The following is an 83,285-nucleotide window of genomic DNA, read 5'->3' as shown; positions in this document are numbered from 1 at the left end:
AAGGCCGGGGTGACGGTCGTGAGTGTGGGCGAGGGCGGCCCTCAATCGATCCGCTTCAGCCCCTTGGCGAAGCGATGCGCGTTGGCGATATAATGCTCCGCCGACGCCTTCAGGAACGCGCGCTTGTCGGGGTCGAGCGTCTTGATCGCGCGCGCCGGCGAGCCGACGATCAGGCTGCCGGCCTCGAACGTCTTGCCCTCGGTGACCAATGCATTGGCGCCGATCACGCATTCGTCCCCGATCACTGCCTGGTTGAGGACGGTCGCTCCCATCCCAACCAAGACCCGGTTCCCGACCGTGCAGCCGTGTAGAATAGCATGGTGGCCGATCGTGCAATCCTCACCGATCGTCAGCGGCACGCCATAATCGGAGTGCAGCATCGTCCCGTCCTGCACGTTGCTGCCGCTGCCAACCGTGATAAGCGAGGTGTCGCCGCGGATCACGGTGCCGAACCACACGCCGACATTGTCGCCCAGCACGACCTCGCCGACGACATGCGCGTCGGGGGCGATCCACACGCCGCTGCCGATGACCGGGACTTTCCCGTCGAGTTCGTAGAGGGGCACTCGGTTTCTCCTCGCGAGCCGACTAGGATGGGAAGATGCCGGAACGCAAGGCTGCGGAGAATTGCGCCACGGCGTCGTCCAGCGATTGCTGTCCGGCCCAACGCCGCAGCGATGCGGCGGCGTCGATCGCGGCCATGATCGAATGCCCGGCAATCTCCGGATCGATCGCGCGGATCGATCCGTCGGCGACGCCGTCGGCGATCGTCCCGGCAATGTGCCGCGTGACGCGGTCGGTCCGCTGCAACATGTGTTCGCGCAGGTCGATCGGCAGCGCCTGGTAGGCGCTGGTGCGCAGCAACGGGCTGTCGGCGGCGAATTGCAGGGCAACCAGGCTCGACACCATAATCGCTAGGCGTTCGCCTTCGTTATTGCCGGCGGCGTCGGCGCGAGACTGGGCAGCGTCGAGCAAGGCATAGCTGCGGTCGAAACAGGCGACGACCAGATCGTCCTTATTCTCGAGGTGATGATAGAAGCTGCCGGTCGACACGCCGAGTTCGGCGGCGATCTTTTCGACGCTCGCGCCGACATAACCTTCGCGGTTGATCAGGTTGGTCGCGGCATGGAGGAAACGCGTCTGCGCGTCGCCGCTGCCCGGTGGTGCGAGCGGCGCAATGTTAACCGGCCACGCGCCAGCCGACCCGAGACCGCGATCGAGGATGTCGAACAACCGCGCTTCGGCCCGATCGAGATCGCGTTCGAGATAATGCGGCAACCAGGCCGGCAGCCAATGCACATTGTGGATCAGGATCGAACTGGCGATGAGCAGGCGCGATTCCGCCTCGGGGGCATCGCCGAGGTGGAAAAAGCCGCGGACTAGCCTCGCCATCTCGGTATAGAGCGCGTCGAGCGGCGCACGCGTTTCAGGGTCAAGCGCGCGCATGTCGGACAGTAGGGCGAGTTTCGTCGCGCCGGGCAGGCGCTGACGAAGATGCAGCTGGAACTGATCGTGCAGGAAAGCGCGGACGCGCGAACGGTGATCGGGCTCGTGTGCCGCCGCCGCGGCGCTGTCGCGCAGGCGCAGCAAGGTGCGCTCCAGGCATGCCGCCGCCAGCACGTCCTTGCGCTTGAAATAATAGGTCACGCTCGACGTATCGAGCCCCAGCGCTTTGGCGACTGCGGTCAATGTCATGCCACGCGTGCCGTGCACATTGATGAGGTGCGAAGCGACATCGAGAATCTCGCCGCGGCGCCGCGTGAAACGTGGCGTCTGGCGGGCGGGGTCGACGGTCATGCCACCACTATACTGGCTAGCCCAAGCGAGACAAATCGTCGCTGAAGGGCGGTCTCTGCTTGAGGCGCGGAATTTTCGATCAGTCGGCCACGGCCATCGTACGCAACGCTTCGGTCACCTGGACGAGCAACTCCTTGCGACAGATCAGCAAATCGGGGACCCAGGTCTCGGCGCAATTATAGACGAACGGCGATCCGTCGAGCCGCGTCGCGTGCAGTCCGGCGGCAAGCGCGACTGCAACCGGGGCGGCATTGTCCCATTCGTGCTGCCCGCCCGAATGGAGGTAGATGTCGGCGAGCCCGCGAACGACCGCCATCGCCTTGGCGCCCGCCGATCCCATCGGCACCAGCTCGGCGCCGATCGCTTCGGCCACCGCGATCGCCTCGGCCGCGGGGCGTGTGCGGCTGACTACCATGCGCGGCGGGTTATTGAGCGGCCGCAGGGCAGGGGGCGCATCCGACCGCAGTACCAGCCCGGCATCGGGCAATGCGACCACCCCTAGTTCGGGCTGGCCGTCGATGCAGAGCGCGACATGGACAGCCCAATCGTCGCGTTCCTCGCCATATTCGCGCGTGCCGTCGACCGGATCGATGATCCAGGTCCGCGACTTGCCGAGCCGGCTGCCGTCGCACTTGCGCTCTTCCGACAGCAGCCCGTCCTCGGGACGCTCGGTGGTGATGGCGTGGCACAGCAGTTCGTTGGCGGCGGCATCGCCGGCCTTGCCGAGTTCCTTCGAATCCCAGTCGCGCGACGCCCGGACTTCCTGCAGCAATTTGCCGGCCGCCGCAGCAATCTCCGCAGCAAAGTCGGCGTCGGCTTGCGTCCAGGTCACAGGTCGGGACTCCACACGCCCATGATATGTTCGACGATGCGCTCGGCGGCCGTTTCGGGCGTTTCGCGCGTCGTATCGACCAGGATGTCGGGCCGTTCGGGGCGTTCGTACGGGCTCGAAATGCCGGTGAAGTTGCGGATCTCTCCAGCCCGGGCCTTCTTGTAGAGGCCCTTGATGTCGCGCGCCTCGGCGACTTCGAGCGGCGTGTCGACGAAGATCTCGACGAAATCGCCCTCGGGCAGCATCGCGCGGATCATGTCGCGTTCGGCGCGGAACGGCGAGATGAACGCGGTCAGCACGATCAGCCCGGCGTCGGTCATCAGCTTGGCGACCTCGCCGACCCGGCGGATATTCTCGATGCGGTCGGCATCGGTGAAGCCGAGATCCTTATTGAGCCCATGACGGACATTGTCGCCGTCGAGCAGATAGGAATGCCGTCCGAGCGCGTAGAGCTTCTTTTCGACCAGATTGGCGATGGTCGATTTGCCCGAGCCTGACAGACCGGTGAACCACAATACCTTGGGTTCCTGGCCCTTCTGCTGGGCGTGCGCTTCCCGCGTGATGTCGACCGATTGCCAATGCACATCGCGCGCCCGGCGCAGCGCGAAGTGCAGCATGCCGGCCGCAACCGTCGCGTTGGTCAGCTTGTCGATCAGGATGAACCCGCCGAGCTCGCGGCTATCGCCATAGGGTTCGAACACCAACGGCTTGTCGGTGACCAGGTTGGCGACGCCGATCGCGTTCAGGTAGAGCGTCTTGGTCGCGATCTGCTCGAGCGTATTGACGTTGATCTGGTATTTCGGCTGGTGGATTTTTGCGCTGACGGTCTGGGTCCCGAGCTTCAGCCAATAGCCGCGTCCTGGGAGCAATTCCTCGTCGGCCATCCAGACGATCGTCGCTTCGAACTGGTCCGCCGATTGCGGCGGCGAATCCGCCGCGGCAATCACGTCGCCGCGCGAGCAATCGACCTCGTCCGCCAGGGTCAGCGTGACCGACTGGCCCGCGACCGCGACGTCGAGATCGCCGTCCAATGTCACGATCCGCTCGACTCGCGTCATTTTGCCCGAGGGCAAAATCCGCACCGCATCGCCCGGCGCGATCGTCCCTTCGGAAATCAGCCCGGCGAAACCGCGAAAATCGAGATTGGGGCGATTCACCCATTGCACCGCCATGCGGAATGGCTTGGCGCGGTCGGCATCGCCATCGAGCTCGACCGTGTCGAGATGCTCGATCAGCGTCGGGCCGGCATACCAGGGGGTATTGCCCGACAGCGTGGTGATGTTGTCGCCCTTGAACCCCGAGATCGGGATCGCCGTGAACGCCTCGATGCCGATACTGGTCGCGAAGTGGGCGTAATCGGCGACGATCGCATCGTAGGTCGCCTGATCATAGCCGACCAGGTCCATCTTGTTCACCGCCAGTACGATGTGACGAATGCCGATCAGATGCGCGAGATAGGAATGACGCCGCGTCTGGGTCAGCACGCCTTTGCGTGCGTCGATCAGGATCACGGCGAGGTCGGCGGTCGACGCTCCGGTCACCATGTTGCGGGTATATTGCTCGTGGCCCGGCGTATCGGCGACGATGAACTTGCGTTTCTCGGTCGCGAAGAAGCGATAGGCGACGTCGATCGTGATGCCCTGTTCGCGCTCTGCCGCGAGCCCGTCGACGAGGAGGGCGAAATCGATCTCCTGCCCCTGCGTGCCGACACGCTTGCTGTCGGCTTCGAGCTGGGCGAGCTGATCGTCGAAGATCATTCGGCTGTCGTAGAGCAAGCGCCCGATCAACGTGGACTTGCCGTCATCGACTGACCCGCAGGTGATGAAGCGCAGGAGCGTCTTGCGCTGATGCTGCTTGAGATAAGAATCGATGTCCTCGGCGATCAGCGCGTCTGGGCGGTAGGAGGTGTCGGTCATGTCTTTATTCCGTCGCCCCGGCGAAGGCCGGGGCCGCTGGCGATCGAAGGCTCACGCGTGAGGCGTGCGGCCCCGGCCTGCGCCGGGGTTGACGCTTCGTCACGCTGCGCATGACGTGGCGCGTCAAAAATACCCCTCCTGCTTCTTCTTTTCCATCCCCGCGCCACCGGCATCCCTGTCGATCGCGCGGCCCTGGCGTTCGGAGGTGGTGGTCAGCAGCATCTCCTGGATGATCTGCGGCAAGGTCGCCGCGTCGCTCTCGACCGCGCCGGTCAGCGGGTAGCAACCGAGCGTGCGGAAACGGATCGACCGTTCGACCGGCACCTCACCGGGGTTCAACCGAAAGCGATCGTCATCGACCATCAGGATCAGCCCGTCGCGCTCGATCGTCGGCCGCGGCGCGGAGAAATAGAGCGGGACGATCTCGATCCCCTCGAGATGGATGTACTGCCAGATGTCGAGTTCGGTCCAGTTCGACAGTGGAAAGATACGGATGCTTTCGCCCTTCGCCTTGTGCGCATTGTAGAGGTGCCAGAGCTCGGGCCGCTGGTTCTTTGGGTCCCAGCGATGCGAGGCCGAGCGGAACGAGAACACCCGCTCCTTGGCCCGGCTTTTCTCCTCGTCGCGCCGCGCGCCGCCGAACGCCGCGTCGAAGCCATGTTGGTCGAGCGCCTGCTTCAGTCCTTCGGTCTTCCACAGATCGGTGTGGAGTGCGCCATGATCGAACGGATTGATCCCGCGCGCCATCGCTTCGGGATTGTGATGGACGAGCAATTCCATCCCGGCCTCGCGCGCGGCACGATCGCGCAGCGCGTACATGTCGCGGAACTTCCAGGTCGTATCGACATGGAGCAACGGGAAGGGCGGTGGCGCGGGATAGAAAGCCTTGCGCGCCAGATGCAGCATCACCGCGCTGTCCTTGCCGACCGAATAGAGCATCACCGGGCGCTCGGCCTCGGCCACCACTTCGCGCAGGATATGGATGCTCTCCGCCTCCAGCCGCTGCAAATGGGTGAGCGTCGCAGGCTCGGTCGCCTCGGAAGTCTGGGCCAACGGCCGGGTCGCCATGCTTTACCTTTCGGGGCGCAGCCTAACTGCCTGCGCCGGAAATGCACTAATTTCGAGAGCGCTACATAGGGATAGTGCGCCGCAGGCATAACTGCGCTTTCTTTAGCGCCGGAAAGGGTCAGTTGAGTCTGGCGGAGCCGCTTTCCGGCGCACCTTCGTGGCTTCGTGGCTTTGTGCGAGTCAAATCGATCCGATCAACCGAGTAGGTTGGGAAGATTGGTTCGCACAAAGGCACGAAGCCACGAAGAAGGAATGAGGTTCGTTTCGCGCAACGGGCGCGTGTTTTAGGAGCCTCGCCAGGCGAGGCTGAGATGGGTCAACTGACCCGGGCGAAGGAGATCGCCCGGTGCTCGGGATCGGCGGTGGCCAGACGGACGCGGATCGTATCGCCGGGCTCGACGCCATGCGCGTCGACTCGTGCGACGACCGGCAGGTCGCTCAACTGGATGCGCGCGCCGCGATCGTCGAGGTCGGTTACGACTGCGCCGAAAATCTCGCCAATGCGATCCTTCAGCATCACCGCTTCGCCCATATCGATTACCGCGCGATCGATCTGGCCGCTGATCGCGTCGGCATGCGCCATCACGCTAGGGAGCTTCTCGAACGCTTGCACGACGACATCCGGCACCGACTGACCATTGGCGATCGCCAGTGTCGCGCGAACGACATAGCGGTCGGCGAGGCGGCGCAGTGGGGCAGTCGCCTGGGCATAAGTCGCCGCCATGGGCGCGTGCCACGGCACGACGCCGTCACGATAGGGCTGGTACGAGGCGCCACCGCCCGCGCGCCGGATCGCGAGCATGAATGCGGCCTGGCGCGGATCGTTGGGATCGAGGCCTTTCTCGTAGTCCTTGAGCGCGACAGCGGCGGGCCAATCGAGTTTGAGCGCGCGGGCAGTGTTGCGCAGGCGGAGGATCGCGCGATCGTCCGGTGCGGGCATCACGCGGAACAGGCCGGTGTGATGGGCCTGGAGCGCGTCTGCTATCGCCAGATTGGTCGCGAGCGACATGGCGGCATTGCGGTCTTCGGCTTCCAGCCGCGGGCGGAAATGGAGTTCGAACGTGCCGTCGGCTTGCTCGGACACCTCCTGTTGGGGCGGATCGACGCGTGAGGCGCCGCGCGCATCCTCGGCGGCGGTGATGCGGCGCGCGAGTTCGGCGAAATCGGACGGCAGGTCGCTGTCGCGAACGCTGTCATAAGCCAGCTTGGCGCGGCTGCGGATCACTGCACGTTCGGCGCCGTCGAGTTTCACCGCGCCATCGGGCGCGACGCGGACCGAAAAGATGATCGCGGGGCGGGGTCCATCGGGCAACAGGCTTGCGGCGCCTTCGGCCAGCACCGGCGGATACAGGCCGGCCTTGCCGTCGGGCAGATAGAGCGTCGTGCCGCGCGCCCAGGCTTCGACGTCGATCGCGCCGCCATCGTCGACGAACCAAGCGACGTCGGCGATCGCGTAGCGCAACAGCAGGTCGCTGCCGGCCGCTTCGATCGCGAACGCCTGATCAAGATCGGTCGAAGTCGCCGGGTCGAGCGTGACGAACGGTACGGCGGTGCGATCGACATGCTCGGTGGGGACGCGTTTCGCGGCCGCGTCGGCCGCGGCGAGGACGTTTGGTGGGAAAGCGGCGGGAACCTTGAATTGGCTGCGGACCGTGGCGAGTCCCTGGGCAAGCGCATTGGACGGATCGACGAGTGTTTTCATCGCCAACCGGTATAGCGGTCGGTCGAGGCTGGAGAAGCCCTGACGCAGCACAGACCGCAAGCGAGGCAGGGGAGTGCGACAGTCTGCGCCGGTTGACACCCGCCGTCGCGAGGTAAATCGATACGGGGTGAATCTCAGATTACTCGAATATTTCGTCGCGGTCGCACGCGAACGGCATTTCGCCCGCGCGGCGGCGGCGTGCAACGTGTCGCAGCCGACCTTGTCGGCCGGCATCGCCGCGCTGGAGGAACAGCTCGGGCGGCGGCTGATCCAGCGCGATCGGCGCTTCACCGGGCTGACCGACGAGGGGCGTGCGGCGCTGCCATGGGCGCAACAGGCCATCGCGATGATCGAAGGCCTCGAACATGCCGCCGAGCTGGCGCACGGACCGCTCACCGGCACGCTGCGCCTCGGCGTCATCCCGGCGGCGATGCCGGTAGTCGGGCAATTCGCCCGAGCGCTCGCGGAAGACCATGCGGGTCTGGTGCTGAGCGTGCGCTCGCTGACCTCGCGCGAGATCGAGCGAGGCCTCGCCGCATTCGAACTTGATGCGGGGATCACTTATCTCGATCATGAGCCGCCGACCTCGGTACTCGCCGCGCCGCTCTATGCGGAACGGGCGATGTTCCTCTGTCACCGCGACAGACTCGACGATTGCGCCGGGATCGGCTGGGGCACGGCACTTTCCTTCCCGCTTTGCCTGCTTCACGAAGGCATGCAGAACCGGCGCATTCTCGACGATCATCTTTCGCGCAAAGGACTGGCCGTGCGGCCGTCGGCGACCGCGGACAGCTATGTCGCCTTGCTGGCGATGGTCGAGGCGGGGCCGTTCGCGACGATCGTTCCGGATACCTATGCCGACATCATCCCCGGCGGCGGCTGGGCCAGGATCGTCCCGTTCGACGACCCGCTTCCGCCGAGCCGCATCGGCCTGATCGTGCTCGATCGCGCGCCGATCGGTCCGCTGGCCAGTGCCGCGCTCGCGACCGCCCGATCGCTGACGGTCCTGCCGTGATAGAGATTTTCTATCGAAATCAAGGATTGTCGATTTGACTTGGCGCTGGCTCGGGCTCCTAATCTTCCGGTGAGCGCAACACGGAATGACAGGTCGATCGTCGGCGATGCGACCCATGCTAACGATTATGCCGCAGCCGTTGCGCGCCGGGTCGAGAATCTCGGCGACGAACAGAGCGCGCTAATGCCGCTACTCCACGCGCTGCAGGAGGAATTCGGCTATATCGACGACCTGATGGTGCCGGCAATCGCGTCGGCGCTCAACATCAGCCGTGCCGATGTTCACGGCGTGGTGACCTTCTACCACGATTTCCGCCGGCAGCCTGCCGGCCGGCATCGGGTGCAATTGTGCCGCGCCGAGGCTTGTCAGGCGCGTGGCGCGGCGGCGATCGAACGTCTCGCAAGCGAGCGGTTGGACCTGCGGATGGGCGAGACCAGCGCGGATGGACGGGTGACGCTCGACGCCGTCTATTGTCTGGGGCTTTGTGCGACCGGACCCAACGCGATGATCGACGACGTTCCGGTGTCGCGGCTCGATCCGACGACGCTCGATCGCCTGCTCGGCGACTTACGATGACGCGCGTCTATGTCAGCAAGGATATGGCGGCCATCGCGCTCGGCGCCGATGCGGTGGCCCAGGCTCTGTCGGACGCCGGCGCGCAGGTCGTGCGGACGGGCAGCCGCGGGCTGTTTCGGCTGGAGCCGCTGGTCGAGGTGGAGACGCCGGAGGGCAGGGTCGGATTCGGACCGGTCGCGGCCGCCGATGCCGCCCTGGTGCTCGACGGCAGCCATCCCGCGCGGCTGGGTGACGTGTCCGCCATGTCGTTCTTCGCGCGGCAGCAGCGGTTCACCTTCGCCCACTGCGGCGTGATCGACCCGTTGAGCCTGGATGACTATGAGGCCCATGGCGGCTGGCGCGGGCTTACGGCCGCGCGCGCGCTGCCGCCGCAAGCGGCGATCGACGCGGTCAAGGCGAGCGGCCTGCGCGGGCGCGGCGGTGCCGGCTTTCCGACCGGGATCAAATGGCAGACGGTCCATGATGCCTCGGCGCCGCTGAAATATGTCGTGTGCAACGCGGATGAGGGCGACAGCGGCACGTTCGCCGACCGCCTGCTAATGGAAGGCGACCCCTTCTGCCTGATCGAGGGCATGGCGATCGCCGGCCACGCGGTCGGCGCTGAGCGCGGCTATATCTATATCCGCTCCGAATATCCGTTCGCCATCCGCACGATGCGTGAGGCGATCGCTCGCGCGGCGGCGATCGTCGCGCCATTCATGCTTGAAGTTCGGGTGGGCGCCGGCGCCTATGTCTGCGGCGAGGAGACCGCCTTGCTCGACTCGATCGAAGGCAAGAGAGGCGAGGTGCGGGCCAAGCCGCCCTTGCCGGCGATCGCCGGCCTGTTCGGCCGCCCGACGGTGATCAACAACGTGCTGAGCCTGGCAGCCGTGCCGTTCATCCTGAGCGAAGGTGCTGATGCCTATGCCGCGATCGGGTTCGGCCGGTCGCGCGGCACCGTGCCGGTGCAGCTTGCCGGCAATGTCCGGAATGGCGGATTGTTCGAAGTCGGCTTCGGCATGACGCTCGGCGAATTAGTCATGGATATCGGTGGCGGCACCGACAGTGGCCGCCCGGTCAAGGCAGTGCAGGTCGGCGGCCCGCTCGGCGCCTATTTCCCGCCCTCGATGTTCGATCTGCCGTTCGATTATGAAGCGTTCGCCGCGGCCGGCGGGCTGATCGGCCATGCCGGCATCACGGTGTTCGACGACAGTGTCGATATGGCGCACATGGCGCGCTTCGCGATGGAATTCTGCGCGCATGAGAGTTGCGGCAAATGCACGCCATGCCGGATAGGATCGACGCGCGGGGTCGAGCTGATCGATCGGCTTATCACCGGCGAACGCCGTGGCGCCGACGCGGTCGAGCGGCTTCCCCAGATGCGCAATGTTGCCGGCGGCGCGCGGCCCGCCGAGCAGGAAATCGAGCTGCTGCGCGATTTGTGCGACACGATGAAGTTCGGATCCCTCTGCGCGCTTGGCGGGCTCACGCCTTATCCGGTGCTGAGCGCGCTCGATCATTTCCCGCAGGATTTCGGTGCGGGCGCACCCATATCCTCGGCGGCGGCGGAGTAGCGATCATGGCATGGATCGGCGAACGTGATCTCGGCACCAAGGCGGTTTCGGCGGCAATGTCGGCGACGGTGACGCTCAGGATCGACGGGCAGAACCTAGCCGTGCCCGAGGGGACGTCGATCATGCGCGCCGCGGCGCTGGCTGGCACCGATATCCCCAAATTGTGCGCGACCGATACGCTCGAAGCGTTCGGCTCGTGCCGGCTATGTCTGGTCGAGATCGATGGCCGCAACGGCTATCCCGCGTCGTGCACCACGCCGGTCGCGGACGGGATGGTCGTACGGACCCAGACCGATCGCCTGGCCAAGCTGCGGCGCGGCGTGATGGAGCTCTACATCTCCGACCACCCGCTCGATTGCCTGACCTGCTCGGCCAATGGCGATTGCGAATTGCAGGACCAGGCCGGCGCGGTGGGGCTGCGCGACGTCCGCTATGGCTATGAGGGCCTCAACCACCTCGCCGCCGACAAGGACGAGAGCAATCCGTATTTCACTTTCGACCCGGCCAAATGCATCGTCTGCTCGCGCTGCGTGCGCGCCTGCGACGAGATCCAGGGGACGTTCGCGCTGACGATCGAGGGCAGCGGCTTCGGCTCCAAGGTCGTGGCAAGCCAGAACGACAGCTTTCTGGACTCGGACTGCGTGTCGTGCGGCGCCTGCGTCCAGGCCTGTCCGACCTCGGCGCTGATCGAGAAATCGGTGATTGCCCAGGGAACGCCCGACAAGGCGGTCATCACGACCTGCGCCTATTGCGGGGTCGGCTGCACCTTCCGGGCGGAAATGCGCGGTGAGCAACTGGTCCGCATGGTGCCGTGGAAGGACGGCAAGGCCAATCGCGGTCATAGCTGCGTCAAGGGGCGGTTCGCCTGGGGCTATGCCAATCACCGCGACCGGATTTTGAAGCCGATGATCCGCGCATCGGTCGAGGAGCCGTGGCGCGAAGTGTCGTGGGATGAAGCGATCGCCTATACTGCCGGCGAATTCCGCCGCATCCAGGCCAAATACGGCAAGGACAGCGTCGGCGGCATCACGTCGAGCCGCTGCACCAACGAAGAGACGTTCCTGGTCCAGAAGCTGATCCGCCAGGGGTTCGGCAACAACAACGTCGATACCTGCGCACGCGTTTGTCATTCTCCGACCGGCTATGGCCTCAAGACGACGTTCGGCACCTCGGCCGGGACGCAGGATTTCGACAGCGTCGCGCATGCCGATGTCATCATGGTGATCGGGGCCAATCCGACCGACGGCCATCCGGTGTTCGCCAGCCGGATGAAGCAGCGGTTGCGCGAGGGCGCGAAGCTGATCGTGATCGACCCGCGGCGTACCGACATCGTCCGCACGCCGCATATCGCCGCGACTTACCACTTGCCGTTGCGTCCCGGCACCAATGTCGCGGTGCTGACGGCGATCGCGCATGTCGTCGTGACCGAGGGGCTTGCCGACGAGGCCTTTGTCCGCGAGCGGTGCGACTGGAGCGAGTTCGAGGATTGGGCGGCGTTCGTCGCGCAGCCCCAGCGCTCGCCCGAAGCGACCGAAGCGTTGACCGGCGTGCCGGCCGCCGACCTGCGCGCCGCCGCGCGGCTGTTCGCGATCGGCGGGAATGGTGCGATCTATTATGGCCTGGGGGTCACTGAGCACAGCCAGGGATCGTCGACCGTCATGGCAATCGCCAATCTGGCGATGGCGACCGGCAACATCGGGCGCGAAGGCGTCGGCGTGAACCCGCTGCGGGGGCAGAACAATGTCCAGGGCGCGTGCGACATGGGCAGCTTTCCGCACGAATATTCGGGCTATCGCCACGTTTCCGACCCCGCGACACGGGCGATGTTCGAACAAGCCTGGGGTGTCACGCTCGACGCAGAGCCGGGCCTGCGCATTCCCAACATGCTCGACGCCGCGACCGACGGGACGTTCAAGGCGCTGTTCATCCAGGGCGAGGACATCCTGCAATCGGATCCGAATACGCACCACGTCGCGGCGGGTCTGGCGGCGATGGAATGCGTCGTGGTGCAGGACCTATTTCTCAACGAAACTGCCAATTACGCGCACGTCTTCCTGCCGGGATCGACCTTTCTCGAGAAGGACGGCACCTTCACCAATGCCGAACGCCGGATCCAGCGCGTGCGCAAGGTGATGGAACCGCTCAACGGCTATGGCGATTGGGAAATCGTCCAGCTCGTGGCGAAGGCGATCGGGCTCGATTGGAGTTATGCCCATCCGTCCGAGATCATGGACGAGATCGCCGCTTTGACGCCGACCTTCGCCACCGTGAACTACGACGCGCTCGACCGGCTGGGATCGCTGCAATGGCCGGCGACCGAGGCCGCCCCCGACGGCACGCCGACCATGCATGTCGACCAGTTCGTGCGCGGCAAGGGGCATTTCGTCGTCACCGATTATATCCCGACCGACGAGAAGACCGGGCCGCGTTTCCCGCTGTTGCTGACGACCGGCCGCATCCTCAGCCAATACAATGTCGGCGCCCAGACGCGCCGCACCGACAATATCGCCTGGCATCCCGAGGATCGGCTCGAAATCCATCCGCACGACGCCGAGAATCGCGGCATGCGGGACGGCGACTGGGTCAGTCTGCGCAGCCGGGCGGGGGAGACGACGTTGCGCGCCTTGATCACCGAACGCGTCGCGCCGGGCGTGGTCTATACGACCTTCCACCATCCCGCGACCCAGGCCAACGTCATCACCACCGACTATTCGGACTGGGCGACCAATTGTCCGGAATACAAGGTCACGGCCGTTCAGGTGGCGATATCGAACGGACCGAGCGACTGGCAGCAGAGCTATCAGGCGCAAGCCGAGCGCTCGCGCCGCGTCCTTCCCGAAGCGGCCGAGTGAGGCGCCGGCGATGTCGACCGTCGACCACCTCGTCTACATGGCCAACCAGATCGCGCGCGAACTGGCCAGCCAATGTCCTGACCGCCCGGTGGCGGCGACCCGGGATCATCTCCGCCAATTCTGGGATCCCCGGATGCGCCAGGCGATCGTCGCCTATCTCGACGGCGGCGGTGAGCATCTGAGCGAAATCGCAAGAGGTGCGGTTGCGATGCTGCACGAGACTGCGGAACGGGCCGGTTGACTGCGACGTTGCCTGATCTTTCCCGCACGGTCGGCGTTTCCGCCAGGCGATTTCGACGCCACGCCGCCGACGGCACGGGCGCCGACGAGGTCGAGCGGGCAGTGGCGATCGAGCGGCCGCTGGCACTCGAATTCAACGGCATCGGCTATGCCGTGATGATGGCGACGCCGCTCGATATCGAGGATTTCGTCGTCGGGTTTGCCCTGAGCGAACGGCTGATCGACCAGGTCGGGCAGATCGAGGCGATCGACATTCATATTACGCCCAGCGGCGACGTGGTCCGCGCATCGCTCGCACCGTCGCGCGCCGAGGCATTGGTCGAGCGAGCGCGACATCGCGTGTCGGAATCGTCTTGCGGCCTGTGCGGTATCGAAAATCTCGACCAGGCGATCCGGCCATTGCCCAGGGTCGAAACGGTTTCGCGCGCCGCGCCCGAACACATATTCGCCGCGCTGGCCGGATTGCGCGCCCGCCAGCCGCTCCATGAGCAGACCGGCGCGGTCCATGCCGCCGCCTTGTGCGACGCAAGAGGCGCCATCATCGAGGTCCGCGAGGATGTCGGCCGCCACAATGCCTTCGACAAGCTGATCGGCGCGATGGCGCGATCCGGCCGGAGCTGGGACGACGGATTCGCCTTGCTGTCGTCACGCTGCTCCTACGAGCTGGTCGAAAAGGCAGTGCTCGCGCGATGTCCGATGCTGGTGACGATTTCGGCGCCGACCGATCTCGCTCTGGCGCGCGCGGCCGATGCCGGGCTCCGCCTCGTCGTTCTTGCGCGCAGCGACGCATTGCTCGAACAGACGCTGTGACCCGGCTACTCGGCGTCATTCTCGCCGGTGGGCAGGCGCGGCGGTTCGGTGGCGACAAGGCGCTCGCGACGCTCGCCGGGACGGCCCTGCTCGACCATGCCGCCAATGCATTGCGACCGGTTGTCGAGGAGATCGCGGTCGTCGGACGCGATAGCCCGACCTACGTCTCGATAGCGGATTGGCCGGCGGCCGGCCTCGGTCCGCTCGGCGGATTGTGCGGCGCGTTGCGTCATGCCCGGGATCGCCATTTCGATGCGGTCCTATCGCTCCCTTGCGACACGCCCTCGCTTCCCGTCGGCCTGCTCGGCGATCTCGCCAGGCGCAGCGTGGCGAGCTTCGTCGCTGATACGCCCGTGATCGGACTATGGCCTTGCAAATTGGCGGACGCGCTGAGCGACTATCTCGACCGCGGTGGTAACCTGGCGGTGAGGGTTTGGGCGAAGGAGATCGGCGCCGAGGCGGTCGACGGCTGGCCGCCTATCCCGAATGTCAATCGGCCCGACGATCTGGCACTGCTGCGTGGTATGTCGGGACCATGAATCGCATCGATTTCGCGGCGGCGCTGGCCTGTATCGAGAATGCCACCCCGAGTCTGCCGGTCGAACCCGTGGCGATTGGCGCGGCGCTGGGTCGGATCATCGTTGCGGATGTCGTGGCGCAAGCCGATTATCCGCGGTTCGATTGTTCGGCGATGGACGGGTTCGCGGTCGTGGCCGCCGATGTCGCCAATGCATCGCCTGAACGGTCAGTTCGCCTGGATCTGGTCGGCGAAAGCCGGGCTGGTGCGGCGGCGACTTTGGTGTCGGCGCCGGGCGCCTGCGCGATCAGTACAGGCGCGCCGATAACCCCGCCATTCGACGCTGTGGTCGCCAAAGAGCGCGTCGTGCGAGAGCGATCGACCGTCCTGCTGACCGAGCCGGTCGGCCTCGGGCGGAATATCCGGCGCCGGGGCGAAGACGCGCGGCAAGGCGATGTCGTCGCCACTCGCGGCCAGTTGGTTACGCCTGAAGTGATCGGCGCATTATGCTGTTATGGCGTGCCCGAGATCGACGCGATCCGGCTACCACGCGTGGTCGTGCTGACGACCGGCGATGAATTGCGGCGGGCGAGCGGGACCAGCGACCATTTCGTCCACGATTCGAACGGACCGATGATCGCCGCGATGATGCAACAAGCCGGCCTTGCGCCGCAGCTCGTCACGCCGGCACGCGACGATCCCGAGGCAATGGCGACGAGCATCGAGCAGGCCATGGCCGCGGCGCCGGACCTGATCATCTCGACCGGCGGGATATCGGTCGGCGATCATGATCAGGTGCCCGCCGCCCTGCAGGCCTTAGGCGCGAGGATCCACTTTCGCGGCGTGGCGATGCGTCCCGGCAAGCCGGTACTCTTCGCCACCTTGCCCAATGGCGGCCTGTATTTCGGATTGCCGGGAAATCCGGTGGCCGCCGCGGTGGGTGCGCGCTTCTTCGTGATCGCCGCGATCCGCGCCATGCTTGGCCTGCGGCGTGAGCGCGGCGTCGTCGTCGCGATGAACGATCAGGCCGGGACGGACAGTGTCGGTACCCGGATTCTCAAGGCACGATGGCAACCCGGCCCGCCGCCGACCGTCACCCTCGCGGCCGATCAGCGCTCGCATACGATGCGGCCGTTATTGGATTGCAACAGCTGGGTCGTGCGCTCGGCCGGTCCGAACGGCGATCCCGTCTGGATCTGTTTCGCGATGACCCCGCGCTTTGCCGACGATCAGGAAACCGGCGGTTCGTAGATCGAGCGTTTCCGGAACAGAGGAGCCATTCCCTTCACTCGTGTATCCGCCGCAACAACTCGATCAGCATCGCCGTCTCGCCCGGCGTGAAGCGGTTCTTCAGCCATTGCTCGTGCTCCAGGATACACGCGCGCGCCGCGATCAGGCCATCATGGCCGGCATCGGTCAGCTTGAGCGTCTGGCGACGGCGGTCGTCGGGGGAGGGGCCGCGAACCACGAAGCCGCGCTTCTGCAAACGATTGATGATCGCCATCACGGTCGCGCGGTCCATTTGCAGCCGCCGGCCGATATCCGCCTGGGCGATGCCGGGATGATCGTCGATCAGCCAGAGCACCGACACCTGTTTCTGGGTCAGGCCCAGGTCGCTGAACGTCTCGGTGAAATGGCGGTACACGGCGCCATAGGCCAGGCGGATGTGAAACCCGACGATCTGGTCGATGCCGCCGATATCCCCATCGTCTGAAGGGAGGGCGTTTTTGGCGGGAAACGATCTCAACATAGCGCCAGCGTGGCCCTCGGGGGTGTTCAGGTCAACCATCGCGGATTGAAAATAATGTTTGCTTTGCATACAATGCCGCACAGATAACAGAGAGAGGATCGGCCGTGACGCATTTTCCCGACACGCCGTCGTTCACCGGGTTCAACACGCCCTCGCGGGTCGAGGCGGATATCGCCGATCTCGACGTGAAGGGCGCGGTTCCGGTCGAGCTCGACGGCGCCTTTTATCGCGTCCAGCCCGATCCCCAATTCGCGCCGCGCCTGGGCGACGACATCGCCTTCAACGGCGACGGCATGATCACGATGTTCCGTTTCCATGGCGGCCGGGTCGATTTCCGCCAGCGCTGGGCGAAGACCGATAAATGGCGATTGGAAAATGAAGCGGGGCGCGGCTTGTTCGGTGCCTATCGCAACCCGCTGACCGACGATGAGAGCGTCAAGGGCAAGATTCGCGGCACCGCCAACACCAACGCCTTCATCTATGGCGGCAAGCTCTACGCGCTGAAGGAGGACAGCCCGGCTTTGGTGATGGACCCGGCGACGCTCGAGACCGAGGGCTATACCTGGTTCAACGGCGCGATGACCGGGCAGACCTTCACCGCGCATCCCAAAGTCGATCCCGCAACCGGCGACATGATCGCGTTCGGCTATGCCGCCAAGGGCGTGCTGACGCGCGACATGACCTATTATGTCGTGTCGCCCGACGGCGAGCTGAAACAGGAATTGTGGTTCGAGCTGCCTTATTACGCGATGATGCACGATTTCGCGATCACGCCCGATTACGCGCTGTTCCACGTCGTGCCCTCGACCTCGAATTGGGAGCGGCTCGAACAGGGCCTGCCGCATTTCGGTTTCGATACGACCTTGCCGGTCTATCTCGGCGTATTGCCGCGGCGGGCGGACGCGACGGCGGAGGACATACGCTGGTTCAAGCGCGACAATTGCTTCGCCAGCCATGTCATGAACGCGTTTCAGGACGGCACCAAAATCCATTTCGACACGCCCGAAGCTAAGAACAACATGTTCCCGTTCTTCCCCGACATCCACGGCGCGCCGTTCAATCCGATGGAAGCGGCGAGCTTCCTGACGCGCTGGACGGTCGACATGGCGAGCAACTCCGATACGTTCGAAAGCTTCGAGCGGCTGACCGGGATGATGGGCGAATTCCCCCGCATCGACGAACGCCGCACCGGGCTACCCTATCGCTATGGCTGGATGCTGGTGATCGATCCAACCAAGCCGGTCGCGCTCAAAGGCGGCAGCGCCGGGGGCATGATCATGAATACGCTCGGCTTGGTCGACCACGAGACCGGGCGTGAGCAGAAATGGTGGTGCGGCCCGGTCTCGTCGCTGCAGGAACCCTGCTTCATCCCGCGCGAGCCCGATGCCGCGGAAGGTGACGGCTGGATCGTCCAGGTCTGCAACCGGCTCGAAGAGCATCGCTCGGACCTGTTGCTGTTCGACGCTCTCGACATCGAAAAGGGACCGATCGCCGAAGTGCGCATCCCGATCCGGCTGCGCTTCGGGCTGCACGGCAATTGGGCGACCGCCGAGGAGATCGGGCTGGCCGAGGCGGCCTAGCCGAGAGCCATTCAGGGGGTCCCGCGGGAGCAGGAACCTGGGCCAGCCTAAACCTTCTCCCCCGCCGCACGCGTTCGGTCGAGCAGCGACGCCTGGTCGCGGTCGACGCGGAGCGCTAGGATCACCAGCATCACGACGATCGCCGGCGCGACCCAATTGACCGACAAGATCGCGGTGGCGAGGTCGCCATGCGTGGCGTCGCTGACCAATCCGACGGCATAGGGACCGATGCCGAGGCCAATGATCGTCATCGCGAACAGATAGATGCTCGAAGTGATCCCCCGCATCCGCGGCAGCACCTGGTCGTAGAGTACGGCATAAAGCGGCGGCATCCACATCGTCAGCACCAGGCTGTAGAACGTGAAGCGGAAGTAGAAGGCCCCCGCTGAGGGCGCGCGATAGACCCAGAAGGCGATCAGCGGCGACACGGCGAGCGCGAACAGGGTGACCCATACACGCTCGCGCGGCCGGCCGCCGCTTAGTCGGTCCGACAATGGCCCGGCGATCAGCGGCCCGATCACGCCGAGCGCCGCCGCGAGCAACCCGAACTGCAGCCCGGTCGCACCCGGCGACAGGTGATAGGTCTTCATCAGGAACGAGGGCGTGAAGCCCATCACGCCATAATTGACCACGCCCTGCAGCGCGCCGACCGCGATGCAAAGGATGACCGAAGGCGACGTCGCGATCGCCGCGAAGGCTGGCGGATCGTTGCGGCGCAACGACTGGAGCAGATTGGCGATGACGAAGATGCCGAAGCCGATCACGCTCCATTGCAGCACGTGCGGGCTGATTGCGACGCCGCCGAGGACCAGCGGCGGCCGGGGGGAAAAGGCTTCGGCCCAGCGGATCGCGGCGATCATGCCGGCCACGATCAGCACGAGGATGCCGGCATTGACCAGCCAGTCGCGCGTGGTCGCGCGGCGCCGCGCCAGCGCAACCCAATGGATTCCCGGCGTGATCGCGCCGAGCACGCCCAGACTGGCACCGAATGGATGGGGATCGCGCGGCGTCGCGATGCCGTCGACCGCGCCGCGCACGGGCTCGCGCACGCGCCACATCAAGGGCGCGATCAGCAGCCCCGGCAAGGCCGCGACCAGAAAGGCGAATTGCCAGCCGGCCAGGCCCAAGGGCGCGCCGCCGGTCGGGTAACGCCTGTGCCACCAATCGGCCGCGCCGCCGCCGATCACCAGCGAGCCGCCCAGTCCGATCGCGATCGCCGCCGCGAGGATGGCCATCACTGTGCCGCGGCGCCGACGCGGGAAATAATCGTAGAGCAGGCTGGTACCGGCCGGCTGCGACGCGGCCTCGCCGATGCCGACGCCCAGCCGCGACAGCATCAGGAGCAGGGAGCCGCCGGCGAACGCCGCCGTGCCGGTTGCGAGCGACCAGAACAGGATGGCGATCGCCAGCAGCCTGGTCCGAATCCAGCCATCCGCCAGCCGCCCCAGCGGCAGCGAGAACAGCGCGTAGAACAGGGCGAACACCGTGCCGTACAACAAGCCCATCTCGGCATCGCCGATCTTCAGGTCCGCCTTGATCGCCGGCGCCAGGATCGCGAGGATGTTGCGATCGAGCAGGCTGATCGCCTGGGTCGCGGCGACCAGGGCCAGCGCGTACCACGCGCCGGGCAGCGGCCGGCTCGCACCCGCTCCCGCGCTCATAGTCCGAACACGCGTTCGGCGTTGGTCTGCATGACCTTCTTCTTGGTAGCATCGGGAATATCGAGCAGGTCGTGCGCGCGGACCTCGTCGGCGACATATTCGTAAGGATAGTCCATTGCGTACATCACGCGATCCTCGCCCATCACCTCGAGCATCAGCTTGATCGCCGGCGGGAAGGGGAGGCCGCTGCTGGTCGCCAGCACGTTCTCGCGCAGGCAGGCGACCATACCTTTCTTGAGCGGCTTGAGCCGCTCGTACCGCTGCGAGGCGACGCCGGCTTTGTGCATGAAGTCGATGCGGTACAGCCAATAGGGGATTGCTTCGCCGCCATGGCCGACCGCGATCTGGAGGTCGGGATAGCGATCGAAGATTCCAGTGGTGATCAGCCGGAGCAGATGCATGCCGGTCTCCACCCCGAAGCCGAAGATCGCACCGTCGAGCCCGGCCTCGATCATCCCGCCGATCATCGCGTCGGGCAGCGTCTGGGGATGGATGTAGAGCGGCTGGCCGGTATCGGCGAGCGCGCGGAATATCGGGTCGAATTGCGGCTCGTCGAGATAATGGCCGTGGGTGTGGCTGTTGACCATCACGCCCTTGAAACCAAGCTCGTTCGCGCCGCGCCTGATCTCGGCTGCCGACCATTCGGGATCCTGCGGCGCGATCGAGGTCATGCCCACAAAACGCGTCGGATAGGCGGCACAGCGTTCGGCGAGATAATCGTTCGCGCGCGATACCATCGCCTTGGCTTCGTCGGTGTCGAGCAGAGGCTGGACCCCGGGCGAGGTGAGCGACAGGATCGCAACGTCGATCCCCGTCGCGTCCATGTCGGCAATCCTGCGCTCGCCGAGATCGAGCAGCCGCTCGATGATCAGCATCGCGCGCTCCGACGGCGACCGCGCATAGAAGCCCCATAACGACGTCATGCCCTTATCGGCGGTGCCGTCGCCTACCATGCGCAGATAGGCATCGATCTGCTCGCGGGTGGCAAAAGCTTCCTCGGTCGCGATGCGGAGATAGCCGCGGTCGCCTCCGGTGTTCAGCGCATGGGTCATGGGGTCGCTCCGTTTGCCACGAAAAGGAAAAGTTCAGGAATGCGGTCGCCGGGTTCAGCCCTCATGCACCGCTTTGGTCACCAGGCAGGCTTCGACGCCCTCGAGCCCGTCCTCGGCGCCATGGCCGGACCATTTGACTCCGCCAAAAGGCGCGTCGGCACCGCCGATCATCGTCGTGTTGATTCCAACCATCCCGCTTTCGATCTCGCGCGCGATCCGCCGCTGGCGTCCGGCGTCGCGCGTCCAGGCGTAAGCCGCGAGCCCGTAAGGCAGGCGGTTGGCCTCGGCGAGCATCGCCTCCTCGTTGGCGAACGGGTTGATCATCGCGACCGGGCCGAACGGCTCCTCGTTCATGACCGCGGCGTCGAGCGGAACGTCCGACAGCACGCTCGGCTGATGGAAGAAGCCGCGATTGCCGATCCGTCCGCCGCCGGCCAACAAGGTAGCGCCGCGTGCCGTCGCGTCGCCGATCAGCCGCTCCATCGCGTCGGTGCGCCGCGGATTGGCCATCGGCCCCATCTGGTTCGCGGGGTCGAGCCCGTCGCCGACAGCGATCCGTCCGGCGCGCTCGGCAAAGCCCGAACGAAACCGATCGTATACATCCTCCTGGACGATGAAGCGGGTGGGCGAGACGCAAACCTGGCCGGCGTTGCGATATTTGGCGGCGACCATTGTATCGAGCACCTGGTCGACATCGACGTCGTCGAACACGAGCACCGGGCCATGGCCGCCCAGCTCCATGGTGGTGCGCTTCATGTCGTCGGCGGCCAGCTTCACGAGATGCTTGCCGATCGCAGTCGAGCCGGTGAAGCTCAGCTTGCGGATGACAGGCGAGCCGAGCAGGTGCCGGGACACCTCGTCGGGCACGCCGAACACTGCCTGCGCCACCTCACCGGGCAGGCCGGCGTCGAGCAGACACTGCAGCACGCCGAGCGCCGAGGCCGGCGTTTCCTCAGCCGCTTTCAGAATCACCGAACATCCCGCCGCGATCGGTGCGCCCAGCTTGCGGCCTGGATTGCCGATCGGGAAATTCCATGGCGCGAACGCCGCGACCGGTCCGACCGGCTCGCGGCTGACCGTCGATCTTTGCCCGGCCGGACGAACCAGCGTGCGGCCGTAGAGGCGGAAAACCTCCCCAGCATAAAAGTTGAACAGGCCGACATTCATCAGCACTTCGACCTTGGCCTCGGCCAGAGTCTTGCCTTGCTCGAGCACTGCGACCCGGGCGAGCTCGTCCTGACGTTCGAGCATCAGCTGCGCCGCGCCTTGCAACACGGCGGCGCGTTCGTGCGGCGTCGAATGGCGCCAGCGGCGGAAACCGCGCGCGGCGGCGTCGAGCGCACGATCGAGATCGACCGGGTCCGCCAGCGGCAACGCGGCGAGCGTGTCGCCGGTCGCCGGGTTGACCACGTCGTGCGTCCGCCGCCCACCGCCGCGCACGCGCTCGCCGTCGATCACCATGCAGAGTTCGGGATAGGTCATCGGCATCCTGTGTTTTGGTGAGCGCTGATCGAGACTAGACCGCGGGCTCCGCGGTCCTCGCCTGCGCGCGGTCGATATCGCCCTGCCAGCGCTCGGCGACGATCTCCTTGCCGGTCACCGGATGCTTCATATGGAAAGGCACGACCTTGTGCGTCGGCCACAACCAGCTATCGGCGATCAGCTCGTCGGGGCCGGTCGGATCCTGAGGGAAAGTCTGGGTAGGGAAGGGGACATATTCGGGCCGGGTATTAGCCCAGCCGGTTTCGAAATCGGCATGCCATTGCGGCAGGTAATTGAGCACCTTGATGCGCCAGACGCCGTCGACCTTCTGATAGGTGTTCTCGTAGATTCCGCCTTCCCACCATTGGCGCGCGCCCATCATCGGGTTGCTTGGATCGGTATAATCCTTGTGCCGCCCGGCCTGCATCATCGAGCGCGCGCGGCCATAGGCGATCTCGCCACCCGGCTCGACGTCGATAATATCCTGGATCTGCGGGTGATCGAGTAGGAAGCCGTCGATCGGTCCGTTAGTGCCGTGGGTGAAGCGCTTCTGGAACCGCTCGACATAGAGCCGGCGGGCGCCTTCCTTGCCTCTCCAAACGCCGCCGAAGAACCGCACTTCGCCATCGTCGGCGAACAGGTCGACCGTCTCGTTGTAGAGGCATTTGTCGATCAGATAGCCATAGAGGTACTGGAGCTTGCGGATATCGAGCTCGTCCTCGCGCTGCAGCAGACGGCGGGACAATTGCTCGACGGTGGATTCGAGTTTCGCGATGCGATCGGCCTCGGACATCAATCTCTCCTAATTGTATGCTTTACGTACAATGTGCGCTGCCCGCGCGAGCGAGTCAACTTCCCGCCGCTTCCAGCCGCTCGACTTCCTCTCGATAGGGTTTGATGGCGCGCACCATGCACAAAGTGGCGATCGGCAGCAGGATCGACGCGGTCAGCACCAACGTCTTCCACAGCTCGGCCTCGTTCCCGATCACATAGTCCTGCACCAGGCCGACGACGAAACTACCCATCGCCCCGAAGAAGGTGAACATGAACAGGTAGATCGCAGTGACCTGTCCGCGCATCGCATTGGGCGCGACACGCTGGATCGCGGCGTTCTGCGGAACCGCGCCGGCAATACCGAACATCGCGCCGACGCTCATCACGCCGAGCGACAGATAGCCGTTGGGCATTAGCGGCGACAGGATCGAACAAATCGTCACGCCGCCGAACAGGATCGCCGCGGCACGGACATTGGCATCCTTGTGGCGCTTGGCCAGCCATTCGACCAGGACGCCGCCGAGCACCAGCCCGGCCAGCGAGGCGATCAGGATCATGCCGCCCATCACCGCGCCGATCTGGCGTTCATCCCAGCCGAAGGTGCGGATCATGAACGGGACTCGCCAGAATTGAAGCCCGAAAACTTCTACAGCGCTCAATGCAAGCCCGGCGAACAAAGGATAATAGACCCGGCCGCGAGCATGGATCGCGCGGATCGCGTCGAGCCCGGTAAAGGTCAGGAGGCGGCGGCCGAGCGAAGCGTCGCGCGGCGGCTGTGGCGCGTCGGGCGCGGGCGCGAGGCGGGGCGGTTCCTTCACCGTCAGGAACAGCAAAGCAACCAGCAAGCCGGGCAGGCCGACCCAGATCATGATCCATTGCCAGGCGAAGATCCGGAGGCCGCCAAATTCGGTCGGCGCCCAATGCGCGGTCATCGCGATCAGCATCCCGCCGACGATCGGCCCCAATGTGGTGCCGCCGATGAAGCCGAACTGGAGCAAGGCGAAGGCGCGAGTCAGCTTGCGCGGCGGAAAGGCGTCGGCCAGCAGCGAATAGGAAGCCGGGGCATGCGCCGATCCGCCCGCCGCGAGGAAGACGCGCGAGCCGACGAACTGGAAGAAATTCTGCGCCAGGCCGCCCAGCGCAATGATCGAGCCGATCACCGCCACGCCGCCCGCCAGCACGTATTTGCGCGGATAGATATCGGCGAGCCGCGCCAGCGGAATGCCGACGAACAAATAGCAGATGATGCTGGCCGGGCCGCCCAAGAAGCCGAGCTGGGCATCGCTCAACCCGAAATCGGTCTTGATCCGCTGCGCCAGCATGCCGAACACGACTTGATCGAAAAAGGTCAGGAACGTCGCCAGCACGATCACCGTGAGCGCCCAATAAGCGCGCGGCGACGAGGGCCAGATGCGCGAGGGATGCGGCGCGGCTTCCGCTTCCCGTTCGCCGGTCGTCATGTCCGCCGCCGTCGCGATCCCAATCGCCATGGGCATTCCTCTCACCGTCACGTGGGCCGCTTGCGGGCTCATCGTTTCTGCTTGGCAAATTGTACGTGTTGGATACAAAAGGCGAGATAAAAATGCGTGCGGTGACAAACAAATTCCCGCCGCCCATGGGAGAGGCGAATTGCAGGATCTGGCTGGACGCGCGGCATTCGTCACCGGCGGTGCCAATGGCATCGGACTCGGGCTCGTGCGGGCATTGCTGGCCGAAGGATGCAAGGTCGCGCTGGCCGACATCCGCCAAGACGCGATCGACGCGGCGCTCGCGACGCTCGACAATCAGGATGTGATCGGCGTGCAGCTCGACGTTGCGTCGCGCGACGGGTTTGCCGCGGCCGCCGATCGGGTCGAGGCGGAACTGGGACCCGTCAGCCTGGTGTTCAATAATGCCGGGGTGAACCTGTTCCAGACGATCGACGATTCATCCTATGATGATTGGGATTGGGTGCTCGGCGTCAATCTCCACGGCGTCGTCAACGGGGTGATGACCTTCGTCCCCCGGATGAAGGCGGGGGGCGGCGGGGGCCATATCGTCAACACCGCCTCGATGGCCGCCTTTCTCTGCGGACCGCAGCCCGGCATCTACAACACCGCCAAGTTCGCGGTGCGCGGCATGAGCGAATCCTTGCGCTACAGCCTGGCGCCGCATGGCATCGGCGTCTCGGTGCTCTGCCCCGGCCTGGTCAAGAGTCACATCTTCGCGAGCGATGAGGTGCGCCCCGACGAGTTGAAAGCGGGGGCGAAAGCGGTCGACCCGACGAACGTCGGACGACTCGAGCAAATCCATCAGGCGGGCATGGAGCCCGATGTCATCGCCGCGCGCGTGATCGAGGCGGTCCTCGCCAATCGCTTCTACATCTTCTCGCATCCCGAATTCCGGGATGAATTACGCGAGGTGTTCGACGACGTGCTGGACGCGTTTCGCGACTATCCCGAGGATTCGGCGTTCCAGCAGCGGCTCGCTTTCGAGAAGATGCGGCGCGACGGCTATCGCGCGGCGCGGCAGGCGGCACGCGGCGACGGATAGGCCTAGCGCGTTAACGTGCGGCCCCTGCGCCCTCCGCTTGTGCAAAAAGTATGATAGGGATACAATAGGTGCACAAGCTCGGCGCAGACCGGGCAGGGCATAAGGTCGTCCGGTACGACCGGTGAGCGGGAGGGCAAGTCCGTTGAGCGTGGTCGAGCTGTTCACCACCCGCATGGTGCCGCACGAGCGGCGGCAGGATTTCTGGCGCTTGCTGGTCGCCGAGACCTTTCCCGGCATGGTCGCCGATGTCCCCGCCGGGATCCGCGCGGACCTGGCGCGCTGGTCGATCGGCAATCTGGCGGTGGCGCATGCCCGCAGCGACCGCGCTCGCGTCGACCGTGCCCGCGATGTCCGTGACGATCGCAATCTGGTCTTCCACTTTCAGCGCCGCGGCCGGCTGACGATGACCCAGGCGGGCCGCGTCGCCATCGCCGGAGGAGGGGATATCGTCATCGCGGACGAAGCCGCGCCCTATACGATCGATATTTCCGACGCCAACGACTGCCTGATCGTCCATGTTCCGGCGCCGATGCTGGGTGCCGACGCGGCCGCGCGCGACTGGCATGCGCATAAGCTCGACGGGCACGATCCGCATGTATCGCTGTTCGGCCGGATGCTCGAAGGGCTTTGGGTCGAGCGCGCCAAGCTCGACCGGCTCGAACAGGGAGTCGATACCGTCCTTGCGGATCTTGCCCGCATGGCATGTCTTCGCGGCACCGCGCGAGAAGACGAGCCGCCGCGCGATCCGGTCGATTACGCGCTCTCGCATCTTCACGATCCCGACCTGAGGACGGCACGGATCGCCGAGATGACGGGGCTGGGCGCGCGCGCCGTGCAAAAGGCGTTCGCCCGCCATGTCGCGGCGACGCCGACCGGGTTCATCGCCGAGCAGCGGCTGCAACGCGCGGCGGAGGCGTTGCGGCGGCGCGACGGGCGCTCCGTCACGCAGATCGCGTTCGATATTGGCTTTTCCGACTCGGCCTTTTTCAGCCGCTGCTTCCGCCGGCGCTTCGGCGAAACGCCGAGCGGCTGGCGCGACCGGGCCTAGGTTGGGGACTCACATTGCTGTCGTCACCACCAGCGCACCCTCCCGTCACCCCGACATACTCCCGTCACCCCAGCGAAAGCTGGGGTCTCTGGCAGTGACGCGACGCCGCTTGAGATCCCAGCTTTCGCTGGGATGACGAGTTAGGGAAATGGATCGCTTTAAGAACAACGGCTAATTTGGGTTTCCAACCTAGGAGCGCAGATCCCGCGCCCGGGACATGCTGGGCCGGGGACGCCATCGTCCCGCGCGGTCAGTTGACGTTGCGCCCCGTGTCGGACCAGAATTCGGCGCGCATCGCCTTCTTGTCGGGTTTGCCGACGGGGGTGCGCGGCAATTCGCTGCGGAACAGCACGGTCTTGGGAGCCTTCACGCTACCCAATTGCGCCTTGCAATGCGCGCGGATCGCTTCGGCATCGAGCGACCGTCCGGGCAACAGAACGACCAACGCCGTCACCGCTTCGCCCCATTTCTCGTCGGGCACGCCGATCACCGCGGCGTCGATCACCTCGGGCAGTTCCATGATCGCGGCCTCGACCTCGACCGGGAAGACGTTGAACCCGCCCGAGACGATCATGTCCTTCTTGCGGTCGACGATATAATAGAAACCGTGCTCGTCGCGCCGGCCGACATCCCCGGTATGATGCCAGCCATGCTCCCAGGCTTCGGCGCTCGCCTCGGGCAGTTCGAAATAGCCGCCGCCGACGATCCCGCCGCGTGCGACGATCTCGCCCGCTTCGCCGGTCGGCAGGATATGGCCGTCATCGTCCATCAGTTCGACCCGCACCGACAGCGTCGCCGTGCCGCAGCTTCCCAGCCGCTCCGGATGCTCGCCCCGTGCGGCCGCCGCGACGACCTGCGGCGACAGCCAGGTAGCGACGAGGTGGCATTCGGTCTGGCCATAGCTCTGGCACATGCAGGGCCCGAACACGCCGACCGCCTGGCGCAATTTGTCCGGCGAGACGGGCGATCCGGCGAGCAGGAAATAGCGCATACTCGAATAATCGAACGCGCCGACCCGCGGATGAGCCAGCATCGCGTAGAGCGCGGTGGGCGGCAGGAACATATGGGTCACGCGATGCTCGCCGATCGCGGCCATCACCGTGTCGGCCTCGAAGCCGGACAGCACCACGACCGTCGCGCCCATCGCGATTCCCGCCATGGTGAAGGGGCCGGCGGCATGGGTCAGCGGCGCGGTGGCGAGGAAGACCGGCGCCTCGGCGGGCATCAGATGCGCGATCGTCTCCAGCATCGTGCCCCAGCTGCGGTTGAGCACGCGCACGCCCTTGGCCGGTCCGGTGGTTCCGCCGGTGGCGATGATCGCGGCGAGATCCTCGCCATTACCGGTCGGGTCGCCGCCGTCGGGCACCGGTGGCGAGCCCTCCGGCAGAATGTAATCGGCGAGCGAGGCATTGCCGCCTTCCGCGGCGTCGAGGCAGATCAGCCGCCGGATCGTCGGGACTTGCCGCGCGACGGCATGAGCGTCGGCGGCATAGCTCGAATGATAGAATAGCCAGCTGGCGCGGACATAGTTGAGATATTGGATATTGGCGTCGAGTGCGTTGCGCGTGTTGACCGGAATCCAGGCGGCATCCGCGCGCCACAGCCCGAGCATCGCGATCAGCACCGAGCCGTGATTGGGCGACATCACCGCGACCGCTTCCTGGCGCGCCAGGCCGTCGGCGAGCAGCGCGCCGGCCAGCCGCTGCGACAGCGTCGCCATCTCGGCATAGGTATAGCGCTCGTCACCGGCGACCAGCACGATACGGTCGGGATGCAGCCGCGCCTGCTTGTCGAAATAATCGATGTTGCGCATCGCCGCTCTCTCCCTGCGCCATACTTATCGTTGTCGAACACGGCCGCATTCCGGAGCTCGGCCGTTCGATGGCCCGTTCCTGCCGGCATGCAGTCGGATTCGTCTGTGTGTCTTACATACAATTTTCCGAACGGGAATGCCTGACTTTACCGGACGCCGAACCGATCTCGTTTTTCGTCCGATCCTGCCTCTGGCGCTTCCTCGACTTGAGCTTTCTTGCCCGCGGGGCATGGTGCCAGATAGTCCTCACCCAGCTCCGCCGAGCGAAGCCGCGCCAGCAGCGCCCTGGCGGCGTCGGGGGCTATGTCCTCGCCGACCGGGCAGCGATCGGTCCGGACGGTGTATTCGACCCATTGGTTGGCCGCGCGGTCGAACGCCAGGTCGCAGCTCTCGACGCCATGGATCTGCAGCGTCAGCTGGCGCGCGAGGTCCGCGAGAACACGCTGAGCCTCGGGATTGATCCCGGCCCGGAAGGAAAAGCGCCGCAGCCGGTATTGCCGAGACGCGGGTTCGCGATGACCGCCGGAAACCGCGATGTCATTGCCCATCGTGCCGCTCCCGCCGCGTCAGCGATATCCGTACCGAGGCCGTGCCGCGGGGCAGCGCTTCGGGTTTGGCGACGATGATCTCGACCCGTTCCACCGGCCCGAGTTCGAGGCACCGTTCGCCGAGCAGCAGGGCATAGGTTTCGATCAGCTCGATATGGTCAGAACCGAGATCCTCCGCTTCGGCGGCGATCCGGCGATAATCGACCGACTGACCGAGCGAGCCGACCGGCCCTTTGCCCGCGAGTTCGAGGTCGACCGACACGAGCAACGGCTGCCGCCGATCGCGCTCGTCGGGATTGATCCCGATGCGCGCGGAAATCCGGAGGTCGTCGACCCGGACATGAGTGGCGAGCGCATAAAGGTCGCGGACCGACCGCGACGCTGCGGCGCCGCGCGGCCCGCTATCTAAAAACGACGGTGCGGTGGCCATTGAGCAACACCCGGTCCTGGAGATGATAGGCGACCGCCGCCGCCAGCACGCGCCGTTCGATATCGCGCCCCTTGCGGACAAGGTCGTCGGGCGTATCGGCATGGCTGATCGGTTCGACATCCTGGGCGATGATCGGTCCTTCGTCGAGATCGGCGGTCACGTAATGCGCGGTGGCGCCGATCATCTTGACGCCGCGCTCGTGCGCCTGGTGATAGGGTTTGGCGCCCTTGAACCCCGGCAGGAAGCTGTGATGGATGTTGATGCAGCGGCCCGACAGGAAACGGCTGAGATCGTCCGACAGGATCTGCATGTAGCGCGCCAGCACGACGAGCTCGGCGCCGGTCTCGTCGACGATCCGCTTGAGCACCGCTTCCTGCTCGTGCTTGTTGTCCTTGGTCACCGGCAGATGGTGGTACGGTATGTCGCCGATCATAGTGGTGTGCAGCGCCGTCTTGGGATGATTGGAAACGATCGCCACGACATCCATCGGCAATTCGCCGATGCGCCGACGGTAGAGCAGGTCGCCCAGGCAATGGTCGAATTTCGACACCATCAGCAGCACGCGTTTAAGTTCGGCGGCATCGTGGATCGCCCAATCCGCGCCGATCGCCGTTCCCACGGGAGCGAAAGCGGCCCGCACGTCGTCAATACCGCCGCCCGTCACGACGAACACGACGCGCATGAAGAACCGGCCGGTGGCGGGGTCGTCGAATTGCTGCGCGTCGGTGATGTTGGCGCCATGATCGGCGAGCAAAGTCGCGACCTTGGCGACCAGACCCGGCCGATCGGCGCAGGATAGCCGCAGGACGAAGGTTGGATTCACGTCAAACTCCGCAAGAGTGCCGCCGGTCAATGCGACGCGGCCCGATAAGTGTTGATCCACTCGACCGTTCGGGCGAGCCCGCCAAAGGGATAGAAATGCAGCCGCACCGCACCGTGCGCCGGCGTTAGCCCGCGCTCGAAATCGGCGACCAGCCGGTCGGGTCCGGCCGACCCGAGCAAGCGCGTGAGCGAGACGCCGTATTTCGACATGACGGAGGCCGATGCGCCAACCCCGCAATGCGCTGCATAGCGAAGCAAGGTCTTGATCCCGGCCGGCCCCGGCACGCCGATCCGCACCGGGCAATCGATGCCGCGCGCGCGAAGTTCCGCCAGCCAGGTGAGGATCGGCGCGGCGTCGAAGGCGAATTGCGTGACGATCAGCGTCGCCATGCCGCGTTCGGTGATCGCCGCATGCTTGGCCGCCAGCGCTTCCCAGCGTGCCGCTTCGTCCATCGCCGGGTGCCCCTCGGGATGGCCGGCGATGCCGATCGCCTGGATGCCATGTTGTTCGAACAGTCCGGTGTCGATCAGCGACATCGTATCCGCAAATGGTCCAGCGGGGACGGGCGGGTCGCCGGCGACCAGGAAGACGCGGCGCACATCCGCCTCGGCGGTCGTTCGCGCCACCATCTGCGCCAGTTCATCATGGGAGGCGATTCGGCGCGCGGAAAGGTGCGGCATCGGCTCGAAGCCGAGCGCGCGCAGGCCGATGGCGGCCTCGATCCGGGCATCCATCGTTTCGTTGGGCAGGAAGGTGATCGCGACCGGCGTTTCGGGCGCGATGGCGTCCGCCACCTCGAATAGCGCAGGGCGATCCTTCGCCGTCATTTCGAGCGAATAGCCGTCTGTCATGCCATTGGCCGGCCGCGTCCAGGCGGGGTGCAGGACAGGAATTCCCATGGGCCCTCTCGCTCTTGCGCGGTTTCGAGCGCCGCGTGTCGATAACCTCTATCGCGACTTTGATATTTCGTATAGCTGAAAACTTCATGTGTGTGAAGTTATCTGAGCCTGCTGCCGAACCTCTCCCGCTCGTGATGCTGCCGGGACTGATCTGCGATTCGCGCATTTTCACGGCGCAAGCGGATGCTTTTGCCGAGGTGTGGCCAGTGCCCGATTATGGAGATGCCGACACACTGGCGGATATGGCGCGGCGCGTGCTCGATGTCGCTCCTGCGCGCTTTGCCCTGCTTGGCCATTCGATGGGCGCGCGCGTAGCGCTGGAAATCGTTCGATCCGCGGGCGATCGGGTCGACCGGCTGGCATTGCTCAGCACGGGCGTTCACCTGCCGGGGGAAGGAGAGGCGGCCAAGCGCTACGCGCTGCGCGATTTCGGGCGGGAACGCGGCATGGCAGCGCTGGTCGATGCCTGGCTGCCGCCGATGATCGCGCCGTCGCGGCCGCGGGGCGATCTATACCAAGAGCTTTACGCAATGTGCGTCGACGCCGGCCTGGCGCGTTTCGAGGCGCAGATCGCCGCGTTGCTGTCGCGGCCCGAGATCGAAAGCCTGTTGCCGGCTATCGGCTGTCCGACGCTGGTCGCGGTCGGCAGCGAGGATCGCTGGAGCCCGCCCGTCCAGCATGAGGCGATCGCCGCGCTCATCCCCGACGCGCGCTTGGTCGTGATCGAGGGGGCAGGGCACATGCTGCCCGCCGAACGGCCCGACGCACTCAACGTCGCGATCGCGGACTGGCTGGAACAGCCCGCCACATCATCAATATCATATTGTCCTGAAGGAGCGTGAGATGACCGAACAGACCCTGCAACAGTTGCTGGATGCCAGCGGCGATATCGTCGAATTGCTGCGCAACCAGCAAAGCGGACCCAATGTCTATCCGGGCGTGCCGGCCGAATATTCGAACTGGCGCAGCGAACAGCAGGCCTGGTCGAAAACCTGTGTATTGTTCAACCAGTCGTTCCACATGGTCGACCTCGCGGTCGAGGGGCCGGATGCATTCGCGATGCTCAACCATCTTGGCGTCAACAGCTTCAAGGGCTTCGTGCCCGATCGCGCCAAGCAGTTCGTGCCGGTGACGCCTGACGGCTACGTCATCGGCGACGTCATCCTGTTCTATCTCGATGAGAACAAGTTCAACCTGGTCGGCCGCGCGCCGACGATCGAATGGATCGAATATCACGCGGCGACCGGCGACTGGAACGTCACCGTGTCGCGCGACGAGCGCACCGCGGTCCGCCCCGACCCGGAAAATCGCCGTTCCTATCGCTTCCAGCTTCAGGGGCCGAACGCCATGAAAACGCTGGAAAAGGCGATGGGCGCGACGCCGCCCGATCTCAAATTCTTTCACATGACGCGGCTAGCGATCGCCGGAAAGGAAGTGCGCGCGCTGCGCCACGGCATGGCGGGGCAGCCGGGCTACGAACTGTTCGGGCCATGGGCCGATTACGACGTTGTGCGCAACGCGTTGATCGACGCCGGCAAGGAATTCGGTTTGGCGCTGGTCGGCGGCCGCACCTATTCGTCGAACACGATCGAATCGGGCTGGATCCCGTCGCCCTTGCCCGCGACCTATACCGGCGAGGGGACGCGCGGTTTCCGCGAATGGCTGTCGGCCAACAGCTATGAGGGCAAGGCGTCGATCGGGGGCAGCTTTGTGCCCGAGTCGATCGAGGACTATTATCTGACGCCGTGGGACCTCGGTTACGGCCCGTTCGTCAAGTTCGACCACGATTTCATCGGCCGTGATGCCCTGGAGCGGATGGCGGGCCTGCCGCATCGCAAGAAGGTGACGCTGGCGCTCGACAATGAGGATTTGATGCGCGTGATCAGCTCGCAATTCACGCGAGGAGATCGTGCTAAATATATGGAATTCCCATCGGCCGTCTATTCGATGCACCCCTATGACCAGGTGCTCAGGGACGGAAAGCAGGTCGGTGTTTCGACCTGGATCAGCTATAGCGCCAATGAAGGGCGGATGCTGACCTTGGCGATGATCGAGGCCGATCATGCCGTGCCCGGCACCGAGGTCACCTTGTTATGGGGCGAGCCCGATGGCGGCACGCGCAAGCCGACGGTCGAGCGCCATGTCCAGACCGAGATCAAGGCCATTGTGGCGCCGGTTCCCTATTCCGAGGTCGCGCGCGACAGCTATGCCGAGAGCTGGCGCACTCACCAACTGACGTGACAAGGTCCGTCCCGCATTTCCGGCGATGTTTCCGCATCGTCGGAAATGCGGTCAGGCGGCTTCGAGCAAGGCCACCGTTCGCTTGAGCAGTTCCGCGGCGTGCCGTTCGACCTCCGCATCGAACCGGACCGAGGGAATCGCGACGCTGAACGCCCCGAGCAATTCGCCGTCGATCGATACGGCGCAACCAATCCCCTGGATGCCTGGCGTATGTTCCTCGCGAGTCCGGGCGATGCCCGTCTGGCGAATGGCGGCGATCTCGGCGCGCAAAGCATCGGCATCGGTGATCGTGGCGGGCGAGAATGCCCGTCGCTCCGACTCGCTGAGATAGGTTTCGAATTCGGCTTGGGGCAAAGCGGCCAGGATGGCCTTGCCCGCCGCGAAGCCGTGGAGTGGGGTCCGCGTGCCCATCTGGACGGCATAGCGCAACGCATGCTCGCTGGTTTCGGTCACCAGCGCTTCCACTTCCCAGCCGATCCGGACGAAGAAGGACGCGGTCTCATTGAGCTGGACGCGCAACGAGCGGACCAGCGGCGCGACCCGCTCGGCGAGCGAAAAGCCGTGCGCGCGCGCCTGCAGTCGGGCGAGACCCGGGCCGGCGGTGTAACGGCGGCCGGCACGCGCCAGATATCCGCGATCGATCAGCGTGTTGAGCAGATAGGACAAGCTACTGACTGGGATGACCAGAGCCGCCGCAATCTCCTGGGCGACGACGGGGCGATCGCGCGCCACGACATATTCGATGATGTCGAGCGTGCGTGTCGCCGATTTGACGGGGGATGATGCGGCATCTGCCATGAACGTTTATTGCCCGATCACGGCGCCGCCCGCTACTCCCCCGAACTAGAGCCGGGCGGCGGCGATATCGGCGCCTTCGCGCAGGTTTCGTAATTTGGCCCAGGTCACGATCGGATCGATCTTGCCATAGCCGGCAAAGGTGCCGAATCCGCAATCCGTGCTCGCGACCACGCGGTCCTGGCCGACAATGCCGGCGAAGCGTTCGATTCGCTGCGCGATCAGCTCGGGATGTTCGAGATAGTTTGAACAGGTGTCGATCAGGCCGGGCGCGAGCAGCTTGTCGTCGGGGATGTCGGCATCGCGCCAAACCGCCCATTCATGCTCGTGACGCGGATTGGCCGCTTCGAACAGGATGGTCGCCGGCCGCGCCCTCAGCACGATATCGATGATCCGCTCGAGCGGAATATCGTGGTCGTGCGGTCCTTCGTAATTGCCCCAGCAGATGTGCATGCGCATCTGGTCGGGCGCGATATTGGCGGTCGCGGCGTTGAGCGCGTCGACATTGGCCGCGATCGCCTTGAGGAACGTCGGCTCGTCCATTTCCTGATAACCGGTATGGCGCGACATAGCGAGGTCGGGACAATCGAGCTGTAATTCGAATCCGGCCGCGACGATCGCCTCGTATTCGGGCTGCATCGCCGCGACGAGGTCGGCAAGATAAGCCTCGTGACTAGGGTAATGAGCGTTCTTCTGGAACGCCGTGATCAAGCCAGGCGAGGCGGCGTTCATGAACGCGCGCGTGCCTTCGCCGTGCCGGTCGAGCGCGCTCCGGAAGCGCCGGATGTCGTCGTGCAGCGGCTGGAGGGTAACCAGCCGAACTGGCCCGATGCACGAGGCGCGGATGAATTCCTGCGCCCCCATGATGTGCGCCAGCTTGGCGCGGAGATTAGGCAGCGGTGCGAGATCGAGCGCTGGCTTGCGGTCGGTATGGCCACCAAAGCCCGACAAGCGCTCGATCATGTAAGTCGAATAGCCGACCTTGCCGAGTTCGCCGTCGCTGACGATCGTGACGCCCGCGTCGACCTGCGCCGCCACCGCCGCGTCGACCGCCGCCTGGACGACGGTATCGAACGCTTCCGCGTCATAGGGCTCGCCATGGTCGCGGGCTAGCAGCAGGGGCGTCAGTTCGGGGCCGCGCGGCAAACTACCGACATGGGTCGTCGCGATCGGCATGGGCGCTCCTCTTCCTCGGATTATCGAACGACCATGCCGCCATTTCGCGTTTGTGTATAGATCATATATGCGAAGCGACGGTGACTGCCCTCGGACCGTCGCCGCGCTTTAGGCATCCTCGAGCGCCACGACGTTGATGATGTGCGGCTGAGTATATTCGTGCAGCCCCGCTTCGCCCAGCTCGCCGCCGATCCCCGATTGTTTCGATCCGCGAAAGGGGATGTTGGGGTCGATCGCCAGATACTGGTTGACCCAGACGGTGCCCGAATCGATCCGCTTCGCAACGTCGGTAGCGCGCGTCAGGTCCTTGCCCCAAACGGTGCCGCCCAGGCCGTATTCGGAATCGTTGGCACGCGCGATCACATCGTCGATATCGTCATATTTGAGCACCGGCAGCACCGGACCGAATTGCTCTTCGCGTACCAGCGGCGCATCGTCGTCGAGGTCGCGCACGATCGTCGGCGGGATGAAGTATCCGGGACGGTCGAGCGCTTCGCCGCCGGCCAGCACGGTGCCGCGCTGCCTGGCGTCGTCGAGCAACGCTTTCACTTTCTCGAACTGCATCTTGTTCTGGATCGGACCGACCTGGGTACCCTGCTTAGCGCCGTCATCGACCACCGCTTCGCGCGCCAAGCGGGCGAGCTCGTCGCAGAATTCGTCGTACATCGGTTCGGGCACGTAAGCGCGCTTGATCGCGACGCAGATCTGGCCGGCATTGGCCATCGCGCCGCCATAGACCTTTTGCGCGACCTGGCGCGGATCGACGTCGTCGAGAACGATCGCCGCGTCGTTGCCACCGAGTTCGAGCGTGACGCGCTTCACGCCCTGCGCCGCCGCGGCCATCACCTTCTTGCCGGTCGCGGTCGACCCGGTGAAGGCGACCTTGTCGACGTCGGGATGCGTGGTCAGCACTTCGCCCAGGTCGTTCTGGTCGCACACCGTGTTGAACACGCCCGCAGGCAGAATGTCCCGGCAGATCTCACCGAACAGCAAGGTGGTGAGCGGCGTGGTCGGCGCGGGCTTGGCGACCATCGTGTTGCCGGTGACGAGCGCTGGGCCCAGCTTGTTCATCAAGAGGATGACGGGGAAATTCCACGGCGTGATCGACGCGACCACCCCGAGCGGGGTGCGGTGCTCGATCACCGTGTTGCCGCCTTCTTCGCGCAAGGTCTTGGGTTCGACCCGCATCGCGGCGAATGCACGCAGGGTGAAGATGCTACCCATCATCTCGAACATCGCCTGGTCGAGCGGCTTGCCCTGTTCGCTGGTCAGCAGGCTGGCGAACTCGCCCGCGCGCGCCTCAAGCGCATCCGCGAGCTTATCGACCAACGCCGCGCGCTGTTCGATGGGAGTCGCCGACCAGGCCGGGAAGGCGCGTCTGGCCGCGGCAACGGCGCGATCGATCAGGGCGCGATCCGCCTTGGGACACTGCGCGAACGCGCTGCCCGTCGCCGGATTGATAACCTCGAAGCTGGTCGCGCCCTCGACGAGTTCGCCATCGATCAGCATCCTGAAATCGCGTTCCATCACCACTCTCCTTGTTCGGTCGCCGGCATTGCGCTGGCAATCGGCGTCGCAATCAGGAAAAGATGCGACACGTTTCGGCCTTTGTGCGCCGGGCATACAATTTTGACAAGATGGTACTCGACCGATGAAACAAGGAAGCGATCTCGACGGGCTGCTGGGGTACCGGATCGAACTCGCCCATCTGATCGCGATAGAGGATGCGCGGCTGATGCTCGCGCCATACGGGCTGACGCCGGCGAAGCTGACCGCGTTGCTGCTCATTCGCGCCAATCCGGGATGCGACCAGACCGCGCTGGGCAAGGCGCTGAGCGTGAACCGGTCGAGCGCGATGAAGCTGGTCAATGTGCTGGTCGATCGCGGCCTGATCGAGCGTCGACCTGGACGCGATCTGCGCACCAATGCCCTGCACCTGCTGCCCGACGGTGAGAAGCGGGTGGCGGAGATGCTCGATCAATTGCGCGAGTCCGACCGTCGCCTCGCCGCCGACCTGACCGCGGCCGAGCGCGCGACGCTGATGGCCTTGTTGAAGAAACTCCGCAAACCCCGCGCGGCGCGACGAGACGACGACTGACCGGCAGAGCCCAGCTTGCTAAATTGTTTGCTTGAGATACAATCTGGCAAACGCTCACCGCGAATGGGCGAGATCGGAGAGGATGGGTTTTGGTGGCGACGACGGCGAAGAACCAGATCATCGGGAACGACGTCGAGGCGGCCTTGCGATTCGACCGGTTGCTGCGGCCGCGCTCGGTGGCGATCGTCGGCGCCTCGGACAAACCCGGCGCGCTCGGCGCGTCTGTGCTTGCCAATCTTGAGCGACAGGGATTTGACGGCGAGATCCATCTGGTCAATCCGAAGCGGGCCGAGATTGGCGGCCGAGGCTGCGTCGCCACCGTCGACGATCTGCCCGAAGGGATCGACGTCGCGGTGCTCGCGATTCCCCGCGCGGGCGTGCTCGACGTGATCCGTGGCCTGGCCGGGCGTCGCGTCGGCGCGGCGATCGTCTTTTCGGCTGGATTCGCCGAGGATGGGCCGCAAGGCTTGGCCGACCAGCAGGAGATCGCGCGGATCGCGGCGGGGGCGGATATGATCGTCGAGGGCCCCAATTGCCTCGGCCTGGTCAATTTCGTCGATCGCATCGCGCTCACCTTCATCGAACTGCCCGAACCGCGTGTCGATAGCGATCGTCGGGTCGGCATCGTGTCGCAATCGGGCGCGATGGCGGCGGTGCTGGCGACGACGATGATCGCGCGCGAAGTGCCGCTCAGCTGCTACATCTCGACCGGCAACGAAGCGGCCAGCGGGGTCGAGGATTATCTCGACCATCTGGTCGGCGATCCGGCTACGTCGGTGGTCGGCATGATCGTCGAACATTTCCGCAAGCCGGCGCGCTTCCTGGCGGCGGCCCGGGCCGCGCGCGCCGCCGGCAAGCAGGTAGTGCTGCTCCATCCCGGCCGCAGCGCGGCGGGTGCGGCGAGCGCGGCGACGCATACCGGCGCGATGGCCGGTGATTACGAGGTGATGCGCGTCCATGTCGAACGCGCCGGGGTAATCCTGGTCGATACGCTGGAGGAACTGGGCGACGTCGTAGAAATGGTCGCGCGCTATGCCGCGCCGGTCGCAAGGGGGCTCGGCGTGATCGCGGAATCGGGGGCGTTCAAGGCGATCATGCTCGATCAGGCCGAAGCGCTCGGGATCGCCCTGCCGCTGCTCGGCGATGCCGACAGCCCGGCATTGCGCGCGGCGCTGCCCGATTTCGTACCGGTCAGCAATCCGCTCGACGTGACCGCGCAAGGCCTGGTCGATCCCGGAATCTATGGACGGACGATCGCCGCGCTGGCGGGCGACGACCGCATCGGCGCGATCCTGGTGACCCTGATCCAGACCGACACCGGCACGTCGCACATCAAATTCGCTGCGGTGCTCGACGCTTTGCGCTCGAGCCCGCCGGGCAAACCGGTGATCGTCGCTGGCGTCGACGAAGGCGGTATCGTCCTGGCCGAGGATGTCGCCGCGCTGCGGGCGGAAGGCGTGATGTACCTGCCGACCGCTGAACGCGCCTTGCACGCGCTGGCCAGGATGCGGTCGACCGGAGAAATTGCCGTGCTTCCGACGGGTGATGCGGCACCGCTGGTGGGGCTGCCAGAGGCCGGCGCGACAGTAACCGAATATCGCGCCAAGGATTTGCTCGGCGCGCGTGGCATCGCTTTTCCATCCGGCACACTCGCCGGATCGGCCGAAGAGGCAGTCGCCGCCGCCGATCGGTTCGGCTATCCGGTCGTGCTCAAGGCCCAGGCGGCGGCGCTGCCGCACAAGAGCGATGCTGGCGGCGTGGTAGTCGGCCTGGCCGACGCACAAGAAGTTCGCGACGGATGGGCGAAGCTGCAGGCCGCGGTGGCCGCGGCGCGGCCCGATCTGACATTGGACGGCGTGCTGGTCGAACCGATGGCGGCACGCGGCATCGAGCTGATCGTCGGCGCACGCAACGACCCGCATTGGGGAGCGACGATCCTGTTCGGGTTCGGCGGAGTCAGCGCCGAACTGCTCCACGACGTGCGGTTGCTCCCTGCTGGGCTCGATCGCGATGCCATTGTCGCCGAATTGCGCCGCCTGCGTCTTGCCCCGCTGCTCGACGGGTTTCGCGGGGAGCCGGCGATGGACGTCGATGCGGTGGCAGCGCTAGTCGACGCCCTCGGTGCGGTGGTGGCGGCGACGCCGGCGATCCGTGAGATCGACCTCAATCCGGTGATGGTCTATCCGCGCGGGCAAGGCGCGATCGCGCTCGATGCATTGATCCAGACCTGAGGGCCACGTCTTTTAGCGTCTGCTCCTGGGACTCATTTCAGCGAGCAAGGAGCCAGAATTGCGGGGAAACGGCCAGCAACCCTGGGCTCCTGCTTTCGCAGGAGCGCAAGGTTTCCGCAGGCCCTTAAGCGCCTGCCTTCTGCTGGTCGTAAGCTCCAAGGCCGGGCTTGTAGCTCTTCTCGTCGATGAACTGGCGGATGCCTTCCTTGCGCCCCTCGGTCTTATCGTGGAAATTGGCCGCTTCCTGCATGCGGACCAGATAATCCTCGGCCTCGTCATAGGTCATCGAGCCGACACGACGCACGGCGTCCTTGGCGAATTTGAGCGCGACCGGGTTCTTCTTGAGCAGCATCTCGGCAACTTCGCGGACGCGGGTTTCCAGCCGGTCGAGCGGCACGCTCTCGTTGACCAGCTTCCACTCCGCCGCCTTGCGGCCATCGATCAGATCGCCGGTCAGCGTCATCCACATCGCGTCGCGCATCGACAACAGGTCGACCACGACTTTGGTCACGCCGCCGCCGGGCAGGATGCCCCAATTGATCTCGCTCAGCCCGAATTGCGCTTCATCGGCGCAGATCGCGAGGTCGCACGAGAAAAGCGGGCCGAAGCCGCCGCCGAAGCACCAGCCGTTGACCATTGCGATGGTCGGCTTCTGAAACCAGCGCAGCCGCCGGAACCAGCCATAGCTTTCGCGCTGCGACTGGCGGACGCCGCGCAGGCCCTGCGCCTCGGTCTCGCGAAAATATTCCTTGAGGTCCATGCCCGCCGACCAGGCGGTTCCTTCGCCGCTCAGAACCAGCGCGCCGACATCGTCGCGATATTCGAGCTCGTCGAGCACTTCCATCATCCGGCGATTGAGCGCCGGGTTCATGCAGTTGCGCTTCTCCGGCCGCGCGAAATAGACCCAGGCGATCCGGTCCTCGACCCGATATGACACTACATCCTGCGCATTGCCTTCGCTCATCGTTCGTCATCCCAGTCTGCGCGGGGCAGATGCCGGTCGGATACGTGCCGAATCTCCCTCGCCGTTATTTGTATGCTAGGCGTACAATAACGACGATGACGCAGGAAGCAAGCGAGTGCGTGACGGGAATCGCGGCGGAAGTCCGGCCGCTTGGGAGTCAGGTGCCGGCTGGCCGGACGCCGGCCGGCACCCGTAAATGCCTCAGGCGGGGACGGCGTCTTCCGGCAGGGCGCCGATCACTGACTTCACCTCGAGGAATTCTTCCAGCCCGAACTTACCGAATTCGCGGCCATTCCCCGATTGCTTGTACCCGCCGAACGGCATGTCGAAGGCGAGCCCGCCGGCATTGACGAACACCGCGCCCGCGCGGAGCTTGCCGACAATGGTCTTCGCTTTGGTCGGGTCGCCGGCGATATAGGCGCCGAGGCCATAAGGCGTGTCGTTGGCGATACGGACCGCATCGGCGTCGTCGGCGTAAGGCATGATCACCAGGACCGGCCCGAAAATCTCCTCGCGCGCGATCGTCATGTCGGGGGTGACGTCGGCGAAGACGGTCGGCTTCACGTAGAAGCCGGTATCGAACCCGTCGGGCCTGCCGGTACCGCCGGTCACCAGGGTCGCGCCTTCGTCGATGCCCTGCTGGATCAGGCCCTGGATGCGGTCCCATTGGCGCTGGTTGACGACGGGGCCGATATGATCGCCTTCGCTGAGCGGGTCGCCGACCGCTTTGGCGGCGAACATCGCGCCGACCTTGGCCGCCGCTTCGTCATGCTGCGAGCGGTGCACCAGCATGCGCGTCGGCGCCACGCAGCTCTGGCCGGAATTGAGCAGCACGCCGCCGACCCCGCCAGGTAGCGCCTGATCGAGCGGCGCGCCTTCGAGGATGATATTGGGCGACTTGCCGCCCAGTTCCTGCGCGACCCGCTTGACCGTGTCGGCGGCGTTCTTGGCTACCATGATCCCGGCGCGGGTCGATCCGGTGAAGCTCATCATGTCGATATCGGGATGTTTGGCCAGCGCGGTGCCGACGCCTTCGCCGTCGCCCTGGACGAGGTTGAACACGCCCGCCGGCACGCCTGCCGCGTCCATCACCTCGGCGAAGATCGCCGCCGAGCTCGGCGCTTCCTCGGATGGCTTGAGGATCATCGTGCAGCCGGCAGCGAGCGCCGGGCCGACTTTGGCGACGATCTGGTTCATCGGCCAGTTCCACGGCGTGATCAGCGCGGCCACGCCGATCGGCTCGCGTACGACTGTATTGTCGCCAATCTTCTCGGCGAATTGGTAATCCTGCAGCGCCTTCAGCGCATTGCCGAGATGACCCAGGCCCGAACCGGCCTGTGCGGTTTGCGCGATCGAGATCGGGCAGCCCATTTCGATCGCGATCGCCTCGGCGATGTCGGGGATCCGCTTCTGATATTCGGCGATGATCCGCTGGAGCAGGGCAATGCGCCCGTCCTTCGACGTCTGCGAAAAGCTGTCGAACGCGCGCCGCGCGGCATGGACCGCGTCATCGACATCGGCCGCGGTGCCGAGCACGATCTCGCCGGCCGGCTGCTCGGTCGCGGGGTTGATGACCGTATGTTTGCGGCCGCCTTTGCTGTCGACCCAACGGCCGTCGATATAGTTCTGCGGATAGCTTTTCATGGCAGGAAATCCTCTTGGCGAAAGTTCAGGAGAGGACGAGCCCCAGCTCGACGTCGGTCGCGGGCGTGCCCCATTTGTCGCGCGGCGGCATCGGCCGCGTGTCCCAGGCGGGGTCAAGCGTGAAGCTGGAGACGCTGCGCCCGTCGGGGATGCGCCCGTTCCCGCCGCCTTGGGAATAATCGTAATAGAGCGTCATCAGCTCGCGATGGCTGTGGTGGCGCTGGACGATCGGGTGCGCCTGGCATGCCTCGCGCCAGCGCAGCACACGGGTGAGGTGCTGCGGGATCTCGTATGCCTCGTAATAGTCGAGGAACCACAGCCGCTTGAACATCGGCGCGAACGCGACATCGGCCCAGCCGAACGTGTCGAACAGGAAATCGCGGTCGGGCGCGTAATGACGCAGAAAGTCGTCGAGCCGGGTATATTGCGCATCGACCTCGGCGCGATGCTCGTCGCGTTTGGCGGGATCGCGGTTGAGGATCATGCGATAGCCCGCGCCGGTGAATTGGCCGTCGGTGGCGCACAACATCGCTTCGACCGCATGCTCATAGGGATCGCGGCGCGCGACGAGGCGCTCAGGGAAGCGATCCTCGAAATAGCGCATGATCACCATGCTTTCCTTGAGCGTCTCGCCATTTTCCAGCTCGAGCGCGGGCAAAGCAGTGGTGCCGCGGGTCTTTTGCAGCAGCCAGTCGGGGCGCGGCTTGGAAATATCGATCTCGTGATCGGCCATGATGCCGTCGAGCCCCTTGAGGTCGAGCAGCAACTCCACGCGCTCGGAAAACGGGCAGCCCGGAATATGGTACATCCTGAGCGCGCCGCCCGGCGGTTCATCGTTCCAGTTCATGACGGTCTCGATCTCCTCAGGCAGCTGACGCAGGCGCCGGCGCACGCGACGGCATTTCGCTTTGCGATCGCGCGAACATTTCGCGCACCGCCGGGCGTTGGTTGATCCGCTCGATCCAGGCGAGCAGATGGGGCGACGCCTCCCGGTTCACAATTTCCGCGAAGCCATGCTGCATGCCGTTGGCGATCGCGAAGTTGCAGATGTCGGCCAGCGTATAGTCGTCGCCGGCCAGCCAGGGACTCTGCGACAGCCTTTTCTCCAGCCGGTCGACCGACACGCCGATCTTGCGCATCTCCTCGTCGAGCACCTCTTTCGGAAAGCCGTTGCGGGCGTTGCGCCATTTGACCTTCTGTTCGGCAACCGGGATGCGCGCGAGTTGCTCCTCGAACTCGGAATCGGACAAAGCGCGCGCCATCGGGCCGATCATCCGCTCCCAGCCGATGGTCGATACGCACCAGCAGAAATATTCGTCGACCCATTTGGTCCACACCCGCATCTCCGCGGTCGCTACCGGGTCGGCCGGGCGCAGCCGCGGCGCGTCGGGAAAGGCGTCTTCCAGATATTCGCAGATCACCGTCGATTCGGTGATAATGTGGCCATCGTGATCGAGCGCCGGCACCTGGCCGCGCGGATTGATCTTCTTGAACCACTCCTCATGATGCTCGAACTTCCGCGGGTCGATGAAGCGCGGGGTGAACGGCAGGCCCTTTTCGTACAGAGCGAGCAGCGGCTTGAGCGAGTTGGCGGCCGGACCGAAACTATACAGGGTCAACATCAGCGCTTCCTCCTCTTCCCGGACCGTGCGTTTTCACACGTTGCGGATAGCGGTGACGATGGTTGCCGCGCTTCGCAAGAAGACCACCTGTTCTATTAGTCGAGCTACCCCTCAGACGGGCGCAATGCACGATCCAGGGTGTCATCGGCAGTGATAGCGTAAGCGGTCACCTTGTAGGCGAGGCCTCGCTCTGCTTGGCTTGCCGGCCAGGAGAGAAAAAGGCTCGCATATGCTCGAATTGCTGACGTCGGAAACGCCGAACGGCTGGAAAGCCGCGATCATGCTCGAGGAACTGGGCGTGCCGTACAAGGTGAGGGTAATCTCGCTCACCAACCTCGACCAGAAGCAGGATTGGTACGTCGCGCTCAATCCAAATGGCCGGATACCGACCCTGGTCGATCATGACGAAGGCGATTTCGCGGTCTTCGAATCAGGCGCGATCCTGATCTATCTCGCCGAAAAATTTGGCCGGTTCATCCCCACCGACACCAAGGGGCGCAGCCGCGTCATCCAATGGGTGATGTGGCAGATGTCGGGGCTGGGGCCGATGATGGGCCAAGCGACGGTATTCAACCGCTATTTCGAGGATCGCTTACCCAAGGTGATCGACCGTTATGTCCGTGAGAGCCGGCGGCTGTTCGGCGTGATGGACGCGCACTTGGCCGATCGCGACTATCTGGCGGGCGATTATTCGATTGCCGACATCGCCTGCTTTCCCTGGGTCAGGGGCCATGATTGGGCACAGGTGCCGATTGACGGGCTCCCGCATCTACAGCGCTGGTTCGACGCCGTCGCGGTGCGTCCGGCCGTGCAGCGCGGCCTGCTCGTGCCCGAGCCGCCCAAGGCCACGGAAATGGAGAAGAAGACGGTCCTCCAGGGCAAGACCATCCTGTCCTAAGCAAAGGAAAGGCGGAAAAACGACGATGGCGACAGTCATCAATCGCAGCACGGCGGCACCGGCGGTCGAGACCAGGATCGATTATCTCGTCCCGACATCGAAGATCAATCGGCGATTCTGGGCGCCCGGGCGCGAAGTGAATACCGGAATCTACCAATCCTATCCGGTGACGATCCGCAACGCGCGGCTCGCGCCCGAGCCGTTCACGCTCGACAAACATGGTTTCTGCCTGGCGCGCCACGTCAGCGGCGTGAGCGATTTCCGCGACCCGAAAGCGGTGGCGAATTATCCCGCCGAGGTGGCGGACGTCGCGCGCATGCTCACCGGTTGCGACCTCGTCGTGCCGATGAGCGGGCAATTGCGCTCGCCGGTCATTTCCGGCGCGCGGATTCAGCCGCCCGCAGCCGAAGCGCATGTCGATTTCAACACCGCGACGGCACACCGGATCGCGAAGGCGTTGTTCGACAAAGCGGCGCCCGGCACTAGCTTCACCCGCTTCATCGCCTTCAGCCTATGGCGCACCTTTTCGCCGCCGCCGCAGGATTGGCCGCTCGCGTTATGCGAAGCAGGCAGCGTCGGCGACGAGGATGCGGTCGCCAACGTCAAGGTCGATGTCGACGAGATTCCCGAGGGCGACGCACTTTATGCGCCGATCGAAGGCGAGGAAGAGATGGCGGCGGCCACGATCTTCCATTACAATCCGGCGCATCGCTGGTGGTACTTCCCCGATATGACTGCCGACGAAGTGATCTTCATCAAGTTCCACGACAGCGATCACGACCGCGCTTGGCGCGCGCCGCATACGGCGTTCCACGACACCAGTCGGCCGGACGCGGTGACGCGCGAAAGTTACGAATTCCGCGCGATCGCCTATTTCAACTGATCAGCGTTTGGCGGCAAGTTTTGCCAGCTTGGCGGCGCTTTCGGGATCGTTGGGCGCGAACAGGATCAGCCGCTGTCCCGGCGCTTCCTCGATCGCGTAGGAGGTATGCCGAAAGATGATCTCGCCCACGTCGGGCATATCGGCGACATTGGTGTGCTCGAAATGGGCGAGGATTTCCGATTCCTGCCAATATTGCCGGAATAGCTCGGACCGTTCGTACATCTCCGCGATGATCGCATCGAAAACTTCGGGTCGCGCGGTGCGGCTGTAATCCCATTTGAACCGCGCGGTCAGCCGCTGCCCCATTTCGCGGAAATGGTCGGGATCGCTGCGATAGCGGTCGTCGAGCATCAGGATCTTGAACAGATTGCGCTTGGCAAGCGGCAAGCTGCCATAATCGCGGAAAGCGCGCGCGACGAGGTCGTTCCAGCCGATCACCGTCCAGTCCTCGACGATGACCAAAGCCGGGATCGACAGGCTGTCGAGCAAATGCTGCGTCCCGGGATGGACCTGCTCGTCGGCGACTGCGGTCAGCGGGGGCGGACGATGCTGGGCGAGCGCGAACAGGAATTCGCGCTCGTTCTTGTCGAGCCGCAACGTGGCGCTGAGCCGCTCGATCATCGGCGCCGACAACCTCACCTCGCGGCCTTGCTCGAACCAAGTGTACCAGGTGACGCTCATCCCCGCGAGCGTCGCCACTTCCTCGCGCCGCAATCCCGTCGTGCGCCGCCGCGTGCCGCATGGCAGGCCGACATCCGCCGGCGACAGCTTGGCGCGCGCCGCCTTGAGGAATCGGGTGAGTTCTTCGCGATGGGCCATGGTTTATCCAGTTAGCTCCAATAATGGCATAGCCAGCGGTCTTCTAGTTCTATCCAGCTTCTGCAAGCTAAACCGCAACCTTGTGGCGGCGCGGCCGGGAGTATCGGGAAATGTCCGGAAATACCGGCTGCCGATCATCCCGGACCGACGGCGGGCACGATAAAAGGAGAGTAAGATGTCGGAAGCAATGGCCGCGCCGCGGCCTGCCCCCATGGCCGATGTGGCCGGTCGTACGGCGTTCATCACCGGGGGTGCCAACGGCATCGGACTCGGCATCGCGCGTGCCTTGGTGCGGGCGGGCGCCAATGTCGTGATCGCCGATATTCGCGCGGACTCGCTGGCGGAGACGCGCGCCTCGCTCGGTGACGACGCGCGGGTCGAAACCGTCGTGCTGGACGTCACCGACCGCGCCGGCTTCGCGCGAGCGGCCGACTCTGCCGAGGCGCGGTTCGGCAAGATTCATATGCTGATCGGCAATGCCGGGATCGGCATCATGGGGCCGATCGTCGATGCCCGCTACGACGATTGGGATTGGGCGATGGGAGTCAATTTCGGCGGCGTTATCAATGGTCTCGTCACCATCCTGCCGCGAATCCGCGCGCATGGCGAAGGCGGGCAGATCGTGACCACCTCGTCGCAATCGGCGCTGATTCCGATACCCTTTTCGGCGACCTATACCGCCGCCAAGGCAGCGGTGCTGGGGCTTTCGGAAGCGATCCGCGGTGAGCTGGCGGCGGAGAATATCGGGGTTTCGGCCTTCCTGCCCGGCCCGGTCCAGAGCAATATCGCCTTGTCGGGCGAGTTGCGTCCCGACCGGTTCAAGAGCGACAGTGGGTATCAAACCCGTGAGGCGGAGCTGGAGAAGCGGCCGGTATCGCCGCTGTGGATGGGAGCGGACGAGGTCGGCGAGCGCGTCCTCGCGGGCATCCGCAACAACGACCTCTATATCCTCACTCATCCCGAATTCGCTGCCGGCATGCGCAAACGGTTCGACGCGATCCTCGCTTCCTTCCCCGACGAGCCGATCAACCGCGAGCGCGCGGAGGCGATCGGCTTCCTGCTCGGCAATCCGATATTCGACGAAGAGCTCGCTCGTCACGGCAAGAAAGAGGACATGGCACGATGACCAGCGTTGCGGGGCGCACTGCCTTCATCACCGGCGGCGGATCGGGAGTAGCGCTCGGCCAGGCTAAGATATTCGCACAGGCCGGGTGCAAGGTCGCCATCGCCGATATCCGCCAGGATCATCTCGACGAGGCCATGGCCTGGTTCGACCAGACCGATTTCGAGGTGATGCCGGTCAAGCTCGATATCACTGACCGCGCCGCCTACGCAGCGGCGGCGGATGCGGTCGAAGCCAGGCTCGGCCCGGTCGAATTGCTGTTCAACACCGCCGGCGTGTCGATCTTCGGGCCGTTGGAAAAGGCGACCTATGAGGATTGGGACTGGCAGTTGTCGGTGAATCTCAATGGCGTCATCAACGGTATCCAGACGTTCGTGCCGCGCATGATCGCGCGCGGCAATGGCGGCCATATCGTCAACACGGCGTCGATGTCGGCGTTCGTCGCGCTCAAGGGTACCGGCATCTATTGCACCGCCAAGATGGCGATCCGCGGCCTGTCCGAATGCCTCGCGCTCGACTTGGCCGACCATGGTATCGGCGTCTCGATCCTGTGCCCCGGCGCGGTCAACACCAATATCCACGAAGCGGTGCTGACGCGGCCCGAGCATCTGCGGAACACCGGCTATTACGGCGCCGATCCGGCGATGTTCGCGCATCTGAAACGCGTGATCGAGGTCGGCATGGAGCCGGAGACGCTGGCGCGCTATGTCCTCGACGGTGTCGAGCGGGATCAGTTGTACATCCTGCCTTATCCCGAATTTCGCGGCACGCTGGAGGATATTCACACCCGGGTGATGACGGCGCTTGCCCGGCCCGAGGATGATCCCGAATATGAGAAGCGCGTCGCGCATGGCGTACCGGGCGGCGAGCGCCGGCGCGCCGATGCGTGAGGCGGGTTGGCCGCGGCCGAAGGAAAGGAACGCTCGGCAATGACCCAAGGCGTTGACACGGATAGCGTCCGCGGAATGTCCGCGGCGGATCGGCGCGCGATCGAATGGGACTGCGCTCGGCTGATCAGCCTCTATGCTCAACTCAATGACGCCGCGCGCTGGGACGACGTCGCCGCGCTCTACGCGCCGGACGGGCTCATGACCCGGCCGACCGCGCCAGACGCGCCGATCGTCGGACGGGATGCGATCCTCGCCGCATTCCAGGCGCGGCCGCCGCGCACGACGTATCACGTCTGCTCGAATATCGTTATCACGGTCGAAAGCGCGACGCGCGCCCACGGCAGCAGCGCGATGCTGCTGTTCACCGCGGCGGACGCGCCGCCGCTGGTTGGCGGGTTCCGCGACATATTCGTCCTGACCGAGCAAGGCTGGCGCTTTGCCGAGCGTCGCGGCTCGCTCGCCTTCTGACGGTCGGCGGCGCTCTGGGCGGCTCACTGCGGGGCAGCTGCCCATGGTCTATCGATAACGGGAATCACGCCGTCTGCGTGGTGCGCCAGCCCTCGTGATAGGTTTCGCGCGCCACCCGCGAATAGGGAATTGGGCTGACGATGGCGCGGACCTCGATCTGCTTGTGAGGCTCGACGGTGGTCTTGCGCGTGCCGCCATTTTCCTCGCCCCACACGACGCGGACTTCACTGCCGACCGGCACTGACGGGTCGATCGTGGCGAGGCTCAAGGCCTGCTTCTCGTTATAGCTATAGCCGGTGAACATCGACAGACCGATCGTCCCGCCGCCGGCATCGACCACGCGATCGTAATTGGATGAGGCGTAGTTGGCGAGCGGCACGTCGAAGAACTTGTACTGCTCGCCATCGGGGTCGAACAGCGACGCCATGATCTTGGCCATGTCCTCCGGATGCCAGGCGAGCGTCACTTTCTGGCGCTGCGCGGCGGGGTCGAGCCCTTCCAGCGCCTCGCGGCCATGGAAGTCATGATCGAACTTGACGAACGGGCCATAGCCCAGCTCCCACGGGTTGAGATAATAATCCTCGATCCGCTCGGACACGAAGCTGCCGCCGATCGAACCAGTCGCCTCATAACTGTCGGCACCCAGCCACTCGCGATAGTCCTTGAGCTTGTCGCCGGTATAGATGGCGGGCAGCGGGGAGGGGATCCAGCCCGATTCGAGCGTGTTCGACGGGTAGGCGCGGCTGCCGCACGGCACGATGCCGAATTCCTTGCCCGCCTCCAGGATCGCGGCCCTGATCTCCTCCTGTTCAGCATAGGGACCCCAGATTTCGAGGCCCGGTGCGCCCGACATGCCGTGGCGCAGCGTACGCACCTCGCGGCCGGCGATCGTCATCGTGCTCATGTTGAAGAATTTGAGCTTCTCGAGCGGACCGCCGTTCAGCTTCTCGATGATCGCCCAGGCGCTCGGTCCCTGGATCTGGAACCGCCAGACCGAGCGGGTGACCGGCTTCCCCATCGGGCGCATCGGCGAACGGTCGTCGAGCTCGACATCGACGTCATAGCCGCCGGTCGCGGCGTGATAGCGCAGCCAGTTCGACGCCGGCGCGCGGCCGACGTAACAGAATTCCTCCGGCGCCAGCCAGAAGATGATGCCGTCGCCGATGACATGGCCATAAGGCGTGGTCGGCACATATTGCTTGGCTTTGCCGACTTCCCAACCCTTGGGCGAGTTGATCATCGTGTCGGTGAGCAATTTCAGCGCGTCTTTGCCGCGCAGATACAGGTTCACCATGTGGTGCGACTGGTCGAACAGCACCGCCGAATGCTGCCAGGCCCATTGTTCGGATCGCCAATTGTGAAATTCGGGCGCGACGACCGGATAGACATAGGCGCCGAGCTGCGAATTGCGCAGCATCTCGACGATATTGCCTGTCCGCTGCAGCACGGTTTCCAGATTGTCGGCCATCGATCCACTCCTGTTTTTCGGTCAGCCGCCTGTCGCGGCCGCGTTGTTCCAGCGCTTTGCCCGCCTCTGCCGGGCGGCAAAACCTGACGCCAATCATAGGAAAATATGTATGCAAGGCAAACGAATTTATCGCACCGTCAAATCGGCTATCCAGCGCTGCGGCCGTGAGTGTTGCTTATTTGTTGATCGCCCGAGTCGAGGGCTCACGGCAGTCGCCGACAGGTCGTTGACCATCCCGATGGCGTGCTGATCCCGTCATCCCAACATACTCCCGTCACCCCAGCGAAAGCTGGGTCTCTGGCGGTGATGCGATACTGCTTGAGACCCCAGCTTTCGCTGGGGTGACGAGTGAGGGAAACAGATCGCTTTAAGCACAACGGCTTATTTGGTTCTCAACCTACGCGAGCCAGGCTTTTTCGGCGACTGATCGCGGGACGGATCGCCGCGCTTCGGCGCGCGCGCGGGCGGCGGTCAGGGTGTTTTCCATCAGGCAGGCGATCGTCATCGGCCCGACCCCGCCGGGCACCGGCGTGATCGCCCCCGCCACGTGCAGCGCTTCCTCGAACGCGACGTCGCCGACGATGCGGTGGCCGCCTTCGGGCTTGGCGACGCGGGTCGTTCCCACGTCGAGCACGATCGCGCGCGGCTTGATCCAGTCGCCGCGCACCAGCCCGGGCTTGCCCACCGCGCTGACCAAGATGTCCGCGCCGCGGCAGATGAACTGCGTGTCGCGGGTATGGATGTGGGTCTGGGTCACCGTGGCGCGCGCATCGAGCAGCAACGCCGCCATCGGCTTGCCGACGATGTTCGAGCTGCCGATCACGACGGCGTGGCTGCCGGTGAGGTCGGGCACGAGCGAACGGATGATCTTCATGCAGCCGAGCGGTGTGCACGGGATCAGACCGCCCGATCCCTGGCTCAGCCGGCCGGCATTGAGCGCGTGGAGGCCATCGACGTCCTTTGCCGGATCGACCGCCGCCATCACCCGCAAGGTGTTGATGCCATCGGGCAACGGCAATTGGACGAGGATGCCGTCGATCTCGTCGCGCGCGTTGAGCGCAGCGATCTCGGCGAGCACGCGATCCTCGGTCGTGTCGGCCGGGAGCAGGATGACCTCGGCGTTGAAGCCGATTTCGCGCGCGCGCTTGACCTTGCCGTTGACATAGACGTGGCTGGCTGGGTCGTCGCCGGCCAGGATCACGGCCAGTCCCGGCGCGCGATCGAGCGAGGCCATGCCCGCGCGGACATCTTCCACCACCTTGCGGGCGAGCGCGCGTCCGTCGACGATCTCCGCCAGCATCAGCGGGCGTGTCCCGACCAGGTGCGTAAGCCGGGTTCGGTATGGTCCGGCATCGTCAGCGCCTGCTGCATCGCTGGACGCACCGTCACGCGATCGCGCCACTCGACCAGCCGCGGTGCGCGTTTGGCGATCTCCATCTCGGGGAACATCCGTTCGACCATCATGCCGCAATGCGAATAGAAGTTGATGTCGGCAAGCGTGAAACTTTCGCCGGCAAGCCAGGGATTGCCATCGAGCTGCCGTTCGACCTTGTCCACCGCATATTCGATCTTCGCGGTCGCGTCGGCCAACTGCTGCTCGGAGAAGCCCGAGCGCGCCGCCATCCATTTCCTGCGCTGGTCGGGCAGGGGGATGCGCTCCATCAGTTGTTCGAACTCGCCGGCCGCGATCTTGCGCGCGATCAGACCGACGAGACGATGCCAGCCGTGCATGGAGACGTGGTTCATCACATGCTCGTCGACGAACTTGTTCCAATAACGCATCCGCGCATTGCCCGCGGGCGTGTTCGGCCGGAGCGGCGGCGCATCGGGAAAAGCGTCTTCGAGATATTCGTTGATCACCGTGGAATGCGTCACGATCGTTCCGTCATGATCGAGCACGGGCACCTGGCCTTCGGGGTTGATCGCCAGGAACCAGGATTCGTGCTGTTCGAACTTGTGGAGGTTGACGTAGATGCTCTCGAACGGAAGCTGCTTCTCGAACAACGGCGCCATCGACTTGAGCGAATTGGCCAAAGGTTCGGCATGATAGAGTTTGAGTGCCATCGGCCTGCTTTCAAAGGATGAGCATGTAGGGGTGTCGGAAGGTGCGTCGGCGCGCTTCATCCTAGGCCGAGCACGCGCACCGCATTGTCCTTCATGATCAGCGGCAGCACCTCGTCGCGGAACCCTGCTTCCTTGGCTGCATCGATCCATTTCTCGGGACGAATCAGCGGCCAGTCCGAGCCGAACATCATCTTATGCTTGAGCTGGGTGTTGGCGTATTGGATCACTTGCTTGGGGAAATATTTGGGCGACCAGCCGCTCAGGTCGATGAAGACATTGTCCTTGTGCAGTGCCATCGACAGGCTCTCGTCGGTCCATGGCCAGCTCGGATGCGCCAGGATGATCTTCATGTCGGGGAAATCGACCGCGACATCGTCGACCAGCATCGGCTGGCCGTACTTAAGGCGGACGCCGCCGCCACCGCGCATCCCGGTGCCCATGCCCGAATGGCCGGTGTGGAAGATCGCCGGCAAGCCATATTCGGCGATCACTTCATAGATCGGATAGGCGACACGATCGGCCGGGTGGCAATCCTGCATGATACCGTGGAATTTGAAGCCCTTGACGCCGCAATTCTCGACCAGGTCGCGCGCCTCGCGGGCGCCGAACTTGCCCTTGCGCGGATCGATCGAGGCGAACGGAATGACGATGTCGGCATGCTGCCCGGCCAGCTCGGCGATTTCGTAATTGCTGATCCGCTTGGCACCGATGCCGCTCTCGCAATCGACCGTGAACAGGCAGAAGGCGATGTTCTGCGCGCGGTAATAGTCGATCGTCTCGGGGATGGTCGGCCGCTTGCGATCGGCCTTGAAATAGGCCGATGCCGCGTCGAAGAACTTGGCCATCACCGGATCCTCGGGGTCGTGGCACGACACCTCGGCATGGACGTGGACGTCGATCGCGACGACCTTGCTGGGATCGATGGGCATGAACTCTCCTCAGACGCGTTGCGGCCTGTCGCTAGCGGGCGACGCAGCGCGACGGCGCATAGCGGTTATTGTACGCCATGGATACAGTATGGCGATGCTTCACTGTTTTCCGGTCGCCTTTTCCAGCGCCTTGTCCTCATTGGCCCGCTTGATGACATAGGCACGGATCGTCTCGATCTCCTCGGGTGTCATCACTGCCTTGAAGCTGACCATGCCATTGTCCTTCAGCGCACCCTCATAAATGATCTGGCGCCAGGTCGCGGCGTCGTTGAGCGCGCCGCTATGGCGGAGGTCGGGGACGAGGCTGCCGGCAACCGCCGCGTCGCCGTGGCACGTGCCGCAATAGCGTCCGAACCGTTCGCCGCCGGCGGCGATGACCGCGTCCGGTGCGGTGGAGGCCGGAGGATCGAGCGGCGTCTGGTTGAGCGGCGGTGCTGCTGGCAAGGTCGCCGATCCGTTGAGCTTGAACACCAGCAGCCGGCTGATGTTGCGGCTCGGCCCGCTCTTGTCCGACAGCACGCCTGGTGCGAGCGCCCAGATGCCGCCCCAGCCGGCCAGCACGGCGACATATTGCTCGCCGCCGATCGAATAGCTGATCGGCGCGGCGATCACGCCGGTCTGGGTCGGGAAGGACCATAATTTGCGGCCGTCCGCGGCGGCATAAGCGGCGAACTCGCCCGTCGCATTGCCCTGGAAGACCAAGCCGCCGGCCGACGCGAGCAGCCCGCCATCCCAGGGTCCCTTATAGGATACGCGCCAGCGTTCCTTCTGCGCGACCGGATCCCAGGCGATCAGCGCGCCGGTCGTCGCCTGCGCCGCCGCGGCGCGGATCTGCGGATTGGCCGGCATCGCCGCGGCGCCCATGTCGACCCCGACGTTGAAGCCCAGCTTGGCGGCCTTCCAATCCTTGGCCGGGAAATAGGGGAAAGCGGCCAAATTGGTCGGAATGAAGACCAGGCCGGTCTTGGGATCGAACGCCATCGGCTGCCAGCTATGCGCGCCACCGGCGCCGGGCGAGCCGATGAACGGTTTGCCGGTCTTATAATAGCGCGCCTCGGGCGTTTCGATCGGGCGGCCGGTCTTCATGTCGATCCCGGTCGCCCAATTGACCGGCACGAAATTTTTGGCCGAGATGAGCTTACCGTTGGTGCGGTCGAGCACGTAGAAGAAACCGTTCTTTGGCGCCTGCATCAGCACCTTGCGCTTCTGTCCGTTGATGGTGAGGTCGGCGAGGATGATGTGCTGCGTCGCGGTGAAGTCCCAGCTGTCGCCCGGCGTCGTCTGATAATGCCAGACATAGTCGCCGGTCTTGGGCCGGATCGCGACGATCGACGACAGATAGAGATTGTCGCCTTTGCCCTCCGACCGATAGGCCTGGTTCCAGGGTGAGCCGTTGCCGACGCCGATATAGAGCAGGTCGAGCGCGGGATCATAGGCCATCGAGTCCCAGACGGTGCCGCCGCCGCCCTGTTTCCACCATTCGCCGAACCAGGTCGACGCGGCCTTGTTGAGGTAATCGGGTTGCTGCTCGGTGCCGGGCTGGGCAGGGACGGTGTAGAACCGCCAGCGCTGCGCGCCGGTTTGCGCGTCATAGGCGGTGACATAACCGCGCGCGCCGAATTCGGCACCGCCATTGCCGATGATCACCAGACCATCGATGACGCGCGGCGCGCCGGTGATGGTGTAGGACTTGCTCTGGTCGACCGTGACCACCGACCAGACCGGTTTGCCGGTGGCGCGGTCGAGCGCGACCAGCCGGCCGTCGAGCGTGCCGACGAACACCTTGTCGCCCCATGCCGCCACGCCGCGATTGACCGCGTCGCAACAGGTCTTGACCGACGTCTCGCGCGGCACCGCGGGGTCATAAGACCAGAGCAGCTTGCCGGTTTGCCCGTCATAGGCCTTGACCATGCTCCAGGCGGTCGAAACGTAGAGCGCGCCATCGACGAACAACGGCGTCGCCTCCTGGCCGCGCGCGGTGTCGAGGTCGGCGGACCAGGCAAGTCCGAGATTGCCGACATCGCCGGTGTCGATCGCGCTCAACGGGCTGAACCGTTGTTCGTCATAGGTGCGGCCGGTCGAGAGCCATTGGTCGGGTGCCGCGGCGGTAATACGCGCCGCGTCGACGCCGCCTTTGGCCACGAAACCATCGCTGCCACCGTCGCGGCTGCAGCCGGCAGCGGTCAACGCCATGCTGGCTGCGAACAGGGCTATTAGATTGGTACGCTGCAGTGCCGAAGCCATTCGGTGCCTTCCTCCAAAGATGACGATCGACGCGCGATCAACCCCAGCGATTGATCTCGGGGCCGGGAGCCCAGATGCGTTCGGGCGCTGCGCTGGTCGCCATGCCGAGCGCGCGCGCCACAGCGGGCCGGGCTTTGACCCGCGCCAGCCAGGCGGCGGTGCGCGGGCGGCCGGCAAAAGCCTCGGGAACGAGCTCGGTCATCCCCGCGAGCCAGGCATAGCTTTCCAGGTCGGCGATCGAAAATGCATCGATCAGCCAGTCGCGGCCGTCGCTCAATTCGCGCTCGATCCGTTCGACCGCCTGAACGATCTTGTCGCGGCTGTCGGCGCGCCTGGCATCGTCGATCTTGCCCGCCACGGCATCGCTCCAGCGCTCGGCGAGATCGACACTCGCTACGCCCTGCGGCACGTGCGCGGGCGGATTGGCCTCGACCCCCAGATAAGCCGCGGCGGGCGCTACGCGTTCGACGATGTAGCGGCACCAGGTCATCATCCGCCAGCGATCATAGGGGTCGCTCGGCCGCAAATCCGGGCCGGGTCCGACATCGTCGAGATAGCAGGCGAGGAACACGCTGTCCGCCATCGGGATGCCGTCGACCACCAAGACGGGACCTTCGCCCTCGATCGAATGATCCACTTCCATCGCCCGCGGCACGTCAGTGCCGTGCCGCGCGCCCGCGGCGAGATCGATGCGCTCGAGCGCGGCGTCCGCGCCTTTCTCGAACAATGCCGCCAACACGGTCAGCGAGGGGCCGTTGGGTTCGCCGTGATACAGGGTGATCGTCATGCCGGCTCCCCCTCCAGGATCGTGACGCGCCTGGCCATGTCGGTGCGGCCGAGTGCCCAGCACGATTTGGTCGCTGGCCGCGCATAGATCGCCCGCAACCAGCGCATGATATAGGGCGTTAGCTCGTCATTGGACAAATGCGGCTGCGACAAAGGCAGCGCGTACGCCAGGTTGAAGCCATTGATGTCGGCAAGGCTATAGCTGTCCGACGCGAGCCATTCGCGCTGCCCGAGCGCTTGTTCCAGCAGGCCGATACCGGCCGCGACGCGGCGTTGCGATTCAGCCATCTCTTCCGCCGAAAACGCGCCGCTGATCGCCTTGCGCCAGGCGATCCGGCGTTCGGGCAGGGGGATGCGTTCGATCGCCGCGTCGAGTTCCGCCGGATCGCGGCTGCGCACCGACGGTCCGACGAACACGCTCCAGCCGATCATCGAGAAGCTTGGCGCGAGCCATTGGTCCATGAACTTCATCCACCAGCGCACGCGCCAGGCATCGACGGCGGAGTCGGGCATCAGCCGCGGCCCGGCGAATGCCTCATCGACATATTCCATGATCGCGGTCGATTCGGTCAGCACCAGGTCGCCATGGGTCATGGCGGGGATCGTGCCGAGCGGGTTGATCGCGAGATAATCGGGCTTGTGCTGGTCGAAGTTCAGCAGGTCGAGATAATGGCTGTCGAACGCCACGCCCTTTTCAAACAGGGTCAACATGGGCTTGCCCGAATTGGCGTTGGGTTCCCAATGATAGAGAGTGACGCTCGGTGTTTCCGCCATTTCGCTTCGTTCCTCGCGATGCGCGGCAGGGACGGTCGCACCATCCCCGCCGCGTTCGCCTCGTGATTGCCTCAGAACTTCTTCTTGATCGTCACCGCGAACTCCTGCGGAGACCCCGGCCTGCCCTTGCGGAAGCCGGCGCCGGCGCCGCGCAGATCGAAGATCGTCAGCAGATAATATTTGTCGAACAGGTTCTGCGCCTCGAGCGAGACGCTGAGGTCTCCCGTCTCATTGGCCCAGGTCAGCCGCGCATTGACCAGGGTATAGGAAGGGATGAAGTTCAGGATTCGCGTCGTGCCGATCACGGTCGGCCCGGTAAATTGCTTGTCCTGATAGGTCATGTCGACGCGCGGCGTGATGCTGCCGGCGCTGCCCATCTCGATCTTGTACTGGGCGCCCGCGCTGAACTTCCACGGCGGCACGGTCGGCGGATCGCTGGACAGGACGCCGCCCGGGTTGGTCGGATAGGCCGCCGCCGGATTCAGGCTGCTCGCGTCATATTTGAACGAGAGATAGCTGAGCGACGCGTCGATCGCCAAACCCTGGACCGGGAACAGCGACAATTCGGCCTCGAACCCCTTGATCTTGCCAGCCCCGGCATTGAGCCGCGCGGCACAGGGCGCGGTTGGACAGGTAAGCACCGGGATCTGGATATTGGTATAGTCGTTGATGAACCCGGCGACGTTGAAGCGGAGCTTGCGGTCGAACAGGTCGCTCTTGAAGCCGACTTCATAGGCGCGCAGCTCTTCCGGCTGGAAGGAGATCACCTGCTGCGCGTTGAATGGCCGCGGGTTGCTGCCGCCGCCCTTGAAGCCGGTGGAGAAGGAGGCATAGACCATCAGCTCGGGCGAGAAGCGGTAATCGGCCGCGATCCGATAATCCCAGCGCTTGGCGCTATATTTGGCAGTCAGTCCCGACAGCGCGGTGACGATTTCGCTCGTATTGCCGTTGCCGTTATAGTCGCGCGTGTCCGGCCCGGAATACCCAACGCCGTAAACCGCGCCGACCGGATCGAGGAAGGCATTGACCGTGCCATTGTAATTTAGGCGGTAATAGGTCTGGTCCTTGGACTCGTCGGTGTAACGGACGCCGCCGCTGAGTGTGAAGCCGTGGAAAGCTTCCCAGGACAGATGCGCGAAGAACGCCTTGGCCTCGGCTTCGGTCGGGTCGGGCTGGAGGAATTGCAGCGGGATCACGACGTAGCGCAGATCCTGCTGTGAATCGTAGACCGACTTCTGCTTGAAGTAGTAACCGCCGACGGTCAGATCGATGCCCTTGGCCAGCTTGGCGCTCAGCCGCAATTCCTCGCTCAAGCTCCAGTTCTTCAACCGATTGCGACCGAAGCCGATATTCGCCGGCGACAGGTCGTCGTCCGAATCGAACCGCGTGTCGAACTTGCGATAGCCGGTGATAGACGTGAGCGAGATGGCGTCGCTCAACCGGTAGTTGATCTGGCCCGAAACGCCCCAGCCGTCGTACAGGCTGCGATCGTTACCCTGGGTCGCCGCCATGGGGACGCCGGGCGCCACCGGTCCCGCCCAGGTCGCCGCCGGCTGCCCCACCGTGATGTAGTTGCAGAAGCGCCCGCAGATGAAGCGGCTGTCATACGGCACTCCGGGCGCCGCGTTGACGTTGCCGTTGTTGACCGTCTGGACCGCCAGCAGCACTTCGCCCGCGATCGTGTGTTCGTCATGCGTATAGTCGCCGATCACCGTCACATCGAGCTTGCTGCTCGGTTCCCAGCGAAGGATGCCGCGCACCGCCTGATAGCCGATGCCGCCGAGCTTATCGATCTTGCAATGGCCGGCCGGTTGCGTCGCGGGAACCCCGCTGCCTGGGTTGGCACAGCCATAGTCGATCCGGTCGACGAAACCGTCCTGTTGTTTGAACACGCCGGAGATCCGCCCGAACAGGGTGTCGGTCAGCTTGAAATCGGCGCCGGCGCGCAGGCCGATCCGATTGCGCGAGCCGTAGGTCGCCTCGACATAACCGCTGGTCTCGCCATTCGGCATCTTCGAATAGAGCTTGATCGCGCCGCCTTCGGAATTGCGCCCGGACAAAGTGCCTTGCGGGCCGCGCAATATCTCGACCCGGTCGACGTCGAGCAGGTCGAACACCGCGCCGGTCAGCTGCGGATAATAGACGTCGTCGATATAGATGCCGACACCCGGTTCATAGGCCGGGTTGAAGTCGTTCTGACCGACGCCGCGGATCGAGGCGGAGATCGAGGGACCGAACGACGCGCCTTGCGGCTTGAGCGACACGTTGGGTGCCGCGTCAGCCATCTGGGCGAGGTTGGTCTGATTCTTCGCCTCGAGCTGGGCGGCATTGACCGCGGTGATCGCAAGCGGCGTGTCCTGCAACCGCTCCTTGCGGAACTGCGCGGTGACGATGATGTCCTGCATGCCCGAGGCGTCGTTCTGGGCCTGCGCCTCGGGCGCCGGCGGCGCCGTCGTTTGCGGCGCCGGAGCCGTGGCCGGCGACGAGGCATTCGCATCCTGGGCCTGGGCCGGTGCGGCGCACAATAATCCCGCCGCGGAAACGCTGGTCAACAATGCCAATGAGGCGTGCGAACGAATAGGGTTCTGCATCGTATGTCCTCTCCTGAAACGGTGTGGCCTCGCTTTCCCTCCCGGAAAGCGTGCCGCCCGTGCGCACCTTCATGGGTGCGTATTGTTAGTAGGACATACGATTGATCGCTTGACAAGGAGTAGTGAAACTACCCCTATAACCGCCACTCTTTTGCCTTTGGGCGGATGATGTACGCACTGCATCGCGTTCACGCTAAGCGCTTCATGCTGCGCAAAAAGATCGTGACCCCGGCGGATCGATGGTGGGGCCGTTTGAGGAGAGAGGACTTGATGCAGGTCGCTATCAACTACGTCGCCCGTAGTGGGGAGCGCATGTGCTATTTCGCCAATGATTCGAGCCGCGACACGGTCGCCCTCGATCCACGGCCGATGGCGATCCGCAACGCACGGGAATTGACGACGACGCTCGACGGCGAAGGGTTCGCGCTGGTGCGGCATCGCAGCATGGTGACCGATTTCGCCGACGCGGCGGAAGTGGGGCGTATCCATCCAGAGGAAATAGCCGACTTGGTCCGGCGCGTGTCGGGGGCGGACGACGTCGTCGTGACCGGGACGGGTGTATTGCGCTTCGCCGAGCGGTCGACATTGTCCGGCGCGCTGGACAATTCCAGGCCGGCGCGGTTCGCGCATGTCGACGTCTCCGACACGACCGCGGTCGCGTTCGGCGCGCGATCCCTGCCCGCCGGTGCCGGAGAGCCGCGGCGAGTCGTTCATTACAATGTCTGGCGGGCGATTTCGCCGGCGCCGCAGGATGTGCCGCTTGCCTTGTGCGACGCGCGCAGCGTCGCGCCCGGCGACCTGTTGCCGGCGGACGCGATGTTCGATCGGGATGGAGAAATCATGTGGTCGTTCGAGGGCCTGGTGGTCGCGCATTCTCCGGAGCATCGCTGGCATTGGTTCGCGGACCTGTCGCGCGACGAGGCGATCATTTTCAAGACCAATGACAGCGATCCCGATCGAGCGCATTCGGTGCCGCACGTCGCGTTCGACGATCCGCGATGCCCGGCCGATGCCGTGCCGCGAGCGTCGATCGAGATGCGCGCGATCGCTTATTGGTACTAGCTATGTCGGCCCGCCGCGCGACGCCTGTGGAAACGTGCTCGAAACGGCCTTATTATTCGTTTGTGTAACATATAAATATTCTGGGAGGGGATGATGCCGACATTTGGCCAACAGGATCCGCGGATCACGATCGACGAGGCGCCGATGCGCGCGCTCCAGATCGCGGCGGTGGCGATTACGGTCGGGCTGAACGCGCTCGACGGTTTCGACGTCCTGTCGATCAGCTTCGCCGCACCGGGCATCGCTACCGAATGGGGTATCGATCGCGCCGCGCTCGGCGTGGTGTTGTCGATGGAATTGATCGGCATGGCGGTGGGATCGATGCTGCTCGGCGGCGTCGCCGACCGGATTGGGCGGCGGCGGACGATCCTGGGCTGCCTAGTGGCGATGGCGACCGGCATGTTCATGGTCACCACCGCGCACGACATCATCACCTTGTCGGTATGGCGCGTGATCACCGGGCTCGGCATCGGCGGCATGCTCGCCGCGATCAACGCGGTCGCGGCCGAGTTCGCCAACCGGCGCCGCCGCAATGTCTCACTCGCGATCATGGTGATCGGCTATCCGATCGGCGCGGTGCTGGGCGGCTCGATCGCCGCCCAATTGCTCAAGGGAAGCGATTGGCGCGCGGTGTTCGAATTCGGCGCGATCGTCACGGCCTGCTTCGTGCCCTTGGTCTGGTTCTTCGTCCCCGAACCGATCCAGTTCCTTATTTCGCGCCGGCCTCCCGGCGCGCTCGATCGGGTCAATAAGACGCTGGCGCGGATGGGTCACGCGTCGGTGGAGTCGCTTCCCGAGCCTTCGCCGGACGAGGACCGCGCGTCACTGACCGATATCCTGAAGCCGGGGCTGCGGAGCATCACGCTGCTGCTGACGCTCGCTTATTTCGCGCATATCGTCAGCTTCTACTTCATCCTGAAATGGGCGCCGAAGATCGTCGTCGATCTCGGCCATGCGCCGGCCCAGGCGGCTGGCGTGCTGGTCTGGGCGAATGTCGGCGGCGCCGTCGGCGGTGCGATCTTCGGGCTGTTCGCGCAGCGCTTCGCGTTGAAGCCGATGACGATCGGCGTGCTGCTGGTGTCGTCGGTGATGGTCGCCCTGTTCGGCGCAGCGGGTGTGCGCTCGCTGTCCGGTCTCGCCGCGCTTGCCTGCGCCTCCGGACTATTCACCAACAGCGCCGTGGTGGGGCTTTATACGATCTTCGCCCGGGCATTCCCGACCCATGTTCGTGCGACCGGCACCGGCTTCGCGATCGGCATCGGGCGGGGCGGAGCGGCGCTGTCGCCGATCGTGGCGGGCCTGTTGTTCAATGCGGGCTTGCCGCTGGCGGGTGTCGCGATCGCGTTGGGTGCGGGGTCGCTCATAGCGGCGCTCGCGCTGGCGCTGGCCAAGCTGCGGCTGGACGAGGCCAAATAGTTTGTTTGGCATACATTCTGGGGAGGTGGCCGACGCGACGGCACTACCCCCGGAAGGTGATCTTAAAGCGGCAATCCCACGTAATTTTCGGCGATCGCGGTCTGCATCGCCGGCGATCCGGCGAGATAGTCGAGCTCGGCCTGTTGCATCCGGCGCTCGAACGCGCCGTCCTCGGGAAAGCGGTGCATCAGCTTGGTCAGCGACCAGCTGAATCGCTCCGCTTTCCAGATGCGGGCCAGCGCCCTGGTTTCATAGTCCCGCAAGCCGCTCTCGTCGCCGCGCTTGAAATAGCCGATCAGCGCATCCGACAGATAGGCGACATCCGATGCCGCGAGGTTCAACCCCTTGGCCCCGGTCGGCGGAACGATATGCGCGGCGTCGCCGGCCAGGAACAAGCGGCCGTAGCGCATCGTCTCGAAGACATAGGATCTGAGCGGCGCGATCGACATTTCCAGCGCCGGGCCGCGGGTCACCGGACGCTCGGCAAGCGGGGCGAAGCGCCGTTCGAGTTCGTCCCACAGCCGGTCTTCCGGCCAATCGCCCAGCCGTTCGCTTGACGGCACCTGGATGTAATAGCGGCTGCGCGTCGGCGAGCGCATCGACGCGAGCGCGAAGCCGCGCTCGCTGTTCGAGTAGATCAACTCGGGATGGCACGGCGGGACATCGGCGAGGATGCCGAGCCAGCCGAACGGATATTCCCGTTCGAAGACGCGCTCCGGGCCGGCCGGAATCGCCTTGCGCGACGGTCCGTGAAAGCCGTCGCAACCGGCGATGATCGCGCAGTCCACACGATGGACGATCCCATCCTTCGTATAGCTAATCGAAGGGGTGTCACTGTCGGGATCGTGGATCGCGACCTCGCCTGCCTCGAACACGATCTCCAGCTGCCGATCGGGAGCCGCCGCGATCAGGTCGCGCGTCAGTTCGGTCTGGCCATAGACGACGACGTGCTTGCCGGTCAGTCGCGCGATGTCGATACGGATGACGTGCTCGCCGTCGGCCAAGTTGAAGCCTTCTTCGCGCATGCCGTGCGCCTTGAGACCGGCATCGATGCCGAGCCGCTCCAGCAGCTCGGTCGTCAGCGTCTCCAGCACGCCCGCGCGGATGCGGCCTTCGACATGCGCGCGGGTCTGGCGCTCGACGATCAGGCAGTCGATCCCCTCGGCGCGCAGCAAATGGCCCAGCAACAGGCCGGCCGGTCCCCCACCGATGATCGCGACCTGCGTTCGCCGCGTGGTCACGATCCGGCGAGCTGCTTTTCGAGCGCGTCGAGGATGCGGTAGCACGGCATGACCTGCGCCACGCTGGCATTGGGTTCGCGGCCTTCGCGGATAGCGGCGACGAATTCGCGGTCCTGCAACTCGATGCCGTTCATCGACACATCGACCTTGCTCACGTCGACCGGCTCTTCTTTGCCGGTGACGAGATCATCGTAGCGCGCGATCCACGTGCCGTTGTCGCAGATATAGCGGAAGAAGGTGCCGAGCGGCCCGTCATTGTTGAAGCTCAGCGACAAGGTGCAGATCGCGCCGCTCTCGGCCTTGAGCTGGATCGACATGTCCATCGCGATGCCGAGCTCGGGATGGATCGGCCCCTCGACCGCGTTCGCCTTGACGATCGGTCCCGCCTGATAGGCGAACAGGTCGACCGTGTGCGCGGCATGGTGCCACAATAGATGATCGGTCCAACTCCGCGCCTCGCCCTTGGCATTGATGTTCTGACGGCGGAAGAAATAGGTCTGCACGTCCATCTGCTGGACGGCGAGGTCGCCGGCCGCGATCTTGCGGTGGATATATTGGTGCGAGGGATTGAACCGCCGCGTATGGCCGACCATCGCGATCAGGCCGGTTTCCTGTTGCTTGCGCAGGACCGCTTCGCCGTCGGTCAGAGTGTCGCACAGCGGAATCTCGACCTGCACATGCTTGCCCGCGTCGAGGCATTGCAGCGCCTGGCTGGCATGCATCTGGGTCGGCGTGCAGAGAATGACCGCGTCGAGCCCCGGCTGGTCGAGCGCCTCGGCCAGTTCGGTGGTGGCATGGCCGATGCCGTATTTGGCGGCGATCGCCTGGGTCGACTCCAGCCGCCGGCCGACCAGCGAGATCACCTCGACCCCGTCGATCTTGGCGAGGCCGTCCAAATGTTTCTCGCCGAAAGCGCCGGCGCCGGCGAGGGCGATACGAAGCGTCAATGCATGTCTCCTGATCGAAATCTGCGCGGGGGAGCGGGCTATTCGGCGGCGAGCGCCGCGTCGTAATCGCCGGTCATATCCAGGCCTTCGCCATTGTCGGGCCGCAGCACGATATGGCCGATCGCGGTATTGCTGCAGGGCACGTGATAATGGCGATGCAACGCCCGGGTGCGCTTGCCCAGGGCGCCGCGCATGATCAGCCACATCACCATCTCGATCCCTTCGGACCCGGTCTCGCGGAGATATTCGATATGCGGGATACGGCGTAGATGATCGCTCTCGCCGACCAGTCCGTCGAGGAAGCGATTGTCCCATTCGGGATTGATCAGCCCGGCGCGCGGACCCTGAAGCTGGTGGCTCATCCCGCCGGTGCCCCACACCTGGACGTTCAGATCCTCCGGGAAGCTCGCGACGGCGCGCGCAATCGCCTCGCCGAGCGCCCAGCAGCGATTGCCCGAAGGCGGCGGATAGGTGACGACGTTGACCGCCAGCGGCACGACCTTGCACGGCCAGGCGTCGGGCTTGCCGAACATCATCGACAGCGGAACGGTCAGGCCGTGGTCGACATCCATCTCGTTGATGATCGTCATGTCGAATTCGTCGAGGATCAGGCTCTGCGCGATGTGCCACGCGAGATCGGGATGCCCTTCGACCTCGGGCACCTGACGCGGTCCCCAGCCTTCATCGGCCGGCTTGTAGCGCTCACCGCAACCGATCGCGAAGGTCGGGATGATCTTCATGTCGAAGGCGGAGGCGTGGTCGTTATAGACCAGAATCACGACATCGGGCCGTTCGGCCTTTTCCCAGGCGCGGGTCCAGTCGTAGCCGGCGAAGATCGGCGAGAAATAATCGTCCGAATCCTTGCCGAAATCGGATGCGACGCCGAGCAGCGGCACATGGCTCGACGCGACGCCGGCGGTGATGATTGCCATGATCAGCGGCTCCCTCGTTTGTCTTCGCCGGCGCCGGCATCGCGATTGGCCTTGATCGAGCGCTGGCCCTCGGGCGAGCGCCCGCCGGCGACCATCATTTTGGTGTAATCCTCGAAATTCATGTCGGTCATCGTCGAGACTGCCTGCGCGAAGCTGAGTCCGTCGGTCGAGAACAGCTTAGCCAGGAAATAGACATTGCCGCCCAAATCGAGGCAGCGATTGTAATCCCGCGCCAGGATGGCGTCCTTCTGGTCGTCGGACAGCGGCCATTCGTCGAGATAGGCGCGCTCGTCCGCTTTGAAGCGCTCGCGATTTTCGGCCTTCATCAGGCTCATCGCGAACTGGTTCATATGATAGCCTTGGCGCGCGCGTTTCGCGGTGAACACGCGCGTGCCGGGAATGTCGTCCAACTCGGCGAGGTACGAATGGATGTCCTCGGGCTCGCTCATCGCCCCTTCTCCTTCAATTGCTGATCGAGGCGCGGGAAGACGCGGCGGGCATTCCCTTCGAAGATCGCGTGCCGTTCGCCATCGCCGATCGGGAGCGCATCGACATAGCGTTTGGTGTCGTCGAAATATTGGCCGGTTTCCGGATCGATGCCGCGCACCGCGCCGACCATCTCGCTGCCGAACAGGATATTCTTGCTGTCGATCACCTTGGTAAGCAGGTCGATGCCCGGCTGATGATAGACGCAGGTATCGAAATACACGTTGTTCATGACGTGCACGGCGAGCGCGGGTTTCTTGAGCATGTCGGCCAGCCCGCGATAGCGGCCCCAATGATAGGGCACCGCGCCGCCGCCATGCGGGATGATGAAGCGCAGCGTCGGAAAGTCCCTGAACAGGTCGCCCTCGATCAGCTGCATGAAGGCGATCGTGTCGGCGGCGATGTAATAGGCGCCGGTCGCGTGTAGCCCAGGATTGCAGCTGCCCGAAACGTGGATCATCGCCGGCACGTCCAGCTCGACCATCTTCTCGTAGAATGGATACCAGAAATGGTCGGTCAGCGGCGGCGCGGTGAAATGGCCGCCACCGGGATCGGGGTTTAGGTTGCAACCGATAAAGCCGAGTTCTGTGACGCAGCGCTCAAGTTCCTTGATCGAGCCCGCAAGGTCCGCCTTCGGATTCTGCGGCAGCATGCAGACGCCGGCGAAAACGTCCGGATAGAGATCGACGCAGCGCTTGATCAGGTCGTTATTGACCTGCGCCCAGGCGGTCGCGACCGCCTCGTCGCCGACATGCGGCGCCATTGCCGAGGCACGTGGGCTGAAGATCGTAATGTCCGCGCCGCGTTCGCGGATCAGCCGGATCTGGTTCGCTTCCAGGCTTTCGCGAATCTCGTCGTCGGAGATGGCGGGGTAGGGGGGCGGGGTCCCGCCTTCCTTGAACGCGGCCTTCTGCGCCTCGCGCCACTCGCTATGGGCGGCGGGCACCGTGGTGTAATGGCCGTGGCAGTCGATCACCAACGTCATGCAGCCTGTTCCTTCGATCGGCCGAGTAATGCCGCGAGCTTGGCGTCGAGCGTGGCGGCGGGGGACAAAGCGCGCGATCCGATGGCGCGCTGGCGCTCGACCGTTCCGCGGCTCATCGCCGATCCGGTGCCGAGCGCGTCGAGCGTCCGCACCACTTCCTCCATCTCGGCCGCGCGACGCAGGCCATGCACCATCATCCGGTCGAGATTGTAATCGGCCCGACGGCTCCAGTCGGCACCCGGCCAGCTGGCGTCGAGCGAGGCGATGACCTCGTCGCGGACGCCCGCCGCGTCAGCCGCCAGTACGCATTCGGCAGTCAGCGCCTCGATTCCCTTGACCATCACCGATCGGATCATCTTGATCGCCGATGCCGTGCCGATCCCGCCGGCGATGACGCGGACATTGCCGAAGCCGATCGCGCCCAGCGCCTGCGCGGCCCGCTCGGCCTGGGGGCCGCTGACCAACAGCGGCACGGCGCGCCCGGCGGGATGCACCGGCGCCATGACCGCGATGTCTATATAATGCGCGCCGGCTTGCTCGATCGCGCCCACCGCCTCGCGTTTCGTCTGCGGCGCGACCGAATTCATGTCGCAATAGAGCGCATTCGGTTCGATACCGCGCGCGGTCTCGCGTGCCGCCGCGAGCGCCTTGTCTGCGGTCACCAGCGACAGGATCAGCCCGGCCCCTTCGACCGCAGCCTGGTTGGTCAGCGCGCCCTGCACACCGAGCCGGTCGTAATCGTTCAGCTTGGCGCGGCGGGTCGGGCCGACATAAGTCTTGCGGTCATAGGCACGGGCGGGCCGGCCGAGCCCGTCGGCGAACGCCTGTCCGGCTTCGCCAAATCCGATAAAGGCAATCCCTCCGTCCATGACCCAGCGCTAGCCGCTATGTCCGCCGAGGCCCCAATCGGTTTGCCGGGATCGCTATCGGAATTCCTGAAGTCCGATTCAGATGATGGTCGAGCGAAGCAGTTCGAGAAACCGCGCCTGGGGCAGGGTGGGGCGCCAATGTTCGCGGGTCGTGACGCCGATCGTTCGAATGCTGTGCTCCAGCCGCGGGCCGATCGTGGTCAGCAGGCCGCCATCGACCTCTAGCGCCACCTGGTCGGGCGACAGCAGGGTCAGGAAGTCGCCATCGGCGAGCACGCCGCGGATGACCATCACCGATCCGCATTCGATCGGCGCGCGCGGGCGGGGACGGCCAGCGAACAAGGCTTCCCATTGCAGACGGAGCGGCGTTCCCGGCTGGCCGACGATCCAGGGATAGTCGGCCAGTTGATCGAGCGACGGCCGCTCGACCTGCGCGAGCGGGTGCCCGGCGCGACCGATCACTGCGAGCCGGTCGACCATCAGCGGCTCTTGCACGCAATCGGGCGGGGCGGTCGGACGAAGCGCGCCGATCATCAGGTCGAGCACACCGTCACGCAACGGATCGACCAGCTCGCGCCACGACCCCTCGACCACGTCGATCATCGTCCCGGGAAAATCGCGCGTGAACCGCGCGATCGCCGCGGGGAGGATCAACGCGCGGCACAGCGGCATCGCGCCGATCACCACGCTTCCGCCACCCTCGGGCTCGGCCGCGACTTCCGCGATCAGCGCGGCAAGTTCGCTTCGCGCGAGCCTGATCCCGCGGGCCAGCTTGACGCCTGATGGCGACAGCGCGACGCCGCGTCCGCGCCGTTCGACCAGCGGGGTGGCGCACAGCTGTTCGAGGTCGCGGACCGCGCGATGGATAGCGGGCTGCGACAGGCTTGTGGCGTCGGCCGCGCCGACGAAACTGCCGGCATCCGCCACCGCGAGGAACGCGCGCAATTGGGTCGCCGTCATCAGCAATTCGGGCCGCGCGAAACTGCGCGCGCCGCCTCGCGCGGTGGCGCGGGTGGCGGTGGTCAGATGGTTGAGTGCGGCATCTACGCGTTCGCTCGCCAACTGGCCCTCGGGCGTCGCCGACATCCCGTCGGGGCGGCGTTCGAACAGCGCCGCACCCAGTTGGCGCTCCAGCTTGGCGAGCCCCTGGGTCAGCGCCGGCTGCGACAGGCTCACCGCGTCGGCCGCAGCGCTCATGCTGCCGTGGCGGACGATCGCCGATATCGCGCGCAAATGCCGGATGTTGAGGTCGAATGCATTGGTAATCATACGCGATCATAGCAAAAACTTATCGCTGGGGGATAATTGTGAATGCCGCCTCTTCGGCGCCTTCTCTAGCGCTGACGGGGAATGTTTTGAGGCGAGGTGGATATGGCTGGTCGAGTGGTTCGCAACATCGCGCGCGCCGATGCGTCGGTGATCGACGGGCTGGCGCGTGCCGGCGTCGCCACGGTGCACGAGGCACAAGGCCGGGTCGGACTGCTCGCCAGCCGGATGCGGCCGATCTATCCCGGCGCGCGGATCGCCGGATCGGCCGTCACGATCTCGGCACCGCCCGGCGACAATTGGATGGTCCATGTCGCGATCGAACAGTTGCGGGACGGCGATATCCTGGTGCTGGCGCCGACCAGTCCATGCGAGGACGGCTATTTCGGCGACCTCTTGGCGACCTCGGCGATGGCGCGGGGATGCCGTGGGCTGGTGATCGATGCGGGCGTGCGCGACGTTCGCGATCTGACGCAGATGGGTTTCCCGGTCTGGTCGAAGGCGGTGTTCGCGCAAGGAACGGTCAAGGCGACATTGGGATCGGTCAACGTGCCGATCGTCTGCGCCCGGGCGGCGATCGAACCGGGGGACGTGATCGTCGCCGATGATGACGGGGTGTGTGTGGTTAGGCGCACCGACGCGGCTGCGGTGCTCAAAAAGGCGCAGGCGCGCGAGGCCGCGGAGGAATCGAAGCGCAAGCGGCTGGCGGCGGGCGAGCTCGGGCTCGACATCTACGACATGCGCGGCAAGCTCGAGGCGATGGGGCTCGTCTATGAGTGACGGCGTGCGGTGCATGTGGATGCGTGGCGGCACGTCCAAGGGGGCCTTCTTCCTCGCCGACGATCTGCCGCGCGAGAAAGCCCAGCGCGACGCATTCTTGCTTCGCGTGATGGGGTCGCCCGATCCGCGCCAGATCGACGGCATGGGCGGCGCCGATCCCTTGACTTCCAAGGTCGCCGTCGTAGCCAAATCCAACCGCCCCGGCGTCGATGTCGATTATCTGTTCCTCCAGGTGTTCGTCGACCAGGCGATCGTCACCGATGCTCAGAATTGCGGTAATATGCTCGCGGGAGTCGGACCGTTCGCGATCGAGCGCGGCTTGGTCGCGGCGACCGGCGAGGAGACCCGCGTCGCGATCTTCATGGAAAATACCGGGCAGATCGCGGTCGCCACCGTGCGGACGCGCGACGGCGTACCAGTCTATCATGGCGAGGCGCGGATCGATGGCGTGCCGGGCAATGCGGCGCCGGTACCGCTGGAATTCCGCGATACTGCCGGATCGTCGTGCGGCGCGTTGCTGCCGACTGGCAACGCGGTCGACATGATAGAGGGCGTGGCCTGCACGCTGATCGACAATGGCATGCCGTGCGTCGTGTTCAGCGCGGCCGAGGTGAGCGCGACCGGCTATGAGGATCGCGAGACGCTCGACAACGACATGGCGCTCAAGGCGCGGATCGAGGCGATCCGGCTCAAGGCCGGGCCGCTGATGAACCTGGGCGACGTGACCGAGAAATCGGTGCCCAAGATGATGCTGGTGGCGCCGCCGCGGCAGGGCGGGGCAGTGACGGTGAGGAGCTTCATCCCGCATCGCGCGCACGCAACGATCGGCGTGCTCGGCGCGGTCAGCGTGGCTACTGCCTGCCTGGTTCCCGGCTCACCCGCGGCTGCGGTCGCGGCCATTCCGGACGGGCCGGTCAAGACGCTGTCGGTCGAGCATCCGACCGGCGAGATGAGCTGTGTGCTGACGTTGGACGACGATGGTCAGGTCGCGACCGCCGCCTTGCTCCGCACCGCTCGCAAACTGATGGATGGCGAGGTGTTCGGATGAGTATCGACGCGAACGGGCGTATCCGCAGCTGGACCGAATCGCCTTCGAGCCCGCATTTCGTGCCGCCACCCGGTGCGATCGACGCGCATTGCCACGTCTTCGGGCCCGCCGCGCAATTCCCGTTCAGCGCGAAAGCCAAATATTCGCCGCAGGACGCCGGCCCCGACATGCTATTCGCGCTGCGCGAGCGGCTGGGGTTCGACCGCAACGTCATCGTCCAGGCGAGCTGCCACGGTACCGATAACGCCGCGACGCTGGACGCGATCGCGCGATCGAACGGCAAGGCCAGGGGAGTCGCTGTGGTCGACCCCGCCATCGGCGAAGCCGAGTTGCAAGCGCTGCACGACGGCGGCATCCGCGGCATCCGCTTCAACTTCCTCAAGCGGTTGGTCGACGACGCGCCCAAGGACAAGTTCCTCGATGTGGCGGGGCGGTTGCCATCGGGCTGGCACGTCGTGGTCTATTTCGAGGCGGATATCCTGGAGGAATTGCGGCCGTTCCTCGACGCGATCCCGGTCCCGCTGGTAATTGACCACATGGGCCGCCCCGATGTCAGCCAGGGGCCCGACGGCGCCGACATGCGCGCGCTCCGGCGGTTGCTCGACAGCCGCGACGACATCTGGTTCAAGGCGACCTGTCCCGACCGGCTCGATCCCGCCGGCCCGCCCTGGGATGACTTCGCGACCGCCGTCTTGCCGCTGATCGCCGATTATCCCGATCGCGCTTTGTGGGGCACCGATTGGCCACACCCCAATATGCAGGATGCGATCCCCGACGACGGCGCGCTGGTCGATATGATCCCACGTATCGCCCCGACGGCCGAATTGCAGCGCAAGCTGCTGATCGACAATCCGGAGCGGCTGTACTGGCCGGAGATCATCGACTGACCGCAGGCTCTCGCGGGTGCAGGGAATCGCATATGCATTGAGCCCGCTGCGAAGAGTCCATAACCGTCGAAATCAGCGTCACCCGTCATGCCGGCCTTGTGCCGGCATCCACCGCGCCGCGTACCCAGCGGCCGTTGGACAACTACCACGGTGGATGCCGGGACGAGCCCGGCATGACAAAGGGTGGAGCGGAATCGTCTCAATCCCAAGCGGCGTATTCTTGGCACCGAGAGGATATGAAGAGCGGCAAACGAGTCAATTCGCCACGCGAGCTCCATTCGCGATTTCCCTGCCGCAGGCCGGACCCGGTTCGCGTGAGTCCATAACCGCCATTCGCTCCAATCCAAGCCGACGGGGTCGGCGCGCGCTACCAAGCTTCCTCAGACCGTTCGAAACGGCCGGGTTCAGGGGAGGACAATTTGCGCACGTCAATCATCGGCATCCTGTTGGGGACCACCGTCATCCTGCCGTCGCTCGCGCATGCGCAGGCGGCGCCGCCCCCGGTGGATCCGTCCCAGGTTGAGACCAATAACGGCATTCCCGATATCGTCGTCACCGCGCAGAAGCGGTCCGAAAATGTCCAGGACGTGCCGATCGCCATCTCGGCCTTCACCGCCGATACGCTGAAGGAGCGCGCGGTCACCAGCATCGCCCAGCTGTCGGCGATCGCGCCCAACGTCAATCTCGATGCGGGCACGCCTTTTTCCGGCTCCACCGCCGTGCTGTCCGCCTATATTCGCGGCATCGGGTCGGACGATTTCGCCTTCAACATCGATCCCGGCGTCGGCATCTATCTCGACGGCGTCTATCTGGCACGGACGGTCGGCGCCAACCAGGACCTGCCTGACGTGGAGCGCGTCGAGATTCTGAAGGGACCGCAGGGGACGTTGTTCGGGCGCAACACGATCGGCGGCGCGATCTCGATCGTCACCCACGACCCCGGCAAGACCTTTCGCGTCAGCGGCGACATGACCGTCGGCAGCTTCAACCTGCTCCAGGCGCGCGGCACGGTCGACGTTCCGATCGCCGATGGGTTGTCCTCGTCGCTGACCTTCGGGGTGCGGACGCGCGACGGTTTTCTGAAGCGCATTCCCTATCCCGATGCGCGCGCGAACAATTCGCCGTCCTATACCCAGTTCGACGCGGCGGGGCGTGAGAGCGCGCGGCGCGAAGGCGCCAACGACAATTTCAACCTGCGCGGCAAGCTCAAATGGGACAATGGCGGCCCGGTCCGGCTGACCCTGTCGGGCGATTACAGCCGCGACAAGGGAACATCGGCCAACAAGCTGCTGGGAACCGCCGAAACCGTGCCGGGCAATTTTGCCGGCACGACCAACCTGCCGGGCACCGCCTTCGATCCGACCGGCACCACCGGTTCGCTATTCGCCGGGCTGTACAATTTCTGCATCGGCGCCACGTCGGCACAAATCGCCGCGCGTGGCGCGCAGGCGCTGTGCGGGGTGACGAGCACCCAGTACAGCCCGCAATTCAAGCTGCCGAGCGTCGCCAGCGTCAATGTCGACGGCAATCCCAATAACGACCGGCTGCCCTGGGACAGCCGCTTCGTCATTGCCGATCCCGACCGCAGCTACGCCACTGGCAACAGCTATTCCAATCTCCAGAATTGGGGCGTGTCCGGCATCGTCGATATCGACCTGGCGAAGAATGTCGCGATCAAGTCGATCACCGCGTATCGCGCCTTGCACTGGAATGCCGGTCTCGACGCCGACGGCTCGCCGCTCAATTTCCTGCAGCTCAGCTTCAAGATGAACCAGTGGCAGTTCAGCCAGGAAGTGCAGCTGCTCGGCAAGGCGTTCGACAACAAGCTCAACTATGTGGTCGGGGCCTATTATTTCAAGGAAGCCGGCGACCTGCACGATTATGTCACCTTCGCCGAGGGGCTGGTCCAGGTCGACGGTCCCAATACGCTCAAGACCGAGAATTACGCCGCCTTCGGACAAGTGGATTTCCGCCCGATAGACCTGATCGGCATCACGCTGGGCGGCCGCTACACGCGCGAAAACAAGCAATTCGAGGGCGGGCAGCAGGAACTCAACGGGTTCAACTACAAATTGTTCGGCTGTTCCGACGCCAATGGCAACATCACGCCCAACGGCCCGTTCCCGCTTGCGCCAGTGACATGCCAGCAGGGATTGTCCTTCCCCGATCCGAACAATCCGGTCCGCGTCTATGTGCCGGGCGTCAACCGCAAGACCTTCACCAACTTCTCGCCCAAGGTCGGCATCCAGCTGCATGCCGCCAAGGACATCCTGTTCTATGGCAGCTGGTCGAAGGGCTATAAGACCGGCGGCTGGACCACGCGCCTGACCAATCCGCAGGGCAATGTCGCGCCGGGCTTCGATGAGGAGAAGGCAACAACCTGGGAAGCGGGCGTCAAGTCGACCTGGTTCGATCACAAGCTGCAGCTCAACGCCGCAGCTTACACCACCGACTATCAGGGCATCCAGCTCAACATCCAGATCGGAACCTCGCCGACCATCGCCAATGCCGGCAATGCGCGCATCAAGGGCTTCGAGGTGGAGATGGTCGCAGCACCGGTGGCCGGCCTGACGATCAACGGATCGGTCGGCTATACCGATGCCTATTACACCTATGTCTCCCCGGCCGCGACGGCGGTGGGCGGGGCCAATGTCTTCCAGGCTGGAACATTGGTCGGGGCAGCCCTGCCGAAGACGCCGAAATGGCAGATCAGCCTCAGCCCGCGCTATGAAACCAGGCTGGGCAATGGCGGATCGCTGACATTGCTCGCCGATTGGAGCCACACCACCAGCGCGTGGAACGACGCGCAGCGCACCTATCTGTTGTTCCGGCCGACCACCAATACGGTCAATGCCAGCCTGTCCTATCGCGAGCCCGGCGACCATTGGACGCTAACGGTTGGCGGCACCAACCTGACCGACGGCCGCTATCTCACCTCGGGCGGATCGAACATTTCGGCGGGGGCGTTCTTCGGGACCTATAACCGGCCGCGTGAATGGTATGCCAAGTTTGGCTTCCGGTTCTGATCCGATGGAGCGACTGACGGCACAGGCTGCGATCGTCGAGGCGCCGGGCGGCGAGTTCACGCTCGCCCCGGTTACGATCGACCCGCCCGGACCCGAGCAGGTTCGGGTCGCCATTCACGCCTGCGGTGTCTGCCACACCGACATGGTGATGCGCGAGGGCGGATTGCCAATCCCCTTTCCGGTGGTGCTGGGCCATGAAGGGGCCGGGGTGGTCGAGGCGGTAGGCTCGGCGGTCGAGGGGATCGCGCCGGGCGATCATGTGCTGCTCAGCTTCCACAGTTGCGGCCGATGCGCGGCGTGCGGCGATCATCAGCCTGGCTATTGCAACGAATTCGTCCCGCGCAATTTTCTCGGTGCGCGGACGCCGGGGGAGGGCGATATCCGGCGCGATGGATCGGCGGTCGGGGGCAACATCTTCGGCCAATCGGCTTTCGCCACCTCGGCGCTTGCGCATGCCGACAATGTGGTGTCGATCGACCCCGCCTTGCCGCTCGCCTTGCTCGCCCCGCTCGGCTGCGGCATCCAGACCGGTGCCGGCACGGTGATGGAAACGCTGCGCCTGCAACCCGGCCAATCGATAGCGGTATTCGGCGCCGGCGCGGTCGGGCTGGCCGCGGTGATGGCCGCACGGATTCTCGGTGCGGGCAGGATCGCGGTGCTCGACCTCCATCCCGCCCGCCTCGATCTGGCACGCGATCTCGGCGCGACGGAAACGGTCGATGCGATCGAACGGCTGTCGGGCGGGTTCGACTATATCGTCGACACGACCGGTGTTCCGGCATTGGTGGAACGCGCGATCGATCTGCTTGCACCGCGTGGAACGCTGGCGCTGGTCGGCGCCTATCCGCCCGGCGGAGCGATCTCCGTCGATCCCTCCGCCATCATGGCTGTCGGCCGACGTGTCGTTGGCGTGGTAGAGGGCGGCATCGACCCCCGGCGCTTCATTCCCAGGCTCATAGATCATTATCGCGCCGGCCAATTACCGCTAGAAAAGCTTGTCCGGACCTATCCCTTTGCCGAGATCGAACGCGCATTCGCCGCCTCCAGCGACGGATCGGTGGTCAAGCCGGTGCTGGTGATGCCGGTAGCCGGCGCGCTGCCGGGATGACGATAGGCGGTGTCTTCGCCCCAACGAAGCGCGTCAGCTGTACGAACATCAATTGCGGAACGAGATATGGTAGCGGCGGTTGCCAACCTCGTGCATCCGCCGTCAAGCCGCCCGTTGGCTGGCCCATTTCACGCCCGTTAAGTCATTGAAAAAATGGTGGACGCACTAGGGCTCGAACCTAGGACCCGCTGATTAAGAGTCAGCTGCTCTACCAACTGAGCTATGCGTCCATGCCGGCTTGCGGCTGCCGCTGTTAAGAGCGGCCCCCCGGACGGGGAGGGGGGCAATTACCATCGCACGCGCGCTTTGCAACCCCTTTTTTGCGCCGCCGCAATTGGCGTCCGCCTGGGCGTTACCAGCGAGTCTGTTGTCGGTTCTGGCGGTCGAGCGACATCAGGATGCCGATGCACAACAGCACCGTCAGCTGCGACGATCCGCCGAAACTGATCAGCGGCAACGGCACGCCGACCACCGGCGCCATGCCCATCACCATCGCCATGTTGATCGAGACGTAGAAGAACAGGGTGGTAGCAAGGCCGGCGGCTGTGAGGCGCGCGAAGCGGCCCTGCGAGCGTAACGCGACATTGACAGCCCACCAGATGATCGTGAACCACGCGATGACCAGCAGCACGCCGCCGACTAGCCCCCATTCCTCCATCATCGTCGCCAAGGCGAAGTCTGTATGACCCTCGGGCAGATAATCGAGATGGCTCTGCGTTCCGTTGAGGAATCCCTTGCCGAAAATCCCGCCCGATCCGATCGCGATCTTCGACTGGCTGATGTGATAGCCGGTGCCGAGCGGATCGCTTTCGGGATCCATGAAGATCAGGATGCGGTTGCGCTGGTAATCGTGGAGCACGAAGTTGAACGCGATCGGCGCCAGGATCGCACCGGCCAGTCCGCCGCCGATGAACAGGCGCAGCGGGACGCCGGCGAGGAACATCACTGTGATCCCGCCCGCGGTGATCATGAGCGCGGTACCGAGATCAGGCTGGAGCATGACCAGCGCGGCGGGGATGCCGATCAGTACCAAGGGCGGCCAGATCGCGCCGAACTTGCGGATCTCGGCCGGGGGCAGCATCTCGTAGAAGCGCGCGCAGGCGAGCACGATGAAGGGCTTCATCAATTCGGATGGCTGCAGCCGGATGATGCCGAGTTCGAGCCAGCGCTGGCCACCGCCGGCAACCTTGCCGAGGATCTCGACGCCCAGCAACATCAGGATGATGACGCCGTAGACCGGCAGGCTGATCGAACTCCAGGTGCTTTCGCGCACGCGCGACAGGGCCATCGCGCCGCCGAGCAGGACGAAGAAGCGGACACCCTGCGACAGCGCCCAGGGGCGGATATGTCCGCCCGCCGCCGAATAGAGCACCAGCAGGTCGAAACAGCCGATCGCCAGGACCAGCAGGATGACCTTCCACGGCAATTGCGCGAGCGGCTCGGGCACGAAGCCGAGATTGGCGGAGGAACCTTTAGTCATTGCCAAGTCTCATTGATCGACCTCGCGCGATCCTTCTTCGGCCGGCTGCGCGGTGTTGGCGATCGCCGCCGCCGACGAATTGGCGGCATCGGTCGCCGCCTCGACTGCCGGGGCGTCGGTCGGTGCCGCGGTGGCGTTGGTTTCGGTCTGCGCGCCCTGTACCAGCGAGATCTGGCTCTTATAGGCGGCGGTCTCGGCGGCCATGCGCGTGGCGATATCGCCGCCCCAGGTCGGCTCGACCTCGGCCAGCGACTTCAGCGCGCGGTCGCGGTCAAGCAGATAGGTGATGATGTCGCGCCCGATCCCCGGCGTGTCGAGGTTGGTCACCGTATGGCCGCCATGTTCGAGCACGACGGCGGCGGCATATTTTGGATTTTCGACCGGCGCGAAGCAGATGAACAGGGCATGGTCGCGCATCTTGAAAGGCAGTGAGGCGTTCGAGCGGACGCCGCCCGCGCGCTCGGCCATGGTGATACGCCGAACCTGGGCGGTGCCCGTCTTGGCGCCTAGTGAGGCGCCGGGAATGTTAAGCCGGGCACGGCCGCCGGTGCCGCCCTGATTGACCACGCCGTACATGGCGTCGCGGATATAGGCGAGGTGTTCCGGGTTGAGCGGCAGTGGGTTGGCGATCGGCGCGTTGCCGTTCATCACGATGCGCGGCTGCAACGACCGGCCCGAGGCGATGCGCGAGGCCATCACTGCGAGCTGGATCGGATTGGCCAGCACATAGCCCTGACCGATTGACGCGTTGAGCGAATCGGCGACGGTCCAGTCGGCCTTGTACTTCCTGAGCTTCCACGCGCTGTCGGGGACCGTGCCATAGCGCTGAGTCGAGAAGGGAAGGTCGAACTTCTGCCCGAGCCCCAGCGTCCGCGCGACCGGCGCCACCTGGTCGTAGCCGAGCCGCCGGACCATCTCGTAGAAATAGATGTCGCAGCTGGCCATGATCGCTTGCTTGAGGTTGAGCGGGCCGTGCCCCGACTTCTTGTGGCAGTGGAAAATGCCGTTGCCGACCCGGAGTGCGCCGCCGCAGCTGATGCGGTCATCGGGACTGACCCCCGCACGCAGCAGCGCCAGCCCGTTCATCGGCTTGACCGTCGATCCCGGTGGGTAAAGCCCCTGGAGGATCTTGTTCATCAACGGCACGTGGTCGTTGTCCGACAGCATCTTCCATTCGAGATGGCTGATACCGTCGGAAAAGCTGTTGGGGTCGTAAGCCGGCATCGACACGAAGGCGAGCAAGTCGCCGCTGGTGATGTCGATGACCACCGCCGAACCCGAATTGGTCCCGAGCCGGCGCGCGGCATATTCCTGCAATCCCGCGTCGATGGTCAGCCGTTGATTGTGTCCCGGCACGTCCTGCCGCGTTGCCAGTTCGCGCACCAATTTGCCATGCGCCGTGACTTCCACGCGCTTGGCACCGGGCGAGCCGCGTAATTTCTCTTCCAGCGCCTTTTCAAGGCCGTCCTTACCGATCTTGAAGCCCGGGGTGATGAACAGCGGGTTCTTCGTCTGCTTGTACTGTTCGGCCGAGGCCGCGCCGACATAGCCGGTCAGATGCGCAACTGCAGGGCCGGCCGGGTAGCTGCGCGAATAGCCGCGCGTCGGCGCCACGCCGGGCAGTTCGGGAAGCCGCACCTGGATCGCGGCGAACCGGTCCCAATCGAGATTTTCCGCGACCTGAACCGGCTGGAAGCCGGCGGCGCGCTTGAGGTCGGTCTGGATCCGCGCGATCTGTTCGGGGGGTAGCGACAAAAGGTGCTGAAGCAGTTTCAACACCTGATCGGTCTGCTCCTTGGGCAGGCGGTCGGGGATGATGTCGACGCGGAAATCGGTGCGGTTGTTGGCGATCGGATGACCGTAGCGGTCGATGATCCAGCCGCGGCGTGGTGGGATCATCGTCAGGTTGACGCGATTGCTTTCCGCCAGCAGCTGGTAGCGCTGGTTCTCGATGACCGCGAGCCAGGTCATGCGGCTGGCCAGCGCCACCGCGACCGCGCCTTGCGCCGCGCCCAGCACGATCGCGCGGCGCGAAAAGCTGTAGGATTGCTGGACCTCGTTGACCAGGCGCGTCGGGCGGTTCACGCACGGCTCCTTTTGAGATCGAGCCAGGCAATCAATCGCGCAATGAAGGGATAGAGCAGCACCGCGACGATCACCTGGAACAACAACAGGGTATCGACATGCGCCTCTATCCCGGTCGCGATCAAGCGCCCTCCGATCAACGCAAAGGCGATCGCGCCGGTCGCCAGCACCCAATCCTGCCAGAAATCGCGCGCCACCAGCCGCTGGTCGAGCATATCGATCGCTAGAAACGCCATGCTCCACAACATCACCGCGCTGCCCAATGGCTGGCCACTGACCAGGTCGTCGAACAGCCCGAACGGAATCGGCGCCCAGACCCGCAAGGCTTCGGGGCGCATCAACCGCCAGCCGAGCAGGATCATCAGGCCGAACGGCGGCAGCACGGGGAAGGTTGCGATGAACGGTATTACGGTGACCAGCGACCCCGCCATCACCGAACCGACGGGGATGAGCCATTGGCCAGTGGGCGAGGTCTGGGGAGCGAAGGCGCTTGGTGGCCTACTCACGGACGCGTGTCCGGGGCGGGTGGCGGCGGTGGCGGCAAATAGGTCTTCATCACCGTGGCGAAATCGAGTGCGTCGGGGCGCGCCAGCGGCATGGCGAGCGCGCTGTCGCGGCCGCGCTCGGTGACCTTGGCGACCGGCACGTTGGGCGGGAAGATGCCGCCGGTCCCCGAGGTCACCAGGATGTCGCCAGGGGCGAACTGGCCCGTCGTCATGGCAATCGGGCGCACTTCGAGCAGGCCGTCGCCGCGCCCGGCGGCGAAGCCCGGCGCGCCGTCCTTCAGGCGCCGCACCGGTATCACGCTTTCCGGGTCGATGATCATCAGCACGCGGGCGGTGTCCGGACCCGCCTCGATCACCCGGCCGACCAGCCCATCGGGGCCGCGCACCGGCATGCCGGCATGCACGCCTTGGGCGATGCCGGCATAGACCAGGGCATAGCGCCGCGTGCTCGATGCCGACGAGCTCACCAGCCGCGCATTGATGATGTCCTCAATCGCCGGCTCGCGCATGTTGAGCAGCTTCTTGAGGCGGATATTCTCATAGGCGATCGCGCGCGCCTTCAGCAGCACTTGCTCCTGGCGCTGGACCTGCTCCTTCAGTCGCGCATTCTCGCCATGCACGCCGAAATAGCTGCCGATCCAGCCGGGAATCGACCCGATCCCTCGCACGACAGAGCCTACGCCCCAGCTGACCGGCGCGGTGACTTCCGCCGTCCCGGCGCGCAACGCCGAAAAAGCGGGCGGGTCGAGCTTCGAGATCAGCAACAGGATCGCGCCCACGAGCACGCCCGCGATCGCGATCACGTAGCCGATGAACAGACTATATTGCGCCCGCCGCGAATAACCCGGGCGCCGGTTGCGTGGCGACGCCATTCACTTCCCTCGCACCCCGAAGTCCCGGGATTCTTTCGCTCTCAGGCTTGGATCAGGCCCGAGACTCAATCAAGCGTTATGCAGAACGCCACGGAACATCGGATCTTCCAGCGCGCGGCCGGTGCCCAGTGCGACGCAAGTCAGCGGGTCCTCGGCGATCGTCACCGGCAGGCCGGTTTCGTCGCGCAGCACTTCGTCGATCCCCGCCAGCAGCGCACCGCCGCCGGTGAGCACGATGCCCTGGTCGACGATGTCGGCGGCGAGTTCGGGCGCCGTATTCTCGAGCGCGATGCGCACCCCTTCAACGATCGTCCCCACCGGCTCGGACAGCGCCTCGGCGATCTGGCCCTGGTTGATCTGGATTTCCTTGGGCACGCCGTTGACCAGGTCGCGACCCTTGATGTGGATCGTCTGGCCGATGCCGTCGGCGGGCGGCTTCGCCGTGCCGACTTCCTGCTTGATCCGCTCGGCAGTCGCTTCGCCGATCAGCAGATTATGGTTGCGGCGGACATAGGAGACGATCGCTTCGTCCATCTTGTCGCCGCCGACGCGGACCGACGTGGTATAGGCAAGGCCACGCAGCGACAGCACCGCGACCTCGGTAGTGCCGCCGCCGATATCGACGACCATCGATCCGATCGGCTCGGTTACCGGCATGTCGGCACCGATCGCGGCGGCCATCGGTTCCTCGATCAGCCAAACCTGGCTGGCACCGGCGTTCGACGCCGCATCGCGGATCGCGCGGCGCTCGACCGAGGTCGATCCCGACGGCACGCAGATCACGATCTGCGGCCAGCGCATGAAGCGGCGTTGCCCGCCATGCACCTTGTGGATGAAGTGCTTGATCATCTGTTCGGCGACGTCGATGTCGGCGATGACGCCGTCGCGTAAGGGACGGATCGCCTGGATGCTGTCCGGCGTCTTGCCCATCATTAGCTTGGCGTCGTCGCCGACGGCCTTGACCTTCTTGACCCCGTTGATCGTCTCGACCGCCACGACCGACGGTTCGTTGAGGACGACGCCGCGGCCACGCAGATAGACGACGGTATTGGCCGTCCCCAGATCGATCGCCATGTCATGCGACATGAATTTGAAGAAACGCGAGAAGACCATTTCGTTTTTGACCGTCCGAATTCGAGGCCGATGTGACAGCATGCGCCGGGTTGTTTCATCCCGTCCGCCAAAGCCAAATCCGGGCTCCGGTTTATTGGCATTTGCGGTCGCGGGATGGCGTCGCTTGGTCTAGAGTCAAACCCATGTCAATACGCCGCCTTCCAGAGCATCTCGTCAACCGTATCGCCGCGGGTGAAGTGGTAGAAAGACCCGCCAGTGCGTTGAAGGAATTGGTCGAAAACGCGGTCGATGCGGGGGCGACCCGAATTGCCGTCAAGCTGGCCTCTGGCGGCGTGGATTTGATCGAAGTCATCGACGACGGATGCGGCATGACCGCGGCCGATATGGCGCTCGCGCTCGAGCGCCACGCCACCTCGAAACTGCCAGATGAGGCAATCGAAAATGTCGTCACCTTGGGCTTTCGCGGCGAGGCGTTGCCGTCGATCGCCAGCGTCGCCCGGCTGACGCTCGAAAGCCGCGTGCGCGGTGCCGATGGCTGGCGGCGCGTGGTCGACAACGGCGCGGTGGTGGAGGAAGGGCCTGCGGCCCTTCCGCCTGGGACGCGCGTTCGCGTCGAGGCACTGTTCGACAGAGTCCCTGCGCGGCGCAAGTTCCTGCGCTCGCCGCGCGCGGAATATGGCGCGAGCCTCGACGTGGTACGCCGCCTGGCGATGGCACGACCCGATATCGCCTTCTCGGTCGAGCATGACGGGCGGCGCGCACTCTCGACCAACGCGCCCGAGGATCGCCCCGGCCGCGTCGCGGCGCTGACCGACCGCGCGTTGATCGAGAACAGCGTTGCTATCGACCTCGCGCGCGAGGGCGTGCGGCTGGGCGGCGTGGCGGGGCTGCCAACCTTCAACCGCGGCGTCGCCGATCACCAATATCTGTTCGTCAATGGGCGCCCGGTGAAGGACCGATTGCTCGCGGGGGCGGTGCGCGGAGCTTATGCCGAGATGCTGGCGCGTGACCGGCATCCGGTAGTGGCACTCTTCCTCGACCTTCCCGCCGACATGGTCGACGTCAACGTCCACCCAGCCAAAACCGAGGTCCGATTCCGCGAGCCGCAAATGATCCGCGGGCTGATCGTCAGCGGCCTGCGCCGTGCGCTCGACGACGCGGGCCATCGCAGCGCGCAACGGCCCGACGAAGCGGCGCTCGCCGCGTGGCGGCCCGAGCCGATCGCGCCGACGCCAAC

General features: G+C 65.0%; 73 protein-coding genes and 1 tRNA gene. 28 read left to right on the top strand and 46 right to left on the bottom strand.

Annotation, left to right across the window (positions count from 1 at the left end; translation table 11 throughout):
* Positions 1 to 41 precede the first annotated feature (41 nt).
* The 6 genes from SAS01S_RS03200 to SAS01S_RS03175 form a co-directional block, all read right to left on the bottom strand.
* Entirely contained in the window at positions 42 to 566 is a 525-nt protein-coding gene (locus tag SAS01S_RS03200; RefSeq protein WP_066804668.1) for a gamma carbonic anhydrase family protein, read from the bottom strand.
* Positions 567 to 588: 22 nt separating this feature from the next.
* A complete protein-coding gene (locus tag SAS01S_RS03195) occupies positions 589 to 1,797 on the bottom strand; it encodes a TetR/AcrR family transcriptional regulator (protein WP_066804666.1) in 1,209 nt (402 codons plus the stop codon).
* Positions 1,798 to 1,876: 79 nt separating this feature from the next.
* Positions 1,877 to 2,629, bottom strand: coding sequence for a 3'(2'),5'-bisphosphate nucleotidase CysQ (locus SAS01S_RS03190; protein WP_066804664.1), 753 nt, complete (start codon positions 2,627 to 2,629; stop codon positions 1,877 to 1,879).
* Positions 2,626 to 4,545, bottom strand: a complete 1,920-nt coding sequence (gene cysN, locus SAS01S_RS03185) for a sulfate adenylyltransferase subunit CysN (RefSeq protein ID WP_066804663.1) — start codon at positions 4,543 to 4,545, stop codon at positions 2,626 to 2,628. The genes SAS01S_RS03190 and cysN overlap by 4 nt, the downstream gene beginning before the upstream one ends.
* A gap of 123 nt (positions 4,546 to 4,668) precedes the next feature.
* Positions 4,669 to 5,613 carry a sulfate adenylyltransferase subunit CysD gene (cysD, locus tag SAS01S_RS03180; RefSeq protein WP_066804661.1) on the bottom strand — a complete coding sequence of 315 codons (945 nt, stop codon included), beginning with the start codon at positions 5,611 to 5,613 and terminating at the stop codon, positions 4,669 to 4,671.
* A 316-nt stretch (positions 5,614 to 5,929) separates the two neighbouring features.
* Positions 5,930 to 7,315 (bottom strand): RNB domain-containing ribonuclease, encoded by a 1,386-nt coding sequence (locus SAS01S_RS03175; RefSeq protein WP_066804660.1) that lies wholly within the window; start codon positions 7,313 to 7,315, stop codon positions 5,930 to 5,932.
* 127 nt (positions 7,316 to 7,442) lie between these two features.
* Between SAS01S_RS03175 and SAS01S_RS03170 the strand changes: the two genes are divergently transcribed.
* The 8 genes from SAS01S_RS03170 (at position 7,443) to SAS01S_RS03135 (ending at position 16,129) form a co-directional block, all read left to right on the top strand.
* A complete protein-coding gene (locus SAS01S_RS03170; RefSeq protein WP_066804658.1) occupies positions 7,443 to 8,330 on the top strand; it encodes a LysR family transcriptional regulator in 888 nt (295 codons plus the stop codon).
* Between the two features lie 69 nt (positions 8,331 to 8,399).
* Entirely contained in the window at positions 8,400 to 8,906 is a 507-nt protein-coding gene (locus tag SAS01S_RS03165; protein ID WP_281179305.1) for a formate dehydrogenase subunit gamma, read from the top strand.
* On the top strand, positions 8,903 to 10,459 hold the full coding sequence (locus tag SAS01S_RS03160) for an NADH-ubiquinone oxidoreductase-F iron-sulfur binding region domain-containing protein (RefSeq protein WP_066804657.1): 1,557 nt from the start codon (positions 8,903 to 8,905) through the stop codon (positions 10,457 to 10,459). Before SAS01S_RS03165 ends, SAS01S_RS03160 begins: the two co-directional genes overlap by 4 nt.
* A 5-nt stretch (positions 10,460 to 10,464) precedes the next feature.
* Positions 10,465 to 13,311: a formate dehydrogenase subunit alpha gene (gene fdhF / locus SAS01S_RS03155; RefSeq protein ID WP_066804655.1), complete on the top strand. Its 2,847-nt coding sequence runs from the start codon at positions 10,465 to 10,467 to the stop codon at positions 13,309 to 13,311.
* A gap of 10 nt (positions 13,312 to 13,321) precedes the next feature.
* Positions 13,322 to 13,552, top strand: a complete 231-nt coding sequence (locus SAS01S_RS03150; RefSeq protein WP_066804653.1) for a formate dehydrogenase subunit delta — start codon at positions 13,322 to 13,324, stop codon at positions 13,550 to 13,552.
* A gap of 8 nt (positions 13,553 to 13,560) precedes the next feature.
* On the top strand, positions 13,561 to 14,361 hold the full coding sequence (fdhD, locus tag SAS01S_RS03145) for a formate dehydrogenase accessory sulfurtransferase FdhD (RefSeq protein WP_066804701.1): 801 nt from the start codon (positions 13,561 to 13,563) through the stop codon (positions 14,359 to 14,361).
* On the top strand, positions 14,358 to 14,900 hold the full coding sequence (gene mobA / locus SAS01S_RS03140) for a molybdenum cofactor guanylyltransferase (protein WP_066804651.1): 543 nt from the start codon (positions 14,358 to 14,360) through the stop codon (positions 14,898 to 14,900). The genes fdhD and mobA overlap by 4 nt, the downstream gene beginning before the upstream one ends.
* Positions 14,897 to 16,129: a molybdopterin molybdotransferase MoeA gene (locus SAS01S_RS03135; protein ID WP_066804649.1), complete on the top strand. Its 1,233-nt coding sequence runs from the start codon at positions 14,897 to 14,899 to the stop codon at positions 16,127 to 16,129. Before mobA ends, SAS01S_RS03135 begins: the two co-directional genes overlap by 4 nt.
* Positions 16,130 to 16,163: 34 nt before the next feature.
* On the opposite strand, the gene SAS01S_RS03130 is transcribed toward SAS01S_RS03135, so the two are convergent.
* On the bottom strand, positions 16,164 to 16,628 hold the full coding sequence (locus SAS01S_RS03130) for a Saro_0803 family transcriptional regulator (RefSeq protein WP_066804699.1): 465 nt from the start codon (positions 16,626 to 16,628) through the stop codon (positions 16,164 to 16,166).
* A 104-nt stretch (positions 16,629 to 16,732) separates the two neighbouring features.
* Here SAS01S_RS03130 and SAS01S_RS03125 point away from each other — a divergent pair, with 104 nt between their 5' ends.
* Complete coding sequence (locus tag SAS01S_RS03125) at positions 16,733 to 18,208, top strand: lignostilbene-alpha,beta-dioxygenase (protein ID WP_066804646.1); 1,476 nt, start codon at positions 16,733 to 16,735, stop codon at positions 18,206 to 18,208.
* 47 nt (positions 18,209 to 18,255) lie between these two features.
* On the opposite strand, the gene SAS01S_RS03120 is transcribed toward SAS01S_RS03125, so the two are convergent.
* The 5 genes from SAS01S_RS03120 to SAS01S_RS03100 are packed head-to-tail and all read right to left on the bottom strand — an operon-like array spanning position 18,256 to position 24,667.
* Positions 18,256 to 19,869 (bottom strand): MFS transporter, encoded by a 1,614-nt coding sequence (locus SAS01S_RS03120; RefSeq protein ID WP_066804644.1) that lies wholly within the window; start codon positions 19,867 to 19,869, stop codon positions 18,256 to 18,258.
* Positions 19,866 to 20,921 (bottom strand): amidohydrolase family protein, encoded by a 1,056-nt coding sequence (locus tag SAS01S_RS03115; RefSeq protein WP_066804643.1) that lies wholly within the window; start codon positions 20,919 to 20,921, stop codon positions 19,866 to 19,868. The genes SAS01S_RS03120 and SAS01S_RS03115 overlap by 4 nt, the downstream gene beginning before the upstream one ends.
* A gap of 54 nt (positions 20,922 to 20,975) precedes the next feature.
* Positions 20,976 to 22,403, bottom strand: coding sequence for an NAD-dependent succinate-semialdehyde dehydrogenase (locus SAS01S_RS03110; RefSeq protein ID WP_066804697.1), 1,428 nt, complete (start codon positions 22,401 to 22,403; stop codon positions 20,976 to 20,978).
* Positions 22,404 to 22,437: 34 nt separating this feature from the next.
* The gene (locus tag SAS01S_RS03105; RefSeq protein ID WP_066804642.1) at positions 22,438 to 23,196 is read right to left on the bottom strand and encodes a nuclear transport factor 2 family protein; all 759 of its coding nucleotides are present in this window, start codon (positions 23,194 to 23,196) and stop codon (positions 22,438 to 22,440) included.
* 55 nt (positions 23,197 to 23,251) lie between these two features.
* Positions 23,252 to 24,667 (bottom strand): MFS transporter, encoded by a 1,416-nt coding sequence (locus SAS01S_RS03100; RefSeq protein WP_066804639.1) that lies wholly within the window; start codon positions 24,665 to 24,667, stop codon positions 23,252 to 23,254.
* A 139-nt stretch (positions 24,668 to 24,806) separates the two neighbouring features.
* Here SAS01S_RS03100 and SAS01S_RS03095 point away from each other — a divergent pair, with 139 nt between their 5' ends.
* The gene (locus SAS01S_RS03095) at positions 24,807 to 25,709 is read left to right on the top strand and encodes an SDR family NAD(P)-dependent oxidoreductase (RefSeq protein ID WP_066804636.1); all 903 of its coding nucleotides are present in this window, start codon (positions 24,807 to 24,809) and stop codon (positions 25,707 to 25,709) included.
* A 148-nt stretch (positions 25,710 to 25,857) separates the two neighbouring features.
* The gene (locus SAS01S_RS03090) at positions 25,858 to 26,757 is read left to right on the top strand and encodes a helix-turn-helix domain-containing protein (protein WP_245656734.1); all 900 of its coding nucleotides are present in this window, start codon (positions 25,858 to 25,860) and stop codon (positions 26,755 to 26,757) included.
* A gap of 250 nt (positions 26,758 to 27,007) precedes the next feature.
* Here SAS01S_RS03090 and SAS01S_RS03085 read toward each other — a convergent pair whose 3' ends face one another.
* The 5 genes from SAS01S_RS03085 to SAS01S_RS03065 all read right to left on the bottom strand — a co-directional run bounded on the left by SAS01S_RS03085 (position 27,008) and on the right by SAS01S_RS03065 (position 31,270).
* A complete protein-coding gene (locus SAS01S_RS03085) occupies positions 27,008 to 28,570 on the bottom strand; it encodes a class I adenylate-forming enzyme family protein (protein WP_066804634.1) in 1,563 nt (520 codons plus the stop codon).
* A gap of 146 nt (positions 28,571 to 28,716) precedes the next feature.
* The gene (locus tag SAS01S_RS03080; protein WP_066804632.1) at positions 28,717 to 29,118 is read right to left on the bottom strand and encodes a hypothetical protein; all 402 of its coding nucleotides are present in this window, start codon (positions 29,116 to 29,118) and stop codon (positions 28,717 to 28,719) included.
* Positions 29,108 to 29,548 (bottom strand): dihydroneopterin aldolase, encoded by a 441-nt coding sequence (locus tag SAS01S_RS03075; protein WP_245656732.1) that lies wholly within the window; start codon positions 29,546 to 29,548, stop codon positions 29,108 to 29,110. Before SAS01S_RS03075 ends, SAS01S_RS03080 begins: the two co-directional genes overlap by 11 nt.
* Positions 29,520 to 30,371, bottom strand: a complete 852-nt coding sequence (gene purU, locus SAS01S_RS03070; RefSeq protein ID WP_066804629.1) for a formyltetrahydrofolate deformylase — start codon at positions 30,369 to 30,371, stop codon at positions 29,520 to 29,522. The genes SAS01S_RS03075 and purU overlap by 29 nt, the downstream gene beginning before the upstream one ends.
* A gap of 26 nt (positions 30,372 to 30,397) precedes the next feature.
* On the bottom strand, positions 30,398 to 31,270 hold the full coding sequence (locus tag SAS01S_RS03065) for a methylenetetrahydrofolate reductase (protein ID WP_066804626.1): 873 nt from the start codon (positions 31,268 to 31,270) through the stop codon (positions 30,398 to 30,400).
* Between the two features lie 206 nt (positions 31,271 to 31,476).
* Here SAS01S_RS03065 and SAS01S_RS03060 point away from each other — a divergent pair, with 206 nt between their 5' ends.
* Both SAS01S_RS03060 and desA read left to right on the top strand, forming a co-directional pair.
* Positions 31,477 to 32,112, top strand: coding sequence for an alpha/beta fold hydrolase (locus SAS01S_RS03060; RefSeq protein ID WP_369405703.1), 636 nt, complete (start codon positions 31,477 to 31,479; stop codon positions 32,110 to 32,112).
* Between the two features lies 1 nt (position 32,113).
* Positions 32,114 to 33,511, top strand: a complete 1,398-nt coding sequence (gene desA / locus SAS01S_RS03055) for a syringate O-demethylase (RefSeq protein WP_066804622.1) — start codon at positions 32,114 to 32,116, stop codon at positions 33,509 to 33,511.
* 51 nt (positions 33,512 to 33,562) lie between these two features.
* Here desA and SAS01S_RS03050 read toward each other — a convergent pair whose 3' ends face one another.
* The 3 genes from SAS01S_RS03050 to SAS01S_RS03040 form a co-directional block, all read right to left on the bottom strand.
* Positions 33,563 to 34,309, bottom strand: coding sequence for an IclR family transcriptional regulator (locus SAS01S_RS03050; RefSeq protein ID WP_066804620.1), 747 nt, complete (start codon positions 34,307 to 34,309; stop codon positions 33,563 to 33,565).
* Between the two features lie 45 nt (positions 34,310 to 34,354).
* Positions 34,355 to 35,482, bottom strand: a complete 1,128-nt coding sequence (locus tag SAS01S_RS03045) for a cobalamin-independent methionine synthase II family protein (RefSeq protein ID WP_066804618.1) — start codon at positions 35,480 to 35,482, stop codon at positions 34,355 to 34,357.
* Positions 35,483 to 35,590: 108 nt separating this feature from the next.
* Positions 35,591 to 37,009, bottom strand: a complete 1,419-nt coding sequence (locus SAS01S_RS03040; protein WP_066804691.1) for an aldehyde dehydrogenase family protein — start codon at positions 37,007 to 37,009, stop codon at positions 35,591 to 35,593.
* A 124-nt stretch (positions 37,010 to 37,133) separates the two neighbouring features.
* On the opposite strand from SAS01S_RS03040, the gene SAS01S_RS03035 reads away from it, so the two are divergent.
* Positions 37,134 to 37,580: a MarR family winged helix-turn-helix transcriptional regulator gene (locus SAS01S_RS03035; protein WP_066804615.1), complete on the top strand. Its 447-nt coding sequence runs from the start codon at positions 37,134 to 37,136 to the stop codon at positions 37,578 to 37,580.
* 92 nt (positions 37,581 to 37,672) lie between these two features.
* Positions 37,673 to 39,811, top strand: a complete 2,139-nt coding sequence (locus SAS01S_RS03030; RefSeq protein WP_245656731.1) for an acetate--CoA ligase family protein — start codon at positions 37,673 to 37,675, stop codon at positions 39,809 to 39,811.
* A 124-nt stretch (positions 39,812 to 39,935) separates the two neighbouring features.
* Here the strand turns inward: SAS01S_RS03030 and SAS01S_RS03025 are convergent, their stop codons facing one another.
* The 4 genes from SAS01S_RS03025 to SAS01S_RS03010 all read right to left on the bottom strand — a co-directional run bounded on the left by SAS01S_RS03025 (position 39,936) and on the right by SAS01S_RS03010 (position 44,041).
* Complete coding sequence (locus SAS01S_RS03025) at positions 39,936 to 40,775, bottom strand: p-hydroxycinnamoyl CoA hydratase/lyase (RefSeq protein ID WP_066804611.1); 840 nt, start codon at positions 40,773 to 40,775, stop codon at positions 39,936 to 39,938.
* A gap of 201 nt (positions 40,776 to 40,976) precedes the next feature.
* A complete protein-coding gene (locus SAS01S_RS03020; protein WP_066804608.1) occupies positions 40,977 to 42,419 on the bottom strand; it encodes an aldehyde dehydrogenase family protein in 1,443 nt (480 codons plus the stop codon).
* 25 nt (positions 42,420 to 42,444) lie between these two features.
* Entirely contained in the window at positions 42,445 to 43,266 is an 822-nt protein-coding gene (locus SAS01S_RS03015) for a glutathione S-transferase family protein (protein WP_245656730.1), read from the bottom strand.
* Positions 43,267 to 43,282: 16 nt separating this feature from the next.
* A complete protein-coding gene (locus SAS01S_RS03010) occupies positions 43,283 to 44,041 on the bottom strand; it encodes a glutathione S-transferase family protein (RefSeq protein WP_066804606.1) in 759 nt (252 codons plus the stop codon).
* Positions 44,042 to 44,270: 229 nt separating this feature from the next.
* On the opposite strand from SAS01S_RS03010, the gene SAS01S_RS03005 reads away from it, so the two are divergent.
* Together SAS01S_RS03005 and SAS01S_RS03000 are read left to right on the top strand one after the other, a co-directional pair.
* Positions 44,271 to 44,939 carry a glutathione S-transferase family protein gene (locus SAS01S_RS03005; protein WP_066804604.1) on the top strand — a complete coding sequence of 223 codons (669 nt, stop codon included), beginning with the start codon at positions 44,271 to 44,273 and terminating at the stop codon, positions 44,937 to 44,939.
* Between the two features lie 25 nt (positions 44,940 to 44,964).
* Positions 44,965 to 45,822, top strand: coding sequence for a CmcJ/NvfI family oxidoreductase (locus SAS01S_RS03000; protein WP_066804602.1), 858 nt, complete (start codon positions 44,965 to 44,967; stop codon positions 45,820 to 45,822).
* Here the strand turns inward: SAS01S_RS03000 and SAS01S_RS02995 are convergent, their stop codons facing one another.
* The gene (locus SAS01S_RS02995) at positions 45,823 to 46,641 is read right to left on the bottom strand and encodes a helix-turn-helix transcriptional regulator (RefSeq protein WP_066804600.1); all 819 of its coding nucleotides are present in this window, start codon (positions 46,639 to 46,641) and stop codon (positions 45,823 to 45,825) included.
* Between the two features lie 175 nt (positions 46,642 to 46,816).
* Between SAS01S_RS02995 and SAS01S_RS02990 the strand changes: the two genes are divergently transcribed.
* The 3 genes from SAS01S_RS02990 to SAS01S_RS02980 are packed head-to-tail and all read left to right on the top strand — an operon-like array spanning position 46,817 to position 49,122.
* Entirely contained in the window at positions 46,817 to 47,767 is a 951-nt protein-coding gene (locus tag SAS01S_RS02990; RefSeq protein ID WP_245656729.1) for an SDR family oxidoreductase, read from the top strand.
* Positions 47,764 to 48,654, top strand: coding sequence for an SDR family NAD(P)-dependent oxidoreductase (locus tag SAS01S_RS02985; protein WP_066804597.1), 891 nt, complete (start codon positions 47,764 to 47,766; stop codon positions 48,652 to 48,654). The genes SAS01S_RS02990 and SAS01S_RS02985 overlap by 4 nt, the downstream gene beginning before the upstream one ends.
* A gap of 39 nt (positions 48,655 to 48,693) precedes the next feature.
* Positions 48,694 to 49,122 (top strand): nuclear transport factor 2 family protein, encoded by a 429-nt coding sequence (locus tag SAS01S_RS02980; RefSeq protein ID WP_245656728.1) that lies wholly within the window; start codon positions 48,694 to 48,696, stop codon positions 49,120 to 49,122.
* 64 nt (positions 49,123 to 49,186) lie between these two features.
* Here SAS01S_RS02980 and ligM read toward each other — a convergent pair whose 3' ends face one another.
* From ligM to SAS01S_RS02940, 8 genes are all read right to left on the bottom strand, one after another.
* Complete coding sequence (gene ligM / locus SAS01S_RS02975) at positions 49,187 to 50,590, bottom strand: vanillate/3-O-methylgallate O-demethylase (RefSeq protein WP_066804591.1); 1,404 nt, start codon at positions 50,588 to 50,590, stop codon at positions 49,187 to 49,189.
* Between the two features lie 397 nt (positions 50,591 to 50,987).
* Positions 50,988 to 51,890 carry a bifunctional 5,10-methylenetetrahydrofolate dehydrogenase/5,10-methenyltetrahydrofolate cyclohydrolase gene (locus SAS01S_RS02970; protein WP_066804588.1) on the bottom strand — a complete coding sequence of 301 codons (903 nt, stop codon included), beginning with the start codon at positions 51,888 to 51,890 and terminating at the stop codon, positions 50,988 to 50,990.
* Entirely contained in the window at positions 51,890 to 52,654 is a 765-nt protein-coding gene (locus tag SAS01S_RS02965; protein ID WP_066804586.1) for a glutathione S-transferase family protein, read from the bottom strand. The genes SAS01S_RS02970 and SAS01S_RS02965 overlap by 1 nt, the downstream gene beginning before the upstream one ends.
* A 56-nt stretch (positions 52,655 to 52,710) precedes the next feature.
* A complete protein-coding gene (locus SAS01S_RS02960) occupies positions 52,711 to 53,583 on the bottom strand; it encodes an amidohydrolase family protein (RefSeq protein WP_066804583.1) in 873 nt (290 codons plus the stop codon).
* Positions 53,584 to 53,682: 99 nt separating this feature from the next.
* Entirely contained in the window at positions 53,683 to 55,776 is a 2,094-nt protein-coding gene (locus SAS01S_RS02955) for a PQQ-dependent dehydrogenase, methanol/ethanol family (protein ID WP_439646827.1), read from the bottom strand.
* Positions 55,777 to 55,864: 88 nt separating this feature from the next.
* Positions 55,865 to 56,614, bottom strand: a complete 750-nt coding sequence (locus SAS01S_RS02950) for a glutathione S-transferase family protein (protein WP_066804576.1) — start codon at positions 56,612 to 56,614, stop codon at positions 55,865 to 55,867.
* The gene (locus SAS01S_RS02945; protein WP_066804573.1) at positions 56,611 to 57,387 is read right to left on the bottom strand and encodes a glutathione S-transferase family protein; all 777 of its coding nucleotides are present in this window, start codon (positions 57,385 to 57,387) and stop codon (positions 56,611 to 56,613) included. Before SAS01S_RS02945 ends, SAS01S_RS02950 begins: the two co-directional genes overlap by 4 nt.
* A 71-nt stretch (positions 57,388 to 57,458) precedes the next feature.
* On the bottom strand, positions 57,459 to 59,978 hold the full coding sequence (locus SAS01S_RS02940) for a TonB-dependent receptor (protein ID WP_084238445.1): 2,520 nt from the start codon (positions 59,976 to 59,978) through the stop codon (positions 57,459 to 57,461).
* Between the two features lie 270 nt (positions 59,979 to 60,248).
* Between SAS01S_RS02940 and SAS01S_RS02935 the strand changes: the two genes are divergently transcribed.
* Together SAS01S_RS02935 and SAS01S_RS02930 are read left to right on the top strand one after the other, a co-directional pair.
* On the top strand, positions 60,249 to 61,040 hold the full coding sequence (locus SAS01S_RS02935) for a CmcJ/NvfI family oxidoreductase (protein WP_066804567.1): 792 nt from the start codon (positions 60,249 to 60,251) through the stop codon (positions 61,038 to 61,040).
* A 93-nt stretch (positions 61,041 to 61,133) separates the two neighbouring features.
* Positions 61,134 to 62,456 (top strand): MFS transporter, encoded by a 1,323-nt coding sequence (locus SAS01S_RS02930; RefSeq protein WP_066804679.1) that lies wholly within the window; start codon positions 61,134 to 61,136, stop codon positions 62,454 to 62,456.
* Between the two features lie 62 nt (positions 62,457 to 62,518).
* On the opposite strand, the gene pobA is transcribed toward SAS01S_RS02930, so the two are convergent.
* The 7 genes from pobA to SAS01S_RS02895 form a co-directional block, all read right to left on the bottom strand.
* Positions 62,519 to 63,697 carry a 4-hydroxybenzoate 3-monooxygenase gene (gene pobA / locus SAS01S_RS02925; protein ID WP_066804551.1) on the bottom strand — a complete coding sequence of 393 codons (1,179 nt, stop codon included), beginning with the start codon at positions 63,695 to 63,697 and terminating at the stop codon, positions 62,519 to 62,521.
* Positions 63,694 to 64,644 (bottom strand): Gfo/Idh/MocA family oxidoreductase, encoded by a 951-nt coding sequence (locus SAS01S_RS02920; RefSeq protein ID WP_066804549.1) that lies wholly within the window; start codon positions 64,642 to 64,644, stop codon positions 63,694 to 63,696. Before SAS01S_RS02920 ends, pobA begins: the two co-directional genes overlap by 4 nt.
* Positions 64,645 to 64,682: 38 nt before the next feature.
* A complete protein-coding gene (locus tag SAS01S_RS02915; RefSeq protein ID WP_066804547.1) occupies positions 64,683 to 65,576 on the bottom strand; it encodes a class III extradiol dioxygenase subunit beta in 894 nt (297 codons plus the stop codon).
* A 2-nt stretch (positions 65,577 to 65,578) separates the two neighbouring features.
* Positions 65,579 to 66,025 carry a protocatechuate 4,5-dioxygenase subunit alpha gene (ligA, locus tag SAS01S_RS02910; RefSeq protein WP_066804543.1) on the bottom strand — a complete coding sequence of 149 codons (447 nt, stop codon included), beginning with the start codon at positions 66,023 to 66,025 and terminating at the stop codon, positions 65,579 to 65,581.
* Positions 66,022 to 67,047 (bottom strand): amidohydrolase family protein, encoded by a 1,026-nt coding sequence (locus SAS01S_RS02905; RefSeq protein ID WP_066804540.1) that lies wholly within the window; start codon positions 67,045 to 67,047, stop codon positions 66,022 to 66,024. The genes ligA and SAS01S_RS02905 overlap by 4 nt, the downstream gene beginning before the upstream one ends.
* Positions 67,044 to 67,916 (bottom strand): NAD(P)-dependent oxidoreductase, encoded by an 873-nt coding sequence (locus SAS01S_RS02900; protein WP_066804538.1) that lies wholly within the window; start codon positions 67,914 to 67,916, stop codon positions 67,044 to 67,046. Before SAS01S_RS02900 ends, SAS01S_RS02905 begins: the two co-directional genes overlap by 4 nt.
* Before the next feature lie 78 nt (positions 67,917 to 67,994).
* Positions 67,995 to 69,185 (bottom strand): LysR family transcriptional regulator, encoded by a 1,191-nt coding sequence (locus SAS01S_RS02895; RefSeq protein ID WP_066804535.1) that lies wholly within the window; start codon positions 69,183 to 69,185, stop codon positions 67,995 to 67,997.
* Positions 69,186 to 69,287: 102 nt separating this feature from the next.
* On the opposite strand from SAS01S_RS02895, the gene SAS01S_RS02890 reads away from it, so the two are divergent.
* The 5 genes from SAS01S_RS02890 to SAS01S_RS02870 all read left to right on the top strand — a co-directional run bounded on the left by SAS01S_RS02890 (position 69,288) and on the right by SAS01S_RS02870 (position 76,031).
* Positions 69,288 to 69,962, top strand: coding sequence for a 4-carboxy-4-hydroxy-2-oxoadipate aldolase/oxaloacetate decarboxylase (locus SAS01S_RS02890; RefSeq protein WP_066804532.1), 675 nt, complete (start codon positions 69,288 to 69,290; stop codon positions 69,960 to 69,962).
* A complete protein-coding gene (locus tag SAS01S_RS02885) occupies positions 69,955 to 71,010 on the top strand; it encodes a 4-oxalomesaconate tautomerase (protein WP_066804529.1) in 1,056 nt (351 codons plus the stop codon). Before SAS01S_RS02890 ends, SAS01S_RS02885 begins: the two co-directional genes overlap by 8 nt.
* Positions 71,007 to 71,897, top strand: coding sequence for an amidohydrolase family protein (locus tag SAS01S_RS02880; RefSeq protein WP_066804526.1), 891 nt, complete (start codon positions 71,007 to 71,009; stop codon positions 71,895 to 71,897). Before SAS01S_RS02885 ends, SAS01S_RS02880 begins: the two co-directional genes overlap by 4 nt.
* Before the next feature lie 503 nt (positions 71,898 to 72,400).
* Complete coding sequence (locus SAS01S_RS02875; protein ID WP_245656733.1) at positions 72,401 to 74,923, top strand: TonB-dependent receptor; 2,523 nt, start codon at positions 72,401 to 72,403, stop codon at positions 74,921 to 74,923.
* 4 nt (positions 74,924 to 74,927) lie between these two features.
* A complete protein-coding gene (locus SAS01S_RS02870; protein ID WP_066804523.1) occupies positions 74,928 to 76,031 on the top strand; it encodes an NAD(P)-dependent alcohol dehydrogenase in 1,104 nt (367 codons plus the stop codon).
* Positions 76,032 to 76,185: 154 nt separating this feature from the next.
* On the opposite strand, the gene SAS01S_RS02865 is transcribed toward SAS01S_RS02870, so the two are convergent.
* The 6 genes from SAS01S_RS02865 to SAS01S_RS02840 all read right to left on the bottom strand — a co-directional run bounded on the left by SAS01S_RS02865 (position 76,186) and on the right by SAS01S_RS02840 (position 82,087).
* Positions 76,186 to 76,261, bottom strand: a tRNA-Lys gene (locus tag SAS01S_RS02865).
* Positions 76,262 to 76,383: 122 nt separating this feature from the next.
* A complete protein-coding gene (rodA, locus tag SAS01S_RS02860) occupies positions 76,384 to 77,511 on the bottom strand; it encodes a rod shape-determining protein RodA (protein ID WP_066804520.1) in 1,128 nt (375 codons plus the stop codon).
* Positions 77,512 to 77,520: 9 nt separating this feature from the next.
* Positions 77,521 to 79,596 carry a penicillin-binding protein 2 gene (gene mrdA, locus SAS01S_RS02855; protein ID WP_066804518.1) on the bottom strand — a complete coding sequence of 692 codons (2,076 nt, stop codon included), beginning with the start codon at positions 79,594 to 79,596 and terminating at the stop codon, positions 77,521 to 77,523.
* Positions 79,593 to 80,102: a rod shape-determining protein MreD gene (mreD, locus tag SAS01S_RS02850; protein WP_066804516.1), complete on the bottom strand. Its 510-nt coding sequence runs from the start codon at positions 80,100 to 80,102 to the stop codon at positions 79,593 to 79,595. Before mreD ends, mrdA begins: the two co-directional genes overlap by 4 nt.
* On the bottom strand, positions 80,099 to 80,974 hold the full coding sequence (locus SAS01S_RS02845) for a rod shape-determining protein MreC (protein ID WP_066804513.1): 876 nt from the start codon (positions 80,972 to 80,974) through the stop codon (positions 80,099 to 80,101). Before SAS01S_RS02845 ends, mreD begins: the two co-directional genes overlap by 4 nt.
* A 69-nt stretch (positions 80,975 to 81,043) precedes the next feature.
* Positions 81,044 to 82,087 (bottom strand): rod shape-determining protein, encoded by a 1,044-nt coding sequence (locus SAS01S_RS02840; RefSeq protein ID WP_066583527.1) that lies wholly within the window; start codon positions 82,085 to 82,087, stop codon positions 81,044 to 81,046.
* Positions 82,088 to 82,230: 143 nt separating this feature from the next.
* Here SAS01S_RS02840 and mutL point away from each other — a divergent pair.
* Positions 82,231 to 83,285, top strand: a 1,055-nt coding sequence (gene mutL / locus SAS01S_RS02835; protein WP_157082646.1) for a DNA mismatch repair endonuclease MutL, incomplete at its 3' end; no start/stop codon positions are given.

Source organism: Sphingomonas asaccharolytica NBRC 15499 (assembly GCF_001598355.1).
GTDB lineage: Bacteria > Pseudomonadota > Alphaproteobacteria > Sphingomonadales > Sphingomonadaceae > Sphingomonas > Sphingomonas asaccharolytica.
Note: the sequence above shows the minus strand (reverse complement) of the source record. Positions and strands in the feature narration are given on the sequence as shown.

What these genes read in the sequence shown, in the direction of transcription:
- SAS01S_RS03195 (WP_066804666.1), bottom strand. Translation starts at nt 1,797, where the DNA reads ATGACCGTCGACCCCGCCCGCCAGACGCCACGTTTCACGCGGCGCCGC.
- cysN (WP_066804663.1), bottom strand. Translation starts at nt 4,545, where the DNA reads ATGACCGACACCTCCTACCGCCCAGACGCGCTGATCGCCGAGGACATC.
- cysD (WP_066804661.1), bottom strand. Translation starts at nt 5,613, where the DNA reads ATGGCGACCCGGCCGTTGGCCCAGACTTCCGAGGCGACCGAGCCTGCG.
- SAS01S_RS03175 (WP_066804660.1), bottom strand. Translation starts at nt 7,315, where the DNA reads ATGAAAACACTCGTCGATCCGTCCAATGCGCTTGCCCAGGGACTCGCC.
- SAS01S_RS03160 (WP_066804657.1), top strand. Translation starts at nt 8,903, where the DNA reads ATGACGCGCGTCTATGTCAGCAAGGATATGGCGGCCATCGCGCTCGGC.
- fdhF (WP_066804655.1), top strand. Translation starts at nt 10,465, where the DNA reads ATGGCATGGATCGGCGAACGTGATCTCGGCACCAAGGCGGTTTCGGCG.
- SAS01S_RS03150 (WP_066804653.1), top strand. Translation starts at nt 13,322, where the DNA reads ATGTCGACCGTCGACCACCTCGTCTACATGGCCAACCAGATCGCGCGC.
- SAS01S_RS03135 (WP_066804649.1), top strand. Translation starts at nt 14,897, where the DNA reads ATGAATCGCATCGATTTCGCGGCGGCGCTGGCCTGTATCGAGAATGCC.
- SAS01S_RS03130 (WP_066804699.1), bottom strand. Translation starts at nt 16,628, where the DNA reads ATGTTGAGATCGTTTCCCGCCAAAAACGCCCTCCCTTCAGACGATGGG.
- SAS01S_RS03120 (WP_066804644.1), bottom strand. Translation starts at nt 19,869, where the DNA reads ATGAGCGCGGGAGCGGGTGCGAGCCGGCCGCTGCCCGGCGCGTGGTAC.
- SAS01S_RS03115 (WP_066804643.1), bottom strand. Translation starts at nt 20,921, where the DNA reads ATGACCCATGCGCTGAACACCGGAGGCGACCGCGGCTATCTCCGCATC.
- SAS01S_RS03110 (WP_066804697.1), bottom strand. Translation starts at nt 22,403, where the DNA reads ATGACCTATCCCGAACTCTGCATGGTGATCGACGGCGAGCGCGTGCGC.
- SAS01S_RS03105 (WP_066804642.1), bottom strand. Translation starts at nt 23,196, where the DNA reads ATGTCCGAGGCCGATCGCATCGCGAAACTCGAATCCACCGTCGAGCAA.
- SAS01S_RS03100 (WP_066804639.1), bottom strand. Translation starts at nt 24,667, where the DNA reads ATGGCGATTGGGATCGCGACGGCGGCGGACATGACGACCGGCGAACGG.
- SAS01S_RS03085 (WP_066804634.1), bottom strand. Translation starts at nt 28,570, where the DNA reads ATGCGCAACATCGATTATTTCGACAAGCAGGCGCGGCTGCATCCCGAC.
- SAS01S_RS03080 (WP_066804632.1), bottom strand. Translation starts at nt 29,118, where the DNA reads ATGGGCAATGACATCGCGGTTTCCGGCGGTCATCGCGAACCCGCGTCT.
- SAS01S_RS03075 (WP_245656732.1), bottom strand. Translation starts at nt 29,548, where the DNA reads ATGGCCACCGCACCGTCGTTTTTAGATAGCGGGCCGCGCGGCGCCGCA.
- SAS01S_RS03065 (WP_066804626.1), bottom strand. Translation starts at nt 31,270, where the DNA reads ATGGGAATTCCTGTCCTGCACCCCGCCTGGACGCGGCCGGCCAATGGC.
- desA (WP_066804622.1), top strand. Translation starts at nt 32,114, where the DNA reads ATGACCGAACAGACCCTGCAACAGTTGCTGGATGCCAGCGGCGATATC.
- SAS01S_RS03050 (WP_066804620.1), bottom strand. Translation starts at nt 34,309, where the DNA reads ATGGCAGATGCCGCATCATCCCCCGTCAAATCGGCGACACGCACGCTC.
- SAS01S_RS03045 (WP_066804618.1), bottom strand. Translation starts at nt 35,482, where the DNA reads ATGCCGATCGCGACGACCCATGTCGGTAGTTTGCCGCGCGGCCCCGAA.
- SAS01S_RS03040 (WP_066804691.1), bottom strand. Translation starts at nt 37,009, where the DNA reads ATGGAACGCGATTTCAGGATGCTGATCGATGGCGAACTCGTCGAGGGC.
- SAS01S_RS03035 (WP_066804615.1), top strand. Translation starts at nt 37,134, where the DNA reads ATGAAACAAGGAAGCGATCTCGACGGGCTGCTGGGGTACCGGATCGAA.
- SAS01S_RS03025 (WP_066804611.1), bottom strand. Translation starts at nt 40,775, where the DNA reads ATGAGCGAAGGCAATGCGCAGGATGTAGTGTCATATCGGGTCGAGGAC.
- SAS01S_RS03020 (WP_066804608.1), bottom strand. Translation starts at nt 42,419, where the DNA reads ATGAAAAGCTATCCGCAGAACTATATCGACGGCCGTTGGGTCGACAGC.
- SAS01S_RS03015 (WP_245656730.1), bottom strand. Translation starts at nt 43,266, where the DNA reads ATGAACTGGAACGATGAACCGCCGGGCGGCGCGCTCAGGATGTACCAT.
- SAS01S_RS03010 (WP_066804606.1), bottom strand. Translation starts at nt 44,041, where the DNA reads ATGTTGACCCTGTATAGTTTCGGTCCGGCCGCCAACTCGCTCAAGCCG.
- SAS01S_RS03005 (WP_066804604.1), top strand. Translation starts at nt 44,271, where the DNA reads ATGCTCGAATTGCTGACGTCGGAAACGCCGAACGGCTGGAAAGCCGCG.
- SAS01S_RS03000 (WP_066804602.1), top strand. Translation starts at nt 44,965, where the DNA reads ATGGCGACAGTCATCAATCGCAGCACGGCGGCACCGGCGGTCGAGACC.
- SAS01S_RS02995 (WP_066804600.1), bottom strand. Translation starts at nt 46,641, where the DNA reads ATGGCCCATCGCGAAGAACTCACCCGATTCCTCAAGGCGGCGCGCGCC.
- SAS01S_RS02990 (WP_245656729.1), top strand. Translation starts at nt 46,817, where the DNA reads ATGTCGGAAGCAATGGCCGCGCCGCGGCCTGCCCCCATGGCCGATGTG.
- SAS01S_RS02985 (WP_066804597.1), top strand. Translation starts at nt 47,764, where the DNA reads ATGACCAGCGTTGCGGGGCGCACTGCCTTCATCACCGGCGGCGGATCG.
- SAS01S_RS02980 (WP_245656728.1), top strand. Translation starts at nt 48,694, where the DNA reads ATGACCCAAGGCGTTGACACGGATAGCGTCCGCGGAATGTCCGCGGCG.
- ligM (WP_066804591.1), bottom strand. Translation starts at nt 50,590, where the DNA reads ATGGCCGACAATCTGGAAACCGTGCTGCAGCGGACAGGCAATATCGTC.
- SAS01S_RS02970 (WP_066804588.1), bottom strand. Translation starts at nt 51,890, where the DNA reads ATGCTGGCGGAGATCGTCGACGGACGCGCGCTCGCCCGCAAGGTGGTG.
- SAS01S_RS02965 (WP_066804586.1), bottom strand. Translation starts at nt 52,654, where the DNA reads ATGGCACTCAAACTCTATCATGCCGAACCTTTGGCCAATTCGCTCAAG.
- SAS01S_RS02960 (WP_066804583.1), bottom strand. Translation starts at nt 53,583, where the DNA reads ATGCCCATCGATCCCAGCAAGGTCGTCGCGATCGACGTCCACGTCCAT.
- SAS01S_RS02955 (WP_439646827.1), bottom strand. Translation starts at nt 55,776, where the DNA reads ATGGCGTTGACCGCTGCCGGCTGCAGCCGCGACGGTGGCAGCGATGGT.
- SAS01S_RS02950 (WP_066804576.1), bottom strand. Translation starts at nt 56,614, where the DNA reads ATGACGATCACCCTGTATCACGGCGAACCCAACGGCCCCTCGCTGACC.
- SAS01S_RS02945 (WP_066804573.1), bottom strand. Translation starts at nt 57,387, where the DNA reads ATGGCGGAAACACCGAGCGTCACTCTCTATCATTGGGAACCCAACGCC.
- SAS01S_RS02940 (WP_084238445.1), bottom strand. Translation starts at nt 59,978, where the DNA reads ATGCAGAACCCTATTCGTTCGCACGCCTCATTGGCATTGTTGACCAGC.
- SAS01S_RS02935 (WP_066804567.1), top strand. Translation starts at nt 60,249, where the DNA reads ATGCAGGTCGCTATCAACTACGTCGCCCGTAGTGGGGAGCGCATGTGC.
- SAS01S_RS02930 (WP_066804679.1), top strand. Translation starts at nt 61,134, where the DNA reads ATGCCGACATTTGGCCAACAGGATCCGCGGATCACGATCGACGAGGCG.
- SAS01S_RS02915 (WP_066804547.1), bottom strand. Translation starts at nt 65,576, where the DNA reads ATGGCAATCATCACCGCCGGCGTCGCGTCGAGCCATGTGCCGCTGCTC.
- ligA (WP_066804543.1), bottom strand. Translation starts at nt 66,025, where the DNA reads ATGAGCGAGCCCGAGGACATCCATTCGTACCTCGCCGAGTTGGACGAC.
- SAS01S_RS02905 (WP_066804540.1), bottom strand. Translation starts at nt 67,047, where the DNA reads ATGACGTTGGTGATCGACTGCCACGGCCATTACACCACGGTGCCCGCC.
- SAS01S_RS02900 (WP_066804538.1), bottom strand. Translation starts at nt 67,916, where the DNA reads ATGGACGGAGGGATTGCCTTTATCGGATTTGGCGAAGCCGGACAGGCG.
- SAS01S_RS02895 (WP_066804535.1), bottom strand. Translation starts at nt 69,185, where the DNA reads ATGATTACCAATGCATTCGACCTCAACATCCGGCATTTGCGCGCGATA.
- SAS01S_RS02890 (WP_066804532.1), top strand. Translation starts at nt 69,288, where the DNA reads ATGGCTGGTCGAGTGGTTCGCAACATCGCGCGCGCCGATGCGTCGGTG.
- SAS01S_RS02885 (WP_066804529.1), top strand. Translation starts at nt 69,955, where the DNA reads ATGAGTGACGGCGTGCGGTGCATGTGGATGCGTGGCGGCACGTCCAAG.
- SAS01S_RS02880 (WP_066804526.1), top strand. Translation starts at nt 71,007, where the DNA reads ATGAGTATCGACGCGAACGGGCGTATCCGCAGCTGGACCGAATCGCCT.
- SAS01S_RS02870 (WP_066804523.1), top strand. Translation starts at nt 74,928, where the DNA reads ATGGAGCGACTGACGGCACAGGCTGCGATCGTCGAGGCGCCGGGCGGC.
- rodA (WP_066804520.1), bottom strand. Translation starts at nt 77,511, where the DNA reads ATGACTAAAGGTTCCTCCGCCAATCTCGGCTTCGTGCCCGAGCCGCTC.
- SAS01S_RS02845 (WP_066804513.1), bottom strand. Translation starts at nt 80,974, where the DNA reads ATGGCGTCGCCACGCAACCGGCGCCCGGGTTATTCGCGGCGGGCGCAA.
- SAS01S_RS02840 (WP_066583527.1), bottom strand. Translation starts at nt 82,087, where the DNA reads ATGGTCTTCTCGCGTTTCTTCAAATTCATGTCGCATGACATGGCGATC.